The sequence below is a fragment of the Paenibacillus dendritiformis genome, from assembly GCF_021654795.1.
Lineage (GTDB): Bacteria > Bacillota > Bacilli > Paenibacillales > Paenibacillaceae > Paenibacillus_B.
In genome coordinates this window covers 1,192,501-1,307,120 of record NZ_AP025344.1, presented here as the reverse complement: position 1 = coordinate 1,307,120, position 114,620 = coordinate 1,192,501, and the positions used below count along the sequence as shown (strand labels likewise).

General features: G+C 56.7%; 107 protein-coding genes, 16 tRNA genes, 1 rRNA gene, 1 riboswitch and 1 other annotated feature (2 of these 126 only partly in view). Of the genes, 24 read left to right on the top strand and 100 right to left on the bottom strand.

From position 1 onward, the window contains the following. On the bottom strand, nt 1–21 hold the start of the coding sequence (locus tag L6439_RS29620; RefSeq protein ID WP_366925986.1) for a putative holin-like toxin. 81 nt of this gene lie to the left of the window's left edge; only the first 21 of its 102 coding nucleotides appear in the window; the start codon lies at nt 19–21; its stop codon lies beyond the left edge, outside the window. A 745-nt stretch (nt 22–766) separates the two neighbouring features. Here L6439_RS29620 and L6439_RS05750 point away from each other — a divergent pair. Beyond that, nucleotides 767–961 carry a hypothetical protein gene (locus L6439_RS05750; protein WP_213468824.1) on the top strand — a complete coding sequence of 65 codons (195 nt, stop codon included), beginning with the start codon at nt 767–769 and terminating at the stop codon, nt 959–961. Nucleotides 962–1,188: 227 nt separating this feature from the next. On the opposite strand, the gene L6439_RS05745 is transcribed toward L6439_RS05750, so the two are convergent. Next, the gene (locus L6439_RS05745) at nt 1,189–1,353 is read right to left on the bottom strand and encodes a hypothetical protein (protein WP_237096757.1); all 165 of its coding nucleotides are present in this window, start codon (nt 1,351–1,353) and stop codon (nt 1,189–1,191) included. Nucleotides 1,354–1,558: 205 nt separating this feature from the next. Then, a complete protein-coding gene (locus L6439_RS05740) occupies nt 1,559–1,918 on the bottom strand; it encodes a HesB/IscA family protein (protein ID WP_168179793.1) in 360 nt (119 codons plus the stop codon). A 397-nt stretch (nt 1,919–2,315) separates the two neighbouring features. Here L6439_RS05740 and mqnE point away from each other — a divergent pair, with 397 nt between their 5' ends. Further along, nucleotides 2,316–3,422, top strand: coding sequence for an aminofutalosine synthase MqnE (gene mqnE, locus L6439_RS05735; RefSeq protein ID WP_168179795.1), 1,107 nt, complete (start codon nt 2,316–2,318; stop codon nt 3,420–3,422). Nucleotides 3,423–3,600: 178 nt separating this feature from the next. Next, nucleotides 3,601–4,674, top strand: coding sequence for an NAD(P)/FAD-dependent oxidoreductase (locus tag L6439_RS05730; protein WP_168179796.1), 1,074 nt, complete (start codon nt 3,601–3,603; stop codon nt 4,672–4,674). 30 nt (nt 4,675–4,704) lie between these two features. Here the strand turns inward: L6439_RS05730 and L6439_RS05725 are convergent, their stop codons facing one another. Beyond that, nucleotides 4,705–4,959: a YuzB family protein gene (locus L6439_RS05725; protein ID WP_168179797.1), complete on the bottom strand. Its 255-nt coding sequence runs from the start codon at nt 4,957–4,959 to the stop codon at nt 4,705–4,707. A gap of 90 nt (nt 4,960–5,049) precedes the next feature. On the opposite strand from L6439_RS05725, the gene L6439_RS05720 reads away from it, so the two are divergent. Next, on the top strand, nt 5,050–5,295 hold the full coding sequence (locus tag L6439_RS05720; protein ID WP_006285354.1) for a NifU family protein: 246 nt from the start codon (nt 5,050–5,052) through the stop codon (nt 5,293–5,295). Nucleotides 5,296–5,382: 87 nt separating this feature from the next. Here the strand turns inward: L6439_RS05720 and L6439_RS05715 are convergent, their stop codons facing one another. From L6439_RS05715 to L6439_RS05610, 22 genes are all read right to left on the bottom strand, one after another. After that, a complete protein-coding gene (locus tag L6439_RS05715; RefSeq protein ID WP_168179798.1) occupies nt 5,383–6,240 on the bottom strand; it encodes a carbohydrate ABC transporter permease in 858 nt (285 codons plus the stop codon). Next, the gene (locus L6439_RS05710; RefSeq protein WP_168179799.1) at nt 6,230–7,198 is read right to left on the bottom strand and encodes a carbohydrate ABC transporter permease; all 969 of its coding nucleotides are present in this window, start codon (nt 7,196–7,198) and stop codon (nt 6,230–6,232) included. Before L6439_RS05710 ends, L6439_RS05715 begins: the two co-directional genes overlap by 11 nt. Continuing rightward, nucleotides 7,198–8,523 carry an ABC transporter substrate-binding protein gene (locus L6439_RS05705; RefSeq protein ID WP_213468823.1) on the bottom strand — a complete coding sequence of 442 codons (1,326 nt, stop codon included), beginning with the start codon at nt 8,521–8,523 and terminating at the stop codon, nt 7,198–7,200. Before L6439_RS05705 ends, L6439_RS05710 begins: the two co-directional genes overlap by 1 nt. 308 nt (nt 8,524–8,831) lie before the next feature. After that, nucleotides 8,832–9,770 carry a carbamate kinase gene (gene arcC, locus L6439_RS05700; protein WP_213468822.1) on the bottom strand — a complete coding sequence of 313 codons (939 nt, stop codon included), beginning with the start codon at nt 9,768–9,770 and terminating at the stop codon, nt 8,832–8,834. Further along, nucleotides 9,752–10,654, bottom strand: coding sequence for an oxamate carbamoyltransferase subunit AllH family protein (locus L6439_RS05695; RefSeq protein WP_237096756.1), 903 nt, complete (start codon nt 10,652–10,654; stop codon nt 9,752–9,754). The genes arcC and L6439_RS05695 overlap by 19 nt, the downstream gene beginning before the upstream one ends. Nucleotides 10,655–10,691: 37 nt before the next feature. Continuing rightward, a complete protein-coding gene (locus L6439_RS05690; protein WP_213468821.1) occupies nt 10,692–11,951 on the bottom strand; it encodes a YlbE family protein in 1,260 nt (419 codons plus the stop codon). A gap of 28 nt (nt 11,952–11,979) precedes the next feature. After that, nucleotides 11,980–13,740: an acyl-CoA synthetase FdrA gene (gene fdrA / locus L6439_RS05685; RefSeq protein ID WP_213468820.1), complete on the bottom strand. Its 1,761-nt coding sequence runs from the start codon at nt 13,738–13,740 to the stop codon at nt 11,980–11,982. Nucleotides 13,741–13,818: 78 nt separating this feature from the next. Then, nucleotides 13,819–14,868, bottom strand: coding sequence for an ureidoglycolate dehydrogenase (allD, locus tag L6439_RS05680; RefSeq protein WP_168179804.1), 1,050 nt, complete (start codon nt 14,866–14,868; stop codon nt 13,819–13,821). A gap of 128 nt (nt 14,869–14,996) precedes the next feature. After that, nucleotides 14,997–15,761 carry a (S)-ureidoglycine aminohydrolase gene (gene allE, locus L6439_RS05675; RefSeq protein ID WP_168179805.1) on the bottom strand — a complete coding sequence of 255 codons (765 nt, stop codon included), beginning with the start codon at nt 15,759–15,761 and terminating at the stop codon, nt 14,997–14,999. Between the two features lie 23 nt (nt 15,762–15,784). Further along, entirely contained in the window at nt 15,785–17,023 is a 1,239-nt protein-coding gene (locus L6439_RS05670) for an MFS transporter (protein WP_168179806.1), read from the bottom strand. A 64-nt stretch (nt 17,024–17,087) separates the two neighbouring features. Then, nucleotides 17,088–18,320, bottom strand: coding sequence for an allantoate deiminase (gene allC, locus L6439_RS05665; RefSeq protein ID WP_213468819.1), 1,233 nt, complete (start codon nt 18,318–18,320; stop codon nt 17,088–17,090). Nucleotides 18,321–19,404: 1,084 nt separating this feature from the next. Then, entirely contained in the window at nt 19,405–21,096 is a 1,692-nt protein-coding gene (locus tag L6439_RS05660) for a PucR family transcriptional regulator (protein WP_168179869.1), read from the bottom strand. Between the two features lie 208 nt (nt 21,097–21,304). Further along, on the bottom strand, nt 21,305–22,450 hold the full coding sequence (locus L6439_RS05655; RefSeq protein WP_213468818.1) for a glycerate kinase: 1,146 nt from the start codon (nt 22,448–22,450) through the stop codon (nt 21,305–21,307). 65 nt (nt 22,451–22,515) lie between these two features. Then, nucleotides 22,516–23,784 carry a GntP family permease gene (locus L6439_RS05650; protein ID WP_168179809.1) on the bottom strand — a complete coding sequence of 423 codons (1,269 nt, stop codon included), beginning with the start codon at nt 23,782–23,784 and terminating at the stop codon, nt 22,516–22,518. Nucleotides 23,785–23,927: 143 nt separating this feature from the next. After that, nucleotides 23,928–25,094: a sugar diacid recognition domain-containing protein gene (locus tag L6439_RS05645; RefSeq protein ID WP_168179810.1), complete on the bottom strand. Its 1,167-nt coding sequence runs from the start codon at nt 25,092–25,094 to the stop codon at nt 23,928–23,930. Between the two features lie 192 nt (nt 25,095–25,286). Then, nucleotides 25,287–26,072 (bottom strand): SDR family oxidoreductase, encoded by a 786-nt coding sequence (locus tag L6439_RS05640; RefSeq protein WP_168179870.1) that lies wholly within the window; start codon nt 26,070–26,072, stop codon nt 25,287–25,289. Between the two features lie 89 nt (nt 26,073–26,161). Further along, nucleotides 26,162–26,503 (bottom strand): VOC family protein, encoded by a 342-nt coding sequence (locus L6439_RS05635; protein WP_168179811.1) that lies wholly within the window; start codon nt 26,501–26,503, stop codon nt 26,162–26,164. Between the two features lie 190 nt (nt 26,504–26,693). Then, nucleotides 26,694–27,542 carry a MetQ/NlpA family ABC transporter substrate-binding protein gene (locus tag L6439_RS05630; protein ID WP_213468817.1) on the bottom strand — a complete coding sequence of 283 codons (849 nt, stop codon included), beginning with the start codon at nt 27,540–27,542 and terminating at the stop codon, nt 26,694–26,696. Between the two features lie 126 nt (nt 27,543–27,668). Next, entirely contained in the window at nt 27,669–28,337 is a 669-nt protein-coding gene (locus L6439_RS05625) for a methionine ABC transporter permease (RefSeq protein WP_168179813.1), read from the bottom strand. Then, entirely contained in the window at nt 28,337–29,362 is a 1,026-nt protein-coding gene (locus L6439_RS05620; RefSeq protein ID WP_213468816.1) for a methionine ABC transporter ATP-binding protein, read from the bottom strand. The genes L6439_RS05625 and L6439_RS05620 overlap by 1 nt, the downstream gene beginning before the upstream one ends. Before the next feature lie 127 nt (nt 29,363–29,489). Further along, a riboswitch (SAM riboswitch) is annotated at nt 29,490–29,640 on the bottom strand. A 71-nt stretch (nt 29,641–29,711) separates the two neighbouring features. After that, entirely contained in the window at nt 29,712–30,413 is a 702-nt protein-coding gene (locus L6439_RS05615; protein ID WP_168179815.1) for a Cthe_2314 family HEPN domain-containing protein, read from the bottom strand. A gap of 15 nt (nt 30,414–30,428) precedes the next feature. Next, nucleotides 30,429–32,213: a UbiD family decarboxylase gene (locus L6439_RS05610; RefSeq protein WP_168179816.1), complete on the bottom strand. Its 1,785-nt coding sequence runs from the start codon at nt 32,211–32,213 to the stop codon at nt 30,429–30,431. 259 nt (nt 32,214–32,472) lie between these two features. On the opposite strand from L6439_RS05610, the gene L6439_RS29275 reads away from it, so the two are divergent. Then, entirely contained in the window at nt 32,473–32,607 is a 135-nt protein-coding gene (locus L6439_RS29275) for a hypothetical protein (RefSeq protein ID WP_269155981.1), read from the top strand. A gap of 110 nt (nt 32,608–32,717) precedes the next feature. Here L6439_RS29275 and L6439_RS05605 read toward each other — a convergent pair whose 3' ends face one another. Continuing rightward, nucleotides 32,718–33,668, bottom strand: coding sequence for a COX15/CtaA family protein (locus L6439_RS05605; RefSeq protein ID WP_168179817.1), 951 nt, complete (start codon nt 33,666–33,668; stop codon nt 32,718–32,720). A gap of 221 nt (nt 33,669–33,889) precedes the next feature. After that, entirely contained in the window at nt 33,890–34,228 is a 339-nt protein-coding gene (locus L6439_RS05600; RefSeq protein WP_168179818.1) for a thioredoxin family protein, read from the bottom strand. A 154-nt stretch (nt 34,229–34,382) separates the two neighbouring features. Between L6439_RS05600 and L6439_RS05595 the strand changes: the two genes are divergently transcribed. Then, nucleotides 34,383–35,654, top strand: a complete 1,272-nt coding sequence (locus L6439_RS05595; RefSeq protein ID WP_168179819.1) for a DUF2515 family protein — start codon at nt 34,383–34,385, stop codon at nt 35,652–35,654. Nucleotides 35,655–35,762: 108 nt separating this feature from the next. Here the strand turns inward: L6439_RS05595 and fabG are convergent, their stop codons facing one another. From fabG to L6439_RS05490, 21 genes are all read right to left on the bottom strand, one after another. Further along, a complete protein-coding gene (gene fabG / locus L6439_RS05590) occupies nt 35,763–36,506 on the bottom strand; it encodes a 3-oxoacyl-ACP reductase FabG (RefSeq protein WP_213468815.1) in 744 nt (247 codons plus the stop codon). 124 nt (nt 36,507–36,630) lie between these two features. Further along, the gene (gene phaZ / locus L6439_RS05585; RefSeq protein ID WP_168179821.1) at nt 36,631–37,551 is read right to left on the bottom strand and encodes an intracellular short-chain-length polyhydroxyalkanoate depolymerase; all 921 of its coding nucleotides are present in this window, start codon (nt 37,549–37,551) and stop codon (nt 36,631–36,633) included. Beyond that, on the bottom strand, nt 37,548–38,594 hold the full coding sequence (locus L6439_RS05580; RefSeq protein ID WP_168179822.1) for a 3-oxoacyl-ACP synthase: 1,047 nt from the start codon (nt 38,592–38,594) through the stop codon (nt 37,548–37,550). The genes phaZ and L6439_RS05580 overlap by 4 nt, the downstream gene beginning before the upstream one ends. Further along, a complete protein-coding gene (locus tag L6439_RS05575) occupies nt 38,584–38,823 on the bottom strand; it encodes a hypothetical protein (RefSeq protein WP_237096755.1) in 240 nt (79 codons plus the stop codon). Before L6439_RS05575 ends, L6439_RS05580 begins: the two co-directional genes overlap by 11 nt. After that, entirely contained in the window at nt 38,820–39,836 is a 1,017-nt protein-coding gene (locus L6439_RS05570) for a branched-chain amino acid ABC transporter permease (RefSeq protein WP_213468814.1), read from the bottom strand. Before L6439_RS05570 ends, L6439_RS05575 begins: the two co-directional genes overlap by 4 nt. Beyond that, entirely contained in the window at nt 39,833–40,702 is an 870-nt protein-coding gene (locus L6439_RS05565; RefSeq protein ID WP_168179824.1) for a branched-chain amino acid ABC transporter permease, read from the bottom strand. Before L6439_RS05565 ends, L6439_RS05570 begins: the two co-directional genes overlap by 4 nt. A gap of 29 nt (nt 40,703–40,731) precedes the next feature. Then, nucleotides 40,732–41,436: an ABC transporter ATP-binding protein gene (locus L6439_RS05560; protein ID WP_168179825.1), complete on the bottom strand. Its 705-nt coding sequence runs from the start codon at nt 41,434–41,436 to the stop codon at nt 40,732–40,734. Beyond that, nucleotides 41,408–42,214, bottom strand: a complete 807-nt coding sequence (locus tag L6439_RS05555) for an ABC transporter ATP-binding protein (RefSeq protein WP_213468813.1) — start codon at nt 42,212–42,214, stop codon at nt 41,408–41,410. The genes L6439_RS05560 and L6439_RS05555 overlap by 29 nt, the downstream gene beginning before the upstream one ends. Before the next feature lie 15 nt (nt 42,215–42,229). Then, entirely contained in the window at nt 42,230–43,504 is a 1,275-nt protein-coding gene (locus L6439_RS05550; RefSeq protein WP_213468965.1) for a substrate-binding domain-containing protein, read from the bottom strand. A 125-nt stretch (nt 43,505–43,629) separates the two neighbouring features. After that, on the bottom strand, nt 43,630–47,019 hold the full coding sequence (locus L6439_RS05545; protein WP_213468812.1) for an AfsR/SARP family transcriptional regulator: 3,390 nt from the start codon (nt 47,017–47,019) through the stop codon (nt 43,630–43,632). A 92-nt stretch (nt 47,020–47,111) separates the two neighbouring features. Beyond that, the gene (locus tag L6439_RS05540) at nt 47,112–48,668 is read right to left on the bottom strand and encodes a class I adenylate-forming enzyme family protein (protein WP_213468811.1); all 1,557 of its coding nucleotides are present in this window, start codon (nt 48,666–48,668) and stop codon (nt 47,112–47,114) included. After that, entirely contained in the window at nt 48,637–49,818 is a 1,182-nt protein-coding gene (locus L6439_RS05535; RefSeq protein ID WP_172878960.1) for an acetyl-CoA C-acetyltransferase, read from the bottom strand. The genes L6439_RS05540 and L6439_RS05535 overlap by 32 nt, the downstream gene beginning before the upstream one ends. Nucleotides 49,819–49,984: 166 nt before the next feature. Continuing rightward, a complete protein-coding gene (locus L6439_RS05530) occupies nt 49,985–51,961 on the bottom strand; it encodes a methyl-accepting chemotaxis protein (protein WP_213468810.1) in 1,977 nt (658 codons plus the stop codon). A 474-nt stretch (nt 51,962–52,435) separates the two neighbouring features. Continuing rightward, complete coding sequence (locus L6439_RS05525) at nt 52,436–54,070, bottom strand: putative polysaccharide biosynthesis protein (protein ID WP_213468809.1); 1,635 nt, start codon at nt 54,068–54,070, stop codon at nt 52,436–52,438. 61 nt (nt 54,071–54,131) lie between these two features. Next, the gene (locus tag L6439_RS05520; protein ID WP_168179832.1) at nt 54,132–54,617 is read right to left on the bottom strand and encodes a DUF456 domain-containing protein; all 486 of its coding nucleotides are present in this window, start codon (nt 54,615–54,617) and stop codon (nt 54,132–54,134) included. A gap of 24 nt (nt 54,618–54,641) precedes the next feature. Beyond that, on the bottom strand, nt 54,642–55,379 hold the full coding sequence (locus tag L6439_RS05515) for a Cof-type HAD-IIB family hydrolase (RefSeq protein ID WP_213468808.1): 738 nt from the start codon (nt 55,377–55,379) through the stop codon (nt 54,642–54,644). Nucleotides 55,380–55,811: 432 nt separating this feature from the next. Beyond that, nucleotides 55,812–56,462: an SGNH/GDSL hydrolase family protein gene (locus tag L6439_RS05510; RefSeq protein ID WP_213468807.1), complete on the bottom strand. Its 651-nt coding sequence runs from the start codon at nt 56,460–56,462 to the stop codon at nt 55,812–55,814. A 102-nt stretch (nt 56,463–56,564) separates the two neighbouring features. Continuing rightward, on the bottom strand, nt 56,565–58,679 hold the full coding sequence (locus L6439_RS05505; RefSeq protein WP_210429419.1) for a peptidoglycan D,D-transpeptidase FtsI family protein: 2,115 nt from the start codon (nt 58,677–58,679) through the stop codon (nt 56,565–56,567). 192 nt (nt 58,680–58,871) lie between these two features. Further along, nucleotides 58,872–60,980, bottom strand: coding sequence for a peptidoglycan D,D-transpeptidase FtsI family protein (locus L6439_RS05500; RefSeq protein ID WP_213468806.1), 2,109 nt, complete (start codon nt 60,978–60,980; stop codon nt 58,872–58,874). 88 nt (nt 60,981–61,068) lie between these two features. After that, on the bottom strand, nt 61,069–62,235 hold the full coding sequence (locus L6439_RS05495) for a transglutaminase domain-containing protein (protein ID WP_213468805.1): 1,167 nt from the start codon (nt 62,233–62,235) through the stop codon (nt 61,069–61,071). Further along, nucleotides 62,232–62,672: a DUF4870 domain-containing protein gene (locus tag L6439_RS05490; RefSeq protein WP_168179837.1), complete on the bottom strand. Its 441-nt coding sequence runs from the start codon at nt 62,670–62,672 to the stop codon at nt 62,232–62,234. The genes L6439_RS05495 and L6439_RS05490 overlap by 4 nt, the downstream gene beginning before the upstream one ends. Nucleotides 62,673–62,825: 153 nt before the next feature. Here L6439_RS05490 and L6439_RS05485 point away from each other — a divergent pair, with 153 nt between their 5' ends. Beyond that, nucleotides 62,826–64,004 (top strand): MFS transporter, encoded by a 1,179-nt coding sequence (locus L6439_RS05485; RefSeq protein WP_168179838.1) that lies wholly within the window; start codon nt 62,826–62,828, stop codon nt 64,002–64,004. Nucleotides 64,005–64,440: 436 nt separating this feature from the next. After that, a complete protein-coding gene (locus L6439_RS05480) occupies nt 64,441–64,791 on the top strand; it encodes a toprim domain-containing protein (protein WP_168179839.1) in 351 nt (116 codons plus the stop codon). A 15-nt stretch (nt 64,792–64,806) separates the two neighbouring features. On the opposite strand, the gene L6439_RS05475 is transcribed toward L6439_RS05480, so the two are convergent. The 3 genes from L6439_RS05475 to L6439_RS05465 all read right to left on the bottom strand — a co-directional run bounded on the left by L6439_RS05475 (nt 64,807) and on the right by L6439_RS05465 (nt 66,853). Next, the gene (locus L6439_RS05475; protein ID WP_213468804.1) at nt 64,807–65,421 is read right to left on the bottom strand and encodes an SCO family protein; all 615 of its coding nucleotides are present in this window, start codon (nt 65,419–65,421) and stop codon (nt 64,807–64,809) included. A 51-nt stretch (nt 65,422–65,472) separates the two neighbouring features. Further along, on the bottom strand, nt 65,473–66,405 hold the full coding sequence (cyoE, locus tag L6439_RS05470) for a heme o synthase (RefSeq protein ID WP_213468803.1): 933 nt from the start codon (nt 66,403–66,405) through the stop codon (nt 65,473–65,475). A 139-nt stretch (nt 66,406–66,544) separates the two neighbouring features. Further along, complete coding sequence (locus L6439_RS05465; RefSeq protein WP_213468802.1) at nt 66,545–66,853, bottom strand: hypothetical protein; 309 nt, start codon at nt 66,851–66,853, stop codon at nt 66,545–66,547. Nucleotides 66,854–66,990: 137 nt separating this feature from the next. Here L6439_RS05465 and L6439_RS05460 point away from each other — a divergent pair, with 137 nt between their 5' ends. After that, nucleotides 66,991–67,980 (top strand): metal-dependent hydrolase, encoded by a 990-nt coding sequence (locus L6439_RS05460; protein ID WP_213468801.1) that lies wholly within the window; start codon nt 66,991–66,993, stop codon nt 67,978–67,980. A 12-nt stretch (nt 67,981–67,992) separates the two neighbouring features. Here L6439_RS05460 and L6439_RS05455 read toward each other — a convergent pair whose 3' ends face one another. Next, nucleotides 67,993–68,502, bottom strand: coding sequence for a YhfM domain-containing protein (locus L6439_RS05455; protein WP_213468800.1), 510 nt, complete (start codon nt 68,500–68,502; stop codon nt 67,993–67,995). Between the two features lie 146 nt (nt 68,503–68,648). After that, the gene (locus L6439_RS05450; protein ID WP_006675714.1) at nt 68,649–68,870 is read right to left on the bottom strand and encodes an alpha/beta-type small acid-soluble spore protein; all 222 of its coding nucleotides are present in this window, start codon (nt 68,868–68,870) and stop codon (nt 68,649–68,651) included. Between the two features lie 119 nt (nt 68,871–68,989). Between L6439_RS05450 and L6439_RS05445 the strand changes: the two genes are divergently transcribed. Continuing rightward, nucleotides 68,990–69,163, top strand: a complete 174-nt coding sequence (locus L6439_RS05445) for a DUF5325 family protein (protein WP_168179845.1) — start codon at nt 68,990–68,992, stop codon at nt 69,161–69,163. An 85-nt stretch (nt 69,164–69,248) separates the two neighbouring features. On the opposite strand, the gene trpS is transcribed toward L6439_RS05445, so the two are convergent. Continuing rightward, the gene (trpS, locus tag L6439_RS05440) at nt 69,249–70,229 is read right to left on the bottom strand and encodes a tryptophan--tRNA ligase (protein ID WP_213468799.1); all 981 of its coding nucleotides are present in this window, start codon (nt 70,227–70,229) and stop codon (nt 69,249–69,251) included. Nucleotides 70,230–70,314: 85 nt separating this feature from the next. Further along, nucleotides 70,315–70,584, bottom strand: a binding site (T-box leader). Between the two features lie 159 nt (nt 70,585–70,743). Between trpS and L6439_RS05435 the strand changes: the two genes are divergently transcribed. Together L6439_RS05435 and L6439_RS05430 are read left to right on the top strand one after the other, a co-directional pair. Beyond that, complete coding sequence (locus tag L6439_RS05435; protein WP_213468798.1) at nt 70,744–71,709, top strand: aldose 1-epimerase; 966 nt, start codon at nt 70,744–70,746, stop codon at nt 71,707–71,709. A 115-nt stretch (nt 71,710–71,824) separates the two neighbouring features. Beyond that, nucleotides 71,825–72,052 carry an alpha/beta-type small acid-soluble spore protein gene (locus L6439_RS05430; RefSeq protein WP_168179848.1) on the top strand — a complete coding sequence of 76 codons (228 nt, stop codon included), beginning with the start codon at nt 71,825–71,827 and terminating at the stop codon, nt 72,050–72,052. Nucleotides 72,053–72,184: 132 nt separating this feature from the next. Here L6439_RS05430 and L6439_RS05425 read toward each other — a convergent pair whose 3' ends face one another. Then, nucleotides 72,185–72,577, bottom strand: coding sequence for an O-methyltransferase (locus L6439_RS05425; RefSeq protein ID WP_213468797.1), 393 nt, complete (start codon nt 72,575–72,577; stop codon nt 72,185–72,187). Nucleotides 72,578–72,825: 248 nt separating this feature from the next. Here L6439_RS05425 and L6439_RS05420 point away from each other — a divergent pair, with 248 nt between their 5' ends. Beyond that, nucleotides 72,826–74,082, top strand: a complete 1,257-nt coding sequence (locus L6439_RS05420; protein ID WP_213468796.1) for a methyl-accepting chemotaxis protein — start codon at nt 72,826–72,828, stop codon at nt 74,080–74,082. Between the two features lie 228 nt (nt 74,083–74,310). Here L6439_RS05420 and L6439_RS05415 read toward each other — a convergent pair whose 3' ends face one another. After that, nucleotides 74,311–75,504, bottom strand: a complete 1,194-nt coding sequence (locus L6439_RS05415) for an MFS transporter (protein WP_168179851.1) — start codon at nt 75,502–75,504, stop codon at nt 74,311–74,313. A gap of 29 nt (nt 75,505–75,533) precedes the next feature. Beyond that, on the bottom strand, nt 75,534–77,324 hold the full coding sequence (locus L6439_RS05410; protein ID WP_168179852.1) for a M3 family oligoendopeptidase: 1,791 nt from the start codon (nt 77,322–77,324) through the stop codon (nt 75,534–75,536). 127 nt (nt 77,325–77,451) lie between these two features. Between L6439_RS05410 and L6439_RS05405 the strand changes: the two genes are divergently transcribed. Continuing rightward, nucleotides 77,452–77,640: a YycC family protein gene (locus L6439_RS05405; RefSeq protein ID WP_213468795.1), complete on the top strand. Its 189-nt coding sequence runs from the start codon at nt 77,452–77,454 to the stop codon at nt 77,638–77,640. Next, a complete protein-coding gene (locus tag L6439_RS05400; RefSeq protein ID WP_168179854.1) occupies nt 77,637–77,867 on the top strand; it encodes a hypothetical protein in 231 nt (76 codons plus the stop codon). The genes L6439_RS05405 and L6439_RS05400 overlap by 4 nt, the downstream gene beginning before the upstream one ends. 21 nt (nt 77,868–77,888) lie before the next feature. Here the strand turns inward: L6439_RS05400 and L6439_RS05395 are convergent, their stop codons facing one another. Next, entirely contained in the window at nt 77,889–78,602 is a 714-nt protein-coding gene (locus L6439_RS05395; RefSeq protein WP_237096754.1) for a DUF2225 domain-containing protein, read from the bottom strand. A 63-nt stretch (nt 78,603–78,665) separates the two neighbouring features. Continuing rightward, nucleotides 78,666–79,070 (bottom strand): globin domain-containing protein, encoded by a 405-nt coding sequence (locus L6439_RS05390; RefSeq protein ID WP_374043180.1) that lies wholly within the window; start codon nt 79,068–79,070, stop codon nt 78,666–78,668. A 515-nt stretch (nt 79,071–79,585) separates the two neighbouring features. On the opposite strand from L6439_RS05390, the gene ylbJ reads away from it, so the two are divergent. Both ylbJ and L6439_RS05380 read left to right on the top strand, forming a co-directional pair. Continuing rightward, nucleotides 79,586–80,824, top strand: coding sequence for a sporulation integral membrane protein YlbJ (gene ylbJ, locus L6439_RS05385; RefSeq protein WP_168179855.1), 1,239 nt, complete (start codon nt 79,586–79,588; stop codon nt 80,822–80,824). Nucleotides 80,825–80,930: 106 nt separating this feature from the next. Then, nucleotides 80,931–81,767, top strand: a complete 837-nt coding sequence (locus tag L6439_RS05380) for an NAD kinase (RefSeq protein ID WP_168179856.1) — start codon at nt 80,931–80,933, stop codon at nt 81,765–81,767. A gap of 75 nt (nt 81,768–81,842) precedes the next feature. Here the strand turns inward: L6439_RS05380 and L6439_RS05375 are convergent, their stop codons facing one another. Together L6439_RS05375 and lipA are read right to left on the bottom strand one after the other, a co-directional pair. Then, entirely contained in the window at nt 81,843–82,409 is a 567-nt protein-coding gene (locus L6439_RS05375) for a YutD family protein (protein ID WP_168179857.1), read from the bottom strand. Nucleotides 82,410–82,478: 69 nt separating this feature from the next. After that, on the bottom strand, nt 82,479–83,375 hold the full coding sequence (gene lipA, locus L6439_RS05370; protein ID WP_168179858.1) for a lipoyl synthase: 897 nt from the start codon (nt 83,373–83,375) through the stop codon (nt 82,479–82,481). Nucleotides 83,376–83,545: 170 nt separating this feature from the next. Between lipA and L6439_RS05365 the strand changes: the two genes are divergently transcribed. Beyond that, nucleotides 83,546–84,682 carry a M23 family metallopeptidase gene (locus L6439_RS05365; protein ID WP_213468794.1) on the top strand — a complete coding sequence of 379 codons (1,137 nt, stop codon included), beginning with the start codon at nt 83,546–83,548 and terminating at the stop codon, nt 84,680–84,682. 347 nt (nt 84,683–85,029) lie between these two features. On the opposite strand, the gene yunB is transcribed toward L6439_RS05365, so the two are convergent. From yunB to L6439_RS05345, 4 genes are all read right to left on the bottom strand, one after another. Beyond that, complete coding sequence (yunB, locus tag L6439_RS05360; protein WP_168179860.1) at nt 85,030–85,998, bottom strand: sporulation protein YunB; 969 nt, start codon at nt 85,996–85,998, stop codon at nt 85,030–85,032. A gap of 155 nt (nt 85,999–86,153) precedes the next feature. Next, nucleotides 86,154–87,152: a globin-coupled sensor protein gene (locus L6439_RS05355; RefSeq protein ID WP_213468793.1), complete on the bottom strand. Its 999-nt coding sequence runs from the start codon at nt 87,150–87,152 to the stop codon at nt 86,154–86,156. 388 nt (nt 87,153–87,540) lie between these two features. Next, on the bottom strand, nt 87,541–88,371 hold the full coding sequence (locus tag L6439_RS05350; RefSeq protein ID WP_213468792.1) for a TrmH family RNA methyltransferase: 831 nt from the start codon (nt 88,369–88,371) through the stop codon (nt 87,541–87,543). Next, nucleotides 88,368–89,036: a potassium channel family protein gene (locus L6439_RS05345; RefSeq protein ID WP_168179863.1), complete on the bottom strand. Its 669-nt coding sequence runs from the start codon at nt 89,034–89,036 to the stop codon at nt 88,368–88,370. Before L6439_RS05345 ends, L6439_RS05350 begins: the two co-directional genes overlap by 4 nt. Nucleotides 89,037–89,302: 266 nt before the next feature. Between L6439_RS05345 and sspI the strand changes: the two genes are divergently transcribed. Continuing rightward, complete coding sequence (gene sspI, locus L6439_RS05340; protein ID WP_168179864.1) at nt 89,303–89,533, top strand: small acid-soluble spore protein SspI; 231 nt, start codon at nt 89,303–89,305, stop codon at nt 89,531–89,533. A gap of 170 nt (nt 89,534–89,703) precedes the next feature. Further along, nucleotides 89,704–90,762 carry a MerR family transcriptional regulator gene (locus L6439_RS05335; RefSeq protein ID WP_213468791.1) on the top strand — a complete coding sequence of 353 codons (1,059 nt, stop codon included), beginning with the start codon at nt 89,704–89,706 and terminating at the stop codon, nt 90,760–90,762. 92 nt (nt 90,763–90,854) lie between these two features. Here L6439_RS05335 and L6439_RS05330 read toward each other — a convergent pair whose 3' ends face one another. After that, nucleotides 90,855–92,441: a peptide chain release factor 3 gene (locus tag L6439_RS05330; protein WP_168179866.1), complete on the bottom strand. Its 1,587-nt coding sequence runs from the start codon at nt 92,439–92,441 to the stop codon at nt 90,855–90,857. Between the two features lie 214 nt (nt 92,442–92,655). On the opposite strand from L6439_RS05330, the gene L6439_RS05325 reads away from it, so the two are divergent. Continuing rightward, nucleotides 92,656–93,753 (top strand): flavin-containing monooxygenase, encoded by a 1,098-nt coding sequence (locus tag L6439_RS05325; protein WP_213468790.1) that lies wholly within the window; start codon nt 92,656–92,658, stop codon nt 93,751–93,753. A 145-nt stretch (nt 93,754–93,898) separates the two neighbouring features. Here the strand turns inward: L6439_RS05325 and L6439_RS05320 are convergent, their stop codons facing one another. From L6439_RS05320 to L6439_RS05285, 8 genes are all read right to left on the bottom strand, one after another. Next, nucleotides 93,899–94,357, bottom strand: a complete 459-nt coding sequence (locus L6439_RS05320; RefSeq protein WP_168182237.1) for a hypothetical protein — start codon at nt 94,355–94,357, stop codon at nt 93,899–93,901. A 95-nt stretch (nt 94,358–94,452) separates the two neighbouring features. Further along, nucleotides 94,453–95,439, bottom strand: a complete 987-nt coding sequence (locus L6439_RS05315) for an ABC transporter ATP-binding protein (RefSeq protein WP_213468789.1) — start codon at nt 95,437–95,439, stop codon at nt 94,453–94,455. Next, entirely contained in the window at nt 95,426–96,451 is a 1,026-nt protein-coding gene (locus L6439_RS05310) for an ABC transporter ATP-binding protein (protein WP_213468788.1), read from the bottom strand. Before L6439_RS05310 ends, L6439_RS05315 begins: the two co-directional genes overlap by 14 nt. 57 nt (nt 96,452–96,508) lie before the next feature. Next, the gene (locus tag L6439_RS05305) at nt 96,509–97,354 is read right to left on the bottom strand and encodes an ABC transporter permease (protein ID WP_168182234.1); all 846 of its coding nucleotides are present in this window, start codon (nt 97,352–97,354) and stop codon (nt 96,509–96,511) included. Nucleotides 97,355–97,359: 5 nt separating this feature from the next. Beyond that, entirely contained in the window at nt 97,360–98,310 is a 951-nt protein-coding gene (locus tag L6439_RS05300) for an ABC transporter permease (protein WP_168182233.1), read from the bottom strand. Between the two features lie 99 nt (nt 98,311–98,409). Next, nucleotides 98,410–100,002: an ABC transporter substrate-binding protein gene (locus tag L6439_RS05295; protein ID WP_213468787.1), complete on the bottom strand. Its 1,593-nt coding sequence runs from the start codon at nt 100,000–100,002 to the stop codon at nt 98,410–98,412. A 205-nt stretch (nt 100,003–100,207) separates the two neighbouring features. Next, the gene (gene zwf, locus L6439_RS05290) at nt 100,208–101,752 is read right to left on the bottom strand and encodes a glucose-6-phosphate dehydrogenase (RefSeq protein ID WP_213468786.1); all 1,545 of its coding nucleotides are present in this window, start codon (nt 101,750–101,752) and stop codon (nt 100,208–100,210) included. A gap of 113 nt (nt 101,753–101,865) precedes the next feature. Then, nucleotides 101,866–102,642, bottom strand: a complete 777-nt coding sequence (locus L6439_RS05285; RefSeq protein WP_237096753.1) for a YwmB family TATA-box binding protein — start codon at nt 102,640–102,642, stop codon at nt 101,866–101,868. Nucleotides 102,643–102,805: 163 nt separating this feature from the next. Here L6439_RS05285 and L6439_RS05280 point away from each other — a divergent pair, with 163 nt between their 5' ends. Next, the gene (locus tag L6439_RS05280; RefSeq protein ID WP_168182229.1) at nt 102,806–103,216 is read left to right on the top strand and encodes a hypothetical protein; all 411 of its coding nucleotides are present in this window, start codon (nt 102,806–102,808) and stop codon (nt 103,214–103,216) included. A 216-nt stretch (nt 103,217–103,432) separates the two neighbouring features. Here L6439_RS05280 and L6439_RS05275 read toward each other — a convergent pair whose 3' ends face one another. The 7 genes from L6439_RS05275 to L6439_RS05245 all read right to left on the bottom strand — a co-directional run bounded on the left by L6439_RS05275 (nt 103,433) and on the right by L6439_RS05245 (nt 108,183). Further along, complete coding sequence (locus L6439_RS05275) at nt 103,433–104,077, bottom strand: response regulator transcription factor (RefSeq protein WP_168182228.1); 645 nt, start codon at nt 104,075–104,077, stop codon at nt 103,433–103,435. A 1-nt stretch (nt 104,078) separates the two neighbouring features. Continuing rightward, entirely contained in the window at nt 104,079–105,173 is a 1,095-nt protein-coding gene (locus L6439_RS05270) for a HAMP domain-containing sensor histidine kinase (protein WP_168182227.1), read from the bottom strand. Nucleotides 105,174–105,212: 39 nt separating this feature from the next. Then, nucleotides 105,213–105,866 (bottom strand): cell wall-active antibiotics response protein LiaF, encoded by a 654-nt coding sequence (gene liaF, locus L6439_RS05265; protein WP_168182226.1) that lies wholly within the window; start codon nt 105,864–105,866, stop codon nt 105,213–105,215. Nucleotides 105,867–106,000: 134 nt separating this feature from the next. Beyond that, nucleotides 106,001–106,681 (bottom strand): PspA/IM30 family protein, encoded by a 681-nt coding sequence (locus L6439_RS05260; protein ID WP_168182225.1) that lies wholly within the window; start codon nt 106,679–106,681, stop codon nt 106,001–106,003. Between the two features lies 1 nt (nt 106,682). Continuing rightward, nucleotides 106,683–107,150 (bottom strand): PspC domain-containing protein, encoded by a 468-nt coding sequence (locus tag L6439_RS05255; RefSeq protein WP_168182224.1) that lies wholly within the window; start codon nt 107,148–107,150, stop codon nt 106,683–106,685. An 8-nt stretch (nt 107,151–107,158) separates the two neighbouring features. Further along, entirely contained in the window at nt 107,159–107,833 is a 675-nt protein-coding gene (locus L6439_RS05250) for a PspA/IM30 family protein (RefSeq protein WP_213468784.1), read from the bottom strand. A gap of 44 nt (nt 107,834–107,877) precedes the next feature. Further along, complete coding sequence (locus L6439_RS05245) at nt 107,878–108,183, bottom strand: LiaF transmembrane domain-containing protein (RefSeq protein WP_006675756.1); 306 nt, start codon at nt 108,181–108,183, stop codon at nt 107,878–107,880. A 252-nt stretch (nt 108,184–108,435) separates the two neighbouring features. On the opposite strand from L6439_RS05245, the gene L6439_RS05240 reads away from it, so the two are divergent. Both L6439_RS05240 and L6439_RS05235 read left to right on the top strand, forming a co-directional pair. Next, a complete protein-coding gene (locus L6439_RS05240; protein ID WP_213468783.1) occupies nt 108,436–108,975 on the top strand; it encodes an NfeD family membrane protein in 540 nt (179 codons plus the stop codon). Nucleotides 108,976–109,040: 65 nt separating this feature from the next. After that, the gene (locus L6439_RS05235) at nt 109,041–110,576 is read left to right on the top strand and encodes a flotillin lipid rafts scaffold protein FloT (protein WP_213468782.1); all 1,536 of its coding nucleotides are present in this window, start codon (nt 109,041–109,043) and stop codon (nt 110,574–110,576) included. Between the two features lie 503 nt (nt 110,577–111,079). Here the strand turns inward: L6439_RS05235 and L6439_RS05230 are convergent. The 18 genes from L6439_RS05230 to L6439_RS05145 form a co-directional block, all read right to left on the bottom strand. After that, nucleotides 111,080–111,301, bottom strand: a complete 222-nt coding sequence (locus L6439_RS05230) for a hypothetical protein (protein ID WP_237096752.1) — start codon at nt 111,299–111,301, stop codon at nt 111,080–111,082. Nucleotides 111,302–111,498: 197 nt separating this feature from the next. Further along, a tRNA-Leu gene (locus L6439_RS05225) sits at nt 111,499–111,580 on the bottom strand. Nucleotides 111,581–111,594: 14 nt separating this feature from the next. Then, a tRNA-Arg gene (locus L6439_RS05220) sits at nt 111,595–111,671 on the bottom strand. Between the two features lie 22 nt (nt 111,672–111,693). Beyond that, a tRNA-Cys gene (locus L6439_RS05215) sits at nt 111,694–111,768 on the bottom strand. Nucleotides 111,769–111,771: 3 nt separating this feature from the next. Further along, nucleotides 111,772–111,846: transfer RNA gene (locus tag L6439_RS05210), tRNA-Gly, on the bottom strand. A gap of 5 nt (nt 111,847–111,851) precedes the next feature. Beyond that, a tRNA-Gln gene (locus tag L6439_RS05205) sits at nt 111,852–111,926 on the bottom strand. Nucleotides 111,927–111,932: 6 nt separating this feature from the next. Then, nucleotides 111,933–112,008 (bottom strand) — tRNA-His (locus L6439_RS05200). A 21-nt stretch (nt 112,009–112,029) separates the two neighbouring features. After that, nucleotides 112,030–112,103 (bottom strand) — tRNA-Trp (locus L6439_RS05195). A gap of 5 nt (nt 112,104–112,108) precedes the next feature. Continuing rightward, nucleotides 112,109–112,194, bottom strand: a tRNA-Tyr gene (locus tag L6439_RS05190). A 4-nt stretch (nt 112,195–112,198) separates the two neighbouring features. Continuing rightward, nucleotides 112,199–112,274: transfer RNA gene (locus L6439_RS05185), tRNA-Thr, on the bottom strand. 12 nt (nt 112,275–112,286) lie between these two features. Then, a tRNA-Phe gene (locus tag L6439_RS05180) sits at nt 112,287–112,362 on the bottom strand. A gap of 18 nt (nt 112,363–112,380) precedes the next feature. Further along, nucleotides 112,381–112,457, bottom strand: a tRNA-Asp gene (locus L6439_RS05175). Between the two features lie 4 nt (nt 112,458–112,461). Then, nucleotides 112,462–112,538, bottom strand: a tRNA-Met gene (locus L6439_RS05170). Nucleotides 112,539–112,543: 5 nt separating this feature from the next. Then, nucleotides 112,544–112,619 (bottom strand) — tRNA-Val (locus L6439_RS05165). Nucleotides 112,620–112,699: 80 nt separating this feature from the next. Then, nucleotides 112,700–112,774: transfer RNA gene (locus L6439_RS05160), tRNA-Glu, on the bottom strand. A 5-nt stretch (nt 112,775–112,779) separates the two neighbouring features. Beyond that, nucleotides 112,780–112,872, bottom strand: a tRNA-Ser gene (locus tag L6439_RS05155). 1 nt (nt 112,873) lies between these two features. Beyond that, a tRNA-Asn gene (locus L6439_RS05150) sits at nt 112,874–112,949 on the bottom strand. Between the two features lie 62 nt (nt 112,950–113,011). After that, nucleotides 113,012–114,620 (bottom strand): 23S ribosomal RNA (locus tag L6439_RS05145); it runs 1,322 nt beyond the window's last position.

Genomic DNA, 114,620 nt, shown 5'->3' with positions numbered 1-114,620 from the left:
AACGAATAGCGCTTCATACATGCTCACAAGCGTCTCCTCCCTCCCGGGAGACTAGCCACCGCCCATCAAGCCATTCTATCGCATGGAAATTATATCCCATTTTCCCCCGCCTACCTAGTCTTGCTCGGAAGAGAGAAGACGGCTAAAATGGCGGGGGCGGGGAAGGCAGGCCAGCGTTAGGGCAAGCTGGTCTGCGCTTGCAGCGAGCTGGTCCGCATGGGCTGGTCCCGCATGGCTGGTCCGCATGGCTGGTCCCGCATGGCTGGTCCCGCATGGCTGGTCCCGCATGGCTGGTCCCGCATGGCTGGTCCCGCATGAAAATGCTGCACAGGCGCAGCATTTTTAGTCTCAAGAGGCGAAATTCCGAGAAAATCCTGCAAAACTGCAGTATTTCGCCACTTTGAACGCACTCTACCCCTTGCCGCAAGAGGAATTGCTGTATTTTTGCAGCAATCCTATTTTTCGCAACCTCGTGTCCATAGAAATACTGCATTCTTGCAGGATTGGTAGAGCAAGATAATCAGAGGGGCGAGAATGTTGCAGCTTTTGTGGAGCAAGGAACTAGAGTGGAAGGTGGTACTGCAGCTTGTGGAGCCAAGGAACTAGAGTGGAAGGTGGTACTGCAGCCATTTCGTGAAATAAGGAACTAGAGTGGTGGGTGATCCTGCAGCTTAGGCGGAGTGAATGACCCGGAGTTGCAGACGTTCTGCCCGGGAACGACGAATGAATATATAGAGATATATTCGCGAACCGAGCCTGTCAGACCTTGAACGGCGTCTTGGAGCGGCTGCGCATCGGCGTGCCCTGGCGGATCAACGCCATTGGCTCGCTGCGGTTTTGGCTCTCTGCAGCACCGTCTTTGCCGGACTTCATTCCGCTTCATTTCTATCCGCATGACCTTATCGAGAAGGTGCTTCACGCCGAACTGGCCGCTCCGCTACGGCTCCCGTTACATCCGTAACACCGAATTTTGGCGGGGTTCATGCGGATCTCTCCGAATCCGGATGAGTTGCGGGACATGGAAACCGGCCGCCCATCTCCTAATTTGTGGATAAAAATGAAAAGTACGCCCGCGGTTGCCCTATTTCGCGGGAGTTTGTCTTCAATCTCAAGTCCGTGTTATTCAGCGGTGCCTTTTTCACCTGGAGAATTCGCGAGAAATTCACATTCGCCTCTTCCGCGGCGTCGTTAAGCCATTTCGGAATGATCCTTCGCGTAATCTCTCAACGTCCGGTCGCGAAGCCCTTCGGCTCGTTTTGCGCTGACGACCATATCCAACGCTTGTTCTAGCGTAAGCTCGGGATATGTCACCTCATCGATAACAATTCGCTTTTTCCGCTTTTTCAAAGACAAAATAAAAACCTCCCTAATGGTATTTTCAACATTACCCATTAAAGAGGCCGGAATTAACAATCCTAAGTGTTGTTATTGTTCATCATCGGGATTGATAACACGCAATTTTCGCATGTTACTAACCGTACCGAACATGCTTTCGCATGGCTCCCGTAAATGCTGACGAAAAGATATCAACGTCTCAAAAACCGCACAACTGCGTGCTTTAATCGTCGCACTTCTGCGCCTTGCCTTCCGCCAGAGCGGTACGGAAGCTCGCGCCGCAGCCGCAGGTGGCGATGGCATTCGGGTTGTCGATCGTGAAGCCGCCGGACATTCCCGACTCCTTGTAGTCAATAACGAGTCCGTTCAAGAAAGGGATGCTCTCTTTGTCGACGACGACCTTCACCTGGCCGAACGTCATATGGACGTCATCGGCACTCTCCTGATCGTCCAGCCCCATGCCGTAAGAGAAGCCGCTGCAGCCGCCGGCATGGACGCCGATGCGCAGGAACAAAGCCGGATTCTCCTCCTGGGCTATCATTTCCTCTATTTTCTCAACCGCCTGATCGCTGATTGTAATCATTCTAATCCCTCCTTGTAGTATTAAGTATACCCATCCCGCCGCACCGTTACAAGAGAACGATTCCCCGTTCCCCGCTATCCCGCATCATGTATTGCCCCTTCTGGAAGGCAAGAGTATAATGAAGGTGACTACGGAAGCTGTGATATGTTTCACTGAATCCTCCGACGGAATTTACATTTCGCCGAGGAGTTTTTATTTTGTTCGGAAATGGAACGCGCCGGCCCTCCGGCCGGCGCACGACTGCTCTGCCGGGCAAGGCGGCTCTAGCCGCGCGCTTGGCGGTAACCGGCCTATCGGATCCGCTGCGCGCTCCCGCATTTGCGCAAGCGCCGAATGCGAGGCCCCCACCGGATGCCAGTAACGGCCAAGAGCAGATGAATGAGAAGGAGGCCTGTGCATGACAACGGTCATCGCCCGTCATGCGGATACCCGCATGGCCGAAATAGTGGACAAGGTCGAGCGTGGGGAACGCTTGACGCTGGAAGACGGTGTATATTTGTATGAGACGGACGACTTGTTGACCTTGGGTCAATTAGCGAATCTCGCCAATTTGCGCAAGAACGGGAAGAAAGTCTACTTCATCGAGAACATGTCTCTCTACTTTACCAACGTCTGCGAAGCGCACTGCGCCTTCTGCAACTTCCGCAAGGATCAGGGAGAAGAAGGCGCGTATACGCTGTCGGGTCAGGAAATGATCGATTACGTCGACCAGCACATCCATCCGGGCGTAAGGGAGTTCCATATCGTCGGCGGCCATAACCCGCATGTGCCGTTCCAATACTATGTCGATTCCTTGCGCGTGCTGAAGGAGAAATATCCGCAAGTGACGCTTAAAGCGTATACGGCTGCCGAAATCGACTTCTTCACCCGCATCAGCGGCTTGAGCATCGAAGAAGTGCTGCGCCAGCTGATGGATGCCGGTCTGGAGTCGCTGACGGGGGGCGGCGCGGAGATTCTGTCGGATGAATACCGCAAGAAAATGCGCGTGGAAAAGGCCGGTGTCGAGCGGTATCTGGAGGTGCACCGCACTGCGCATCAGCTGGGCATGAAGACACACACCACGATGCTCTACGGGGCGATCGAATCGCATGAAGATCGGGTGCGCCACATGATGAAGATTCGCGAATTGCAGGACGAGACGAATGGATTCCAGGTATTCATCCCGCTCTCGATGCAGCCGAAGAGTCCGAAAGCGAGCATCAAGCGGCGCAACTCCGCGTACGAGGACTTGAAGACGATTGCGATTAGCCGTCTCATGCTCGATAATGTTCAGCATATCAAGGCATACTTCATCAATATCGGCACGCAGCTCACCCAGGTCGCGCTGACCTTCGGCGCCTCCGATGTGCACGGCACGCTCGTCAAGGAGCGGATCAGCCATGCCGCAGGCGCGCTGACGCCGGAAGGACTGACGCGCGACGAGCTGATCTGGCTCGTGAAGGGCGCTGGCCGCATTCCGGTGGAGCGAGATACCTTCTACAATGAAGTGAAGGTTTACGAATAGCCTGGAATCGCAGGCCAAGCTATGAATTTGGGAGATAGGAACAGAGACAAATAGATAAAATAGAACAGGCATCATTGCGCGAGCAACCCGTTTTTCAGGAGAGGAGCCATACGACGTAGGCGCTGTCGATGACGGCACTTTATCTATTATTCCGGCATCATAGGGGGAAGTCGAACGGATGAAACGATACGTCATATTAGGTGGCGGTTACGGAGGATTGGCCATTATTCAACGGTTGTTGGAGGGCGATCTGCCCTCCGATGTACAGCTTGTATTGATTGACCGCATGCCATACCAGGGATTGAAGACCGAGTACTACGCGCTGGCGGCCGGGACGGTTCCGGATATCGATATTCGCGTGTCCTTTCCGACCGATCCGCGCGTTCAGCTTCATTACGCCAATGTCCAGGCCATCGATTTGGACAACCGGCTGATTCATTTCGAGCATGATGACGCCATGGCATACGATTATTTGGTGATTGGCCTGGGCTGCACGGACAAATTCCATGGCATTCCCGGCGCGGAACAGTTCGGCTGCAGCATTCAATCGCTCTCCAGCACGAGGCAGACCTATCAGCGCTTGAACGACGTCAAGCCGTACGGGCAGGTCAGCATCGTCGGAGGCGGACTAAGCGGGGTCGAGACCGCGGCGGAATTGCGGGAGAGCCGTCCCGATCTGAACATCCGGATCCTGGATCGGGGCGGCCGGGTGCTGTCCGCCTTCCCGGAGAAGCTGTCCCGGTACGTATCCGATTGGTTCCGCGAGCATGATGTGGAGCTCCGCTCGCATGTGCACGTCAGCCGGCTGGACAAGGGCGTCATTTATAACCGCACGGAAGACAAGGAAGAGGAGATATTGTCTCACGCTACGGTCTGGACCGCCGGCATACAGCCGGTGGAGGTCGTCCAGGCGCTTCAGGTGCCCAAAGATCCGCAAGGGCGCGTGCTGCTGAATGCGCACCATCAGATTCCGGATTATCCGAACGTATTCGTGGTCGGCGACTGCGCCAGCTTGCCGTTCTCCCCGAGCGCGCAAGCGGCCGGAGCCCAGGGAGAGCAGATTGCCGATGTCATCAAGGCGATCTGGAAGAACGAGACGCCGCATCTGGGCAAGATCAAGCTCAAGGGCGTGCTCGGCTCCCTCGGCAAGAAAGCAGGCTTCGGCTTGCTCGGCAAGCGCACGATGGTCGGATACGTTCCGCGCGTCATCAAGAGCGGCGTGCTATGGATGTCCAAGCAGCATTTCGGATAACCGCAACACAAAAAAATGGGAGCAGCGGCGTCAATCGGCGTCCGGCTGCTCCCATGCTTCTATTTCCTTAACTTTCTCCATTATTACATGATATAACCGCTCCGCGGTCTCCGCAGCCACAATCTCTCCGTTCACATACGCATATGGGAACAGGAAGCATTCTCCGCAATTGCCGAGGCAGCCGTATTCGATCACATCGACATCCGGAAGATCGGCGAGCCGCTTCATTAACTGTTCCATTCCCTGATGCATGTTATTCACGCATATTTCTATGATCGGACGCATGGATGTTCCCCCGCTTTCATGTAGCGCCTTTGATTTCGAATAGCTTTATACTATAATAAAAGAAGCATGGATGAAAGGAGTTGGCGAAAGATGAGTGAACAAACACAGAACAGCATGTACGACGAAGTGCTGGAAGTGCTCGATAAACTGCGTCCGTTCCTGCAGCGTGACGGCGGGGATGTCGAATTGGTCGATGTCGAGGACGGTATCGTCAAATTGCGCCTGATGGGCGCATGCGGCAGCTGCCCAAGCTCCACAATTACCCTCAAAGCGGGGATTGAACGCGCATTGGTAGAAGAAGTGGAAGGCATTACGGAAGTCGTTCAAGTATTCTAATTGCCCTCCCTGCATGGACAAGGGATGCCACCGGCCTGAAGAGGCCGGCGGCATCCCTTTTTTTGTGCCGATGGCCGCAGCCATCCGCTATTTGAAGGTCGAGTTGGCCATCGCGGAGACGATATGCTTCTGCATGAACGTGAACAGAATGATAATCGGCACAATCGCCATGACGCTGGCGGCCATAATGATATGGAAGTACATCGCTTCATCGCCGGCAATCGAATCGCGCAGCATGCTGATGCCGACGGTAAGCACGCGCATATCGTTCGAATTGGTCATGATAAGCGGCCAGAAATAAGAATTCCAGGCGCTAATGAATTGCAGCACCGCCAGGGTCACGACGGTAGGCATCGTCATCGGCAGCAGGATCCGGTACAGCAGCGTCAGCCGCCCCCCTCCATCGACCCGCGCCGCTTCCAACACATCGTTGTTGACCGATTTGAATGCTTGCCGGAGCAGGAAAATGCCGTAAGCGGACGCCCCGTGCGGAACAATCAACGCCCAGAACGTATCCAGCCAGTTCAGCTTCGACATCATGACATAGACGGGCACGAACGTCACCTGATCCGGCACGATCATGGCCGCCAGCACCAGGAAGAATAACGCTTCCTTGCCGCGGAAGCTGCCCTTGGCGAACGCATACGCGGCCAGCAGAGCCACATTCAGCTGGAGCACGACGATGCCTGCGGACATGAGAAGCGTATTGCCGAAGAAGCGTGCATAAGGAATGATCCGGAACGCCTCGGCATAGTTGCTCCAGGAGAAGGTGTGCGGCCAGAAGGTCGGCACCGCCAGCCTCATCTCCTGCTGCGTCTTCAGCGAGCTGACGATAAGCCAATAGACCGGGAAGAACAGCAGAGCGGTGACGATGACCGCCAACGCGAGGCGGCTAGCGTGCACCATCTTCCTGTTCCGTTGGCCCGCCATGCGGTTATCCCTCATAGTGCACCTTCTTCCGGCTCGCCCACCATTGCAGCAGGGCGAGCGCCAAAATAATGACGAACATCACCATGACGAGCGCCATCGCCCGTCCCGTCTTGAAGTCGACGAACGCCATCGTATAAATCCAATAGACGAGCGCATTGGTCGCCTTCAACGGCCCTCCGTTCGTCATAATATCGATGGATTGGAAGACCTGCATCGACGAAATGAACGTTGTAATGAGCAGGAACAGCGTCATCGGAGACAGCAGCGGCAGCGTAATATGCCAGAACTGCCGCACCCGGTCCGCGCCATCAATGGCGGCCGCCTCATAGTACTCCATCGGGATGCCGCGTATCCCCGCGATGAACAGAATCATGGCGAAGCCGACTCCTTTCCAGACGGAGACGGCGACCAGCGCCGGCAGCGCCGTGGACGGATCGACCAGCCACCCGACCGAATCGAAGCCGAACGCATTCAAGAGGCTGTTCAGCATGCCATACTGCCCGTTGTAAATCCATGTGAAGACCATCGCCGCGACAACCATTGAAATATAATGCGGCATAAACACAATCCCCCGCATGAAGCCGAACAGGCGCGAAGACGCGACGTTGAAGAGCAGGGCGAGCAATAGCCCGATGCCAAGCGTGCCGGCGACGTCCATCACCGTATAAAGCAACGTGACCTTGAGCGAATGATAGAAGTCTTCATTGTTCAACAGCCATGCATAATTGTTGGCGCCCACGAATTTCTTGGCCGGACGCGTCATGTTCCAGTTCGTCATGCTGATATAGATGGAATTCAGCAGAGGGTAATACAAGAAGACCGCCAGAAATCCGAGCGCCGGCATCGCAAAGGACAGGTCCTTCCAGCTCTCCCGCCGTTGTCTTCGGCTCCGCCGCAAGCGAGACGGGGCGGCCTGCGCCGCCTCCTGCCCCGCGGCAAGCGAACGGGCTAACCTATCATCCCGCATGCCCATCACTCATGCTCCCCCAAGATATCATTGATTTTGGCCGCGGCTTCCTTCATCAACGGCGCCGGATCCGCTCCGTTCAAAATCATTTCGCCAATCACTTCTTTGTACACCTCGCTGAATTCCGGATAAGCCGGATGCTGCAGGCGCGGAGTCACGTTATCGAAATGATCGAACACCGCCTTGTACTGCGGCCATCGGGAAAAGTAAGCTTGTCCTTCCTCCGAGGCGATAGCTGATTTCCGCGTCGGCAAATATCCGACCGATTCCGCCCAAGCAATATTCTGTTCGGCCGAGGTCATGAACTCAATGAATTTCCAGGCGGCTTCCCGCTTCTTGTCATCCTTGATCCCGTCCATCATGACGATGCCGGCGCCTCCGATATTCGAGGTGCGCACCTGATCTCCCGGCAGGAAGGACACGCCGACCTCGAAGCTGGCATTCTCGCGGTACATCTTCAGCATGGCCGACGTATGCTGCACCATGGCGATCTCGCCTCCGAGGAACATCTGGCGCATATTGTCGGACGCGCCTTTGCCGTAGCCCATGTGGACGACGCCTTCCTTCAGCCAGCGGTGGAAATTCTCCGCATACCGGAGCGATTCCGGCGTCTGCACCGCGGCTTCGCTTCCGTCTTCGGACAGGATATGGCCGCCGCCATTGATGAGCCACGGATCATAATACCAGGTATCCCAGCCCGGGACCGAGAAGGCATAGCGGGTTGTCTTGCCGTTGTCCCGCTTGGCGGCCTTCGCATTGAAGGCGTCGATCTCGCCCCATGTCTGCGGCGGCTCTACGCCCAGTTCATCGAGCAGCGTCTTGTTATAGATGAATACGCTCGTGCTGACAATCAGCGGGAAGCCGTACTGCTTCCCTTGGTAAGCATACGCCTTCAGCATCCCGGAGGCGAAATCGTCCAGATCGACCTTGTCCCGCTCGATCCAAGGCGTCAGATCGGCGAACACGCCGCCTTCGGCGAAGTTCGGCAGCGAAGCGACCTCCACGTTGGTCACGTCGGGAACGTCATTGGCCGCGACCGCCGCCTGCAGTTTTTTATGTAGATCCCCATATCCTCCCTGATATACGGGTTCGACCGTAATATGCGGATATTTCTTCTGGAACGCCGCGATCTGCGCGTTCAAGCCTTCGAGCTGGGCTTCCGCATGAGCGTGCCAGTATTGAATGGTTACCAGTGTCGTATCTTCTTTTAAGCCGGCAGGCGGCGCCTTCACCTCCGCCGCGGTTCCTGCTCCTTCTCCGCTGGAGCACGCTGTCAGGCTGATAGCTAGCACGCCGGCCATAAGCGGCCGCAGCCATGATTTCATATCCATTTCGTCATCAAGCTCCTTTTCATGCAGTCCCCCGGACTGTTCTTGCGTTCTTTTCCGGCCGGCTGGCCGGATTTTGCATGCATGCGCGGGATGTCTCCCCCCTTTTTTGCCGCACTTATTCAATGTACGGCCGGATTGTTAACGGACGATAATCGAATTGTAAAAAACTCGTAAGGACAAACTTTGTGCTGCCACTTTCACTATATTCAGAAGGACGAACGGTGATGCAAGGCTTGTATTGAAGACAAAAGGCTGCGCAAGCGGTCGTCTTCCGCTTACGCAGCCTGTCGGTTGCACCCAATCTATTTTTAAGAGGAAATATGCGTTCCCGTCGTTCCTTGAAGAGCCAGAGCGGCATCGTCAAGGGAGCAGATGATGGCGTGCTTGCCTAGTTCCGCAAACGCCACGGCGGCTTCCATCTTCGGCCCCATGCTGCCGCTGGAGAAGTGCCCTTCCCGCACATATTGCTTCGCTTCCTCGGTACGGATATGCCCCAGCGTCTTTTGCTCGGGCTTGCCGTAATGAATATAGACATTTTTCACATCGGTGACCATCATAAAAATATCGGCGTTCGCTTCCTGAGCCAATTTGAGACCGCTGCGGTCCTTGTCAATGACCGCTTCGACCCCGCTAAGCGTGCCGTCCGGGGCTTGCACGACCGGAATTCCTCCGCCGCCGGCGCCAATGACAATGGCCCCGCTGGCGACGAGCTTCATAATCGTGTCCGCCTCGACAATCGACTGCGGCTGCGGCGAAGGCACGACGCGTCTCCACCCCCGGCCCGCGTCTTCCTGCATGTTCCAGCCTTTGTCCCGCATCAATCGCTGTGCTTCTTCCTCGGTATAGAAGACGCCGATCGGCTTCGTCGGATGAAGGAACGCTTCATCCTCCGGCGACACTCTCGTCTGGGTGAGCACGCTGACAACCTGCTGCGGCAAGCCCCGCTTGCGCAGCTCGTTTTTCAAACATTGATCGAGCATATATCCAATGAAGCCCTGAGATTCCGCGCTGCACACGTCCAACGGAAATGGAGGGACCGCCTCTTTCGCTTCTTCATTTTGCTGCAAAATCAATCCCACCTGCGGGCCGTTGCCGTGCGTAATAATGACTTCGTAGCCCGCTTCCACGATATCGGCAATCCTCTTGCTGCTGTTCCGTACATTGGCAAGCTGGTTCTCATACGTTGCCGCTTGATGAGGCTGCAAGATAGCGTTGCCCCCAAATGCGATCACAACTCGTTTTGACATGTTCTTTCATACCTCCTAAGGGCCATGATGGCACTGGCGATCCCGAATGCCGTATCGATTCCGGAGCTGTGTCCGGTCTGAAGCATCTGCTCAACGTCGTCAGTGAGCGATGCCGCGTCTCCCCTACTCTCCAGCACCATCCCGTTGATCACCCGGGCAACCTTATCGCTGAAGCGGCCTTGCAGCGCATGGAGCAAATACGCCCGGCTGACGTCGGTCGTAATGGCTTCTCTCTCCGCCATATGACGCAACGCAGCCACGCACGCGTCATGAAATGCGCCCGTTAGCTTGTGGACGGCCAGCACCCCGACGAGAAAGTCATCTCCCGACGGAGTCAATCCCGGGCCGCGCCCGAGAAAATAGCGCATGAGCGCCCCGGCCGCCTCAACCTCGCCGGTCTGCAGGGCGTCAAGCAGCTGCTCCGCCTGCCGAACTACAGCGTACGGCGGCTCATCGGGCCGATAATCATTCGCGAGAAAGCGGTCCCATTCCACGCCGAGTCCGGTCGGCACGCCCCAGGCGAGACAGGTTTGCAAAAACTCATTTACGTGAAACAAATCACGAACAGAATGATACCGATCCGATCGGATTTCATACTTGAATGAGACGGCCTGCGCCAGATCAAGCGTGAGCGGACCGGCCGGATGGAGAAAGCGAATCGTGTCCGCCCCCTCAGCCACGACGGTGTCATCGAGCCGGACATGGCGGCGCAGCCTGCTGACGCTCTCCGGCCCCATATGGATGCCGAAGGGGAGCCTGCCGTTCTTCGTGGTGCCGACAAATATCAACGCGTCACCCATCGAGAGGTTGATTCCGTTCCCGAAGATGCTGTGGACGCGGCCCGTCTGCCTCCGGGCGAGGAGCGCCCCAAGGCGGGCGTCCATCTCCTCTCCCATGAGACAATACGTACGCTGTGATCCGTTACAGAAGTCCGAGCTTGGCCGCATACGCTTCCAGCGCTTTCTCGAAGCATTCGACTGGCGGACGGACCGTTCCCGCTCCGATCTGTCCGACACCCGGCTCCTTATGAGCGATCCCGGTGTTAATGACAGGCGTAATTCCGGTTTCTACGACCTTTCTCGCATCGATGCCGAGGCAAATGCCCCGGAAGTTCCAGGTTGGAACGGTAAAGTTCGGATTTTGGTCGATGGAGATCTCGACCATCTCGTTGCTTGTCGCCAACGCGTCGTGGAATCCGCCTGCCCCGACGAAGCGGGTTACGCCCGGAGCGGCAATCATGGCCATTCCCCCGACGCCGAATGTCTCCGTAATCGCGCTGTCGCCGATGTCCGGGTTGGCATCCTCTTGCGAGTAACCGGTGAAGAACAGTCCCTGCGGCGTGTTGACCGGCGCGGTGAACCATTCATCGCCCATGCCGCTGATGCGGATGCCGAAGTCGCGTCCGTTCCGGCACATCGCGGTAACCACCGTGCCGGCTTCGATTGTGCGCGCCCCGTCCATGACCGCTTTGGACGCGGCCATCATAATATTAAGGAAGAATTGATCCGTATCCGCCAAAAATTTGATGACGCTCTGCATCTCTTGCTTATCCATATCCAGACTAACGATATAAGGGCTGATTTCCTTCAAAAAGACAAGCGAAGCGGCGATGTTGCGCTGATGGAATTCGTCGCCCATCGTAATCGCCTTCGCGATCATCACGTTCAGATTCAACCCTTCCTCCGTCGCCTTCAGCGCCCGGGACAGCGTCGGGCCGAGCACGTCCCTCATCCATCTCAAGCGCGTGATGACCTCTTCCGAATAAGCGCCGAAGCGAAGCACCTTGCCGATGCCTTCATTCATAATGCAGTACGCTTCATTGCCTTCGGAGCGGTTAGTGACGACGAAGACCGGCATATTGCCGGACGTGATGCCTCCCATCGGTCCGACGGCCTTCACATGGTGGCATGGAATGAAGCGGATGTCGCCCCGTTCCAGCATGGCGCGGGCCTCGGCTTCGTCCTTCGCCCAGCCTTCGAATAATGCGGCGCCTACGCATGAGCCTTGCATCGGTCCCGTCATGTCTTGGTAAGCGATCGGCGGACCCGCATGCAGCAGCGTCTTGCCTTCCAGTTCCGGAATGACGGTGCGGGCCGGCACGGCATCGACGAGGAACGGCGTGCCGCCGGCAATCTTGTCAATGACCGCCTGATTGGCTTCATCAATCGTGTTGAATTTCATCTGTAATTCCCTCCCACGTCACAAGATATTATTTCGTAAAACGGTACTCGTTCAAGAGCTTCAATACGCGCTGCATCTTCGCGCTTCCGCCCGCAACCGGCCGCCAATCATATTGAATCGCCGTGGCGCCGCTCGCGATGATAGCCTGCGTGAACTTCTGCAGCCCTACATTGATGACGGATGGCTTCCCGCCAAGCAGCGCTGCGACAGGCGCGGACACAGGAGCCGCTTCCGGCGTGACCGCTGCCGCCAGACGGCGGGTCTTCGGCGCGTCCTCCAGGCTGAGCTTCATCATCGCCAGGACCGTGCGAACCGCTTGATTATTGCTCTCCTTCACCAGCACGCCCGCCTCTTCGAACTTGCGCTTCTGCTCCGCATAAGACTGCGGATCCTGCTGCGTTCCGCACAGGGCGCCTACAAAATAGAGATTGCGCCCTTCCGCCTTCGCCTTAGCCGTTGCCTTCGCAATCGCCGGCGCCAGCACGCTCGCCATATCATCATGGCCGCCGTATCCAAGCACGACGTCGAACAGAATGACCGCCGTCGCCGGATCCTGCGCCGCTTTCTCGATATGCTGAAGCCGGGTAGCCGGATCGATCATCGGATGCGGCTTGCCCTGGGTATACATGTCATCGCCCAAATCGACTATGGCATGACCGTTCGATTTGAAAACGTAACCGTCTTCATGAATGAGGCCGTCCTTCAATTTGAGCGCATCCGCGATGAGCATGGCTGCTTCTGCGGCTAACGTGCCGCCGGCATACAGGCCCTGAATCGAGGTTTGCCCCGGCTGCAAATCCATCTCCGGCACCTCGATCGGCACGCTGTACAGCGGCTGCACAGCGGCGCCTTTGGCGAGGTCAACCGCAATTCTGGCCGCTTCCTCCAACGTATAGGCCTGATAGACGTTGCCTTCATGCGCAGACGGCTTCTCTCCCAGGAAAAGGGCCACCGCAGGCTTCGACAGCCCTTGCAGTTGGCGCACGACCTGATCGCGCACCGCCTTTGCCGGCGGCTTGGATACGATGACGATCACCTCGGTCTGGTCGTTGTGCTCCAGTCCGCGGATGCCGTCCAGCATCGTAATCGCCCCGACCGTCTCCGAGAGGTCGCGGCCTCCGGTTCCGATCGCGTGGCTGATCCCGCCGCCCATCCGGTCGATCAGCGTGGTCACCTCTTGGATGCCCGTCCCCGAGGCGCCGACGACGCCGATATTGCCTGCCTTGACGCGGTTCGCGAAGGCCAACGGAACCCCCGACAATATCCCCGTGCCGCAATCCGGACCCATCACGAGCAGCCCTTTGTCATGCGCCTTCTGCTTCAGCTTAAGTTCATCTTCCACAGAGACATTGTCGCTGAAAATAAACGCGTGCAGCCCGTAATCCAGCGCCTTGTCCGCTTCCGCCGCCGCGTACTGGCCCGGTACCGAAATAATGGCCAGATTGGCGCCCGGGTTCTCCTTCAATGCACGTTCCCACGAGCGTACGCTCTCGAGCGAGGACGAAGCGGAGCTAACCGATTGGTCGCTTAAAAAGCCGTCGACGGCAGCGAGGATTTCATCCAGGTTGCTCTGCTCCTCGGCATCGATGACGATGCACATGTCGTTGGCTCCGGCCTGCTCCAGTTCATCCGTATATAAGCCGGAATTGCTCATAATGTCCTTGTTGGCCGGCGTCCCCATCATGATCGATGCTTGCTTGACGCCTTCCAGCGCCGAAATATGATTTGTCAGAAGCATTAAATTGACGGAATCTTGATACGAATTCTTTTTAATAATCGTATGCAGCATTCTAATTCACCTCTGGTTGTCCGTCCGAAGCGGATCCTTTCTCTCTGGCAAGGTTGGCTTTCCTATTCAGCGAAAAAGTCACTTCGCAAACGGATCTTTATGGTCGTACGCATTGTTATGAATGACATCGGATACGAGATAGTCATAGATTTCGTCCACGATCTCGATGCCGTTCGCTTCATTCTCCTGTTCAATCAAGTCATAATTCTGACCCGGATACAGCACCTTCTCGAAGCCCGGCGCCGGCTTGATGCCGTTCAGATCGCTCATCGTCTTCGATATATTGCGCCGGAACGTCTCCAAATCGGTAAAGAAGGACGGATCGATTACGATATGAAGCTGGCCCAAATTCCGGCCTTCCGTCAGATCATGATACATGGAACTGACCTGGCTCCCGAACGGCAGTCCGAGCAAAATCCCGGACAGCACATCGACCATCATCATCAAGCCGTACCCTTTCGGTCCGGCAATCGGAAGCAGCGCGTTCACCTGGAACGGATCGGTCGTCGGCACGCCCCGTTCATCGACGGCCCACGTCTCCGGAATCGCCTCATGCTTGGAACGGGCGTGCAAAATTTTCCCCCAAGCCTGAACGGTCGTTGCCATATCGAAGGTCATGAGCGCATTCCCTTCCCCGGGCGCGGCGAAAGCAATCGGGTTCGTGCCATAGTAAGGTTCGGCCCCGCCGAATGGCACGACCATCGGATCGGACTGGCAGACCGAAATGCCGATCAGCCCTTCCCGCGCCGCTTGCTGCACATAATAGGAGAGGGAGCCGCTATGTCCGATTCGCCGTACCCCGACGACAGCGACGCCATGCTCCTTCGCGATATTGACGGCCTCCGCCATCGCCAGCTTGGCCGCGACATGGCCCGCTCCGTTATCGCCGTCGAACACGGCGGAGCATGGCCCTGTCTTCTTGAAATCGAAGCTTGGATTTACGTTCGTCCCGCCTTTGGCAATCCGCTCCGCATAATATTCGACCCGCATGGCGCCATGCGAGTGAACCCCGCGGACATCGGCATGAACGAGCACTTCCGCCACCACATCCGCATGCGCGGTCGTTAGCCCGGCCCGGGACAATTTTGTCCGTATCAGCTCATGCAGTTTCTGTTTGCTTACTCTCATGTCCATTCCCTCTCTGGCTTGTATTCCGCCTTCGGCCTGCTGCCGGGCGGAGCAAGCTCCAGCCCGCAGCGGGGAAGGCGGTGTCTTGCGGCCTGCTTCTCCCATACGGAGGTTGCGCTAGCCTTCTCCTACAGGGTAGCGTCCCGGTTGCAATCCTTGGAATACAAGTAGGCGAACGGCTCTCTGCCTACTGCGTAGGTCGCTTGCGGCACGTAAGGCCCCATATAGAGATAATCCCCTTTTTTGATCGGAATCCATTCATTGTCCAGATTGTAGACGCCTTCGCCAGAGAGCATAATCGCGCCATGCTCCTGATAGTGCGTCTCTACGAACGGATGGCAGCCGCCTGGCTCGAACGACAAAATATGAAAGTTCATATCGAAGGCAAGATCGGTTGGCAGCAAATCCTTCAGCTTGACGTTCGCCATGTCATCATAATCCACCGCTTCCAGCTCATGCACATTCCCCGATACGACCCAGGGAAGAGCGCTTCCCTCGAGCGGCGCATATTTCTGCTTGTACAGGAACAGTCGCGTATCCTCGGCCTGCTCGTTCTCCAAGTACAGCTTCACGCCCGGCGGGCAATACAGGTAGCCGCCTTCCTGGAGCGAGAACGATTGATCGTCCGCGGAAGCCTTCACTCGTCCTTCCATGCAGTACACGAACGTTTCCACGCCCGCTTCGCCGAAGCCCCGGACATTCTTCCCGCCCTCGTGCATCGTCACGACATAATCGACGAATTTGGCGCCAAGCCGCGGCGATGCCAGAATCGTGATATCGCATTGCTCAAAGCCAGGAACGATATTTTTGACCAATCCCTCCGGCGGAATTAAGGCAAAATTGCCGCGCTTGATGATGGAACGGCTCGACAACAGATCTTTTGGATAACCCATATTGCACACTCTCCTTCTCCGAATTAAGATGTCTGTGGCGTCTTCTTCATATTAGCCATCAGCATCACGGCCGACCCGACCACGATAATGATCGTCGCCAGATAGAACCCTAATACTTTACTGCCCGTCGCGTCGGAAATCAGACCGGTAACGAACGGAGCTACGACCGAGGACATCATGCCGAAAAAGTTGAAAATTCCGAACGTGGATCCAACCCCTTGCTTCGGCGCGATATCCGCCACATACGAGATTAAGATTGGTTCTACGGCCAGCTTGCCGAGGAAGCCGTACAAGATAAGGCAGACGATAAGCAAAGTGGTCGTCTGGACCGAGACGGTCAAGTACAGCATCACCGCAGCCAGCAGCTCCAAAATGATGATAAACGTAACCTTCTTATGCATGAACTTGTCCGACATCCGGCTGAAGAGCAAGGCGCCGGGCACCGCGCTGAACGCAACCAGAGCGGCCGCAAAGCCGATCGCGGTCCCTTGGAAGCCCCGCTCATCCTGCAAGTAGGAAGGGAGCCAGGTCACGATCATGTAATATCCGTAGCAAGTCGCAAAATAGAGCACATAGGAGGCGACCATCTTCGGATTGGCTAACAGCCGTTTAAAGGTCGCCTTGTCTTGGTTCTCGGCGCCCGAAGCCTCTGCAGCCGCTTTCGACTGCGGCGTGTTCTTCTTGATGTTTTTGGCGAACACCAGCATTAGGCTGAAGGCCAAACCTGCCGTAATAAAGAGCAGCACCCGCCAATTCCAACCGGCATCCTTCACCAGGAAGCTCGAGCCAATAAGACCGATGGCCATCCCGATGGCGGAACCGCTGTTAATGATCGCCGTAGAGATGCCCCGCTTCTCCTTCGGTATCGTCTCCGATGAGATGGAATAGGCGGGACCGTAATAAGTGCCTTGCCCCAGCCCGGTAATGAAGCTCGCGATCAGGATGAACATAAGTGAGGTCGAGAACCCGACAAGAACGGCCCCCAAGGTGAACAAAATAAATCCCGGAATGATGATCGTCTTCCGTCCGAACCTGTCCGCCAGCAATCCCGACGGAATCTGCATCATCGTATAGGCGAAGAAAAATACACTGAAGATGAGGCCCATGCTCGCATCTGACGTTACATTTAAATCTTGTTGAATTTCGGGAAGAATCGGATTCAAGATGGTGCGGTAGATCCAAATGACCGTCCATCCGAGACAAAGCATGACGATGACTTTTTTCCAATATTCCCACTTGCCCTGTTGGCTGACGTCCCTCATTACTCTCACTCTCCTCAGCGCAGATCGAATTGTGCCTGCCTGCTTGTCCTGTCTTCAATGCGTATCATGCTTGATACGCCAACTCATGCAGCGCGTAGGTCAAAGCGCGAACCCCGTCTGCCAGATGCTCCGGACTCGTATACTCTGCCGGATTGTGGCTGATTCCGTTGCGGCTTGGAACGAACAGCATGGCCGTAGGCACAAATTTCGCCATAATCTGAGAATCGTGACCCGCTCCGCTATGCATCAGCTTGAACGGAATGTTATGCGACCGGCACTGCCGCTCCAGTACATCGAGAATCCGCTGATCCATCGGAACCGGATCCTCGTCCATCCACATATCTATCTTCAATTCCACGCCGATAGCTGTGGCGGTGCGCTTTATTAGCTCCGTCACTTCATCGGTGAACCGGATCAGCTCGGCTTTGTCCGTATGGCGGATATCGAGCGTGAACAGCGCCTTGCCTGGCACGACATTCACCACATTGGGCTTGACCTCGATCTTGCCGACCGTCGTCACGAGCGGATCGCCATGCTCTTGGGCCAGATCCAGAATCTGCTGAATCATCCGGCCGGCCGCGTGAACCGCATCTTTGCGGTAACCCATCGGCGTCGTACCGGCATGGTTCGCCTCTCCCGCAATCTCGACGGTGAAGCGCCGCTGGCCGACGATGCTGTGAACGACGCCGACGGACAGGCCTTCGCGTTCCAGGACGCTGCCCTGTTCAATATGCAGCTCGACAAACGCTTGAATATCGGTCCGCGGCTTGACCGGTTCCTGGCGGAAACCGAAGCCCGCTTCCTCCATCGCTTCCGTGAAGCGCACGCCTTTGAAGTCGGCAATGTCCTGCACATCTTCCTTTTTGGCGATACCCACGACATTTTTGCTTCCCCAGAACGTATATGGGAAGCGGCTGCCCTCTTCTTCCGCGAACGAGACCACTTCCAACGTGCGCAGCGGCTGTCCGTACTTTTCCTTCAACGTCTTCATCGCCAACAACGCGGCGAGAATGCCATATTGCCCGTCATACTTGCCGCCGTTCAGCACCGTATCCACATGAGATCCGCTCATAATCGTTTCATCCGGGTACTGGCTTCCTTCCAACCTCCCGAACAAATTGCCGACCTCGTCGTAGTACGTGGTGAAGCCTTCTGCTTGCATATACTGCTCCAATGCTTTTTGCGCAGCCGTCCACGCTTCGGAATAAAGCAGGCGCGAGACGCCACCCGCCGGATCTTCACCGAACTGGCTCAGCCATTCGACAAGACGAACCGTTTCCGTTTGGATATTATCCATGACCATATCTGTCCTTTCTGTAAGATGTGCGCATTATCCAAGCGGGATAAACGGCGTGCCGCTTATCCGTGGCGCAACCTTAGCTGTTCAAACCGCCCACTGATCAACTTGAAATCCCTGCAGGTGTGACCTTTTGAACTCGCATAAATAAGGTCGAATTTTGCTTGCACCTTGATTGTAAACGCTTCAAAAACGAATAACATCGAAGCATGTCGATAAAAAACACCCCTCACTTTTATCCACTTCGGATAAAGGCAACAAAAAAGCAGCTTTCCTGCAGGTGGAAAGCCGCCAATCGGATATAAAATTCACAAGTAAATCACCGTTCCCCCGTATTTTGTAATATAACTATGAGATTCCCATTTGATCAGATTTGCCTTCGTTTTCGACTCTTTGCATCACTCTCCCATCAAGTCAGGTCCGCTCTCCGCTTCCGCTCTTTGCACCAATCTCCCTTTGAGTCAGGGTCGACCTCTGTTTCGGCTTTTTGCATCACTCTCCCATTGAGTCAGGTTCGACCATGATGTTTTGGGTGCCGCTGAGCAATCAATAGCCTGACTATCTATGCTCCAAGCAAGGATAAATGAACCATTTTACCCAAGTCATACGCGGATGACCTGGCTCTAAGTGCTGGGGATCCTGCATATAAAGGCAGCACGCAGCTTCATCCTGAAGCCTTAGGAGACTGCCAATAAGGAACGGCATAACATCTTCGCCTTTCTGACCCGATGGGAGATTGGTCGTAAGAGCCATACACATATACTTTTTTCTGACCGACGGGGAGTGTGCCAAGAAGAAACTGCGCACATTTTCGCCTTCCTGACTCGATGGGAGATTGATCGGAAAAGCCATACACATATACTCTTTCCTGACCGACGGGGAGTCTGCCATTAAGGAACTGCGCACATCTTCGCCTTCCTGAATCGATGGGAGATTGGTCGTAAAAGCCTTGACGCAGCGGGAGGTTGTTCATAAGCGGTCTACCCTCAATGTATTTTGAGAGACGCCAAAAACTCCGCTTGCCGGGAGCTCCTTGCTCTCCGAAAGCGGAGTATGAGATGGAAGGCGGGGAAATGCCCAGTGCTTATACACCCACAAGCTCTGGATGCGATGCGACCGGATGGTCGTTGAGCAGGACGAGAATTTTCAACCCGACTTGAACCGACAGCATCTCATCCGGGTCATCCATATCCATGCCGGTAATCTCCTTGATCCGTTCTATCCGGTATGTCACGGTCTTATAATGGACGTACAGCTCCTCGGCTGTTTTGGCGGCATTTTGATGATGTTCCAAAAACGTCTGCAGCGTTTTGATTAAATCATCCCGGTTCGGCTGTTTGTAGACGAGCAATTTTTTTAATGAAAGCGGAATGAACTTCGCCAGCTCTTCCGCATCTTCGATTTGGCAGAGCAGGCGGTATATACCCAAATCCGCAAAAGCGGAAATCGCGGAAATGCCATTTATCAATGTCCCCAGCTGTAATGCATCTTGGGCTTCCTTATAACTGCGCGGCAGTTCGGAAATCGAGTGCGCGGCGTTCCCGATCCCAACCTGCAAATCGATGCTCTGAATCCGTTTGCAAAATGTGTGCTGGATGTTCCTCGCTGCCGCCTTGATCATGCGCAAGGAGGCCGTTTTATCCGCAGGAGGAGTATCGATTCCCCACAGTACAACGAGCTGATCGTTACGGATCCGGATGGTGCCTTCCGGCAGCTGCCGCTGAATCATATCATACAGCAAGCGCTGATACGGATGATGAAGGCTGTACAGATCCAGTTCCTTCTCATCATACCCATCCCTAGCCTGAAGACGGAACAACACGACAACATAGGTCTTGTTCAAATCCCAGCCAATCAAGTTGGCCCGCTGGTACACACTCTGCAGCGATTCGATCTTGGCGTTCAGCAAATCATCGATTAAGTCGTCTTTGAACTTCATCTCCACTTCGGCTACGGCATATTGCTTGACGAGATCGAGCGACAAAGAGGTTGCTGCGTTTTCAATTGCAATGAAATCAAGCGCTTCCACGGATTTGCGCGTCTCATGGATAACGAGATGTATCTTGATATGATTTACGGTCTCTACCGGAACAACAAGATGCTCGCACGTCCGGTTCCCCCATTCGGGGTAGAGCACGCGCTGCCGGTAACACGCAAATTCCGTATCGATGCGGGCGCCATCCACTTCCTCGTGATCCAGGACCTCAAACTGCACGAGATCCGGGTCGGTCGCCGATATAGGGTAAAAGTTCCTGTCATATAAGGTAACCGGGTTGCCAATCAGTTTTTTCAAGGACATGATAATATTTTCCGCGCCTTTATTGGCCAGGGTAAGCGCGATAAATCGGTCATGGACTTCTTTAAAATACTTGAGCTTAACGACTTGATTGTTAAAAAGCAGCTCCATCACCGGATACATAATTTCACGATAAGGAACTTGCTTCGGAATCTGAATGATAGGCAGATGAAGCGCCTCTGATGCTTCGATGATACCGGATGGAATATCATGAACGAATCGTCCCGTTTTGATAACGAGAGCGCTTACTTTTTTATCGGACAGCTGCGCCATGAAGATCTGCTGCTCGCTATAATTGAATGATTGCAGCGGGTACAGACTGGTTAACAGCAATTCTCCTCCGTTAATCCACTCGGCGATATCCGGCGCTTCAATGATTGTCACTCCGCGAACAAGGTTGTTCAGACCTTGCTTGCCGCTGACGACGAACGCTTGCTTCAATGTGTCGATCTGTAACAAATCCTTGACCCTGAATTCTATGGTGTCCGCCTCCTCTCGGTATAGAGGTAGATTCGTCGTGCAAAGAAAGGCCAATATCGTATTTCCTTGCTTCTACATTAACAGTATATCATGTAAGCATGAGATTCTTCATTTATCGACATGAGCAAGATGAATATTTTGTGACCGTGACGACATGTAAAGAGGCGGTCCCTTCCTGCAAGGAAGTGTCCGCCCCTTATCATTCGCCTTATTTTGTGAGATTGCCCCCGCATTGCAGCGCCTTCGCAATGTTGCGCGCCGTGCGCTCCATATTGGCTGCGGCTTCTCGCATCGCCTCGTCCAAGCTGCATACGCCGGGCACAATCGTGAATACCATATCGATGCCGTGCTCATGCACCACTTCATACCCGTCCGCCAGCGACCCCGCGATGCCGATAACCGGCACGCCATAGCGCTTGGCCGTGTTGGCCACGCCCATTGGCGTCTTGCCGTAAATCGTCTGGCTGTCGATGCGGCCTTCTCCCGTAATGACGAGATCCGCATCCTTCATATGGGAAGCGAGCCCGGTCGCTTCAATGACGATATCGACGCCCCGCTTCAGCTCGGCGTCCAAAAAGGCAAGCACCCCCGCGCCGAGCCCGCCGGCAGCGCCGGCGCCGGGAATTCCGGCCACGTCGCGGCCCAAGCAGTCCTTAATCTTCGCCGCATAGTGGGCGAGATTGCTGTCGAGCTCCCGCACCATGTCCGGCCCGGCGCCTTTCTGCGGGCCGAACACGGCCGATGCCCCCCGCTCGCCGGTCAGCGGGTTATCCACATCGCACGCGGCCACGAAGGCCACTCCCTTCAGCCGCGGATCGGCTCCGCTCACGTCGATGCGGGCAATGCGATGCAGTTGTCCGCCGCCATGGCCGATGTCCGTGCCGTCAGCGTCAAGCAGCCGCACGCCGAGCGCCTGCGCCATTCCCGCGCCGCCGTCGTTCGTGGCGCTGCCGCCCAGGCCGAGAATAATCGTGGTGACGCCTTCGTCCAGGGCCGACTGAATCAGCTCGCCGGTGCCGCGCGTCGTCGTCGCGAGCGGATTGCGCTGCGCCGGCGGCACAAGCGCAAGTCCCGAGGCGGCCGCCATCTCGATGACCGCCGTCTTCCCGTCGCCGAGCAAGCCGTAGAACGCGGTCACGGGCGCGCCGAGCGGCCCTGTCACCTCGCGTTCGATTACACGCCCTCCCGTCGCATCGACCAAGGACTGGACCGTGCCTTCTCCGCCATCGGCCATCGGCACATGTACGATTTCCGCCTCAGGGTGGACATGGCGCCATCCTTTCTCTATCGCATGACATGCCTCCAGAGCGGACAAGCTCTCTTTAAATGAATCCGGAGCAATGACAACCTTCATTTCTCTCCACTCCCTCTCCTTCAAGCCTTAACCAACGGCCGCTGCCCTCCCGGTTCAATCCCGGGTTACAGGAACCAGCCGAATACGCCGAACACCAATGTCGAGACGATGGCCAGGATAAGGCCGATCACCGTCTCATACGGAATGAGACGCAACCGCTCCTTCATCGCCATGTTAACGCTTCCGCCCGTCGCGTGGAAGAAGCTGCCGTGAGGCATATGGTCGAGGACGGTCGCACCGGCATGAATCATGGCCGCAGCGCCCAGGGAAGCGACGCCAAGCTCCATAATCGTCGAGCCGAACACCGAGCTCGCGACCGCCGTGCCTGCGGTCGTCGAGGCGGTGGCCAAGGACATGAACGCGCCGCTTATCGGGGCCAGCAGGTAAGCCGGCAGGCCGGAAGAGGCCAGGCTGTTGATGATGACATCTTTCAATTGCGAGTTCGATATAATGCCCGCCAACGTTCCCGTGCCGAGCAGCATAACGGCTACGCCCGTCATTTTGCCGAGGCCCGATATCGCATACTGATTGATATGCTTGATGCGTCCCATGCACAGGGCGCCAACGAGGCCGCCGGCCGGCAGTGCGATTATCGGGTCGATGACGATGCCGGCCAGCGGGCGCAGCGCCAGCAGCACAATCGCCGTCAGCGGCGCCATCATCGCCGCCAGGAAGCTTGGCAGCTGCTGCTCGCCGTTGTCAACGCTCTCTTCGGCGGCAATCATCGTCCCCTTCTTGGTCAGCCGCTTCGCGATGATATAGGTGACAACAAGCCCGAACAAAGCCGGTATGATGCCCGCCATCATCATCGATGTCAGCGGAATGTTGAATGCCTCCGCCGCCGAGATGGCGTTCGGGTTCGGCGACATAATGTTGCCGGCCTTGCCGCCGCCGATCATGGCAAGCAGGATCGCCATGCGGGACAAGCCGGCGCGCTGCGCAATCGCGAGCGCAATCGGCGCTACCGTGATGACCGCGACGTCGATGAAGACGCCGACCGCGGTCAGCACCATCGTCGCGAACGCCAGCGCGAACAATGCGCGCGTCTCGCCGACCTTGCGAACCAGCGTCTCCGCGATCGTCTTGGCTCCGCCAGACTCAATCAGGACGCCGGCCAGCACACCGGCCGCCAGGATGCGCAGCACGGCCGGTATCATGCCCTTGGCGCCATCCATCATCAGATTCACGGAATCGGCCAGCCCGATCCCGCCCACAATCCCGCCGGCGAGCGCGCCAATCATCATGCCGTACGCCGGAGGAACTTTACGCAATATTAACACAATGGCTACGACCAATGCCGTCAAAGCGCCGAGCACAGTTACAGATACGTCCATAGTGTACTCCCCCTAAGGTGTTATATCAAATCCTTGTACGATTAGTGTACCTGTAATGTGAAAGCGCTTCATCATGCATCGAAATGAAATACAGCGCTTTCCTCAGCATGTTTTTTGTTCAAATGCACAATAGGCCGGCCCGCTCACACGCCGCTCTCGTTCTCCTTGTCCCCCAGAGCGCTTAACCAACGGGCCGTCATCAGCGTATATAAATCGCGAAAATGCTTCGGGTCCTTGCCGGTCGCTTCATGGATACGCTGCAGGCGGTAACGGAGCGTATTGCGGTGAATCGCCAATCGCTCCGCGATGCGCTGCTGCTCGCCGTTCTCCTCATAATACGCCTGCAGCGTCTGCTGCAGCTCACCGCTCTTATCCTCCTGCGCGAACCGCCGCCATAGCCGCCGCAGCTCCTCCCCTATCCATGATGGCTTGACATTGGCCGCGGCTGTCTCATTCGGCATGTCTTCGCTGTAATATACCGTCTGCTCCGGGAAAATCGCCTGGCCCGCCCGCATCGTATCCTGCGCGGAGCGGTAGGACGCGATTAAGCCGCCGATGCCGGAATACGCCTTGCCGACGGCGATGCGGAGCGGCGCAATCTGCTTCTCCTCCAGCAGCCTGCGGATGCGGCCGATGCCTTCGCATATATCGGCCCCGGGCTCCCGCGGATGCAGATGCGGCTTGAACAGCACGATCTGGCGCGTATTCCGGATGGCGATCAGATCGATGGCGGGCCGCCCCTCCAACAGCTCCACCACCCGCTTGAGCGTAGGCAGCGCATCCGCGCTCTCTGCTCCGGTCAGCTCCATAATGCATGCGACCCGCGCCCGGTCCGGATTGAAGCCGATCCGTTCCGCCTGGAGCCGCAGCATGTCGTTATCCTTGCCGTCCGCGTGAATGACGGACAGCAGGAAATCCTCCTTCATCCGCTTGTCCCATTGGGCTTTTTCCAGCAGATCGGCTTGCTCCAGATACATTTCCGCCGTCATTTTCACCAGCTCGCCGTACTTGGTCACCTCGTTCGGATCGCCGGTAATGCCGATGACGCCCACGACTTCGCCCTGGAATTGAATCGCCAGATTCGTTCCGGGCAGCACCCCTTGCAGCTTGCGCGCGCTCTCCTCGTCTATCTCGAAGCGCCCCTTCCGCTCAATCGCGATAAGCGCCCCTTCATGCTTCTGGTATAAGCGCGAACGGTCTCCGGACCCGATAATCCGCCCTCGTTCGTCCATGACGTTCACGTTATAGTGAATGACTTGCATCGTCCGCGTCACGATTTCCTGCGCCAATTCTTTGGTCAGTCTGCTCATCTTGTCTACCACCTGTTCTTCTCACGCGATATGAAAAAACGCCCTCCATCCGGCTGAAAAGCGCGGCGCACCGCGCTCTTGTCAGGACAGGGGCATTAAGCTCCAGCATAACGCAATATTCATCCTTACTAGAGGTTGTTCAAAAAAGAAACTTTTAAAACCCGCCTTCCCGAGGGAATCCGCTCCTCCGGCTTACGAAAGGTTGCCGATATTGGCCCGTATCGGGTCGAGCCCGCCGGACACATTCATGATGTTGCCAGTGAAGAAATCCGAGCGGTCCTCGCATAAAAAGCGAATGACCCGAGTCACATCCTCGCCAGTGCCCGGACGGCCGCGAGGCGTCTCTTCATCCGGCACGCCCTGCACCTCGTCGATGCGCCGCTCCTTGTTGTCCCCGCGAATATCTCCGGGGCAGATCATGTTGACCGTTATGCCATAGGGAGCCTCCTCCACCGCCAGCGTCTTCGTAAAAGAGACGAGTCCGACCTTGGCTGCGGCGTATACGGCGCGGTGCGGCCACGAACGCGCTTCTCCCGCATGGCCGAATCCGTAATGGATGATTCGTCCCCACCCGCGCCGGCGCATGGAGGGAAGCAGCATATGATCGAGCAGCATGACCCCGGTCAGGTTGCCGTTCAGCAGGAACAGAATTTCCTCTTCGGTATAGTCAGCGAACAGGCGGCGTTCCCGGACGAAGGGTCCGGCATTGTTGACGACGATGTCCGCCATGCCTATTCGTTCATTCATCGTATGGACGAGCCGCTTGATATCTTCCGGCTTCGAGATATCGGCTTGCACGAGCAAGCAGCGGACTCCTATGGAAGCAATCTGGCGTTGGAGCTCGGTTGCCTCGCGTTCGCTATGCATATAATTGAGGACAATATCATGTCCGGCTTCGGCCAAGGCGAGCGCGGACATCTTCCCCAGCCCCTTGGCACTGCCCGTAATCAGCGCAATCCTGCGCTCCTGTTCCAACATCATCTCCTCCTCCCGGCTTCCGCATCGTTCCTCTTCAGTATATGCGATTTGCCAGGGCAGAACAACTTGAGGAGGGACAGCACACTTCCTTAGAAGGAGCATACCTCCAGGGCGTTGCCGCAATGATCTTGAAATAAAAACCACTTCACGCCTTCTCCTTCCTCCACCGCCGATACCTCGACTCCTGCAGCCCGCAAGTGCCGATGAGCGGCTTCCGCATCCTTCACATAGAAATTGAATGCGGCATCCGACGCCGGAATGAACGATGAAGCTTCCGTCTTCATCAACGTGAGGGGCGTCTCGCCCAACGCCAGGACGGCGATATGATCATTATCCCATTTCAGCGCAAGCCCGAGCACCTCCATGTACCATGTCTTGGCCGCCTCCAGATCAGGCACCCGGACAAATACCGTATCGATTCGTTCGAACATGACCTCTTCCCCCTACCAATCGTATTGAGTTCCTAACACGGTTTCGGCAGCCAACGCCAATTTCCTTTCGGTTTTTTTAAAATGTTTCCTAAAATTCACCACCCAACTTACGAACGCATGAAAAAGCCCCCTTGCAGGGCAAATATGCTGCCGTGCAAGGGGGCCATTCGAAGACCGAAGATAACGCTTCTTAGAATGCCGGAACGATGGAGCCTTCGTATTTCTCGCCGATGAACTGCTTTACGTCATCCGATTGCAGCGCAGCCAGCAGCTTCTGGATCGCATCGCTGTCTTTGTTGTCGCTTCGCGCCGTCAAGATGTTCGCATACGGGGACTCCTTATCCTCGATGAAGAGGGCATCCTTCGTCGGATTGAGTCCGGCTTCCAGCGCATAGTTCGTGTTGACGAGCGCCAGGTTGACTTCATCCAGCGTACGCGGAAGCATTGCCGCCTCAAGCTCTTTGAACTTCAGATTTTTCGGATTTTCGGCAATATCCTTCACGCCGGCGTTCAGGCCAGCGCCTTCTTTCAGCTTGATCAGGCCTTGCTTCTCCAACAGAAGGAGCGAGCGGCCGCCGTTGGTCGGATCGTTCGGGATCGCCACCGTGTCGCCGTCCTTCAATTCATCAATCGATTTGATCGATTTGGAATACCCGCCGAACGGCTCGACATGGACATTCCCCACGCTTACGAGATCATAGCCCTTTTCCGTAACTTCGTTGTCCATGTATGGCTTGTGCTGGAAGAAGTTCGCATCGAGCTGCTTCTCATGGACCTGCACGTTCGGCTGCACATAGTCCGTGAACTCTTTCACCTCGAGCTCAATGCCTTGCTCCTTCAGCTTCGGTGCGATATGCTTCAAAATCTCGGCATGCGGCACCGGCGATGCGCCGACTACCAGCTTCACCGTCTCCTTGCCGCCCCCTGCGCCCGCCTCGTTCGCCGAGCCTGTATCCGTTCCTGTCGACGATTTGCTGCCGCATGCCGCGAGCAAGCCGATCAGCGCAATCAACGTCAATACATACGTCCATTTTTTCATGTCTCTCTTCTCCTCCCGAATTCCCCATTTTGAAAATGCGCTTTTTACATGTATATATGGAAGCCCGATACCGGGCGAATTCCAGTCGTGATCCGCAGCCGGAACCTTGTCCGCCGTCGGCGGCCGCTACTTCCGGGTGAATCTGCGGACGAACGCGTCGCCAATCCATTGCAGGATTTGGACGAGCAGCACCATAATAAAAATCGAAATGATCATGACTTCAAATTCATAGCGGTGATACCCGTATCGAATCGCCAAGTCCCCGAGACCGCCGCCGCCGACCATGCCTGACATGGCCGTATAGGTGACGAGCGTCACCGCCGTAATCGTCGTGCCGGCGATCAAGCCCGGCATCGCCTCCGGCAGCAGCACCTTGCGCACGATCTGCCAAGTGGAGGCGCCCATCGCCTGCGCGGCTTCGATGACGCCGCGGTCCACCTCGCGCAGCGAGGTCTCCACCAGGCGGGCGAAGAAAGGCGCAGCCGCGATAACGAGCGGCGGAATCGTGCCTTCGACCCCGATCGAGGTGCCGACGATCATCCGAGTAACTGGAATGAGTGCAATCATCAAGATAACGAATGGCGCGGAACGCAAAATATTAACGATAAAAGAGACCCCGAAATATACGGTTCTTCCGGCCGTTCCTTTTGATTTTCCCGTCAAATAAAGCAGCACGCCGAGCGGAAGCCCGATTACGATCGTGAACAGCACGGAGAACAGCATCATCGCCAGCGTGTCGCTTGTCGCCGTACCGAGCTCATCCCAGTTGATTTTGGAGAAATCGAGATCCTTCATTACGCGATCACCTCCACTTCAAGTCCTCTATCCTTCAGCGCGGAGAGCGAACGCTCGACATCCGGCAGGCCGCCGTCCAGACGAACGACCAATTGTCCGTATGGTATATCCTTCATGCGCGATATCGTGCCCTGCAGTATCGTGAAGCGGACACCCGCTTCGGTGAGGACGGTTTGCAGCACGGGCTCATAAGTGACATCGCCCAAGTAATTGATCTTGACGACGCGCGAATGGTCGCCTGCCTGCCCCTGGAAGGCCATCCACGGCTGCAGGTCGGCGTCATGGCGCTCCTCCATAATGAACTCCCTCGTCACCGGATGCTGCGGCTTCAGGAAGACGTCGACCACCTTGCCCTGCTCCGCAATCTGGCCGGCATGAATGACGGCGACCCGATCGCATATCGCTTGAATGACATGCATCTCATGGGTGATGAGCACGATCGTGATGCCGAAGCGGCGGTTAATATCGAGCAGCAGCTCCAGAATCGATTGCGTCGTCTGCGGATCGAGCGCGGAGGTCGCTTCGTCGCAGAGCAGCACCTTCGGATCGTTGGCCAGCGCGCGCGCAATGCCGACTCTCTGCTTCTGTCCCCCGGACAGCTGCGCCGGATATTTATTGCGGTGCTCCTCCAGTCCGACGAGACGGATTAATTCATCCGCCTTCGCCTTCACTTGGGCGGCAGGCGTGTTCTGCAGCCGCAGCGGGAAAGCGATATTGTCGAACACGGTCGCCGAGGACAGCAGATTAAAATGCTGAAAAATCATGCCGATCTTGCTGCGCTGCTCCTGCAGCTCCCGCTTCGACAGCTTCATCATGTCCACCTGATCCACGAACACCTTCCCGGAGGTCGGGCGCTCCAGCAGGTTGATGCTGCGCAGCAGCGTGCTCTTGCCGGCCCCGGAGTGGCCGATAATGCCGAAAATTTCCCCTTGCTCTATCGTCAAACTGACATCATTCAATGCGAGAGGTCCGGACAGCTTCCCTTTGGCTTCATATTGTTTGCTGATATGCTCCAGACGAATCAATGATAGTTTTCCCCTTCCTAATTAGCGGTGACCCGTATCTCTGTATATTCACGCCAAAAGCCCCCTCTTGGCAGATGCCAAAAGGGGGCTGTCTCATACTTCTTCATTCCAGATGGGTTAGCGCCCTTTCTTATCTGCCAGAACTTATCCGTTCTGAAGGAATTAGCACCATTGACATCCTGCAATCTTGCGGCAGCGGTAAGCTGCGAGCAAATACGGGTTGCAGGATCGGTTGCCGGGCTTCACAGGGCCTGTCCCTCCGCCACTCTTGATAAGAAATCGTTATGAAATTATTCAAAGTATATGATATTACTCGGGTATTGTCAATTGACTTTTTTTACCTTACGTTTCATTTTTCCAGGGTAACGATCGCGCGGAACGAAGCGGTAAGCGCGCCGCACACCATCTGCATGCCTTCTTCCACATCGTTCATGTTCGCCTGGATATCCTCCAGCCGCAGCTTGCTGTTCAAGCTCCGGTGCCGCTGCCACAGATCGTCCTGCATCTCCGCATTCATATAATGAATCTCGGTATTGCGGCGCTTGCGCAAGCGCTGCATCGCTTCTCCATGAAGCTGCTTCAGACCGGACAGCTTGTCGGTAAGACGCGGATGCCTGCCTGTCAAGTGCAGGCGGCGGAGCACCGTGAAGTAAGAGAAAAACGGCTTCATTTCCTCCGTCTCCAGCCGCAGCACCTCATTCAAAAGCGTCCCCAGCTTGTCCAGGATCGAGAAGATGCGGATGAATGCATTTTTATAAAAGTAAACGTGACGGTAATAATCATCCAGCTCATTATCATTCATATCATCCTGGTACTTCTTCGTCACCCGCTCCGCATACTTGCCGGAGGCATAGATGCTCTCCTCCAGCTCATCGAGCGACGTGCGAAGCCCGACCGTCCAGATTTCGATTTTGCGCCAGTAGTGACCCGGATCCCCGCCGTTGTCCATCTGCTTCCTTACATGCGACAGATAGCGGTCTATCGCCTCCATCGCTTCCTTCAACGCGCCTTCGTCCCTGCGGGGCTCTTCCCCGAACAGGCTTCGCAGCATCGCGACCACCCCCGATTAGTATCCGTTCGGGAAATAGTCTTTCCAACGATCGTCAACCCGTTGCACGATATCTTCCCGCGGGAACAATTCGTCCGGGTAGCCCGGCTTCATGCGCGCATCGATAACAATCGGCAGTTGATACGCAATGTGGTGATTTCGGACTTCCATCCGCGCGTATATATCAGAAGCAGGGTTGAAGCGGGTGAACACCGTCCACAGGAAAGAGAGCTGCGTGCGGGCCACTTGCGCATCGTCCACCAGGAAGACGAGCGGCCAAGGCGTCTCCTGATCGGCCAACCGCTCCATCAGCCGTTGCGCCAGCTGCGGCTCGGCCTCATAGGACGCTCCGGACATCGTCAGGCAGCCGCGGCAGAACACGGCCACATCCGTTATTTCGTCGATCGGTCCCCCCTCGTACGTATGCGGGAGCTCGCGGACCGGCTCGCCGACACCCAGCAATATGCCCTTGCTGCCATGGTTCAGCTTGTGCCCGGTATAATCGAGCGTATCATGGGACGTATTGTTCAGCACATACAGATCCGACTCCGGTTGGAAGCGCTCCAATACGTTCTCCATCAGCTGCGCGAAATTGTCCAGATCGACATCCTGATCAGTGAGCATCAGGAATTTGGTGAGGCTGAGCTGGCCTTCTCCGAGAATCCGGAAGCCGCTCAGCATCGCCTCGCGCGAATAGCTCTCGCGGACGACGGCGGCGGCCAGCGAATGGACTCCCGTCTCCGGATAAGGATGCACCTTGCGCACGCTCGGCATGACCATCGGGAAGGCCGGTGACAGCAATTTGACCAGATACTCGCCCAAATAGTAGTCCTCCTGGCGAGGCTTGCCGACGACCGTCGCCGGGTAGATCGCGTCTTTGCGGTGATACATGTGCTTCACATTGACAAGCGGGAAGTCATGCGCCCAGGAATAATAACCGTAATGATCGCCGAACGGCCCTTCCAGCCGCCGCTCATGCGGCGGCACATAGCCCTGGATGACGAACTCGGCTTCCGCCGGAATGCGGTGCCCTTCGAAGCCGCTGTCCACGACAGGCAGGCGCTCGCCCATGACGAAGGAGGCCATGAGCAGCTCCGGCAGCTTCTCCGGAAGCGGCGCGATGGCGGCCGCAATCAATGCGGGCGGCCCGCCTACGTAGATCGATACCGGCAGCGCCTCGTTCCGCAGCTCGGCTTCGTGGTAATGGAAGCCGCCGCCCTTTTGGATCTGCCAGTGGATCCCGGTCGTCTTGTCATCATATATTTGAACCCGGTACATTCCCAGGTTATGATCGCTGCCCTTGCGCGCGGGATGCTCGGTGTACACGAGCGGAAGGGTAATGAACGGCCCTCCATCCAACTGCCAGCTCGTTAATGCCGGGAGGCCATTCAGCGGCATGTCGGTCCGCTTCACGTCCATAATCGGCGCCTGAGCGGACGATACATCCTTCATGCCTACCTTGAGCAGGCTCAGCAGCTCCTTGACGAGGCCTCGTTCTTCCCACAGCTTCTTCGGGGAGGGAGGCATGAGGCGATTCACGGCCTCAATGCATTTGTTGGCGAACTGCTCCGGTCTCGGCCCGAAGGCCATGTCCACCCGCCGGGTCGTCCCGAACAGGTTCGTGGCTACGGAGAACGGGCTTCCCTTCACATTCGTGAACAGCAGGGCGGGGCCGCCTTCCTCGATTACCCGCCGGTGAATTTCGGCGATCTCGAGATAGGGGTCGACTTCCGCTTCGATGACCGCCAACTCGTTCTCCCGCTTGAGCGTATGAATGAAACTGCGAATATTGGAAAATGACAACGCTAGCCCTCCTTAGATCGTTAGCTGGGTGAATCATTGCTGAAAAATCGTCTCGTTATAAGGATAATTTTGTAATAGACGCCACAGATACGTACTATTATGTAGTATATCTGTTTTTCATGAGAACCTAAAGCGCTGCAACCGGACAGCTTACGACAATGTAAGATAAACGTAAGCGGGTTGCATGGCACCGCCCCATCCGTATCGGTACAATAAAAGCATGGTAAGCAAGACCACACTTTACGGGAGGTAGATGTTCATGAGAAGCATGAATCGGGAGACAGAGCGCAGACGTTGGAATGTCCGTTGGCTGGCTGCGGCGAAAGCGGCCGCGTCCGTACTGCTGTTCGGCGCTCACGCCGAAGATGCCCGCCAATTGAGAGAAGGAGCGTAAACCGGCTTATGTTCACTGTAACCCCTCGCAATACAAGAAGAAGCAGTTCGCTTGTAGCACGTTGGCCCGCCATGGCGCCGCGCACCGTCAAGTGACTGCTTCTTTTCGCATTATACCCGTTCCCGAAGCTGCCATACGCGAATGCTCATATGGCACAGCACGCTGAACAGTCCGCAAATCAACACCGCATGCAGCATTCCCGCGAATAAATACCAATTCTCATCCGTGATCGCCAAGACGACGAGCGCCCCGCTTACAATCTGCCCCGCGCACAGCGCAATCGACCATATCCCGCACAGCTGGATCTCCCGATTGTTCTTATGATGATGGTAGGCGAAATGCGCCATCACCGCAACGACAACGAGCAGCAGCGCCGCGGCCACCCGGTGCATGAAAGCGATTGCGGTTCCTCCCGTCATCTCGGGAATCCACTCGCCATTGCAGAGCGGCCATCCCAGGCAGCCGCCGGATGACTCCGTATGCCGTACGAAGGCGCCCACGTATATCACGATATATGTATATAACCATGTGAACCAGACGCCGTAACGGAACGTATCGCTGATCCTCCCCGCATGCTGCACAATGCCCCGCTCATGCCTTCGCACCGCCAGACACAGCAGGAAGGATGAGGCGAACGCCAGCAGGGAGATTCCGAAATGCAGCGCCATGACGGGAGGGGACTGCGTAAATACGACGGCAAGCGCTCCCATAATCGCCTGAATCACTGTAAAAATGAGAGTCAAGAACGAATACATGACGGCGTCACGCTTATCTCGCATCTGCCGGAAAACAAATACAAATGATGCCAGGACAAGTATTCCCACAATTCCGGTCACGATGCGGTGCGAGTACTCAATCATCGATTCAATGGTATAGGCAGGCACGAATTTGCCGTTGCACAGCGGCCAATCGGTGCCGCAGCCCTGGCCCGAGCCGGTCTTCGTGACAAGGGCTCCGTTCAGCACGACGATGAACATGCCGATGCAGGTGGCGTAAGCCAGTAACTTCAATTTACGGTAGATGTTCGCATTCACTAGATTCACCTGACCCGTTAGTCTCATTTGAAATCAATCACGCTTTACCCTTTTGAACACGTATTATTAAAATAATTCTTACCTACAAAGCATGCCAATCGTCCCCATTATACAAGATTTCCTAATCGAATGGACGGCAAAATTGTGACAAATATTACACATCCCCATAAAACCGGGTCGATGCGCCTCCGGGCGCACGCATAAAAAATCCGCCCCATCCAAGGGCGGATTATGCGTTCTCGCGTGACTTACAACGCTTCAGCTACCGCAATGGCCCGATCTGCGAACTGTTCAATCTCCGGCCGCGTCTTGCGCAGCTTGTTGACGAAGCGAATCGTCTCCTTGCCGTTCTTGAAGGCGACGAAGCTAGGAATGCCCATGATATGATATTGCTGGGCCACATCGACCAACGCTTCCGCATCGACCTCGAAAAACACGGCCTTGCCCTCATATTGCGCCTCCACTTCCGGCATGAACGGATCAATAAAGTGGCAATCCGGGCACCAGGACGTTTTGAATACGGCGATCGTCGTCAACGGCTGGGCAATCAACTCATTAAAACGCTCCACTGTTTGTACTTTTTCCATCACGCTTCACTCCCAACTAGGTTGTTTTCAAGATAAACCAATTTGAAATGAAAAGTCAAACCGCAAATAGGTTCACAGGGGCGTCAATTTGGACATACTAGTAAAAAAATGAACGGAAAACAAAGGATTTCCGAGAAAGGAGAGCGCAACGAAGATGGAGTCCTCGTCCCCAACCCGCTGGCGGTACGCCTGGCGCTTGCTTCGGCATGCCGTCGACAGCGCCTGCGCCGCCATGCGCAACCTATGGACTAGCTTGCGCAGGCAGGCGAGAAGCATACGCTATCTGCGCGCGATGGAATGGAACCGGGCCGCGGCCAGACGTACCGAAGAGCGTCTATATCGGATCATCGCGGAGCAGAGCCGCCCGCATGCCGAAGAGGCCCGAGCTCATGAGCGCCAGAGCCTGACGTCCGAAGAATTGAAGCTTCTCGCTCATATTCGCCAGGCGGCAGCAGCCGGGAACCGGAACAATGTCGCCCGGGCCGCGGCCTATCTCCGGATCTACAATCAGCATCCGGAGCTCCACTGGGCGCTGCTGGCCCATACCGTCTCCCGCAACGGAGGCTGGAATATGACGGATCTGCAGGGGGAATGGCTGCCGCGTATCATGAGTCCGGCGCAGCGCCAGTGGTCGTTCCGCATGCTGGAGCGGAGCAATGCCCTGATTTTTCACGACGCCTTCCCGCAGCTGCTGTTATATGACGCCAGCCGGCGCGAAGGGCGCAGCCTGTTCCATCTGCTCCCGCACCTGGGCATATCGGCATTCATGGTTCCATTCTGGGACAGCTTCTGGGTCCAGCCGGACAGCCCGCTGCTGACGACGGCACTGATCATCAATGAACAGAACGTCATCGAAGGAAGCGTCGTCCAGAATGAACAGTTCCGCGAGCAGGTTATCGCGAAGTGGGATTTCCGCCTGCATGGCTGGATGCAGATGAATCAAGTCGTTATCCCGCTCGGAGTCCCGTCCGCGCAGGATCCGGCCGTCCCGCTCGTCGGACTGGCGCTGGAGAATTTCTCCGATCTGGACGAGCGGATTGCATTCGGACGCAAGCTGTACGCCCTGTTATTCCATGCGCCTGACATTCACGGCAGGGCGTTAACCTTCATGCGCGGCGTCCCGCACACCGGATCGCGCGCAGACTACTGGCCGCATGCCTTCACCACCCAGGCAGCGGCGCCGGATCATGCGAACCTGCCGGCGGCGCATCGGGCCTACAGTCCGCGCCTGGCCGATGCCTGGCCGGACGAGCCGCTGCCCCCGGTTGGGGCCGGCGATTGGTTCGCAGACGACCGGATGCTGAAGCATCTGCAGCCGATGCGCCCTCCTCTCCATGCGGATATGACGCTCTCGCATGATCGAATGTGGAAGGAGACGGCTTCGCTCGCCGGCTTTATTCATCCCGGCCGGCACCAGCATCCCTGAATTCCGCCGCCGTCCGCTTCAACTTAAAAAGGATCTTGCGCCGCCGCTTCGCGAGGCGGCCAAGATCCTTTACGAGTTCGAGCCGCGAGCCGCGGCTTCATTCGCCTGTCAAATCGAGAGCCCTCCGTTCACTTCAATGACGGCTCCGTTAATATAGTCCGCTGCGGCGGACGCTAGGAACAGATAGACCTGCGCGACATCTTCCGGCTGTCCGAGCCGGCGCAGGGGCACCTTGTTCCGCATGGCGTCGACTATGTTCTCCGGCATCTTCGCCACCATCTCCGTCGCGATAAAGCCGGGAGCGACCGCGTTTACGCAGATGCCTTTGTAGCCAAGCTCACGCGCCCATGTCTTCGTCATGCCGATGACGCCCGCTTTGGCGGCGGCATAGTTGGTCTGGCCGATATTCCCCTGCACGCCGACGATGGAGGCCGTGTTAATAATCTTGCCCCGTCCTTGAGCGGCCATATAAGGCGCGGCATGCCGGGTGCAGTGGAACACGCCGGTCAGATTTACATCGATGACATCGCGCCATTGCTCCGGCGACATTTTGAGCAGCATCGCGTCGCGGGTGATGCCGGCGTTGTTAATCAGCACCTCGATGGCGCCGAAGCGCTCCAGCGTCTTCGCCACAAGCTGCTCGACGCTGGCCGGATCCGCGACATTGCATGCCGCGAAGAGCGCGCGCTCCGCTGCGGACGGCCCCAGATCCTGGAGGAGACGCCTCCCCGCTTCTTCATTGAAATCGGCGATAACGACATTCGCCCCCGCATCCAGGAACAGCCGCACGGCCGCTTCGCCAATCCCGTTGGCTCCCCCGGTAATGATTGCCGTCTTGCCCTCAAGCTTCATGTTCCCCCTCCTGTCTGATTCCTTTCTTTTGCCTCCGGCGGCCCCTCAGGCGCTACCGTAAGGCGGTCCGCAGGTCGCCCTGGCCGCAGGTCCCGCCTCTCCTGCCTGCCCGGGAACCCCCGGCTCATGCTTCCGGCTGCACGGCGCTGTCTGCCGCCAGGAACGCCTCCACCGCTTGCAGGAGCTGCTCCGGATCATCGACCAGCGGAGAATGGCCGCAGTCCTTCAGCGGGACGAACCGGGCGATCGCTCCCAAGTCGGCCAGCGTCTCGGCGGCCATCGCTTCGCTGATGACCATGTCCCGATCTCCGCGCAGCACAAGCGCGGGAGCCGCAATCCGCCGTACCGCGCCGCTGCCGGCGGCCGCCTCATGGTCGAACACGCTGATGTTGAACGTATTGAGCGCATGATAGACGTCCATCAGGTTGCGCTGCGTCAGCATATCATCGAGATACGCTTCATAACGCCCTTCCTCCGGCCGGTTCTTGTCATAGATGACTGCTTCATACAGCCGCTTCAAAAATATGCGGTCGCCCCGTGCGATCGCCTCCGCGATCAAGCGATTGCGCTCCAGCCCCTCGATGCCCGCATAGTTCGCGATTCGTCTGCTCCGAACCGGCAGGCCGCTGCCGCCATCTTCATAGAATGGATATCCGCGGGTCGATACCGAAGCCAACAAGATCAGCTTCGTCACCGCCTCGGGACAATCCGCGGCCAGTTCCATCGCCACGCCTCCGCCCGTCGACCAGCCCATGACCGCGAACCGGTCCAGGCCAAGCTCCCGGGCGAACAGCTTCACGTCATCGGCAAAGTCGCGCAAAGCGCGGATCGGTTCATGATACGTCGAGATGCCGAAGCCCCGCAAATCGATGGCGTACAGCTTATAGCGGGGATCCAGCCGCTCCAACGCCACATCCCAATGGCAAGAAGAATTCATATTGCCGTGAATCAGCAGCAGGACCTCCTCTCCGCCCTCCCGTTCGCGGTAACCGAGTGTCTCCCCATTGGGAAGCCGAACCGATTTCAATACGGCCCTCGCCTTCATACGGATTCCCCCCATTTCAATGTGAGCGCCCCCCAGGCATAACCGATGCCCGCCGCGGCCAGCACCACGACGCTCCCCGGGCGAATCAGGCCTTGCTTCACGCCCAGCTCGATGCATATCATCGGATCGAATTGACCGATATGCCCGAATTCATCCAGATATACCGATCGCCGGGCCGGAATGCCAAGCGCCCGGAGCACCGCCTCATGGGCGGAGCGCTTCATGTGGAGCAGACCGAGACAATCGATTTCGTCTGGACGCCAGCCGCTGCCGCGGACGGAGCGTTCCACCACCTCGGCGAACCGTGCCATCGACACCGCGTCGAGCCGGCTTTTCATCCGGCCGGGATCAGGGACCCGGAACCGCGGCTCTCCTTGCGCGATCAGCTCGGCGGTCAACGGCTGCTTGGTCCCGCCCGCCTGAACAATGACATCCTCGGCGAACGATCCGTCCGTTATCACGGCCGTCTCCATCACTTCCGGGTACGCGGCCCCGGCGCCCCGGCGCAAAATCATCGCCCCGCCTCCGGCCCCGAGATTGGCCATGAAGCGGGTATCGGGATCGGACAGATCGATGAGATCCCCGTTGCGGTATCCCCCCGCCAGCAGCACGGTCGAAATGCGCGCATCTCCCTGCATCATCGCCTTCGCCGTCTTCACGGCCATCAACGCGGTGCAGCAGCGGGACGACAGATCAAAGCCCCAGGCGTTAACGGCGCCCAACTCGTCCTGCAGCTTCAGAGCGGCCGTCCATACCGGATATTCTTTATGCTCCTCGCCAATATAGATGACAAGATCGATCTCGACCGGATCGATCCCCGCCCGCGCCAGCGCTTGCCGTGCCGCCCGCACCCCCATCTCGCATGCGTGATCCTCCGGTCCGGGAACCGGTTTTTGCTTGATGCCAAGCTTCGTCTCGACGATCTCCTGCGGTATCCCGGACGCTCGCGCGATCTCCGCGCTCGTCATCCGCCCTTCCGGGATATAGATCCCCGTGGCCAGCAAGCGGATCGCGTTCTCCGCATCATATCCGTTACCGATCATATGGCATGTTCCCCCGTTTCATTCGCTGCTGCATGAACAGCACCGCCTCCTCCCAGGAAGCGACCGTCCGTTCTTCCTGGCCCTGCACATACGTGACCCGTATGCGCCAAGCGCCGCAGGAAGCTTCATCATACCGCGTCTGGCAGCGGAGGACGAAGGAGCCGACGGCCGTTCCGCCATCCGCCCGCTCCGGCTGGCGATCGCTATCCCTGCCGCCGTGCTCCATCATCCGGCTTCCTCCTTCCGCACAGACCGGGAAGCCGCCTTCCCCTCATCCCGTGTTCGGCCGCCTTCGCCCCTTCTTGACCAGTTGCGCAGCGTGCCAACGATTCCCGCCGGGAACAGCAGCACGACGATAATATACAGCAAGCCGAAAAAAATAATCCAGCGCTCGAATACCGGATGGAATTTGGCCAATTCCGATAATCCGTGATGCGCCCATTCAATGAGGGAAGCGCCGATGATGGCTCCGTACAAGGTCCCTACCCCGCCGATAATCGTCATGAGCAGCGCGCTCAGCGTCATATCCATCCCGAAGACGGTCGTATTGACGAAGCGCAATGTCAGCACATACAGCGACCCGCTCAGACTGGCCGCCATCCCGGCGACCACGGTGGCCATCACTTTGTAATGAATGATCGCGTAGCCCAGCGACTCGGCCCGCTGCTCATTTTCGCGAATGGCCAGCAGCACCCGGCCGGCCGGAGACTGCGTAAAGCGGCGCAGCAGCAGGAAGATGGCGGCCATCGCCGCGAGCGCGGTGAAGTACAGAACCGTCCGATCCTTCATCGCGGCCGGAATCGGAAAGGTGAAGCCGTCATTGCCGTTCGTCAGCGAGCGCCATTTCTCTGCCAGCACCAGCAGCAGCCCCGAGAAGGCGAGTGTCAGCATCGCGTAGAAGTGGCTTTTCAGCCGCAGCGAGAGCATCCCTACGATATAACTGAGCAGCGCGGACAGCAGCATGCCGGCCAGTACGGACAAAATAAGCGTTCCGGCGGAGGGGCCGAGCCGATCCAGCATAATCCCGCTCGCATAGGCCCCGATGCCGAAAAACATACAGTGGCCGAACGAGACGATTCCCGTATAGCCGAGCAAAATATCATAACTCATGGCAAAAATCGCGAAAATGCAGATCTGCGTCATGACGATGAGGAAGCTGCGCGAATCATTGACCGCGGGCAGCAAGGCCAGAGCGGCGACCATCGCCAGGAATCCGGCTGTTCCGATTCGGTTCGTTCTCATCCCGCTCCCCCCTTCGCCCCGAACAAGCCGGAAGGCTTGATGAGCAGCACGATGACCATCAGCAGCATATTGGCCGCCAGCGACAGCTCCGGCACGTAATAAGCCATGAAGGCGCCCGACAGGCCGACGAGCACCGCCGCCAGCGCGGAGCCCGGAATGCTTCCCATGCCGCCGATGACGACGACGATGAAGGCCAGGATGGCGAATTGCATGCCCATCTCGGCGAAGATGACGCCCGAATACGGCGCGAGGAGCGCTCCCCCAAGCGCCGCAAGACCGGCTCCCGCCATGAATACGAGCGTAAACACGCGCCGGATCGGAATGCCCAGCGCCTGCACCATCTCGGGATTCATCACCCCGGCTCGCACGATAAGGCCGATTTTCGTCCGCTTCAGCACGAACAGCAGCCCGGCAAAGACAAGCGCCCCGATGCCAATAATGAATAAGCGGTATTTAATGAAAATAATGCCGCCCATCTCCCAGCTCCCGTTCAGCAGCGGCGGAACGGCGGCCTTGAGCGGATTCGGGCCGAACCCGACCTTCAGGAGCTCGCTCAAGACGAGCATCGCGCCCAGCGTAATGAGTATCTGGCGGATCGGATGGCCGTACACGGGCCGGATGACGAGCCGCTCCATGGCCAGGCCGAGCAGCATGCCCATCAAGACGGCTCCGATGAGGGCGGCGGCGAACGAACCTGTCGCGGCGTACAGCCATACTCCGCCATACGCTCCCCAGGCGAACAATCCGCCATGCGCGAAGTTCAGCACGCCCATCAGCCCGAAGATCAGCGTAAGTCCGGATGCCAACAAGAAAATCAGCATTCCCGTCGCCAGCCCGTTCACAAGCAAATTGATAATGCCATTCAATATTCCTGTCCCCCCCGTTCGCGGGCCGGCTAGGCGATGCCCAAATATTTGCGCCTTGTCGCTTCGTCCCGCCGCAATTCCTCCATCGTGCCTGCGGCCGCGATGCGGCCTTCATCCATTAGGAAGTACCGGTCCCCGATGCGGCTCGCCATCATGAAGTTCTGTTCCACCAAGAGCACGGTCGTCTTCGCCTTCATCTGCTCGATGGCCTGCATCAGCTTCTCCACCATAATCGGAGCGAGTCCCTTGCTCGGTTCATCGATAAGCAAGAGCCGATTCTCATTCACATAGGCGCGGGAGATCGCCAGCATCTGCTTCTGCCCCCCGCTGAGCAGCCCGGATTTGCGGTCCCAGAAGGCGCGCAAATCCGGAAACAGCTCCAGCGCCCATTCGAGCCGCGCCTTCGTCTCGTCGTCATGGCGCCTCATCGCGATGCGCATCGTCTCCCCTACCGTCAGTTCGGGAAAAATCCCCTGATCCTCCGGAACATATCCGATGCCCTGACGCGCGATCCGATGCGTGGGCAGCGCTTCGATTCGCTCGCCCTGGAAGCGGATCTCGCCCCTGGATACCGGAGTCAGGCCCATGATCGATCGGAGGGCGGTCGTCTTGCCTGCGCCGTTCCTCCCCAGCAGCACCGTAATCTCGCCTGCCTTCGCCTCGAAGGTCACGCCCTGTAATATATGGAATTGCCCGATATGCGTCTCAATTCCTTGCACTTGCAGCAGCGTCATCATACAGCCCTCCCAAATAAGCCGCCTGCACCGTCTCGTTGCCCATAATCTCCTCCGGGCGTCCGTCTGCCAGGAGCCTGCCGCCGAACAGCACCGCGATCGTGTCGGACAGAGCGAGCACCATCTCCATCTTGTGCTCAATCAGCACGATCGTGCGCTTGCCTTCGTCCTTCATCCTGTGGATCACCTCCAGGATGGCGGGTACCTCTTCGATCGAGATTCCGGCCGTCGGCTCATCTAGCAGGAGCAATTCCGGCTGCAGCGCGAGCAGCATCGCCAGCTCCAGCTTGCGCTTCTCCCCATGCGCGAGATAGGAGGCCTGCGCCCCGGAACGGCTGCCGAGCAGCGCCATATCCAGCCAATGCTGCGCCTCCTCCTCGAAGCGCCGGAACGCTCTCTTCGATGCATGCCAATTCAGGCGGACGCCCTGCCGCGATTGAACGCTGAGCCGCACATTTTCGAGCACGGTCAGATTCGGAAATACATTCGTCATCTGGAAGGAGCGCCCCATTCCCAGGCGCGTGCGCCGGAACGGAGGCAGTCCCGTGATGTCCTGGCCGTTGAAGCGGATCGTCCCGGCCGTCGGGCGCAGCTGTCCGCTGAGCAGATTGAAGAGCGTCGTCTTGCCCGCGCCGTTCGGCCCGATAATGGACTTGAAGCGATAGCGCTCTATGTTCAGACTCACATCGCGGACCGCCGCATGGCCTCCGAAAGCGATCGTCAGCCCGTCCGTTGCCAATACAATATCGCCGGCGCGAGCGGATCCCGTCCCGTTCATGCTTCCACCTCCCGTTTACCGTTTGTTGCGTACCGGCGGAGCCGTCTCCTCCGGCGACAGCTCGCGAATCAGCACCGGCTCCGGATAATCGAGCCCGTCCCGCTTTTTCAATGTAACCGCATACAAGGTCTGCAAGGCCTGGTGATCTTCGGCCCGGAACGTCATCTTGCCCTTGGGGGACTCGAAGCTCATCCCTTCCATCGCCGCAATCAATTTCTCCGTGTCCGCCTCGCCCCCGGTTTTCTTCAGCGCTTCGACAATCGCGATCGCGGCCGACATTCCTCCCGGCGTGAACAGATCCGGCAGATCGCCATGGAACCGCTTCTGATGCTCTTCCACCAGCCATTGATTGACCTCATTGTCCGGCAGCGTGTAATAGTACACCGAGAATCCTTCCATTCCCTCCAGCTCGTGCATCGTCTTGAGCGCGGCGATATCCGGCGCGCCGGTCGATATTTTAATGCCCTGCTCCCGTACCTTCATATCCTGGAGCTGCTTCCAGGGCGTGTTCGCCCCGGCCCAGACAATGAACAAATAATCCGGCTTGGCGCTCACGATCTTCTGAATGTTCGCCGTGAAATCGGTCGCCGCGGCATCCGCATACTGCTCCTCCACAATCACCGCCCCCAGCTTCTCCGCCGCTTCGACGAATGCGGCGATGCCGTCCCGGCCGAACGCGCCATCGGGAGCGAACGTGGCGATCTTGACGCCCGGCTTCGCTATCGCCGCCGCGCCGGCCGCCACATCCTGCGAAGAATTGCGCGCCGTGCGGAACACATGCCGGTTCCAGAGCTCCCCGGTAATGCTGTCGGCAACCGCCGGCTCGACGACCATCACCTTCTCATACTCTTCCGCCAACGGAACCACGGCAAGCGTATCGCCCGAGCTGGAGGAGCCGACGAGAAAATCGACTTTATCGGTCTCGAGCAGCTTGGTCGCTTTCTTGACGGCCACATCGGGCTTCGTCTCCGTATCTTCGATGATGAACTCGATGCTGCGGCCGGCCACGGTTCTCGTTCCCCCGGTCGCGTAGTCAATGCCGAGCTCGAATCCGCGCGCGCTCTGCTTGCCGTATGATTCGAGAGCGCCCGTCATCGAGGCGAGCACGCCGATTCGAATCGGCGGCTGCCCGGATCCTTCCGCGCCTTCGGCCTGCCCTTGCTTCCCCTTGTCTTCCCCGGAAGCGCCGCCGTTCGCCGTCTGGCCGGAGGCGCCGCCATTGCCGGTTCCCGTGCCTCCGCTGCCGCAAGCGGAGGCGGCGAGCAGGATGAATGCAAGCAGACCGAGCATGAATATGCGCGGCCTGCGCCGAAATTGAGCATGATGATTGAACACGACAAAACCCCCTTACGATTCAAATTCCCGTTCATCATAAGAGGGTCAGGTTGCAAATCAGTTGCACTTCAATCCGGCCATCATTCCGTTACGGCCGCCATCAACTCCCGAATGCTCGCCATCGGCTCGATGCCAAGCTCATCCTGGAGCGCCGCCGCGCACTTCCGGTACCATTTGAGCGCCTGGTTCCGGTTGTTCATCCGGAGATGGCAGGCGATCAAGATGCGATAGGCTTCCTCCCAGCACCGATCCTTAGCCGTCATCGCCTCCGCCCACCGTACCGCCTTCTCGTAAGCCCCTGACGCGATATAAAGGCGGGACAGCCGTTCCGCTCCGCGCATGAACAGCACCTGCAGCCGCTCTCTTTCCTCGATGCACCAATCCTCATAACGCCGATCCGGCATATAGTCTCCATCGTATAAGCGCAGCCCCTCCTCCAGCCGGGATACGGCCTCTGCCGCATCCTCGGCTTCAAGCCCGCCCGCGATCTCCCGCTCGAAGCGATCGGCATCCAGCGCCCAGCCCGCAGCCGGATTGAGCTGGTAGGCCTGCCCCCGCCGCAAAATAAAATAAGGCGCGGATCGGGCGCGGCGATGAGGCTCCAGAGCCGTATTCAGGGCGTTGAGGGCCACCTTGAAGTCGCGGTTCGCCGCTTTCTCCTCCGCCTCAGGGAACAGCTCGCTAAGCAGTTCTTCCTTCGATGCCGGACGATGGCGTCGGGTCACAAGCAGTTGGAACAGCTCCTTCGCTTTCCCGCGCTGCCAATCTTTCTCCTCCAGCTCTACGTCGCCCAGGCGAACGCGGAACTCGCCCAGCGTATCAATATAGAGCGTATAGCCGGGATGATACGTCAGGCGGTCCATGCCGAGCTCCGAGAGCAGCGAAGCGGCATAGGCCCGGCACAGATCGAGCCGGACCGCTTCGATGAGCGGCGGAATAAGCTGCTGCGTGTCGCTTGGTCCGAACAACGTGCGCCGCGTGAACAGAAAAGAGTATCCTTCCTGTTCGGCCAGCGTCAAACAGCGTTCCATCGAGACCGCGAACCCGCTGTCCCGATCCAGCCGGTAGGCGATGAGCGCAAGCCACATTTCCGCCGTGGCGCAGCCGAACCGATCCCCGCAGGCGACGAACCGTTCCCCGCATTCGCGAAACACCTGCCCGGCTTCCTCGCAGCGGTCGGCATAGAACAGAGCCATGCCCATGCTCAAGCGGATCAGCGCAGTCAGCCAGCCATCGTTGGCGCTCTGCGTTCCGTCCCAGGCGGTCTGCCCGTACCGCAGCGCCGTCTCCGCCGAGCGCGCGCGGCCGTACAGCAGGCACAGCCCCATATACGGCTCCGCGCTGCCCCGCTTGACCTCCAGCCGCTCCATGATGGCCAATGCCTCCTGGTAGCAATCCGCGGCCACGCCGGCATCATAGGTGTCCATCAGCTGTGCGGCATGCCCCATCCGCATCCAGCCGCAGGCTTCCACGAAGGGGGCCTTCAAGCGGATGCCATGCATCATGCCTTCCTGCGCCGCCCGCTTGGCTGGAGCCGGCTCGCCGCGCATGCTGTCGATCATCGACAGCAGCAGGTCGATCTCCCGATGCGAGCGCGACAATGTCTTCGGATGATAGCTGAGGCCGTGATACGGCATTCCTTCCCCGCGCTCCAATTGCTCAGCCCGCAGCAGCTTCGCCCTCGCTTCGCGCAGACGCCCCGTCCGCAGGCACAGCCTCGCCTCCAGAATCCAATCCCGGCTGTCCCGATCGGCATGTATCGCGCGATTATACCAGATCTGCGCCTCCATCCCTCTGCCCGCGTTCAGCATATTTTCGGCCATCATCGCGTACAGCCGCGCCAACGGCTGCCTCCCTCCCGCAGGCCCGTGCCATTCCGGGCGATAAGCGGAGAAGGAAGCTTGAGCTTGCGGGCCGGGCCGATTCCCATCCGGATCGGATGGCCCCTGCCCTGCCGCCAGGCCGGCTTCCGCCTCGTCCGTTAACAGCGGGTAAAATCCGTACAGCGCTTCGGCCAGCGCAATGGCCCGTTCAAGCAAGGGCTCTGCCAGGCCTGGGCGAATCGTGTCCAGGTACAAGAGCGCCTGCCCTTCGAGAGCCAGCATCTGCACCATCCGGTTGCCTGCGCTGCCGGCTCCGTACTCGGCCAGACGATACTGCTCGGCGGAAGCCTCATATTGACATTGGTAACGGAAAATATCGCCCTGCAGCACAAGCAGGTAAGGATGCCGGTGCTTGATGCGCTCCGGCAGTCCGGCCAGCGCGGCGCAGACGAGCTCCAGACGTCCGTCCCGGATGAGCTCGCCGCCCCCGTCCTGCAGCAAGAGCGCCATCTCCTCCGGATCCCGCAGGGCGGCCGCCTGCGCAATCGCCAGGTCATAGCGCTTGCGGGCGGCAAATACATGCACCGCCTGCCTCAACAAAGACTCGCGCCGTTCCGGCTGCCTTCCAAGCTGTTCCGCCAGGAATTCGCGGAACAGCGTATGATAGCGGAATTGCCGTTCATCGACGGCCGACAGCATGCCGCTGCCGCACAGTTGCAGGAGCAACGCATGAGATCCGTGCCTTCCGGATACCGCATCGCACCACTCCCCGGTCAGCTCATCGAAAATGCTCGTCTCCAGCATGAAGGTGCGCATAGACGGCGGCTGCTTCTGGAACAGCTCCAAGGCCAAGTATTGGAACAAGTCCTCCATCGTTTCCCGGGGAGCCTCCAGCGCTTCCGCAACCGATCCGTTCGACGCAAGTAAGCGCTGCCAAATCAGCTGAACCGCGATGATCCACCCTTCCGTCTGCTCGAAGATCCGCCTGACTTCACTTGACGACAACGGATAATCATAGTAATCGCTGAACAGAACGTCAATTTCTTCTTCATTAAAAGCGAGGTCTTCTCTGGCGAGCTCAAGCAAATGGCCATGGAGACGCATCGAAGCCAGTCTGTCCCATTGCGGCCGCGAACGGGAGGAGATGACGATTCGCAGCTTCTCGGAATCGGGCAGATAGGCCAGCACATACTGCATCCACTGCTCGATGCTGTCCGTCGCTTCCACCAGGTGATAGTCGTCGATGATGAGCAGCGTCTGCCGTGGAAGCGATGTCACTTCATTTAAAAACAAATCCGCCAACGCATAAATATCCTCGCTGCCGCTCCGGCTTCCGCCCTTCATGTCCCCAAGCATGGTCTCCCCGAATCCGGGCACCGCTTGCCTGAGCGTATAGACGATATGAGATACAAATGGAATGAAGTCATTGTCTTGGGGAGATACACCGTACCATGCATAGACCGAAGCAGAGGATCGAAGAAATGCGGAGAGCGCTGTCGTCTTGCCGAACCCCGGGCCCGACGTCACCACCGTAAGGGGAAAGTCCGGGATACGGGACAACTGCTTCGCAATACGGGGACGGTGAAGCAGCTGCTTTTTCAAGGGAGGCGGCATCAGCTTCATTTTAAGCACGCGTCCTTCCTTCATAACGAACCTCTCTTTCCCATTTTCTCCTGTATATTGTAGCATATTTGCTTCGATTGCTAATCTGATTTCCGCAAAAAAGCGGCCGACTTGCGTCAACCGCCGAACCATTCCCTCATCCGCTTCTTATCTAATTTGCCTACCGCCGTTGTCGGCAGCTCACGAACGAACAGATACCGCTTCGGCACCTTGTATTTGCCGATGCGGGCCGAACAAAAAGCGGCAAGGCCGGCCTCCGTGACCGCAGCGCCATCTTCAACGGCGACAACCGCCGCCACGACCTCTCCCCATTTCTCGTCCGCAAGCCCGACGACCGCCGCCTCCTTGACGCCCGGGCAGCTCTCCAGCGTCTGCTCCACCTCGAGCGGGTATACGTTCTCTCCGCCGGTAATGATCATATCTTTTTTGCGCCCGACGATATAGTAATAACCGTCCTTGTCCCGCGAAGCCAGATCCCCCGTCATATACCATCCTTCCCGCCAAGCGGCGGAAGTGGCCTCCGCGTTATTCCAATAATGCGAGAACAGATGCCCGCCCCGGAGCGCGAGTTCTCCGAGCTGATCCGGTTCCGGCTGTGCGGCATCCCCCTGCAGCGGAATAAGCTTCGCCTCGCTGAACATCATCGGCAGGCCGACGGAGCCCGGCTTCTGCGCCGCAAGCGCCGGATCGATCACGAAGTTGTTCGGCCCGGACTCGGTCGCTCCGTAGCCTTCCTTGAACGGAAGCCCTTTCGCCTGAAAGGCTTGATAGACCGATAGCGGGCATGGCGCTCCGCCCGACAGGAACGACCGCATCGTCGGAAATTCGGCCTCCGCGAACGCGCTGGAGTGGACCAGCATATGGTACATCGTCGGCACCATGAGCGCAATGGTGCAGCGCTCTTCGTTCAAGAGCCGGACCATCTCCTCGCACTGAAACGATCGCACCAGGACCACCGTGCCCCCGGCCATCAGCACCGGCATCGTGAGCGCATTCAGCCCGCCCGTATGGAACATCGGAAGTACCGTCGGCGTCACGTCTCCGGCCGTCAATTGCCAGCTGACGACCGTGTTGACCGCATTCCAATACACGGAACCATGCGTCAGCACCACCCCCTTCGGCTTCCCGGTCGTGCCGCCGGTATAGATCATCATCCACGCATCGCCATGCGCCGGATGATGGCGCCGCACCGCCGGGCAGCCTGCGCTTGAGTCCAATGCGGCAACAGGCAGCAGGGCGCTGTCCGCCCGCGGAAGCCCCGTCGCCAGCCGTGCCATCTCCGGCTCAACGGCGTCATACATCATCAGCTTCGGTTCGCAGTCCAGCATCATCCCGTGAAGCTCGGCCACGGACAACCGCCAATTCAACGGCACCGCAATTGCCCCGATCATGCCGCAGCCGAGCACGGCTTCCAGCATCTCCGTCTGATTGTGCAGCAGGACGGCCACCCGGTCGCCAAGCCCGATCCCCGATGATTGCAGGGCCGCAGCCAGCCGCTCCGCGCGGCGATGCAGCGTCCGGTACGTAAGACGGATCTGTCTGTGCCAATCTACCGCGGCAATCCGATCCGGAGTATGCCGGCACCGATTATCGAACCATTGCAGCGCGCTGTCATGCATCGCCCGATCCCTCCGTTCCGGTTCAGCTCCGTTCGACAACAACAGCGACACCATGGCCCCCTCCTACGCATAGAGACGCTGCGCCATAGCGAATGTGCCTGCGCCGCATCTCATGAATCAAGGTGACCAGCACCCGCGCGCCGCTCGCGCCGATCGGATGGCCGAGCGCAATGGCCCCGCCGTTCACATTCACCCGTTCGGGATCAAGCCCCAACTCGTTCATTACGGCCAGCGTTTGCGCCGCGAACGCCTCATTGACTTCGAACAGGCCGATGTCCTGCAGCCGCAAGCCCGCCCTGCGGATAGCCTCCTTCAGAGCCGGAACCGGGCCAAGCCCCATCCACTCCGGCTCAAGCCCGACTGCGGCATACCCGCGGATTGCTGCGACCGGGGCGATGCCGTGCGTGTCGGCCGCCTTCCGGCCGCACAGGACGACAGCCGCCGCGCCATCATTGATGCCTGACGAATTGCCCGCCGTCACCGTGCCTTGCGCGCTGAAAGCCGGCCTCAGCCTGGCCAGCGCCTCCATCGTCAGCCCCGGACGGGGATGTTCATCCGCCGCGATCAGGCGCGCACCGCCCAGGCGGTCCGCAACGGATACCGCCACGATCTCCTCATGGAACCGTCCGTCCTCCATCGCCGCCTGCGCCCGCTGCTGGCTCCGCAGCGCGAAGGCATCCTGCTCCTCGCGCGTAAGTCCGTAGCGCTCGGCAAGGCGTTCCGCCGTCCACCCCATCGGCTGACGGATAATCGCGCACGTCAGCCCGTCATGCAGCGCCGAATCAACCAGTTCCCCGTGCCCGTACCGGTAGCCCTGTCGCGCCTTCTTCAGCATGTAAGGAGACTGAGACATATTTTCCATTCCGCCCGCCACGATCACGTCCGCATCTCCCGAACGGATGCACTGGGCTCCACCCATCACGGCCTGCAGGCCCGAGCCGCATACGAGATTCACGCTCGTCGCCGGAACCCGCACCGGAATGCCCGCCCGCAGCGATGCCTGCCTCGCCCCGTTCATCCCAATTCCGCCCTGCAGCACTTGCCCCATATATACGTGGTCTATTCGCTCGCCGGCCGCTCCCGCGCGCTGGCAAGCTTCCTTCATCACAACGGCTCCAAGCTCCGTGGCCGCCGTATCCTGGAAGCTGCCCTGCATCGTTCCAATCGGAGTGCGCACAGCACTCGCAATGAATACCTCGTTCACGTCGTCCACCTCTTGTTCAGTCTAGAGTCGCCTCCAGTTAACAGGAACAAGGTTGCAAACCGGTTGCAGCGGCACCCGGATGTAACGAATTTCGAACATCGCGGCAGCAAAAAGAGCGCCGGCCGTTATCGGCCCGGACGCTCTTTTGCGGACGACTGTCTTTAGTTTAGGACTTGAAGCGCGCGGACAACTGCTGCAGATCGTCAGCAATGGTTGCCAGATGATTCGCATACGATGCCATCTCCTGCATCGCGGCATTCTGCTGCTCGCTCGCCGCCGCTACGGTCTCCATTTCCACCAGGGTCACATTGGTCATCTCGCTTGCGGCATCGAACGACTCGATCATCTCGCTGTTGGAAGATGCAAGCTGGGCACCCAAATCAGCAACATGGCTCAATTGAATGTTCATCTCATCGATAGCCTGGAACATATCGGAGAATCTGTCCGTCACCGCTTGCGTCATCGCTTGCCCTTCGGCCACGGTCTCGACTCCATCCTGCATAGCGGCCCATACCGATTCGGAGCGCTCTCTCATTTGCTGCACGACGCCCGTAATCTTTCCGGCCGCTTCCTTCGTCTCCTCGGCCAGCTTGCGGACCTCGCTCGCGACGACGGCGAAGCCGCGGCCGTGTTCTCCGGCCCGGGCCGCCTCAATCGACGCGTTAAGCGCAAGCAGCTCCGTCTGTGCCGCCACCTCTTGAATAAAGATGACGATGCGGTGAATATCATGCGATTGCTCATTCAACCGTTCGGTCTCCGCCTTGGCTTGTTCCGTGTTCTTTGTAATGGCCTCCATCTGCTTCCGCACGTTTTCGAGCGCCTTCTCCCCATTCACGGCCCATTCGCTCATCTCATGCGCCGCATGGGAGGAATTTCCGACCAATTCGACGACGCGCTTGAGATGCGCCGAAGACTGATGCGCTTGGGATGTCGCGACATTCAAGCGCTCGTTCAACTGTGCCGACTGCGCCGACACTTGCTGGTAGGACGCAGATACTTCTTGCAGAGAACTGAGATTCTCCTCCGAATTCGCCGACAGCTCCTCGGCGGAAGCCGCGACCGATTCGGATACTTCGCGAATTTGCGTCATAATTTCGGCTAATGCCTGCGACATGGCATTGAAATTTTTCTCCAGACAACCGATTTCATCCGTCCGGCCGCTTGTCGGAATGCGGACCGTGAAATCCCCGGCCGCGATCCGCTCTGTCGATTGCTGTATCCGAACGACGGGGCGGATAATATTGCGGACAAATCTCCACAGAAATAATCCAATTAGCCCGATAAGCACAACGAGGAACACCGAAGCGATAATGACGATCTGATTCGCTTGCTGATTGATTTCGCCAAGGCTAAGAACCGAGACGATGTTGATGCCGAATTTGTTCCGCTTATCGAAGCTGATGAACTCATTCCGCCCGTCCGCGCTGGACAGGAACACTCCATATTCGTCTGCCAACAGCTCTTTATATTGCTCCTTGTCCACTTGCGTCCCTTGCTCATATTCCGGGTGGAATAAGATTCGATTATCATTGTCGATGAGACTGATATAACCGCTGTCTCCGACTTTGAATTGACTGACCGATTGCTTAATGTTATCGATCGAGACATCGATTCCCGCGACACCGGCTCCGTTCGGCAGCGAGTGCGAGAACGTCATAATCAGTTTTCCCGTAATGATATCCTTATAAGGCTTCGAGACAATGACCTCGCTCGGGCGCTGCAAGGCCAACTGATACCATTCGCGTTGGGTGGCATCATCAACGCTGAGCTTGCTGCCGTTGCTGTCGAGATACTTGTCTCCCAGCACCACATAGGCATTTAAAATCGTGTTGACGTCTCCTGCAAGCTCCGTCACCCGATGCTTGATTCGCTCGATGTCCTGCGGGTACTCGTTAATCGAATTGGCCAGGCTGCCAATCATATGAGCATTCGTCTCGTACGATTGATTCAGCAGCCGCGAGATCGACTTCGTCGCTTCATTGACCTCGTCATACATCATATTCTTGGTGTTGTTCGATGCCGTAATTGTCAAGACGACAATAAGAATAATCGTTGGAACGATGATAAAGCAGGTGAGCAGCAGAATCATCTTTTTTTGCATGGAATGCCGGATCGACTGCGCCCAGTTTTTACCGTATTTCACTGTAAAATCTCCTCTTTGTCCGTTTTAAATTCAACTCTGTACGTATATCGGACATTTTCGCTATACTTTTTTATACTTTTCAGAAAAAAAGTCAAAAGGTAATTAAAGGTAATCAAATGAACCGCTCCTCCCCTTGAACCCTTTATGGAGTCTCCCATCTGGTCAGGGTAACCCTTCCCCATCGGCCTTATCGGCAATATCCCTTCTGGTCAGGTTCACCTTCCCCAACGCCCATATCGGCACTATCTCAGCTCGTCAGCCGCCAATTTTTATAAAGCATGATTCCTTGCAAGCGGTTCCTTCCGTTTTAAGTCAAGTGGCAGCTTCACGACAAGTCCTGACCTTGGGGGAAATGGCAAACGCGATAAGGCCGTCTTAGACTGACAAAAAAAATGGCCTGGCCCCTCTCATGCGAGAGGGACCGGGCCATGACCCGTTCTAAGCCAGTGTGATCATACGAGAACGAAAACGTGGCTATCTTCGCGCGCGTCCGCGTGCCGCTCCGCCCTGCAGGCGCATTAATGGGCGCAGCGCCTTCTGAACGAACCGCGGATAGCTTCCGAGCTCATCCTGGCGCACGACGCGGAACGCGACGAGGCCTACGACGAACAACGCTACAACGACCAATGCCACGATTCCGGCGGTGAGCATATAGACAAGCTTGGCCGGCAAAATGACGACCAGCTGCTCTCCCAATTTCTCGACGCCGAAGCCGATGCCGCCGGCCAGCACGCTCGTCAACAGGAATCCCGTCCAACGGTTGCCAAGCACGTCGAACGGTACCACCTTCTTCATCACCCGCAGGTTAAGCCATGTAATGATGAGGAAGCTGATCATCGTCCCTGCGATAATGCCATAGATACCGAAGTAATTTGCGAGCAGGAAGCTCGACAAGAGCTTGATCAGAATGCCGAGCGTGACGCTGATCATGGCAATATATGGCTTGCCCAATCCAATAAGAATCGAGCTCGATGTCATCATCGTAATCTGAAATATCGTTCCGATCGTCAGCATCGCAATAATTTCCGATCCGTCCAGCGAGCTGAACAGAAAGCCATTGACTGAGAATGCGCCTACGGAGAGAGCAAGCACGATCGGCATGCCGCTCAGTACGGAAATTCGCATCGCGAGCGAGGTCTGCCGCTTCAGATGGTTCATGTCCTTCTTGGCATAGGCCGCGGAGATAACCGGGATAAGCGAGGTGCTGAGGGCAATCGCCAAAATCGGAGGAATCCCGGCGATCGACTGGGCCCGCTGTCCGAGTATCGCGTACAGATGAGCCGCCTGGGCTTGTCCCACATCCGGAGACAACAACGGAATCGTAATCGACGTATCAATGAAGTTCACGGCCGGAACAGCCAGCGACGACAGGACAATTGGCACTGACATGGCGAATATCGACTTGAAAATATCGCCCAGCGGCACCTTCTTGGCTCCGGATCGCCGGGCGCGGATGCCGGCTTCCCGATCCGCCTGCCGCAGCTTGCGCAAATAATGGATCATGACGGCGAACGCCCCGATGCTTCCCAACACGCCGCCGAACGAAGCAGCGGCAGCCGTCCACTCCTGGGACGCACCCGATTGCAAGAGGATAAAAGCCAATCCAATCGCCGTGACGACGCGCAAAATCTGCTCCACGATCTGGGACATGCCGCTGGCCTGCATCATATTGCGGCCCTGCGTATATCCCCGCATCATGGCGATGACCGGGAACAGGAGCAAGGCAGGCGCGAGCGCCCGGATCGCCAGCGCGGCTTCCGGAAGCTGAATCATATTGGCATACAGCGGCGCGAACAGTAACAGCAATATCGTGACGATCAGGCCGGAGCCGAGACCGAACAAAAGTGCCGCATAATAGACGCGCTCCGCTTCCCGAACCCGGTTCAGCGCGTAGCGCTCCGATACCATTTTGCTCAATGTGCTGGGGATGCCTGCCGTCGCGACGGCCAGAATCAGCAAATAGACCGTCTGCGAGGCGGCGAAGGAGGCATTGCCCACCGATCCAAGCATATGCTCGAGCGGCACGCGCTGGACCAGGCCGAGGACGCGCGCCACCAGCGTGGCGGCGGCAATGATGATCGTTCCTTTGATAAATGATTCCTTTGCCAAACGTTTCCCTTCTTTCTGTATGCCGTCTTCACCGGATGAGGCTGCTATCCGCCGCTTTCAATTAGAACATGAACACCCATATGAAGAACAGGACGATCATCACGATCTGAAGAACAATTTTTACGGCAATGCTGGAGAACAGCCCGACGACGGCCCCCCAGGACGATTTCAGGGCCTTTTCCGCATCGGCTCCCGTAAAAATCTCGCCAAGAAAAGCGCCGAGGAACGGTCCAAGGACAAGACCGAACGCCGGAATGACAAAAGGGCCGATAATAATGCCGATCGTGCTGCCGACTACCGAAGCTTTCGAACCGCCATAGCGCTTGACCCCCCAGGCGTTAACGACATAGTCCGCGACGAACAGGATGGCCACAATCAATGTCTGTATCGACCAGAACCAGAACCCAAAAGACCCGAACCCAAAAAACAGCCCGTACACGAAGAATGCGGCATAAATGGCGAGCGCCCCCGGCAAAATGGGGTAAATCGCGCCAGCCATCCCCACCGCGAATAATACGAGCACACATAACCAGCCTAAGAAGGTCATAGACAAGGGCCTCCTCGTTCAGACTTACTTCAACACATACTCCCATATGGCTTGGGCAATGCCGTCCTCATTATTGGTTCGCACGACGGCATCCGCCGCCCGCTTCACATCATCCTGGGCATTCCCCATCGCAATCCCAAGGCCCGACGCCTGTATGGCGGCCAGATCATTCAGACTGTCGCCGATGGAGACGGTCTGCGACATCGTGCAGCCGATCAGATCGCATACCGTCCGCAGACCGGATGCTTTATGAATACCGGATGGATTGATTTCGATATTATCAGGCGAGGAATTCGACAGCTCGAGACCGCCTATGAGGCGCAGCTCCTTCCAGAGCGAGCCAAGCACATCCTTGTCCTCATTGAAATAACCGAACTTCAGCCAATCCTCGCTGTCGATATCGGCATTCCAATTTTCCCGATTATATTGCCGCTTCGTGGAATAAGCCCAGAACCAGGTGTCGTGCGACTCCGACAAGGCCACCAGACGCTTCACCGCCTCGCGATCCATCAAATGGCGGATATAAATCTGATACGGCTTCTTCCAGACTTCGCTGCCGTTCACAGTGACCATTGGGGAATCAAGACCCAATTCCTCTGCGTATGGCACCGCATTTTCGAACGCGCGTCCGGTAGACAGGATGACCGTGATGCCCGCTTCGCGCGCGTCCCGTATCGCCTCTGCGGTCTTTTTGCTGATGCGGTGATCGTCAGTCAGCAGCGTGCCGTCCATATCAAGAGCTAACAATCGATAGTTATTCATGTTCGTATCCACTCCTCAAAAAAACACGCCAAAACACATAACGCCATTGTACCATAACACAGCATCAGCAACAAAGACTTCCTGCCTAGATCTTCAGCGTTCTCGCTCAGGCGGACAATCCGATGACGGCGCCCAGGAACAGGAGGGTCATAATGAACCGCTTAAACGCCGAGTTGCATTTCGACTGCTTTGGCTTCATCGCTCCCAACACTCCTTTATTCGCACATATCCAAGCTGACGTTCTTTCCTGATCGCCCAATTATTTAATAGAGCCAACTCTATTGGATAGGGGAAACTTTTAGGTTGCAAAAAAGCAAGGGCGTTGAGATATCGTATGCGGACCACCCCTGCCAGGTGACTCGCATCACGGATTATCCCGCACGCCCTCGGTCTTGCTGTTATGGCTATGCAGCATCTCCATGCTGATTTCCTCTATGCCTCGGTGATGGCAGCGAGCTGTTCCCCGATGCAATCGGCATAGATTCGATGTCCCCATGCCGTTGGATGGGTACCGTCGTCCTCCCCGCTATTGTCCTTCGTGCGCAGCAAATCAGCCAGCCTCGTGCCGGAATGCAGCTCGCGGTCCCAGCGCTCCGCGATATCCGCAAGCCGCGTATCCGTTGTCATCGCCGCCTGCCGCACCGCCTCGCTATATCCGTCGAGCCAGGCCTGCGCCCCGGAGGGCGATTCGTACCAAGCCTGGGGATGCCTCCGATAATAATAGGAGGCATCCGATCCCTCGATGATGGAATGAACCGTGCACAGAACCGGAACGCAGCGGTTCGACTTCAGCGCCCGCACGATGCGTGCCAGATTGCTTCGGAATTCTTCCACGGGAACCGTCGGGCGGTTCGGCCCAATGGCGACGTGATCATTCATTCCAAATAATACGGTGCATACATCGGGATGCCGGTCCAGCACATCCTCCTGTATGCGCCGCAGCCCTTGGGCGCTCGTATTGCCGGGCACGCCCGCGTTCACGATGTCCATGCGGTAGCGCTGGCTCAAGAGGTACAGGAACGTATCCTCCGGCCGCAAAAAGACACCTGCCGTAATACTGTCTCCCAATCCGATAAGCCTCATGATGCCCCCCTCCTTCTCAGAGCGGAGCGCTCGCTCAGGCACGACTTCGCATGCCTTCCTCCTTCATCGAACGCAACCGCGTCTTCGCTTTCCTTTCCGCCGTTATTCCTCGTCGTCCCGTCTCACGGAGCTGTCAGCCAGCTCCTTTGCCTTCTTCTTCGGCTTGCCTGTCAAGCCATATACCTCGTCATAGGCATCGAAGATAGCCCGCCCGATCGGAGCGGCTCCGTAAGCGCCGAAGCCTCCCTCCGGAACGACGACCGCTACGGCGAGCTTCGGCTTATCTTGCGGCGCATAAGCGATGAACACCGCATTGTCGAGCATTTCGCCGTTCACCCCTTGCTGCTGCGAGGTTCCGGTCTTCCGGTAATAAGGATACGGGAAGCCGTCGAAGCCATGCGCCGTCACTTTGGACATGCCTTCTTCGACGATGCGCCAGTATTCATCTTCAATGTTCGTCCGGTTCAGGACTTCACGGCCGAAGGTCCGAATCACCTGTCCGTTCCCATCGGTAATCTTGCTGACGAGCTGCGGCTTAATCCGTTCGCCGCGGTTCGCCAGCGTCGCGGCGTATTGGGCCAACTGAAGCGTCGTATATTTGCCCATCTGCCCGAAGGACGCTCCGGCAAGCGCGGACTGGGCGCTGTTCTGTTCCGCGTCAATGAGATAATCCTTCCTTCCCGGCTGCTCAAGCGGCAGGCCGCTCCCCGTCAGCACGCCGAGACCGAACGCCTCCATATACTCATCCCAGATCGTCAGGCCGTTCCTGCCATTGACCGACGGGAGACTATAGAGCCGCTTGCCGACCATATCGATCATGAAGGAGTTCGACGACACCTGCAAAGCTCTCGCTGCTCTGATGGGGCCGAAGGACGCATTGCCCGAGTTCCAGATCCGCCGGACGGACCCGGCGCGTCCGATCTCCGCATATCCGTAGTCGGGATAGGTCTCGCCCGGGGAGAACAGCTTCTCCTGCAGGCCGATCAAGACGGTCAACGGCTTCATCGTCGAGCCGAGATAGACGACCGAGCCGGGATGCTTCATGCGCTCGTTATTGTCCTCGTAAGGAGCCGGCACGTCCCGAATCGCTCCGTTCAACAAATAATATTGATGCTTTTTATAATTCTCGGGACTGATCGAGCCGTTCTTCCATACATTCGGGTTATAATCCGGCATGCTTGCGATGGCTACGACATGGCCCGTCTCGACTTCCATCGCGACCGCGAACCCGGTGCGGGCGTTCGGCGCACGCTCCGAGCGGTTGGTCGAATTGCGGATTTTCTCCAATGTCCGCATAATCGCTTCCTCGGCCGCTTTTTGAATATCCCGGTGGATCGTCAGGTGAATGTCGTTGCCGCGCTGCGGCTTCGTCACTTCCATCGGCCCGATGACGCGGTTGGCCACATTGACAGGGAACTTCTTGACCCCGTTCAGCCCCCGCAGCTCTTCCTGATACATCCGTTCGATGCCGTCGAAGCCGACATCCTCATAATCGAGATACAGCTTCTCCTGCGGCAGCTTGTTCCGGTTGTCGAACATGTCCTGATAGAAGCCCGGTTCCGCGCGCACGCCCTTGAATTTCTTCAGATAGCCCACCGTCTGCACCGCCATCGGATTGTAATTGCGCACGCTGTCCTCCACAATATCGATGCCCGGGAACTCCGGCTTATGCTCCAGAAAATAAGCGACCTCCTGCCGGGTCAAGCCGGTCTTGATAATGCGGGGCGTATACGAATAATTCACCCGGGAAGACAAGTCCATCAGCACATGGTAGATGCGGTTGGCCGTCAACGGCTTCTCCTCCGGTTCGCCGTACTGGCGGAACGCCTCGGCCAGACGCTTCGCCAGCGCATAAGCCTCTGCCCGGTTCTCCTGCTGGGCCTCCGTCAGCTTGCCGCTGGACGGATCGCCATAATTTTTCTCGATATTGAAGTATAACGACTGCGTCGATGTGGAATAAGCGATCGGCTGGCCGGAAGCGTCAAATATCGTTCCCCGCAGCGGCGCAATCGGCGCCGCCTTATAGCTGAGCTCGTATTCCTGCTTCTTGAGGCCCGGGCCTTCCACGAACTGCAGAATCGCCAGCCGCACAATAAGCACGCTGAAAACGGCGAACGTCATAAAAAAGAAAATATTCAAGCGGAATGAAAATTTGCGGCGGTTCGCCAGTTCACGCTTATCCGGATCATCATGGGGATGAATCACTGGTCGCGTCATCCTTTCTGCCCATGAATTTGACTTTGATACATTATTTTACCACATCCTTATCGCTTGATGCCAAAGCTCCCGAACCGAAGAAAAAACAAAAAAAGACGCTGACCGTTCGCAGCGGCGCCCCCAAGGTTTCCCAAGAAGGCCTGCCGCTTACGCGAACGCATCAGCGTCCTCGCATCCTGCGTAATTATGCGATTATTCCGTACCTTGCCCGGCGGACGCATCCGCCTGCTCATCCTTCAGCTCATCCGGCTTCTTCTTCGGCGTGCCGTCCAAGCCGTACGCCTCGTCATACGCGTCGAACATGGCCCGCGCAATCGGCGCCGCACCGTACGACCCGAAGCCGCCCTCCGGCACGACGACGGCAACGGCCAGCTTCGGCTTCTCTGCCGGCGCATATGCAATGAACACCGCGTTGTCGACCCGCCCTCCGGAGACATCCATCTGGGACGTACCCGTCTTGCGGTAGAACGAGTAAGGGAAGCCGTCGAAGCCGTGAACTCTAACCTTCAGCATGCCGTCCTCGACGACATTCCAGTAGGCATCGTCGATCTTCGTCTTGTTCAGCTCCTCCCGGCCGAATGTCTTCACGACTTGGCCGTTGCCGTCGGTAATCTTGCTCACGAGCTGCGGCTTGATGCGGGTGCCGCGGTTCGCCAGCGTGGCGGCGTATTGGGCAAGCTGCAAGGTCGTATATTTCCCCTGCTGTCCGAAGGAAGCGTAGACCAGCGCGGATTGCGCGTTATTGCGCTCGGCCTCGAGCAAGTAATCCTTGGCTCCCGCCTGCTCGCGCGGCAGGCCGCTTCCCGTCAGCACGCCGAGCCCGAAGGCGTCCATATACTCATCCCATACCTTCAGCCCGTTGCGCCCGTTGACCGCCGGCATGGAATAGAGCCGCTTCCCGATCATATCGACCATGAAGGCGTTGGAGGACACTTCCAATGCGCGTGAAGCTCCGATGCGTCCGTAGCCGACATTGCCCGAGTTCCACACCTTGGTCTCGAAGCCGGCCCGTCCGAACTGGGCGTATCCGCCGTCGTAATAGGTCTCGCCTAGAGCGAACAGCTTCTCCTGGAGGCCGATCAGCACCGACAACGGCTTCATCGTCGATCCGAGGTAGACGACGGATCCCGGATGCTTCATCCGCTCTTTGTCGTCCTCATAGGGCGCCGGGACATCGCGGATCGCTCCGTTCATCAGATAGTATTGGTATTGGTCATAATCCTCCGGAGTGATCGACCCGTTCCGCCATACGTTCGGATTGTAATCCGGCATGCTCGCCATCGCGACGATATTCCCGGTATCGACCTCCATCGCGACCGCATAGCCGGTTCGCGCGTACGGCGCCCGCTCCGAGCGGTTCGAAGAGTTCCTGATCCGCTCCAGCGTCTGCATAATCGCATCCTCGGTCGCCTTCTGCACATGGCGATGAATCGTCAGATGGATATCGTTGCCGCGCTGCGGCTTCGTCAGCTCCATCGGCCCGATGATGCGGTTGGCCACATTGACGGGGAACTTCTTCACCCCGTTCAATCCCCGCAGCTCTTCCTGGTACATCAGCTCAATGCCGTCGAAGCCGACGTCCTCGTAATCAAGGTATTGCTTCTCGGACGGCGTCGAAGCCCGATTATTATAAATATCGTTGTAATACCCCGGATTGTCGCGCACGCCCTTGAACTTTTTCAAATATCCGACCGTCTGCACCGCCATCGGTTCGTAGTGTCGCACACTGTCCTCCACGATATCGATGCCGGGGAACTCCGGCTTGTGCTCCAGGAAGTAGGCCACTTCCTTCCGGGTCAGGCCGGTCTTGATAATGCGCGGCGTATACGTAAAATTGACGCGTGCCGACAGATCCATCAGATCATTGTAAATGACGTCGGCCGTCAGCGGCTTGTCTTCGGGATCGCCATACTTCTCGAAGACATCGGCCAACCGCTTAGCCAGACGCATCGCCTCTTCCCGGTTCTTCTTCTGGACGTCGGTCAATTCAGCCTTCTTCGGATCCCCGTAATTTTTCTCAATATTGAAATATAAGGACTGGGTCGAGGTCGAATAGGCGACCTGCGTTCCGGACGCATCGTAGATCGAGCCCCGGAGCGGCGGAATCGGCGTCTCCTTGTAACCGAGCTGGGCTTCCTTCTCCTTCAGGCTCGGGCCTTCCACGAACTGCAATATCGCTAACCGCACGATAAGTACGGAGAATACCGCAAATGTAACAAAAAAGAATATATTCAACCGATGCGAAAAATTACGCCGGTTGAGAACTTCACGCTTTTCCGGATCATGATGAGGATGAGTCACTGCTCTAACAACCTTTCTCCCGCTGTAACTTGCTTCCCAACCATTTTAGCATAGATAGGAATTCTCCTTCAAAGGCCTAAATAGTGGATTAGCCAGCAGCGATCTTGTCCGGGACATGCGTCTTGGCGAAATCCGGCGGGTTGAACCAATCCCCCGAGCTCGCCCAGGTGGCATCCAGCGGAACCCAGCGTTCCTCTTCCGAGAGCCAGACCTCGTTCCAGGCATGGGGGCCATACCCGCCTTGGCCGTTATAGCCGAGACCGGTGACGACCTTCACCTTCAGAGCGGACGCCCGGGCCATGACCGCATACAGGCGGGCGTAGTCGATGCAGACGCCCTGCTTGGTCGCGAACGTGTCCTGCGGCGTCTGTTCCTTCCAGATTCGCTTCGTCTCATACTGCTTCGCCTTGTCCCAATCATACTGAACGCGGCTTCCGACCCAGTCGTACAGCTTGCGTGCCTTCTCTTCATCCGAGCGAGCGCCGGCCGTAATGTCCGCGGCAGCCTGTTCAATGTCGTCCGGGATATGGGAATCGACGACTTCATATTTGCGCTGCATGAGCTTCGACAGCTCTTCGGCGACCTGGGAAGTGAATACCGGCCACTGCGACGAGATGAAATCCCCGGCGACCGGTTCAATCAGTTCCTCGGCCGCTAGCCGGTACGCTTCCGAATCGCGGATAATCGCGCTCGCTTTCGTATCCGGCTGCCATGTGACATAAGCGAACAGCACGAGGATGACGAGCAGCGCCCGCGCCATGCCGATGATGCCGCCCAGCACCGCGCCGGCGATCCAATTCCCGACCGTCTTCAACGGTCCGGCCTCCGCCGCTCCTCGCGAAGGATCGCCAAGCTCCCTGCCGGCCGCCGGCACCAGGGCGCCCAACGCCCACCCGGCTATCCATCGGATCACCATATATATCAACGCGAACAGCACGGCAAAGCGAAGCAGCGGGAAGTCGCGGATTCCGGTCAGCAGCGTATAGCCGATTTGCTCCCACCACGCCAGTTCCCGCGCCGGAATCGCGATGCTCCATTCAGCCATCCGGCGCTGCACAAGCGGGGAGAGCGCCATCGCTGTCCAATAAGAAGCCAGCGCGGAGACGACGACGGCCGCGGTATCCAGCACAAATGACAAAAGGTGACGAGCGGAGCCGGAAGCCCCTCTCCTCACCCCTAGCAGCACCGGGAAGAGCACGATGACGCCGAGCAAGATCGTCACCACATTCCCGTCTGTCAGCACCTGCGCGCTCATTGCTTCTGCTTCGCCTTGTCGATGAATTGGCGCAGCGTGTCGTTCATATCCCATTCGCCGAGCGGCACGCCGCTGAACGACACATTGACCTTGCCGCCGTCCGCCTTCCCTGTCAGCACGAGACTCGGCGTCTTGACGGTGTACGTGCCGTCCTTCTCGGCCGTATACGTCGCTTTTTTCGCTTCATCGAGCATCGCTTGGGTCGCCTGCTCCTTCAGCTTCTGGACCGTTTCATCCTTCACGTTCGTGACCACCTGATTGATATTCTCCCATGTGATGCCGCTGTACACGGCGACCGCGGCGATAATGACCAACACAAGCGCCCATTTCACCATCGTCTTGACGAAGCTCACAATAACGAATAAGACGATAAGCGCGATAAGGAAAATGAGCCAGTTCTGCTTAATAAATTCAAACCACATATCCATCTGATTCACCTGATAACCACCCTTTCCACCACGTATTATAGCATCATTCCCATTATTTGTGGCAAACAGCCCGCCTTGAGCGGCCTTATCCGCATCTTGGGGTACTAAGTTCGTCCCTTCCAACGTACAAGTATAGCATAGCGATTTGGAGGTGACTGAACTTTGCGCTCAGTGCTGTGGCTCTATTTGTTCTTGTTCGTTGCTTTCTTTGATTTGCACGCGCAATACCCGATTCTAACCCCGTTTGCCATCTCAATAGGTGCGGCGCCCTCCTTCATCGGTCTGATGATGGGGATGTACTCGTTCACCCATCTGCCGGGCAACCTGCTGGCCGGTTACGGAATCGACCGATTCGGTAGCCGGATTTTTATTGTGTTCAGTCTGATCGGCGCCGGGGTAATCATGATTTTGCAGGCCCATGTCGTCAACCCATGGGAGCTGCTCGTGCTTCGCTCGATCAGCGGGTTCGTGCTCGCCTTCCTGTCACCGGCCTGCTTGTCCCTCCTCGCACGCATGGCCCGGGATCATGTGCATCAAGGGAAGCTGATGGCAGGCAACGGCCTCATTCATACGCTCGCCTCGGTCGTCTCCCCGGCCGCCGGCGCTTATCTCGTCGCCAAGATCGGCTTCGGCATGGCCTTCCAGGCGCTCGGCATTATGCTGCTCATCGTCGGCGCGCTGGCCTGGTTCTTCATTCGGGATATCAGCCATGACGCCGTTTCTTTGACGCCGCAGGCGGAGAGCCTTCCTTCAGAGCCGCTCAAGCAGCCGGAAGACGTGCCGGTCCCATGGCGCTTTTATTTTATGCCGCTTGCCATCTCGCTGTCCCAGGGCATCCTGTTCTTCGAGCTTCCTCTGATGGCGGACGCGCTCGAATCGATTATGCGTGCCGGCATCCTGTTCTCGGCCGTCAGCTTGGGCGCATTATTCACGTTGAGCCTGCTGTTCCTGAACCATTATCAACCGTATACGAGGACGTGGACGGGCGCATTCGCCTTGGCGCTGCTCTTTTTCGGACTGGCTATCCATTGGCCGGTGCCGCTGCTGGCGACGCTGTTCCTTATCGGAATGACCAAAGGAATCATTTTGCCGGCGATGTCCTCCCATTTGATTTTATTAAGCGGAGGGACCCGTTTTGGGCGGATATTTTCCATCCTGGCAATCTCTTCTTCTATCGGTTCCTTCCTTGGCCCAATGATCGCGGGCCAGATTCGAGATACGATATCGCCCTATTTTATCGCCTTCGTCGTGTTGATGATTGCCGTTACGCTGCTGCCGGCGAAGCAAGCTTTTCTGCCGCCTTCTCTCCTTCCCGCAACGCGAACGACGACCCGCGTATAAGGATGCGTCTTGCGCCATCCGCCCATTCAGGCGGATCTGGGTATTTGCACATGCCCCGCGGCAGGCGCGGACATAAGATACATTGTAACAAATGACCCATCGGGAAAGCGAGGTGAAACGAGATGAGCCACGGTTACAACCCTTGCGGACCTGGTCCTGCGGCTGTGGCCCCGGCAGCGAAGCCCGCTCCTGTATATCCCGGATGCCGGACATCGACCGGCACCATCCTCGTCCTTTACATCTTGCTCGTCATTATTTTACGGGCGCCATTTTGCTAGCAGTCATTTCTGTTACGCTCTCTCCTCATGCGGCTTGCCAATCCCGGCAAGCCTCTTTGTTGTCGGAGCGAAGATCCCCTTGCAGGCGGTTCGCTTAAGTATGGTACACTATCCGTAGAGAAACATGGCGATAATGGCTACAGCAGGGGGTGGCACTTTTGGAGGTTATCATCATTGTGGAAGGGAAGAACGACCGGAGCCGGCTGCGGCGGCTGCTGAGCGACGAAGTGGGCATCTTGTGCACGTTCGGCACCTTGAATACGCTCCGCACCGAGCAGCTGCGCAAGGAGGCGCAGGACAAGGACGTCTACTTGTTCATGGACAACGACGCATCAGGCAAGCGGATACGCGGCATATTGCGGGACGCGTTCCCGGACGCCGAACATATTTATACCCGCCGCGGGTACGCCGGGGTCGAAGGCACGCCGGATGAGTACTTGATTCAGCAGCTCGAAAAGGCGGGGCTGGACGAATATATTATATATCCGGATCCAGCCCCGCCTCTGTGAGCTTCCTATATATCATTAATCTTTGACGAGACGCTCTACATCCTTGGCGATATTTTCAGGGGAAGCCGTCTCGAGATCATTCGCATTATAATACTTGCGAATATTGCCGTCCCGATCGACCAAGGTGATGACGTTCAGATGCGTGAAATTGCCATCCTCGTCCTTGAAGACGCTTGATCCGAACTCCGGCATCATCTTCGCCACATCCTCTTCCTTGCCCCTCAGAAAATACCAGCCGCTATAGTCGGCATTGTACTTCTCCGACCATTTCTTAATCTCCTCCAATGTATCGCGTTCCGGATCGAAGGAAATCGATACGATGCTCGCCTCGGTGCCGAACATCCCCTTGTCCTGAAGCAGCTTCTGCACTTCGGACAAACGGTATGTCGTCGGCGGGCAGACATCCGGGCAGTTCGTGAAGTAGAAATAGAACAAACGGACCTTGCCGTTCGTATCCGCCAGCGTCACTGTGCTGCCGTCCACATTTTGCATGCTGAAGTCCGGCGCCTTTTTGTCGGTCATCGGAATCTCCGGTTCCCGCGGCCAATACAGAATGGCCACCACAATCGCGAAAACCGCCACCAGTGCGCCAAGGAAAATTTGAAAAGAATACTTCTTCGCCCAAGACATGCTCCGTTCCTCCCCCTAGCTTCCCATGCTATAACCTGCAGAAATGCGTTCTTACGCTTTCCCCATCGTGTCCAGAACCATGACCAGCATATTCAGCATCAGGACGTTAATGGACCAAATGAAGTTCTTCTTCGCCCAGGCGTCGGTGTCCTTCGCGCGGAAGCCCGCGATGCAGATGAACAGCCAGATCGCATTGATGACGGTGCCGAGGATGCCATAAATCATGCCGGTATAGCCGTACGAATAGAACAACCACGATACCGGCAGAAGCAATACGACATACGGAATCATCTGCCATTTCGTGCGGGTAATGCCCTTAACGACAGGCAGAAGCGGATAGCCTGCTGCGCGGTATTCTTCCACTCGGCGAATGCCGAGCGCCCAGAAATGCGGCGGCTGCCAGAGGAACAGCAGCGCGAACAGCAAGGCCGCCCCCATATCAAGCTGGCCCGTGACGGCAACATAGCCGATGACGGGAGGCATCGCGCCGGAGATGCCGCCTACGGATGTGCTCCAGGTGGACGTGCGCTTGAGCCATAACGTGTATATGACAACATAGAAGAACATGCCTGCGATGCCTACGATTCCGGATAATATGTTGACGAGGCCGAACAGTACCGCCAGCCCGGCTGCGCCAAGGATGATGGCATAGCTCAGCACGGTGTTCGGCTTCAATCGTCCTTCCGGCAGCGCGCGCTTCTTCGTCCGCTCCATCTTCATATCGAAATCCCGATCGAAATAATTATTGAATACGCATGAGGATGCGAGGACCAGCGTCGTCCCGGCCACCATCCACAGCAGCGTAAGCCAAGGAATATCCCATTTGGCCGCTACCCAAAAGCCGGCAAACGCCGCCATCAGGTTCGAGCGGATAATGCCCGGCTTCGTTAATTGAATAAACTCTTTCCATAATCCGACCCGTATCGGTCCCGGCGTCAATGTAACGGAATCGGAAGGCCCCCGATAAGTCATTTGTTTATCCACGCGACCCGTTCCTCCTTGTTGTGTTCAGAGAAAAGCAGAATCTTTTTCTTTCTGCTGTAATTTTTATCATAGCAAATCTATCCGAACAATGACAACGTTTCGAGGAATCGTTCATCAATTTGACACCGACTGCAGCCGCTTATTCCCCCGGTACGATCGGAGAGCGCCGGAACTCCCAAATATGGAGTTTGTCTGCGCCCCCGGCAATGCATGCGGTGACCGCATCCCAGCCGTCCGCCCCCTCTTTTCTGATCTTTTTCAGGGAGGCATAGTCATCCGCGGCCGTTCCGAGCCACTGCTCGACAAATACATTCGGCTGGTCGGTTCCTTCATACAGCACAACGTCCGGCCGATCCTTCAGCAAGCGCCGAATCGCGGCCAAGTATCTATCTCGCGCCTCGGGCAGGACGCGGTATTCCACAAATATAATTCGATCCATCTTCGTCATCTTCTTCCTCATCCTTTCCTATTGGGAAAACGGCTCTGCGAGCTTAGGCATTCACCTGATGATTTCAAGCGGGAAGTTTTTGCCTCCCCGTCATATTTTGGTACAAATCTGCTCACAATACAAGCGAGGTGATCGAAGTGGACACAAGCACTCATGTCGTCATGGGAATAGGTCTGGCGGGATTGTCGCAGTGCGACCCGGTCGTCGCTTCCGAGCCGGCTACCGCGGCAGCCGTGTTTTTGGGGGTGATGCTTGGATCGCAAGCACCGGACGCGGATACCCTTTTCAAGTGGAAAAGCAATATTTTATACATTCAGCAGCATCGGGGCATCTCCCATTCCCCGCCCATGGCGGTCGTCTGGTCCGTGCTCATTGCTGCGCTGGCGACCGGCATCATGCCAGGAGCCTCCTTCCGGCACGTGCTGGCCTGGACGGCGCTGTCCGTCGTCATCCATATCGTCGCCGATCTGTTCAACCCTTATGGAACGTTGGCGGGATGGCCGTTCGTGAACCGATGGATCTGCTGGAATACCATCGCTCTGTTCGACCCGATTATCTTCTCGACGCATCTGGCCGCGATTGCCTTGTGGGTCACCGGACTGGTCTCTCCCCGCATCGTCTTCCCGATTCTGTACGGCATGCTCGTTCTGTACTACTGGTGGCGCTTCCGGGCTCATCGCCAAGTCGCGCGCAAGCTGCCGGATCGGGACCCTGAACGCGAGGAAGGGGAATCGTATACGGTCATGCCTACCGTAGCTCTCTCCCGCTGGAATGTCGTGAAGCGAAGAAGGGATGGCGCCTTCCGGGTCGGACACTGGAAGCGGGGAACGGTGACCTGGACCGATACGGCCCGCTGCAGCGACCATCCGCTCGTCGAAGCTTCCCGGTCTCATCCTGCCGTGCAGGCGCTGCTGGACACCTCCCGCTTCGTATGCGCCACCCTTGAGCCGACCCGCTACGGCTACGCCGTCCGCTGGGCTGACGTCCGATACCGCCACCGGAATCAGTTTCCGCTCGTGGCGCTCGTTATGATGAATCGAGAAGGCGATGTTCTCGATTATTTCGTCGGCTGGCTGAATAAGCCGGGCAGCTTCAAGAGGTATGGTCTGGAATGGGAGCGAGGCTGAAGGGGACGAATCCTAGGATCCGCCCCCTGTCTTCGATCCTTTCGGCTCGTTCCACAGTTGCAGGTCGTTGAAAAGCTCCTGCAATTCGTTGATGGATCGGTCGCTGAGACTGTAGAGTGTATGGGACTGGTCCGCATTCATAAATGCGCCATATTGTTCATCTTTCGACAACCATACATAGTAGTTGGTATTATTGTAATGAATGCGGAAATGGGGCTGAGCCACCTTCGCTACGCCCTCGATCGGGCGGGCCGACGATATGGCCTCATCGATCGTCCGAAGATGACTGGGCTCCGTCAAGACGACAAGGAGGCGGTCCTCCTCGCCCGCTTTCAACGGCATGGATTGGACATTGTAAATTTCGACTTCTTCCGGCCCGGGGCTGGCAAGGCTCGCCAGCGTGGACCACGACCGGCCGGATGTTTCATATATGTACCAAAATACGGAGCAGCCTATAATAAGTGCGCCCAAGACCCATATGCTCAGCCGTTTCACTGCACTCATCGTTAGTCTTAACCGCATGCACTATCCCCTTTTTGAGTAAATGTTCATGATTATGAATCTAATTGTTAGACGACAAAATAGCGGAAAAGTTGTGTTTCCGCTCCATTTTGTCGATATATAAAAGGCTACTCCGCGCGCAGGAGTAGCCATGATCAGTGCATCAATTAACGGTTGCCGCCGGACAGGGATTGCTCGGCGATTTGAACCAGGCGCTTCGTCATGAAGCCCCCGATGGAACCGGTGTCACGGGTCGTGTAATTTCCGTAGTACCCGTCTTGCGGAATTGGAATTCCCAATTCCTGTGCAATTTCATATTTCATTTGTTGCAGGGCTGCAGTGGCTTGAGGAACGACCAAGTTATTCGTGCGGGATTGATTATTAGCCATGAGTAACGCTCCTTTCACGGTGGTTCTTGTTGTCGCAAGCTTGCAACCCTATTTTGTCCGATCTACGAAATGTTATACTTCATTCTGAAGCCATTTTTCTTTGAAAAGGAGCGGTAAGCGTGAGTAAAGGATTGGCATTATGGTTTGCGGTTTCTTCCATCGCGCTGTTGACGGCGACAGCCATTACGATCAGCCATAACATATGGGTCAGTATTCTCTTCGCCGTACTGGCGGTGTTCAATATCGGCTTCGGCTTTATCGTCAAGGCCCGGCAGCGCCGCAAGTCGGCCTGAACGCGCAGCAGGGCAGGAGCCCGGCAGGCACGCGATGATGCGCTGCACGGGGGCTCCTGCCCTGCTGTCATGCCACGGATAAGGCTTAGACGACAAATCCCATCCGGCGCTTCACTTCGTCCAACTGCTTCTGGGCGGCTTCCTTGGCTTTCTCGGCGCCGCGGCGAAGCGCCTCCAGATGCTCGCCGTTCCGGCGCACCTCTTCATACCGGTTCTGAAGCGGCTCCAGCAGCGCGACGACGCGCTCGCCCAATTCCTTCTTGAAGGCGCCGTACATTTGACCTTCGTACTGGGCCTCAATCTCGGCGACAGACTGGCCGGAAGCGTATGAATAGATGCTGAGCAGATTGCTGATCTCGGGCTTGTTCACCGGCTCATACTTGACGAGCGCTTCGGAGTCCGTTTTGGCCCGGCTGATTTTTTTGCGGATGACATTCGGCGGATCCAGCAGGGAAATATAACTTCCCGGATTCGGATTGCTTTTGCTCATCTTTTTGGACGCATCATCCAGCGACATGATTCTCGCCCCGACCTCCGGGATATACGGCTCCGGCATCGTGAAAAATTCGCCGAAGCGATGATTGAAGCGGTTCGCGATGTCGCGCGTCAGTTCCAAGTGCTGCTTCTGATCATCTCCGACCGGAACCAGGTCGGCATTGTAGAGCAAAATGTCGGCGGCCATCAGTGCCGGATATACGAACAAGCCGGTGCCAACCGATTCTTTGCCTGCGGACTTATCCTTGAACTGGGTCATCCGCTCCAGCTCTCCCATGTAGGTGAGCGTCGTCAGCAGCCATCCCAGCTCGGCATGCTGGGGCACCTGCGATTGGAGGAAGATGGCCGATTTGTCCGGATCAATCCCTGCCGCCAAATAAATGGCCGCCACCGCCTCGGTCTGCTCCCGCAGCGCCTCCGGATCTTGCGGTACCGTAATGGCGTGCAGATCGACGACCATGAAGAAGCACTCATGCTCGTGCTGCAATTTTACGAAATTTTGAATTGCCCCGATGTAGTTGCCCATCGTCAGCTGTCCGCTGGGCTGAATGCCGGATAATACCCGTGCCATTGGTCACTCACACTCCTTGTCATTTCCCTTCATTGTGTGGAATAAAGCAATCCTTGCGGTAACGCAAAAAAGGCCTTCCATCCCGGAAAGGGACGAAAGACCGTGGTGCCACCCTTATTCGTTCGCGCACGTCCTCACCGATGATGCCGGGAGCCTGCCGTGGCCTAGCCCGTCATGCAAGGGGCCGTCAGCGAACCTTTCTTCCTTTAACGCAGGACATACGGCAAAGCCTACTTCCCGATTCGGCTCCGCACTCCAAGGTCCATTCAGTCATCGCGGGAAGCACCGGTTCTCACCAGCCACCGGTTCTCTGAAGCCCGCCGCGAAGCTTACTTGTCCTTATCATCGCTTTGTTCCGGCCGGATGACAGCCATCCGGGTCGAATTAGCCATTAGGATATCGGATATCTGCCCGCTTGTCAATGGGTGCCGTTCATGATATGACTTTGCCCGGTTGATTTGTTATCATTAGAACCATAACAATGGGAAGCTGTATGGGAAAAGGAGCAATGAACATGGTTCAAGTGAACAAAGGGCAATGGAACGGTTATGAGACCGTAATACTCGAAAATGACATCTTGGCGGCTACGCTGCTTCCTGGGCTTGGCTGCAACGTCATCCGGCTGTGGGACAAGAAGTCGCAGCGGGAGATATTGCGCACGCCTGCCGAGAGCGACCTGGATTATTATATGACGAAGCCTTACCATTTCGGCATTCCGATGCTGATGCCTCCGGGACGCATCCGCCGCGGTTCGTTCACATATGACGGCGTACGCTACCAATTCGATCAGAATACGGCGAACGACAATCATATCCACGGGCTGCACCGGCTTCAGTCATGGACGGTGACCCGATCCGCTGCCGCGGGCGAAGCGGCCGAAGTGACCGCCCGATTCCGGACAGCCGACGATGAGAATTGGATGCGGCAATACCCGACTCCGCTGGAACTGGAGGTCTCCTTCCGCCTTGAGGGAGGCACATTGACCCAGGAGCTCACGGTCACCAATCAGGGAGAACAGTCGGCCCCGTTCGGGTTCGGCACCCATACCTGGTTCCTGATCGACGGCGAACCGAACCGCTGGACGCTCCAGGTTCCGGTAGCGGGAATATATGAACTGGACGAGGAATTGATTACGACAGGCAAGACGCTGCCGCTGGGCGAACATAAGGCCTTGCTCGAAGGCATGAATTTGCAAGGCGCCGACTTCGATACCGTTTTTAGCGCGGGCGAAGGCAAGCCGGAGGCGTGGTTGACCCGGGATGACGGTTACCGCATCCGCTATGCCGGCAGCCAGCCCCACTTCAAGCATTGGGTGCTCTATACCCGCGGCGCCGCCGACGAGATCGTTTGCGTCGAGCCGTATACATGGCTGACCGATGCGCCGAACCTGCCATTCGGCAGCGAGACGACGGGACTCATCGATCTGAAGCCGCAAGCCCCGGTCACCTTGACCCTGGATCTCGAGATTATCCATCCATAACCGCATGCCAGGCCGGTTCTTCGGTCTGGCATTATTTACATCCTCCTCTTCCCTCCCCGTCTGCATATTTCTACTCTCGTTCTCCATACTAACAATCACAGGGAGGTGAAACAGCATGCCGAATCAAGGTGGAAGCCGCTCCAACAATCTCGTAGTGCCTCAAGCGACTGCGGCTCTGCAGCAAATGAAGTTCGAGATCGCCCAAGAGCTGGGTATTCCGATTCCTCAAGACGGATACTATGGTAACTATACGACTCGCGATACAGGTTCTATCGGGGGCTTCATCACGAAGCGTCTCGTTCAAATGGCCGAGCAGCAACTGGCAGGCCGTACGACTCGATAAGCTCAACGGATTTCGAGCATCGTGTATACCATACTTACGTCAATTGCCTGATAAGACCACAGAAGCTCTCGCCGAGAGGCAGAGAGCTTCTTTTCCATAAGTATATTTAAGGCTTCCCCGATGTCGCGGATATCAGGAGACGCGTCTATATGTGCGCGCTTCATGCTTCTCTAACATATGTATCAAATTATAGTTCGATTCGAACCATGCGCTGATGTGCAAGGCATCCTGCTTCATGACGAAATCAAACACAATCTCTCCGTGCGTCCACTGCTTCTTGTGCTTCAGAACCTCCATCGCCGTCTGGCGGAATTCAGCGACGTGCCGTTTCATCATACCTTGCCGCAGCGGCTTGACGACCCCGTTCTGACTTTCAAGCGCATCATGCTTGACGCCGAATTTGCCAATGACATCGTTGCGAATGCATACAATGACCGTGCCTCCTGTCAGCCCGACAAGCTCCGATTCCAGCTTATCAAACACCATGCTCAATTGTCTGGCCAATGATATTTCATAAGAGCCCATGAAGAATCACACCTCCTTAAGAATATAGAACCATTTTCGCCCCGCCAAAAAATAGTTCTTTAGACATATTATATAGGAGATATTACCTTTATTCAACAGATAATCACAGCATTTTCCTTCTATCGGAACCCAGGCATACATCTGTAAAACTATGGCGGATTGCTAACAATTACATAGACCGTCCCTAGAGGCGATGCTATAATGTTGTTATATTATGGACGTATTGGGATGAAAGAAGGGGCGGTCATATGAATTGGTTCAATTCCTTGAATTTTAAGCAAAAGCTACTCTTTGGCTGTTATGGCATCGTCGGCTTGTTCGCTCTTACTACGATAGTCCTATTGACGACTCACGCCACGCTGATTCCCGGCCTGATCACCCTTGTCATCCTCGTTGGAATCAGTTATCCCATCATCAATATGCTGGAACGTTCGCTTAATGAACCGATCAAGGACATGTCGACTTCCGCTCTGCAGATTGCCAGAGGCGATTTCTCGCAGACCGTGCAAGTGACGAGCGATGACGCGCTTGGCGAACTGGGACATTCCTTCAACTCCATGCTGCTCAAGCTCCGCGAAATATTGCAGCAGACGACCGATATTACCCGCCATGTATCCGATTCCGGACGGGATATGTACCATAAGAACCAGAGCATGAAGATCGCCATGGAGCAGGTCGCCGCTTCCGCCAATGAATTGGCCGTCGGTTCCGCCGAGATCTCCGAGGACATCTCGCAAATGTCCGAATCTATCAAAGAAATCGAGCAGAAGGTAGAAGCCTATGCCCAGTCCACCCGCGAGATGAACAACCGCTCGGCCTCGACACTGGAGCTGGTGGCCAAGGGCCGACAGGCGGTGGAGAGCCAGTCTGCCGGCATGGAGCGCAATATCGAGGCGACAGACCAGGTCGCTGCCACGATCGAGCAGTTGGCCCGGCAAGCCGAAGGCATCTCCAAGATTACCCGGACCATTTCCGAGATTGCCGAGCAGACGAATCTGCTGTCGCTGAACGCTTCCATTGAGGCGGCCCGGGCCGGAGAGCACGGCCGCGGGTTCGCCGTCGTCGCGCAAGAAGTGCGTAATCTGGCGGAAGAGTCCTCCGCATCCACGAAGGAAGTCTTTTCCCTCGTCAAGGGCATCGAAGCGGGGATTAAGCAAGCCATTGCGAATATCCAGGCCAATGAAGCGGTCGTACAGAGCCAGACCGAGTTGATTCGGGAGACGGAACGGGTCTTCCACGAGATCGTCGAGTCCATTCAGTTCATTACGGAAGAGATCGCCGCCTTCGCGCAGGAGAGCGATCTTATGCTGGAGAGCGCGAAGACGATTACCGGTTCGATCGTGAACATTTCCGCGATTACGCAGCAGGCGGCAGCGGGCACCGAGCAGATGTCGGCGTCGATGAGCGAACAGATCGCTTCCGTTCAGGCTACCGTCGAGTCGACCGAGCAGCTGCAGCAGAAGGTGACTCAATTGCAGCGAACGATTCAAGTGTTCAAAATGTAAGTCTTGCGGGACTTCCCATAGATAGACACGCCTGAAGGCGGCCGAAGATTCGGCCGCCTGCTTCATTTTATTAGGATAATGTGAGTTCAAAAAGACCGGTTTTCAGCAGCGAGAAAGTTGCAAGAACTCGAAGCCTATGCTTCCGAAGCTAGTTTTGCTCCGCAAAACTTGTAAGGAGCAGCGCAGTGTAGGCGAGACTGCATGAGCAGCGGACTTTTTGAACGACCTCTAATAGGTTGCCGCCTCCGGAGATGCGGCTTGCTTCCGCTCAGCGCGCTCGCGGCGGAAGGCCCAGATGCCGAAGCCGATCATGCTTGCCGCCGCGCAGGCGAAGCCATACAGATACATCCCGGTCCCGCCGTATGCTTCCTGAAGCGCCCCGCCGCTCATTCCCCCTGCGAGGCCGGCCAGGCCGAGGAACACCATGCCGAGCAGAGCCTGGGCGGTCGCGGCCAGCTGCCGGGGAAGTAGCGAGGCCACGAATTCGATCGACAGCACCCACAATGCGGCATAGGTCACGGCCTGCCCTCCTTGCAGGGCGATGACGACCCAGGGATCCTTCACAACCGCGTACAGCAGCCATCGGATCGCATACAGCCCGCATACGATCGCGAATAACCGCAGCATTCGCTTCCGTGACACCCATCTCGCCATCACCGCGAAGCCAATGACCTCGGCCACCCCCGCGACCGACCAAGCCCAGGACATCTGGGCGGAGGTTGCCCCCAAGTCGCTCAGATGAAGGGACAGCAGCGCATCGTTCATCCGATGCGGCATCGCCACAATGAAGACGAGCAGCAGGAACACCAGCAAGGCAGGCACCGACAGCGCCTTGCGCAAGACCGTAAGATTGACCGCGGTCCCAGCCTCTTTCGCATCGGCCGGCGCCTCCCGCAGGAGCCCGATGCCGATAAGCAGACTGACCCATATCGGGGCATACATCCACATGAGCGAATCGACGCCGCCCCAGGCATCGAATACTTTTCCGAGGACGAGGCCGGTCACGGTAAACCCTACCGACCCCCACAGGCGGATGCTGCTGTAGGACTGGCCGGCGGCGGCGGCCGTCTTCACCGTCAAAGAATCGAGCAGGGACACGGCTGGCAGGAAGAAAATATAGAGCGCCAGCAGGCTGGCCGCCCCCGCCATTCTCCCCGAAGACAGGAAGAGGCAGGCGGCGGCCGTGCCTTGCGCGATCCAGCATGCGAACAGCAGCGGCCGGACCGCCTTCAGCCGATCGCTGAGCACGCCGGCCAATGGCTGCACGAACATCGCCAGAAATGGCCCCAGCATGAGAAGCGTCCCCGCTTCCCATGCGTGAAATCCCCGCTTGGTCAGCAAGAGGGGCAGATAGGGAATCAGCAGCGCATTCGTCGAATAGAACACGGCATGGAATCCCTTCAAAACTCGATTGGATGTCACGAATTATGTCGTTCCTTTCCCGGATACGCTTATTCTGTCATCTGCAAGAACAGCTCCACATCCTTGAGCGTTACATTGATGGCCGATTGCCAGAAATCCGGCTTCGTCAAATCGACGCCAAGATGCTTGCTGGCCAAGTCCTCCACGGTCATGACCGCCGTATCGCGCAGCAGAGCGTCATATTTTGCGGCGAACGATTCGCCTTCTTCCAGCGCGCGCGCATATAAGCCGGTGCTGAACAAGTACCCGAACGTATACGGGAAGTTGTAGAACGGTACATGCGTGAAATAGAAGTGCATTTTGGAAGCCCAGAAATGCGGATGCAGCGAACCGAGCGCACCGCAGTAGGCTTCTTGCTGCGCTTCCTCCATCAATGCGCAGATTTGCTCGCTCGACAGCAGTCCGGCCTTGCGCTTCTCGTAGAAGCGAGTCTCGAACAGGAAGCGCGCATGGATGTTCATATAGAAAGCAATCGACCGCTGAATCTTGTCTTCCAGCAGCCCCAGCTTCTCCTGATCATCCTTCGCCCCCTTCACGGCCGAATCCGCTACGATCATTTCGGCGAAGGTAGACGCCGTCTCCGCCACATTCATCGCATAGCGCTGAGCGAAGGCCGGCAATCCATCCATCACATGCTGATGGTAACCGTGCCCCAATTCATGCGCCAGCGTCGATACGTTGGACGGCGTGCCAGCGTAGGTCATGAAGATGCGCGTCTGCTTGCTGACCGGCAAGGAGGTGCAGAAGCCGCCCGGCCGCTTCCCGGGGCGGTCCTCCGCCTCAATCCAGCGGTTCTCGAACGCGCGCACCGCGAAGTCCGCCATCCGCGGGCTGAACTTGCGGAACTGCTCGACGATCGCCTCTGCGCCATCATCATAGCCGATGGTGGTCTGGCTTCCGCCGATCGGAGCGTCCACATCGCACCAGCTCAGTTTTTCTACGCCGAGAAGCTTCGCCTTCCGCTCCAAATATTCAACGAACTTCGGCTTATTGCGAACAATGGTATCCCACATCGCATCCAGGGTCGCTTGCGACATCCGGTTTTTGGCGAGCGGCTCCTTCAGGACATTGTCCCAGCCGCGGCGTTCATAGAGCTTCAAGCGGAAGCCGGCAATGTGATTCAGCGCGTCGGCGCAGAAATCGGCCTTGTCGCTCCATTCCTGCTCCCATAGCTTGAACATCTCCTCGCGCACCCGGCGATCCGGATGCGAGAGCTTGTTATGGGCCTGTCCTGCCGATAATTGCTGGGTGACGCCGTTCTCCTCATAATTGATGCGCACATGGGAGACGATGGTATTGTACATCTCCGCCCAGCCATGATACCCGTCCACCGCCAGATCTCCGGCGAGCGCTTCCAGTTCCGGCCCGAGCTTCTCCTTGGCGATAGCGCGGCGTTCGCTCAGATTGAAGGCGATCCCTTTCATCTCCGGCAGGGCCAAGAACCGGGACCACAGCTCATCCGGCATACCGCGGAGCAGCTCGTCGTACAATGCGTCGATGGCAACCAGCTGCGCCGACAGCGCCGACTTCCGTCCCGTCCATTGCACGGCCTTCTTGTCATGAAGGTTCTGGGCGGTCAAACAACTGATAAAGGCGCCCGCCTCCTGCATCCGGCGGTTCAGATCCTGCAGCCGGGCCGTCATATTCGCCAGCGCCGGGATGCTGTCCTCGCTAAGCGGAGACGATATCTCCTTCAGTTCCCGCTTCAGCAGAGCCAAATCCTGCTCGATCGCGGAAAATGATTGTTGAAGCGCTTCCGAATCGGACCCTCCCGGAAAGATCGATTCCAGATCCCATGTCGGATTTAACGGATGTTGCATAATCGCGGACACACCTTTCTCTTCTTGGAATAAAAAAATTGCGGCAATTTGAGTTTTGCATGTTGAGCGTGTATAACTAAACTATATCAAAAAATTGAGCAACCCGCATAGAAAGGATGGCGACTCGATGAGACCTTTGCCAATATCTGCGGATACCGCCGTCAAGCTGTCCCAGGCGCTGGGCGTTCCCATTGAACAGCTCATGCATATGCCGCAGCATATTCTGATGAAGAAGCTGGCCGAACTGGCGGCCGCCGAAGCGGAGAAGGAACCGGCCGAACCGGCGGCCGATTCCGATGAGGATCGTTCACGATGATTCCGTTCGAGAATACCGTGCCTTATGACATCATTATGGGAGATATGTACATTCCGGAATGCCCTTTTTGCCATGCGGATAATGTGCTTGTGTCGCTCAAGCCGAAGGAGCTGCCCGACATTCGCGACGGCAAAAAACGGCTGCTCATCATGCCCTGCTGCCATAACCGGATCGTCGTCCTTGATGCCGATCGCGACTACTTGCTGGCGGATCGGAAGATTCGCTAGCTTCCGGTTCTCCCTCCTCCGTCAGATTGGCGTCCTCTCCGGGTGTTCCTTCCCTTCCGCGGCTTCCTGCATCTCCTCGCGCATCTGCTGCCACTGTTCGCGCGCGGCCCGAATCATCGCGGCATCCATAATCCGCTTGTCCTGGATAATGCGAGTGAAGTATTTGCCCGCCTCATTATACTCGCCAAGCCGCCGGTGCAGTTCGCCAATCATATACATGAGCCGCGCATCGTTCTGATCCTGCCATTCATACTCATACACCGATATATAAGCCTCCAACGCGAAGCGCAAATAGCGCTGTTCCTCCGCCTCCATCCCGCGATAGCGGAACAGCCAGGCGATATGGTGCAGCAGGCCGGCCACGACGCGCTTGTGCTCGCCGATGATCTGCGCCGTCAGCAAGGCCAACTGGTACGTCTCCATGGCCTGATCCCACGTCCGTTCGCCTCCGTACTCTTTGCGCGTCCATTGGGAAGCGACACGCTCCCGGAACGCCTGGCGCTGGGCCGGACTCCAGTTCTTGATCGAGTTCTCGGTCGACGCGCAGCCGCAGTTCGGACATACCCGGACGACATAATAATCCGGATTCAGCCGGTCCTCTGCATAATGGGGACAAAAATCACTGTCGATCTGGGAAGGCTTTTTGAAGCGTGAACGTACACGCGAGATCTCGAATGATTCCGCGCAAAACGGGCATTCCATTCTGCTTATAAACAGCGGTTCTATCTCTGCCAAAATTCTCCTCTCCTTATGCGTTCTCTGTCTGGGATGCCGGCTCCGGGCCGGCAGGGCAACACGCTACGCTTGCCCTTCATCATCCGGCGTATTGACGAAGTGATGAGCCGGGCCGGACAGCCGGGTCATCACCATCTCCCGAAGCTCCGGCTCCAACCCGATCTCCGTCAGCGCTTCGCGCATGCAGCCGAGCCACGCCTCGGCACGGGCAGGCGTTACCGGGAACGGCAAATGCCGCGCCCGCATCATCGGGTGGCCGTAAGCATCGGAATATAACGAGGGCCCGCCGAAGAACTGCGACAAAAACATGAACTGCTTTTCCATCACCGGGTAAATATCTTCGGGAAACAAAGGCCCCAACAGCGGGTGAGCCTGGACTCTAGGATAAAAAGATTCCACGATGCGGCGAATCGCATCCGCCCCGCCAATCGCGTCATAAATCGTATTGTAGCGTTGCATTCGTTCCATTGCACAGCTCCTGTCTTACGGGGCCGGACGCAGCATGTCTCATGCGGCGCTGCAATTTCGGCCTCCGGTTAATTTGAGCGGTTGCTTGCTCCCCCCCACTTTATTACAAAAAGGGGGCCTTTTCAATGTGATGCTTCACGTTCCCGGGAAAAAACAAAAAAACGCTGAAACCTTCAGCGCTTGCGTAAAATGATTAACTTTCCCAGTCTTCTTCCGGTGGTCCCATCAACGACTCTCGAATGACATAGACGAAAGCGCAAACCAGGATGCCAGCGATAATGCTCATCCGTATCACCCCTAACGAACGCGTTCCATCTCTCTATACTTGTATTTTATCATAATTATTTTCAAAATAATACGAAAACATGCAAGCGTTTTCTTTACATTTTGATTACAGGAATATTGCGGAACGAAGGTACGGTGCGGCTTCACGCCTGTCATGATTGTCCCTTTCTTCTCATAAACTTGAAAGTATGGAGTGCTGATCGGCGTGACAGGAAAGGAGAGTGCTTTGTATGAACCGCAGGACAAGCCGCATCCTTCTCATGCTCCTCATCGCGGGAGGATTGAGCGCTTTTGCGGCCCTGATGGCCATTTATCCGTCTGCCGCCCTCCGTTCGGCGGTTCGCGGGCTATCGATATGGTGGGATGTCCTGTTTCCTTCCCTGCTCCCTTTTTTCATCATCTCTGAAGCGCTGCTCGGCTTCGGCATCGTGCATTTTATCGGTACGCTGCTCGATCCGGTCATGCGGCCGCTGTTCCGCGTGCCGGGCATCGGCGGCTTCGTCGTCGCCATGGGCTATGCGTCCGGCTATCCTGTCGGAGCGAAGCTGACAACGAGATTGCGGGCCGATCGGCTCATCACCCGCGAGGAGGGAGAGCGGCTCGTCGCCTTCACCTCCACCTCCGACCCGATATTTCTGATCGGCGCCGTATCCGTCGGCTTTTTCGGCAATGCCGGCCTCGCCCTCATCCTCGCGGTCGCCCATTATGGCGCCGGGTTCCTCATCGGCATCCTGATGCGCTATCATGCATCGGCATCGCCGATGACCCCTTCGCCAAGCGCCATTCGCGGGCTCCAGGGCCCCTTGTTCCGGCGCGCGTTCCGGTCGATGCATCAGGCGAGGCTGCAGGACGGACGCTCCCTCGGAACGCTGCTGCGGGATGCGGTCGGCTCCTCGCTTCGTCTCATGACCGTGGTCGGCGGGCTCGTCGTCTTTTTCTCCGTGTTAATGGAAATGCTCGACTGCATCGGCGCCATGAATATCATTGACCGCCTGCTGCAGTCCACTCTGGCTTGGTTTCATTTGGCGCCTTCGCTTGCGCCGGCTTTCTCCGGAGGCTTGTTCGAGGTCACCCTCGGCGCCAGAGGAGCCGGGGCAGCCGATACGGCCGGACTTCGCTCGCAAGTGGTTGCGGCAGCCTGGATCCTGTCCTGGGCAGGACTATCCGTTCACGCCCAGATCGCGAGCATCATGAACGAATGCGATATGCGGTACCTGCCTTTTCTGGCAGCTCGGGCGCTCCACAGTCTGTTGGCTGCGGCGGCGGCCTACTTCCTCTTCCCGCTGCTGTCGCCTTACGCCGCGGAAGCGGCCATCTGGATCCCCGCGCAGGTGTGGACCGAAGCCTGCACCCCTTGGGAGACCGCTTGGCATTCTTTGCGCGCCGGCTTATGGACGCTGCTGACGGTAAGCGGCCTGTTGTTCGCCGCCTCCCTCTTATGCATGGCCTGGAAGCGGATTCGGAGATAGCCGCTAGAGGGATTCTTGTCGAAAACACGATTGTAATCCGGCCGCGGAACGTATAAGATGGAGTTGATATGTTCCAACAAAACCGTTCGACAAAGGAGTCAACGCCTTGAAATATGCAGTATTGAACCGGGGAGACGAATTGTCCGTCTCTTTGACGGAGACGTTTCATCGTTTGGCTGAGGCGCGTGGACTGGCACGGGATGACGAAGAACCGGAGATCGTTCTGTCCATCGGCGGGGACGGCACGATGCTGCAAGCCTTTCACCGCTATATCAACCGGATCGACCATACCGCCTTCGTCGGGATTCATACAGGGCATCTTGGCTTTTATGCCGACTGGAAGCCGGATGAGATCGAACTGCTCGTCCACATGATGGCGGAGAACCGTTCCAAGGACCAGATCAACCCCCGGATCGTCCGCTACCCGCTCATTGAGCTTGAGCTTGACAGAGAGGATGCGGGGAAGAAGACCTATATTGCCTTGAATGAATTTACGCTCAAATGCACGGACACTACATTAGTAGCCCAGATTGACATCAATGATGAATTATTCGAAATGTTCCGCGGAGACGGAATCTGCGTATCGACGCCATCGGGGAGCACCGCCTACAACAAGAGTCTCGGCGGGGCTATGGTTCATCCTTCCATCCCGTCCATCCAACTGGCGGAGATCGCATCGATTAACAACCGGGTATACCGGACACTCGGCTCATCCTTGATTCTGCCGAAGCATCACCATTTCGATATCCGGCCCCGGCAAGGGCAGAACCTGCTGCTGACTATCGATCATATTAATATCCGCCTGTCTCATCTGCGCTCGATTCGCTGCCGGGTGGCGGATCAGCGGGTCACCTTCGTCCGCTATCGGCCGTTCCCCTTCTGGAAGCGCGTCCGTGAAGCCTTCCTCGGATACGATGAGAACGGCTGCTACCCAGTGAATTAGATTATCGGTATATACAACAACACCTCCCTTATCGCATGATAGCGATAAGGGAGGTGTTCGTGTTCATAGCCGCGATCAGGAACGGTTATCCTTCGGAGGCCGCGCCTCCTTCGCAGATACCTTTGCCATATCCGATCGCTTGGAATCATTGGAATGATGGCCCCGGTTCTTGTGGCGATGGCGCGGACGCGGCTTGCGCTCCTGCATCGCCGGCTTCGCCTGAGGCTCGGCATCGGATTCCGGGGTCGGGACTCTCGGCTGAAGCGAGATGCCTTGCTTCGCCGCGGCATCCTCCCTATTGTCCGGTGCGGCCCCCTGCGTCTCCTCCTCATCCCCGTTATCCTGGGATTGGCGGTGGCGCGGATCTTTGCTGCTCAACTTCTCCACGATGAAATAAGCGCATCCGAAATTGCAGTATTCGTTAATATAATCAACAATGCCGGAGGAAGTCGTGTCCTTCGTCGACTTCGGATGGTTATCCCGGAAGAAGCCTTTCAGCCGCAGCTGATTGTATCCCCAGTCGCCTACGATATAATCATACCGTTCCAGCACTTCGCTGTACCGGTCGCGGAATGCCTCCGGATTCCACGCGTTCTTATGCTCCTGAATCACTTCATATGTCTGGCCGCTAATATGGAACATGCCTGTTATTCCTCCTTCCCGCCACCCCGGATTGCATCAGAGCCACAGCCCGCTTCGGCAATGATCTTGTCAGCTGCCGGTCGCTTGCGACGTGGACATGGCCTGATGAGCCGACTTCACTTGTTCATGCGCATGGTACGAGCTGCGAACGAGCGGTCCCGATTCGACATGGCTGAAGCCGCGCTTCATCCCTTCCTGCTTCAGCTCGGCGAATTGATCCGGATGATAGTATTTGGCGACATCCAAATGCTTCGGCGACGGCTGCAAATATTGTCCCAACGTCAAAATATCGCAATCTGCCGCCCGCAAGTCATCCATGGCCTGCAAAATTTCGTCCCATTCCTCGCCAACGCCAAGCATAATGCTCGACTTTGTCGGAATCCCCGGCTGCATTTCCTTCGCCCGCCGCAGCAGCTCCAGGGAACGGGAATATTTCGCCTTGGCCCGAACCCGGTCGGACATCCGCTCCACCGTCTCGATATTATGATTCAAAATGTCCGGCTTCGCGTCCATCACGACACGCAGCGCGTCCCAATTGCCCATAAAATCAGGAATAAGCACTTCTACGCTGCAAAATGGCATGCGCCGTCGAATCGCCCGAATCGTCTCCGCGAAGATGGAGGCGCCTCCGTCGTTCAGATCATCCCTCGCCACGGAAGTAACGACGCAATGGCGCAAGCCCATGCGCTCGGCCGCTTCCGCGACACGTTCCGGCTCCTGCAGATCCAGCTCGGTCGGCATGCCGGTATTTACCGCACAGAAGCGGCAAGCACGTGTACAGATATCACCCAAAATCATAAACGTCGCCGTACGGTTGGCCCAGCACTCGTAAATGTTAGGACAGCGCGCTTCCTCGCATACGGTATGAAGCGTTTTTGAGCGCATCATATCTTTGATTTCGGAATAATTTTCTCCTGTGGTCAGTTTGATGCGTATCCAGTCTGGTTTCTGCTCTTTTGTTTTCATCGAGTCATTACCTTCTTTCTCCGTTCGCTTTACTTGACCTCAATTTAGTATTATACCATGAACCCTCCAAATTCCATACCTGCATGTCCCAGGTTCGGATAAAAAGCCCGTTCGTGCACATTCTAACATTACATCTGCATTTCGGACAGGCATAAGGAGGGAAAGTGCGAATGAAGCAAGCTGCCATATTATGGGCCGGCTTGGCGCTATGGGCCGCCATCTGCCCGCCGTTGGACGCTTGGCCGGACGCCAACAAGGATGAACGCCATTCGATCGCATCTTCAGCGGCCGAACCGGCCCCGGCGCTGAACCAAGACAAGGTGAATATATGGAGAGAACGGCGGGATTTATACGAGAAGATGGGCACCTTGACCGGCATTCCCTGGTACCGGCTGGCGGCAATCGATCAATATGAACGTACATTGACGACAGCCAAGCCGAAGCAGCGCAAGCATCCCGATCGGCTGACCGGGATATTTATCGATCCGCCGAAGTGGGCCGGCATGCTGAATCCGGATTGGGAAGATGAGAACCCGGTCTCCATCTCGATGTTCAAAGGGATGGGCCGCGACGGCTCCGGAGACGGACGGGCCGATATGAACAATGACACCGACTTGCTGTACAGCGTGGCGGCTCTGGTCGGCTCCTACGGCCTGAGCGATGACGATTTCGGCACCGGCTTGTGGAACTATTACGCCAACCCGCGCGCCGTGCAGCGCGTGAAGCAGTTCGCCCGCCTCTATGAACATTTCGATCGGCTTCAATTGTTCGACTCGGCCTTCCCGCTTCCCGTGACCGCCGATTATTCCTACCGCAGCACCTGGGGGATGGGGCGGCATTACGGAGGGTTCCGCATTCACGAAGGAACCGATATTTTTGCCGGTTACGGCGTCCCCGTGCGGAGCACCTGCTACGGCATCATCGAGGTCAAGGGATGGAACCGCTATGGCGGCTGGCGAATCGGCATCCGCGACATCAACAACAATTACCATTACTACGCTCACTTGTCCGGATACCACAAAAACATAAAGCTCGGCGACATCGTGACCCCGGGACAGACGATCGGCTGGGTCGGCAGTTCCGGCTACGGCCCGCCCGGCACCTCCGGCAAATTTCCGGCGCATCTTCATTACGGGATATACCGGGATCGCGGGCTGGTGGAGTATGCCTACGATCCGTATCCGCTGCTGCGCCAATGGGAGCTGGCCGACCTGCGCAGGCTGAAGGAGCGGCGCCGTACCTCTTCGCTTCCCCCGGAGAATTCCGCCGCAGACCCGGTTCACAGCGTGCCAAGGCAGCGGCGCTAAATTGGCCTAGAAGCTCGCAAATTAGGTGACGAACCATCCGCTCCCCTCAGAAAAGCGATTCCGCTGCAGGATCGCTTTTTTCTTTTTATGCCTCCCACCTATTATTCAGTCCTCTAACCGCTCTCCCATTTATTCAGAAAGTATATGCAAGCCAGAGAATGTTCCAGAACTGTATATTGTACGCCCGCTTGTTACGTTGAAGCCCTTTTCCTGACCGACGGAGAGACTGGCCATAGCGTCCCTCCCGCCTGCTCGCTCAGAGCAAGCCGATGCAATCGGCGGCTTCCTCTCGCACTCTCGTTGCACAGCAAGAACCGAGGCAGGCTGCCTCGGTTCTGCATGCTTCTTTACGGCTGCGCCGCAGATGGCGGCGGCTCCGTTCCGCCGGGTGGTTCGCCTGGCGGCGGAACCGTCTCAGTTTGCGCCGGCACGCTAGGGTTGTCGTGGTCCGTGGAGTTGACGGCTCCGGCTTGCGGCAGCACCGGCAAGGAGAGAGCGGGCGCTTTGTCCCGGTTGTTGCCGACGGGCTGCCCCTTGCCGTCGTAATAATACATGGGCACATCGCCGACGACGAGCAGATAGGAGACCGGAATTTCCGTCTCCACCACTTCTGGCTCCAGATCGAACGGGATGACAATGGCCACTTCCTCGATGACTTTGATATACACCTCCACCAGCACCATATTGATGCCGACATCCATCGGCCGTGTGCTTAACTCGACCTTCGCTGCGCCCTGCGGTTCCATCCGGAAAGGGACTCTTGGACCGAAGGAGGCGATGAGCGGGCTTCCCAATGCTTGCCCGAGCGGAATATGCTCCTTCAATTCCTTGACCTGCTGCAGCGTCCGCTGCACGATATCGACCGTCTCGGACGTTATCCGCATATGTTCGTTATAATTCAAGACGAAGCTCGTTACTTTGCCGCGTGAATCCGTCTTCCATTCGATCAGCTTATCCAGCTCCCGGCCCCGCATCACCTGATCGGTAATCGCTCTGTTAATCGCTTGCGTCGCGATTTGCTTCACCCGGATTTTGGCGAGATGCATGAGCGGCCCGCGCACATGCTTATCTACATACACGAAGAGCTGTGCCGTCAGCAGCGTCATAATCAAGAGCGCAATGAACACATATTTGCGCTTGCGGCGCGGCTTGGACGGCTTCCCCCCTTGCCAGGCCGGGCCTTGAGGGGCCTTGCTGCGCAGGCTTCCGCCCCAGACTCTGCGGGGACGCCATCCCGAAGGCTTGCGCGGTTGAATCGAGATGCGCGGCAGACGCCATCGTGCCGCTCGGAATCCGCGGGAACGCCATCTGGCCATACCTCTCCGCTCCCCCTTTCCGGCCTCGGATATCATGGTTGGCCTGTACGATCCCAGTCTATGCGGCCAGCATCCAAAAAAGAAGGACACCCTCATGACGACCTCGAAGAAGGAAGCGGTGCTGACTATGCCGATAAGAAATCAGCAGTACCGATTTATTGTAAGCTTTTCAACTGCGCTGTCACCTTTTCAATCATTTTCACCAAAGACGCCAGTTCCCGGGAAGAGGCCGCCTGCGTTCTCGCATGGGCGGACGATTGCTCCGAATTATCCCGGACAGCCGACAAGCTGGCTTGAATGCGGTCGAGCTTGTCCTCGATCGTATTCAGCGAGTCCTTCGTGCGGCTGGCCAGCTTCCGCACTTCTTCCGCGATCACTTGGAAGCCCCTTCCATGGTCTCCCGCCCTGGCCGCTTCGATGGCGGCGTTCAGTCCGAGCAAATGCGTCTGATCGGCCACCTCCCTCATCACCGCTCCAATATGATGAATCGCCGTGACTTCCTGAGCCAAATACTCGACGTTATGATGCGTCTGCTCTTGGAAAGCGGCCGTCTGTTCGGCTGCGGCCGAGACCGCTTGGCTGCTGCCGCTCAACTGAACCAGCATAGCAGCCAAGTCTTGAATCGCTGCGCTGACAACCGTCAGCACGTCCTTCTGTTTCTCGACCATCTCCTGAATTTTCCCTTTCTCGCCGCCTTCATACGCCTCAAGAACCAACTGAGAGTCGAGATTGAACATTTTGCTCAGCGAATGAATGAGCGGCTTCCATTCCTCCGGCATGATCCTCTGGAAATGCGCGGCCGCCAGATCGAGATACAGGATATAAGTTCCCAAATACCAATTCGTCGTCAATCCGATGCGGGAATGGATTTTTCCGATATGCAGCCGTTTTTCAATGAATGGCTCATTAATTACACCCGACGCCATGGACAAAAAGTACCATCGCTGGGTCTCCTTCAGCCGTTCAACCGTGCTGTGTTGGAGAATGATGCGATGAAGCTCGGGCTGAGCCGTAATTTGTTCGTAGAGCTCCTCCACCAATACATCGACGACAGCGCGAAATTCGCTCTCCTTGCTATGCAATAAATCGACGTCGAAGTCGGTGATCCCGATGTAATTTATCTGTTCTGTTCGCTTCGCTCCAAGTTGAATCATGCAGACCGACCGCCTTTTTCCTTACTCTGAATCAAATTCTTCCTATTATTGGATCCCAGACTATATATATCGACCAACACGGAGCAAATCATAACAGCAATCGCTTCTTTTTCCCCTCTGCCGCCCGCCGGCATAGTACAAACGGTTCTTGGCCAAGCCGCTGCGAGTTTTACTGCCGAGGCAGCACCCGTACAGAAAGCAAAAAAAAGCCGGTGTCCATACACTCGACCTTTTATAAAACGTTATTGTTTTTACGGCGGCCATATCCATTGCGACCTTCAGCTTCTTTCAAAAAGTCAACGGATGTCATTCGGCGTGCCAGCCAAGCATAAAAAAGATGGCAGAAAAACGCTTGTAAATTCAAGGTCTTCTGCCGTCTATTGACCGCTTATATCACATAATGCCGCTGCCGCATCGCCTCGTAGAGCAGCACGGTCGCCGCCATGGCGACATTCAGCGATTCGGCTTGGCCGCGCATCGGGATAATCAAGGTATCGTCGACGAGAGCTTGAACCGCCGGGGATACGCCTTGTCCCTCATTGCCGACGACGAGCCAGAGCGGCTGCCGGTAATCGTAGCCGTAACAGGAATGGGAAGCCTGCAGACTCGTGCTCGCCAGCCTCATCCCGTTCGCCTTCGCTTCAGGGAGCAGGGACAGCAGGTCGGCCTCGACGACCGGGAGATGGAAAAGCGAGCCCATCGTCGAGCGCACCGTCTTGGCGTTGTACACGTCCACCGTGCCTCGGCCCAGGACGACCCCCGTCGCCCCGACCGCGTCGGCCGAGCGGATGATCGTGCCCAGATTCCCGGGATCCTGCACTCCGTCTACCGCCACCACGAGCGGCATGTCCGCGCCGAAGAGAGCGCCCGGCTCAAGAGCCGGCTTGCGCACGACCGCGATGACCGGCTGCGGGGTCTCCGTCTCGCTCAGCTTGCGGATAATGGCATCCGTGACGCCAATCCATTCCGGCTGCCCGCCGCCTGCCGCCGAGGTGTGCGGCGCATCCGCATAGGGCAGGAGCTCCGCGGGAACATCGCGCGCTTCATCGCATAGGACCGCCTCCACCGGGGCGCCGGAGGCCAGCGCTTCCTGCACGAGATGGGTGCCCTCCACGAGGAAGCATCCTTCCTGCTTGCGGCCTTTGCGTTCCCGCAGCGACGCCCATCGCTTGACGCGGGGATTTTGAACGGACGTAATCGTTTCAGTCGGTTTCATCATGATTCGGCATATGCCAGTTCAAAGTTTTTCAGATGATTATTCTGCCCCACGATAACCAAAATATCCCCATCCTTAATCCGATCTTCCGCATACGGCGATATATTCGTCTTGCCGTTGTTCTTGATCGCCATGACGTTGCAGCCGAAGCGTGCGCGGATATCCAATTCCTTCAGGTTCTTGCCTATCATCAGCGAGGAAGCCCGCATCTCCACAATCGAATGGTCCTCCGACAGCTCGATATAGTCCAGAATATTCGGCGAGATCAAATGATGCGCGACCCTTGCTCCCATATCCCGCTCCGGGAACACCACTTTATCGGCGCCGATTTTGCTCAATACTTTGCCGTGCAGCTCGTTCTGCGCCTTGACGACAATCATCGGCACGCCCAGATCCTTCAAAATCAGCGTCGTCAGAATGCTGGACTGAATATCTTGTCCAATCGCCACGACGACGACATCGAAGTTGCGGATGCCGAGGGCGCGGAGCGCATCCTCATCCGTCGAGTCCGCCGATACGGCATGCGTGACGATATTCGCGACTTCCTGTATCTTCTGCTCACTGGAATCGATGGCCAGCACCTCGAAATTCATGTTGCTCAAATTTTGCGCGACGCTGGATCCGAATCGTCCCATGCCGATAATCGCAAATTGCTTTTTTGCCGTCATACTATCACCTTCCCCATTCATCCGACACTGCTTATTCTTACTCAATTATACCACGCGCATCCGGTGAGATAAAAGAATGCTCCGTCCCCGCCTGTATGTTCGTCACCCAATTGGGGAACGTTATACGCGAAGTGCCGGTTCGCCGTCTGTCAGTCGATAGTGTATCCCGATGGATGTCTGGCTTTTGTGCCAAATCATCCCTCAGGGCGTCGCTGCGATGGGGATAGATACGTAACCGGCACTGTTAAGGAAGGAGGAAGCTGCCGATGGGTGTCACGCTGAACTTGCGTCAGGCGATAATGCAGAAAGTGTCCAATAAGCCCGATAAAGATGTCATTGACATGATCGAAGGCTCTATCGATTATGATGAGCGGGCGCTTCCCGGTCTTGGCGTTTTGTTCGAAGTAATCTGGAAGGAAAGCGACAGCGAGCTGCGTCAACAGATGGTGGACACGCTGCAGCATAAGCTGCATCAAGACGCTCAGCCGCGCGCCTGATGGAATGCAAAAACGCGAATCTGCCGGATTCCCCGAGACGGATTCGTGTTTTTGCGCTGCTGTCTGATCGTGGCGGGCCCGCCTCCACTTTTTATAGTGAAAAATCAAAAATAGAGACTTTACTTTAACGCCGCGTCAAGCGTTACAATACATCTGAAAGGAGCTGGCCTATGAAAATTCAGGAAGCTGCCGATCGGCTCGGCTTGACGACGCGCGCTATCCGGTTTTATGAGCAAAAGGGCTTGCTGTCCCCGGCCAAGCAGGAGGACAACGGCTACCGCGTCTTCCGGGAAGAGGATATCGAGCGTCTGCGCATGATTGTCGCGCTGCGCGAGCTGAATCTGCCGCTCGATCAGATTCGGGAATGTCTTGACGAGGCGATGGAAGGGCGTCTGGCAGCGCTGCGCCCTTATCTCAATCAGCAAATGCAGCAGTTGGCCTTGCAGTATACGGAGCTGCAGCGTCTGCTGGGCATGCTGCGCCGCCTATTGGACAGGGATGACAGCGAACAGGAAGGGGAGAAGATCGTGAGTCAACTGCATCATATCGGGGAACAGTCGCAGCGCTATGAGAAGCTGCGGGCGGAGTGGCGCGATCGGTGGAATTTCGACGCGCAGGCAAGCCGCTACGATGAAGCCGTAGCGAACAATACGGATTCTCTGCGGGTTCATGAAGATTACGACAGCATATTGGATCGGGTGACGCGGGAGGCTGCGCCCCGGCCGGGAGAGAGCGGCCTGGAGCTCGGCGTCGGCACGGGCAATCTGTCCGGACGCTTCCTCCGCGAGGGAGCGGCCATGACCGGCATCGACCAATCCGACGCCATGCTGGAGCAATGCCGCGGGAAATATCCGGCCATTCGTCTGCTGAAGGGCAATCTGATGGCCATTCCGCTGGCGGACGTCGCCTTTGATTTCATCGTATCGACCTATGCGCTGCATCATCTCACCGATGATCAGAAGGAGATTGCCTTCGAGGAGATGGGACGGCTGCTCCGCCCCGGCGGCAGAATCGTCATCGCCGATCTGATGTTCACGGATAACGAGCACCGTGCCGCATTCCTGGACGAGTTGAACGCCCGCGGCGACAAGGCCTCCGTCGAGGCGGTGCTCGATGAATACTTCGCCGACCGCTCCCGGCTCATCCGGTGGCTCGAGCAGCACCGCTATGAGGTGAGAGCCGAGCAATTGAACCATCTTATGCACCTGCTCGTTATCCGCAAGCCGTGACATGAGAATTCAGCAATCATCCGCATATCAACAGAACCCCCTCATAGATGATGAGGGGGTTCGCTTATGATTACCGGTTGACTGCCAATCGGTTACGGCGCCGTCTCCAGGAAATTCAATTCCGGCATTTTGTCCATGGCGGTGCGCATCGCATATTCGTTTTCGAACAAGGCGACGAAATTGCCGGACTTGTCTTTGACGAGCTGTGAATTGATCCGGAACTTGGAAGGATCGATATTCGGCCCCGTCACCCATCTCGCGAATTGATACGGGAGCCTCATCAACTGTACGTCGACCCCGTATTCCGCCTTCATCCGGTACTCGAACACCTCGAACTGAAGCTGGCCGACGACGCCCAGTATCGTCTCCTCGAAGACGCTCGCGGAATGGAACACCTGAATCGTTCCCTCCTCAGTGAGCTGATCGACGCCCTTCTGGTATTGCTTATGCTTGAGCGCGTTTTTGACCGTGACGCGAGCGAAGATTTCCGGGGAGAAGATCGGAAGCTCGTCGAACGTGACCGCCCCTCCCTGGCTCAAGCTGTCCCCGATGCGGAAAATGCCCGGGTCGAACAGCCCGATAATATCGCCCGGGTAGGCTTCGGTTACGATATCCCGGTCCTGGGCCAGGAATTGCTGCGGCTGCGACAGCTTGATTTCTTTGCCGACGCGCACATGCTTCACGCTCATCCCCCGCTCGAACTTCCCGGAGCAGATGCGCAGGAAGGCAATCCGGTCGCGGTGGGCCGGATTCATGTTCGCCTGAATTTTGAACACGTAGCCCGTGAACTTCTCATTCGTCGGCTCGATCGGGCCTTCCGTCGATTGGCGTGAAGCCGGCTTCGGCGCCAATTGCAGGAAGTTCTCAAGGAAGGTCTGGACACCGAAGTTATTGATCGCGCTGCCGAAAAAGACCGGCGTCAACTCGCCTCGCTTCACTTTCTCATAATCGAATTCGTCCCCGGCTACGTCCAGCAGCTCCAGCTCCTCGCACAGCTGGTCATGGAGATGCTCTCCCGCGATATCCCGGATGACCGGATCGCGGTAATCGTCCACCTTCTGCACCTTGATGACGGAATGATCGTCGCCCTGGAACAGCTCCACCTGCTTCTTCATGCGGTCATACACGCCGCAGAGCTGGCGTCCCATGCCAATCGGCCAGTTCATCGGAACCGAGCGAATGCCCAGCACCTGCTCAATCTCTTCCATCAGCTCGAACGGATTCCGTCCTTCGCGGTCCAGCTTGTTGATGAACGTGAAGATCGGGATGCCCCGCTTCGCGCAGACCTGGAACAGCTTGATCGTCTGGTTCTCGACGCCCTTCGCCACGTCGATCAGCATGACCGCGCTGTCGGCGGCCGTCAAGGTCCGGTACGTATCCTCACTGAAATCCTGGTGGCCCGGGGTATCGAGGATATTTACCCGATGGCCGTTATAGTCGAACTGCATGACGGACGACGTAACCGAGATGCCGCGCTGCTTCTCGATTTCCATCCAGTCGCTCGTCGCATGCTTGCTCGCTTTGCGGGCTTTGACCGTTCCCGCGAGGCGGATAGCCCCCCCGAACAGGAGCAGCTTCTCCGTCAATGTCGTCTTCCCGGCGTCCGGGTGGGAGATGATAGCGAAAGTGCGCCGCTTCTCCACTTCTTGCTTCAATTCTTCGGATAATGATTTGCTCATTAGACATAGCCCTCTCATCTAAAATCACGTATTCGTTATTGTATCACAAAACAGGGATGCCCATAAATGGACAATGCACACATCTTTTGCGATCTCGGCAAAATATTTTTATGAGAGCGCCAAATAGAACATATTCCCGCTCCCTATATTCAAATATTATTTTGAATGTTATAATGATGGCATCCTAACTATTGATAACCCAAGGGGGATCTTCATGGAAAATAAACAGGCGCAGGAATATATAGATGTGCTCATCATCGGGGCAGGGCAAGCCGGATTGGCGCTCGGGGCCGAATTGATCCGGCGCGAGCCCCGCCTCTCCATGCTGTTGCTGGAGCGGCATTCCCGCATTGGCGACAATTGGCGCGAACGCTATGATTCTCTCATTCTGTTCACGCCGCGGAAATATAGCGAATTGCCGGGACTTCCGCTGCCGGGCGATCCGGAAGGGTTTCCCGGGCGGGATGAGATTGCGGATTATTTGGAGCGCTATGCGCAGCATTGGCAGCTCCCCGTGCGGCTGGACAGCGATGTTGAACAGGTCGCGGCCGTTGAAGACGGCATCTCCGGCCCGCCGTCCTTCCTTGTCACGCTCCGGGGGCAGGAGCGCCCGTTGCGCTGCCGGAAGCTGGTTCTCGCCAGCGGGCCGTTCCGCACCCCATTCATTCCGGAATGGGCCGCATCGATCGGCGGCGGCATCGCGCAGCTCCATTCCAGCCAATATCAGCGGCCCTCGCAATTGCCGGACGGACCGGCGCTTATCGTCGGCGGCGGCAATTCCGGAGCCCAGATCGCGGTGGAACTGTCGCAGAGCCGCCCAACGATATTGTCCGCGCGCGGACCGGCCCGTCACTTGCCGCTGCGGCTGCTGAACCGGAGCACGTTCGAATGGATGGACCGGCTCACACTGCTGCATGCGCCGGCGGATGGGAAGCGGGCAAGATGGCTGCGGAGAAAGGGAGATCCGATCTTCGGTTGCGAGCTGCGGAACGCGGTCCGTTCGGGACGGATCCGGTTGTTCCCGGAAGCGGTCGGCAGCGGGGAAGACGGCGCCGTCGTGTTGTTCCGCGATCATGCTTCCTTCCGGCCGGCGGCCATCGTCTGGGCGACCGGCTTCCGGCCCGATTACCGGTGGCTTCAGCTTCCCGGAGCGCTGGACGGGCGCGGGCAGCTCATCTATCGGGGGCATCGCACGCCGGCCGCCGGGCTCTATGTCATCGGCATGCCATGGCAGCAGTCGCGCAGTTCGGCCCTCCTCTGCGGAGCCGGGCGAGATGCCCGGCAGCTCGCAGACGAGCTTCTCCGCGACTGACCTTCCCGCTGCGCTCGCCCGGCCCGCCTGACAGAGCACAAGCCGCCTGCATCTCCCTCTGCGGAGACACGGGCGGCTTGTTCCATTCTCTCATGCTTCTCTTCTATAACATGGCGATAGCAATACTATCCCTTCCACTTGTTCCTTACTGCTGATCGCTCAAGGCGCGCACGGCCAGCGTAACCGTCCGCTTCGGCCCGGACGCCCCTTCCTCTTCGAGGATAACCCAGTTCGCGGCCAGCGCGGAGCGGAGCGCCTCCAGGTCCGCTTCAGACAGCGTCAACCCGGTATATTTCCCTTCGCCCCGGGTGAAATCCGCGCCTTCCTCGATACCGAAGCGCGTTTCCAGCCATATTTTCAATCCGTTCATCGTATTGAACGTGATACGGTAACCTTCCGCGACGGCTTGTTCCAACGGTTCGCCATGATCGGCGGCATACGTCAGAAAATCATCGTACGTAAACCATTCCTCGTTCGCCTTCGTCAGCTCGCTCACATCGCCGGAGCGAATGATGCCCAGCAGCTGCTCGTCCGAAAATCCATAGCGCCGGGCCCGCTCCAGCAGAATCGCCGTATTTTGCGACAATCGCGCTTTATTCCCCATTTTCCCTGCCTCCTCGCCGGAGCAACCGTAGAAATCGGTTCTCCCCGCATATTTCCTTTATATCACACTTCCACGTCCCTGCGTAGCGGAACCGGTTATTTCTCTTCATATAAATGGCAAGCCGCAAAATGTCCCGGCGAGATCTCCTTCCACTCCGGCTCCCGCTGGCGGCATCGATCCGTGGCGAACGGACAGCGCGAAGCGAAGCGGCAGCCGGCCGCTCCCGCCAGCGGGCTGGGCAGATCGCCCTCCAGCATCTCTGCGGCGCCGGCGGCCGCATTCGGATCCGGCAACGGGATGGCCGCAAGCAGCGCTTGCGTATACGGATGGGCCGGATGATTGTACAATTCATCGCTCGGGGCCAGCTCGACCAGCTTGCCCAAGTACATGACCCCGATGCGGTCGGAAATATGGCGCACCATCGACAAATCGTGCGCGATGAACAAGTAAGTCAATCCGAACTCCGCCTGCAGGTCCTCCAGCATGTTGACCACCTGCGCCTGCACGGACACGTCCAAGGCCGAGATCGGCTCGTCGCACAGGATGAACTCCGGCTTGACGGACAAGGCCCGCGCGATGCTGATCCGCTGCCGCTGGCCGCCGCTGAATTCATGCGGATACCGCTCCGCATACTCGGGCTTCAGCCCGACCTTGTGCAGCAGCTCCAGCACCGTCTCCCGCCGCTCCGCCTTCGTGCCGAAGCCGTGAATCTCCATCGGCTCGCTAATGAGCTGCGTCACGTTCATGCCCGGATTCAACGAGGAATACGGATCCTGGAAAATCGTCTGCATCCGCTTGCGGAACGGCTTCAGCTCCCGCTCGCTCAGATGGGCCAGATCGGTGCCGTCGAACCGGATCTCGCCCGCGGTCACATCATACAAGCGAACGATGGAGCGGCCGGTCGTCGACTTGCCGCAGCCGGATTCGCCCACGAGCCCGAACGTCTCTCCGCGCCGAATCTGGAAGCTGACATCATCGACCGCCTTCAGCGTCTGCTTGTTTTTTCCGAACAACCCTTTCGAGGTAGAAAAATACTTTTTCAAACCGCGCACATCCAGCAGCGTCTCTTCAGGCTTGCTCATGCTGCTTCACCTCCTCCGGATTGGCCGCCTCCAGCGTAATGCCCGGCGCATCATGCTGCAGCCAGCAGAGCGAGCGATGGCCCGTCTCTGTCACGGCATCAGGCGGCAGCTGCCGGCATTGCTCCATCGCATGCGGGCACCGGTCCTGGAATGGACAACCCGCTGGCGGATGCAGCAGATTCGGCGGCGTGCCTTCAATGCTGAAGAGCCGTTCCCGCTCGCCAGCCGCCACCTTCGGGATCGAGCGCAGCAGCCCTTGCGTATACGGATGCATCGGCCGCTCGAAAATATCATGGACGCTCCCCTCCTCCATGATGAGGCCGCCATACATGACGACGACACGGGTGCATACTTGAGCCACGACGCCCAGGTCATGGGTGATAAGCAGGATCGCGGTGTTGGTCGTATCCCGCAGCTGCTTCATCAGGCCGAGAATCTGAGCCTGGATGGTCACGTCCAGCGCCGTCGTCGGCTCGTCGGCGATAAGAATTTCCGGCTGGCAGGAGAGCGCCATCGCGATCATCGCCCGCTGGCGCATCCCGCCGCTGAACTCATGCGGATATTGATCGATCCGCTCTTCCGGCGAAGGGATGCCGACTTTGCGGAGCAGCGCGATCGCCTCGGCGCGGGCCGCCTGCTTGCTCAGCTTCTTATGGCGCTGCAGCACCTCGATGATCTGAGCCCCGACCTTGACGACCGGGTTCAAGGATGTCATCGGGTCCTGGAAAATCATCGCAATGCGGTTGCCCCGAATCTGCCGCAGCCGCTTCTCGGGGAGGGCGAGCAGGTTCTCGCCCCGGTACAGGACTTCCCCCTCACGGATGACGCCCGGAGGCGGAATCAGGCCGATAAGCGACTTGGCTGTCACGCTTTTGCCGCTTCCCGATTCGCCGACGATGCCGATGACCTCACCCTCGCGGACATCGAAGCTGACGCCGCGGACGGACTGCACTTCGCCGTCCCGGGTCAGGAACGATGTTCTCAATTGTCGGACGGACAGCAATTCAGTCATTGGTCCCACTCCCGTTCTCTGTGAATTCCATAGCCCTTCCCCATCTGTCTCCCATCATTATCTCTTGTTCGCCTTCGGCTCGAACGCGACGCGGAACACGTCGCCCAGCACGTTGAAGGAGAGTACCGTCAGCAGGATGAACAAGCCCGGGAACAGGGCCAGATAAGGCGCTTCTCCGATAAATCCTTGCGCATTGTTCAGCATGCTGCCCCAGGACGAATTCGGCTGCTGGATCCCCAGGCCGAGGAAGCTGAGCGAAGATTCCATCAAGATCGCCGAGGCGATATTAATCGTCGCGGCCACGATAATCGTAGACATAATATTGGGCACAATATGTTTCATAATAATAGCGAGCGTATTTTGTCCGGATACCCGGGCATAGAGCACATATTCCCGCTCCTTGACCGACAGCGTCTCCGCCCGCACAATCCGGGCGATATTCATCCAGCTGAGCATGCCGATAATGAGAATAATCGTCGTAATGCCCGGCTTCAGGTACGCATTGAGAATCAGCATCAAGAAAAAAGACGGAATCGACATTAAAATGTCAACGATCCGCATCAGAACGTTATCGATCCAGCCGCCGAAATAGCCGCTCGCCGTACCGACGGCGGTGCCGACGATCACGGCGATCGCCATCGCCAGGAAGCCGACGCTGAGGGAGACCCGTCCTCCGTACAGCGCCCGCGCCAAATAGTCGCGGCCGTAATCATCCGTGCCGAACCAATGCGCCGCGCTTGGCGGCAGCAGCCGCTCCGTCACGACGATCTTGTTCGGATCGTAAGGCACCAGGAAGGCGAGGATCGAGGCGAGCGCAAAGACGGCAAGGAGAATGATCGCGGCGATGGCGGCCTTTTGCTCTTTCACTTGGGTCAGTACATTACGCCATTTCATTCGGTTCATCACAATCACCTCATCGTCTTAATGCGCGGATCGACTACGCCATACAGAACGTCCGCGGCCAGATTCCCGATCACGAGCATGACCGACGAGAACATCGTTATCCCCATAATGACAGGATAATCCAAGGCGAACACGGCGGTAATCCCGAGCGAGCCCATGCCGGGCCAGGAGAATACCGATTCGGTAATGAACGCCCCGGCGATCAATTCCGGGAAGGACATCCCGAGAATCGTTATAATCGGGAGCAGCACGTTTTTGAGCACATGGCGCCGCAGCACCGTGCCTTGGGCCGACCCGTAGGCATATTGAATCTGGACATAATCCTCTTCAAGCTGCGAGATCGTATTCGATCGGATATAGCGCATATAGACGGAGACGTTCATGAAGCACAGCACCGTACACGGCAGGATCCCGTGCTTCAGCACATCCCACGCCGAGTCGACGCCGATCGTCCGCATGCCCATGCTCGGCAGCCAGTTGAGCTTGACGGCGAACAGATAGATCAGCATAATCCCGAACCAGAAGCTCGGGATCGAGATTCCGATATACGAGACAAGCCCGAGCGCGCGATCGACCGGGCGGTTTTTCCGGGAAGCCGCGTACATGCTGAGCGGCACCGAGATGAGCAAAGACAGCAAGAGAGCCGCCCCCATCAAGCCGATCGTGGCCGGAAGACGCTCCACGATCAGCGTCAGCACAGGCCGATGATTGGACAGGGAGTAGCCCAGATTGCCCATGAACACATTTTTCAGCCAAATCCAATACTGCATGTAGAGCGGAAGGTTCAAGCCGAGGCTTTCCCGTATCCGTTCCACGTCCTCCTTGTTCATATCGGGCGTCACGAACGAATTGACCGGATCTCCCGGAGCCAGCTTAATCAGCGCGAACGACACGATAGAAATGAAGAATAATAGCGGTATGGCTTGAAGAACGCGTCGCACGATATATTTCTGCACAAAGGTTCCCTCCGAAAGAGCGCTTGAAACGATAACGTTTCAAGCGCCCGCGAATTCTCGATTCAATTCCCGCTACCTAATGATGATGGTTCCGAGAGGTTACTTCATATAAATTTTGGACAAATCCTCGAACATGACAACCGGCTTCGGAACGGCTTCTTCCAATCCGCCGTAACGCTTGTCTACTGCCACGATCGCTTTCCCGTATGCGATAGGGTACACGGTCATCTCGTCTGCGACGGTCTGCTGAATCTGCTTGTACAGCTTGCCGCGCTTCGTTTTGTCCATTTCGACAGCCGCCTGGTTCCAGAGGGCATCGAAGTCCGGATTTTTGTAATGAGCATAGTTGTAAGCCGCGTCGCTCATATAAAGCGATTTGTACGCGTCCGGCTCGTAGCCCATAATATAGCCGCCGAACGAAATGTCATAGCTCGTATTGTTCATGTCGAGCGACATATTGCCGAAGGCCGCGACATCAAGCGCCATCAGTTCCACGTCGATGCCGACTTCCTTCAATTGCTGTTGAATATACAGCGCCTTGCTTGTCTGCGGCTTGTTCGAGTTCACATACGCGAGACGCAGCTTCAGATTGCTGACGCCGGCTTGCTGGAGCAGCTCCTTCGCTTTCTCGATATTGTACTCGTACTTGGCGACATCCGTCGTCTGGTACAGCGTATCCGGGGTGAAGATTGAAGCGGCCGGTTCCGCGAAGTCCGTCGAGCCGAAGGCGGCCGTAATCATTTCTTCCTTATTCAAGGCGTACGCAATGGCTTGGCGCACTTCCTTCTTCTTCATGACATCGACGTTCTGGTTGAACACCATATAGATAAGGCGGCCTTCCGGATACGTCACCAGATTGAATTTGCCGGTGTTGTCCAACTTCGCATAGTCAACGGAGTCGATCATCCGCATTTGCAGCTCGCCGTTCTGGAGGGCCAGGTTAGCGGCGTTCGCATCCTTCGCCACGCGGTAGGTTACCGAATCCAGGTACGCTTTCCCGGCAAAATAGTCGTCGAACCGTTCCAGCGTCACATATTCGCCTGCGCGGTATTCCTTGAATTTGAACGGGCCGGATCCGATAGGATGATCGTTCTTGCCGCTCTTCTCTAGATCCGCTTCGCCCTCGAATACATGCTTCGGAATCGGCTTGAAATTGGCCAACACGCCTTCGAACGAAGCCGATGGCTGCGGAAGCACAAACTCTGCCGTCAGATCATCCACTTTTTTCGCCGTCAGCGGCTTGCCGTTGTAGACGTAGTTAGCCCGATCCGAGCTGTGCTGCTTCTCATCCAAAATGCTGTTCATCGTAAACACGACATCGTCCGCCGTCAACGGCTGCCCGTCATGCCATTTCAAGCCTTGGCGCAGCTTCAGCGTATACGTCAGCGAGTCCTCGGAAGGTGTCAGGCTTTCGGCCAGAACAAACTTCTTCTCCCCGTTGTCGATATGATATAAAGGAGCGAACAACGATTGGTTAATGGTCAAGGTTACCCGGTCCCCGGCATAGACCGGATTCATGACCCGCGGATCTTCCTGAACCGCGATAATGATGCTGCCGCCGCTCTTCGGCTCCCCTCCCGTCTCGCTGCCGGAAGCCGTATCCGGAGCCGGCGTCTGGCTGCCGCCGCACGCGCTGACCACCGCAACGACTAGAGTTAATAAGAGTGCGAGCCATAACTTGTTGCGTTTCATGTCGATTCCCCCCGAAAATTGTAACACACTTTATATTTTATAGTATAACTATCTTTTGAGAGAACACAATCTTTTTTTCCGAGTGATTTTATAGGAATATGATATTTTAATCTTGTAATCGGGAAAAGCTATAAACGGACTCATCCCGCGTTGGCCTAAAAAAACTGTGCTCCCGCCGGGAGCACAGCCTTCACCTCATGTTAAATTACTTGTTCCATACGACCTGGCTCTCCTCTTGTCCGTTCACCGGCCACCACTGGAAGCCGTCTTCGGCCAACAGCTTGTCCGCTTGCTCCGGTCCCCAAGACCCTGCCGGATACAGATGCAGGTCTTCGCTGGACGCCTTCCAGGCCCCGGCGATCTTGTCCACGAACGCCCAGGCCGACGCCACCTCATCCCAGCGTGTGAAGTAAGTGGAATCGCCGCGCGCCGCGTCGAAGATAAGCCGTTCATAGGCTTCCGGCGTATTGATGCCGACCATGCAGCTCTGGCAGAAATCCATGGCGAGCGGCTGTACGCCTGCGTCGGCACCCGGCTTCTTGCCGTTGATTCTGACGTAGATGCCCTCCATCGGGTTCACCCGAATGACGAGCAGATTCGGTTCCAGCTTATGTTTTTGCGATAAATATACATTCGTCGGCATATTTTTGAACTCCACGACGACCTCGGTCGTTTTGACCGGAAGCCGCTTGCCGGTGCGAATATAGAAAGGAACGCCTGCCCAGCGGAAATTGTCCACAAAGAGACGGGCGGCGAAGTATGTTTCCGTGACGGACGCCGGGTTCACTTTCTCTTCTTCCCGGTAAGCCGGAAGCGGCTTGCCGTTCAACGCGCCTGCCGCATATTGGCCGCGCACGACATTGCGCTTCACTTCGTCGGCATTCGCGAATTGGCGGAGGGAGCGAAGCACCTTCACCTTCTCGTCGCGAATATCTTCCGGATGCAGCCGGCTAGGCGCTTCCATCGCGATCATCGTGAGCATCTGCAGCATATGATTCTGGGCCATATCGCGCAGCGCTCCGGCATGATCGTAATAGCCGCCGCGCTCTTCGACGCCGACCGTCTCGGCCAGGGTAATCTGAATATTGGCGATGTGCTTATTGTTCCACAATGGCTCAAAGAAGGCATTCGCGAATCGGATCACCTCAATGTTCTGGACCATCTCTTTGCCCAAGTAGTGATCGATGCGGTAAATCTCTTCTTCCTTGAACACATGGCTCAATTCTTCGTTCAATTTCTGGGCCGACGGCAGATCATAGCCGAACGGCTTCTCGATGACCAGTCGATGCCAGCCTTCGCTGTCGAGCATTCCGCCGTCACGCAGATTCATCGAGACGCTGCCGAACAATTCAGGCGCCAGCGCCAAGTAGAACAGACGGTTGCCCGGGATATTGAATTCCCGTTCAATATGCTCGGTCTGTACCCGTAATTCCTTGAAGCCGTCCACATTGTTGATGTCAAGCGGTTTATATTCGAAATGCTTCGCAAAGCGGTTCCAAACTTCATCGTTCGGAATCGGATAACGACAAAATTCTTCAATGGACGCGCGCACATCGTCGCGAAATTCATCATTCGTACGTCCACGGCGGGCCAAGCCGATGACAGCAAACCGCTCACCTAATTTGCCTTCGTGATATAAGCTGTAAATGGCAGGAAACAATTTGCGGCGTGCCAAATCACCGGTCGCGCCGAATATAAAAAAGACGGCGCCTTCAGCCAGTTGGGATTCTTGGTTATGCATCACAGTCATCTCTCTCCATCATCCTTACACTCTGTTATAGGCTTGACATCACACATTTCGAATGTGATGACATTTTAGCATACTTGTCAGATTGACGCCACGGGTTAGCGAAAAAGGTCGAATCAATATTCCCCCGCAATCAGCGGCGTGCCAAAGGACAGACGCGTCTCTCCCCGCTCCCGATCTTCATGCGCCGCAACCTGCAGATTGGCCTTCCGCCCCTTCATCGCCACCCCGGTTCCCATATAGTCCGTCTCATACGTTACGCTGATCGTGCGATCATCCTCGTACCGATCGAGCGGCACGGCTGTCCCCCATTCGGCCAACGCCTGCTCCGCCGCGGCGAAGCCATCGGTTAAGGAAGCTCCGGTTACCGTACGGACGGTCGCGTTCCAATCGGCCCCAATCCCCGCCTGTCCAAGCTTGAGCAGCAGCCGCTCCGCTTCTTCCGCCGAGCGGGCCATGCCTCCTTTGGCCTCCGCAGACAATTTGACCGTGTAATACATCCGCCCGTCGTTCTCCTGGAACAACAAGACATCTCCTTGATAGGGTGCCGTATTATACGTTCCGCGATACACTTCCCTTCCCCGCTCCTGCCTCGGCTCGAGGGGGGCCGCGATGCCCGCTTCTTGCCGCCAGCGCTCTGCCTCTGCCGGAAGCCCATCCGGGGCGGCATAGCTGCCCTGGACCGTTATTGTGGAGCTGAACTTCCGATCCCCGCTCAACTCCGCCAGCACCCACAGCATTTGCATCCGCTTCGCCGCCTCTAACGTCTCCGATGCAAGCGGGGTTCGTGCCGCCTTCCACGCCTCGCCGCTCCAGGCGGCAGCGACAGCGCCGCACAGCGCCAACAAAAGCAATCCAATGGCCGGAGTCTTCGTTCTGCGAACCAAACTCACGGTATCCGCCTCCTTATTCGTATGGATAATGAATTCACCGCTGGGAGCACACTCCATGCTGCAAAATTAGGCGCTTCTCTCCTAGGTCAATGTCCATGCGCCAATGTCGTCCAATGAATAGACTGATGACAGAACATTCCCGCTATAGAAGGAGGTATGTAACGTGATTCCTATTCCATTGGATGAAGAAATCATCCGATCGCATCGCGGGCGGATCGTATGCGCCGTGACTCATGACGGCCGCCGGTTCATCGGGCGTCTCAGCGTTTGCCGGGACGGCAAAATCATTCTGAACGAAGAAGAAGTTCACGAAGAGGTCCTGCCAATTATTGAGGAAGAATGCGAGCCCAAGAAAAAGCCGCACAAGCGCCGGGTCAAACGCGTCAAACGGCCATGCAAGCCTGTGAAGCGTCCCTGCAAGCCATGCAGCGGGAAGACGGGCAGGTTAACGTCGCTTCGGTCATATGGTGCCTTTCCGGCTTCGTATCCGTCCCCGCATCCGGGCCTGTCTAGCCGCGGGCGGATTGAACTTGACCTGTCGCTGATCGCCCTCTTGTTTCTTGTTCTCATTTAACACTGATTCGGCTTTCCCTCCCCGAATTCCTGCCGGTCCGCATCGAGTTTGCGGGACGAATCGCTACCACGGCGGATCCCGGGTAACGCCCCTCATGCAGACAGAACCGGGTGCCGACACCCGGTTCTTTTTTCGCTCTTCATTGGCTTTCTTTTCGGTTGCTCTCCGGTGATCGCGAGGGCACAAAAAAACCCGGCCTGTCGGTCGGGTCATCCGTTATTCAGCCAGGCCGTTCTTGTAAGCGTAAATGGCGGCTTGCGTGCGATCCTCCACGCCCAGCTTGGCCAGGATATTGGTGACGTGGAATTTTACGGTCTTGATTCCAATGAACAGGTCATCGGCGATATCTTGGTTGGACTTGCCTTGGGCAAGCAATCGCAGGACGTCCATTTCCCGGTCGGTCAACTGTTCATGCGCGGCTTGCGTCGGCTTCGGCTGGCGGAAGCGGTTCATCATTTTCGAGGCGACCTGCGATTCGAGCACGGATTGTCCCCGAGCCGCCGCCCGGATGGCTTCGGCTATTTCCGATGCGCGCGAAGTTTTGAGCAGGTAGCTGAACGCTCCGGCTTCAATGACAGGGTACATTTTCTCGTCATCCAGGTAGCTGGTTAGTACAATGACCTTGCAATCGGGATACAGGCTCAGCAGCTTGCGCGTCGTCTCGATCCCGTCCATCCCCTCCATCACCAGATCCATCAGCACGACATCCGGCTTGTACTCTTGCGCCAAGCGGATTCCTTCCTCGCCGTTGCTCGCCTCGCCAACGACTTCGATGCCATCCTCGGTGCTCAATACGGCTGCCAATCCGATCCGCACCATCTCATGGTCATCTACGAGCAATACTTTGATATCTGTGTCCATATCAGGCATCTTCACCTCCTGGGCCATCGCTGCCCTCTTCGTCCTTCGGCCCGTTCTCTTCATTGACAACGGGGACGCGTATTTCAATGCGGGTGCCTTTGTTCGGCGCCGTAATGAATTGCACCGAGCCCCCGATCTCATTGATTCGCTCCTGCATCGTGCGCAAGCCGTAGCTCGCTTGCTTTTTGTCATCCCATTCGAAGCCGACGCCATTATCGCGAATGAACAAACGCACATAATCGCCCCGATCCTGAAGCTTGATTTCCATGCGGGTCGCCTTGGAATGGCGGAGCGTATTCGATAACGCTTCCTGCACGATGCGGAATAAATGATTCTCGACGCCCTTCAGCAACGTAATATGCTCGTCCATCTCATATTGAATCTGAATGGGCACCTTCGCTTCAAGCTCCCGAATCAGTTCGGCGACACCTTGGGTAAGGCCCTTGCCTTCCAGATGAACCGGCCGAAGATGAAGCAGCAGCGCTCTCATTTCCGATTGAGCGACCGAGGCCATTTCCTCAATCAGCTCCACCTGCCTCACCGCCCGCTCAAAATCTTTGTCCACCGTCCGCCGCACGGCCGTCGCCGTCATCGAGATGGCGAATAATTGTTGGCTCACGGCGTCATGCAGCTCCCGCGCCAAGCGTTGACGCTCTTCCATAATGGCCGATATCCGGGCCTGTTCGGCCAACTGGGCGTTATTGGTGGACAACCGCTGCAGGGAGGTCACCTGTTCCTCCCAGCGCTTGCTTACCCTGCCCATTTGATCGGCCAGCTGGCCAATCTCGTCGTCTCCGAGGTCCGGCATCGGCCGGGACAGATTGCCCTTCTCCAAGAGCAGCATCGATTCGCGCAGCAGCTCAATCCGCCGTTTCATGCGAAAGCCTTGGAAAAAACCGAAAATCGCCGCAATAATAGCTACGACGATTAAGACAGACAGCGTCGATTTTACGCCGGCCATCCAGGTCTCGAACGGTTTGACATATCCATAGGATTGCATTAAATAAACGATGACGAAAAACAGGACAAAGGAAAGGAGAAGCGTCTCGCCCATCAAGCGCACAACCATATTTTTCGTCTGTTTCTTCGGTTCCATTGCCGGCTTGCATCTCCTTTCTGCAGCATCTTCTCCGCATTACGCGTGCAATCGGATATCAATATCTCCTACGATGTAAGAGATGCGGAGTTTCACCCGCTGCTCCGATCGTTCATAATTCGGCGAAGTATAAGTCCATTTGTTGAGCAAGCCGGTCTCCCGGTGCTGGCCCGCATTGATCTGTCCGAACAGGACGGAAGCTTCCACAGAGACCCCGATATCATCCGGAACCGAAATATCCATGTCGCCGAGTACGCCTTGGAACAAGAGCGTCGTCTCGGGCTCATCCATCATCGCGAGCGACAGGTCGATATCGCTTTCTCCGATGAGATGCCATAAGCTCTGGCTGCGCAAATGGAACGGCTCCCGATCCCATTTCAGATTCGCGGTCAGATCGGGACGCTTCTGCATCCACTCATACTTTTGTTCATGACGGGTCCGTGAATAGAAAATACCGAGCGATATGAGAATAATGCCGACAAACAGCATCAGATGCTCCAACAAGAGGATAGCTCCCCCGATGCCAAGCAAAGTATAGCCGACACGAAGCTCCTCGGATCTGACTTTGTGAATGCCGAGGTACAGCATGAACAGGGCGACAAAGGTTCCGAAGCTAATCCATTTGCCAATGAGAATGAACAGACCCGCGACAATGAGCAAATATGCAAGTAAACGATTGTTCCCCTTTATCATGACGCACCTCCTGTCGCTCAGAATCCATAGACGTTGCACAGAATAATCTCACAAACGAAACTTAACGGCGATGCGGGGGCATCGCCGTAAGCTCCTTAGTTAGCATATCATAACCGCGGGCAAGTCCCAAGAGGTTATTCGCTGCGATTTAATTTTTGCTTCAAAGCTTCCAATTGCTCATCGACCTTCATTTGCTTCTCTACATCAACCGGCGGTTGGTAGGTCGTAGCGGCATATCCGCCGTATGGCACGCGAATGACTTCCGCTTCCGCTTCAAGCTGCATAATCTTCTCTTCCATGCGTTGGAAGCCGCGGGAAGCTTCGCCCGATTCGATGCTGTGCACGCTCGTGATGGAAGCCATTTGCTTGCGGGCTTTGGCCATTTGGGCACGAGCAGCCAGTTCATTGCGCTTGTTGCGCAGCTTGTAGAACTCGTCCTTCATCGAATGCAGCTGCTGCATCAGCTCATCGGCTTGCGCTTTCGCTTGGGCATGCAGTTCGGCATACTCAGTAACTTTTTGATCGAAGTACAGTTTTTCTTCCAAATATTTGCGGGCCGCATCTTCATGGCCGGATACAAGAGCGCGCTCCGCTTGAGCTTCGCGGTCGGCCACCATCCGAATCGCTTCATCATAGCGATGCTTGATGCGGCGCTCGCTGGCCATTTGCTTCGCTACCGTTACTTCGGCTTCCCGAATCTCCTGCTCCATGTCGCGGAGGTATTGGTTAAGCATAACGACCGGATCTTCCACCTTGTCCAACATTTCATGAATCGACGCTTTCGTCATATCTTTAATCCGTTTGAATACTCCCATTTTACTTATCCCCTTTCTCGTATTTCGCGATTTTCTCGCGAAGTTCTTGAAGTTCCTTGCGCATTGCTTTTCTTTCAATATCATCCATCATCGAATCGATGGAGGAATCATATTGACTTGTGCTTCCGTTCGGCTTGGTGCCATAGGATCCATAGCTGCTGTAATCGTTCCGGCCGTTGTTGTATCCGTTGTACCCTCCGCCGGAGCAACCGCCGTCATTACCATAATATCCGTTCGAATTCTGATACGGCCCGCCGTAATTATACGGTCCGTAGGTCGTGAAGGGCTCTTTCGGAACCACAAGCGCTACGATGAAATAGACGGGTATCAGGGAGAATGCTGTGAAGAACACGCCTAGGACGAACAGTACGCGAAGCAGCGTTGCATCCATATTCAACCATTCAGCGATTCCGCCGAGTACACCGCAGAACTTCCGGTCACGAACCGAACGGTACAATTTTCTGTTCATGGTTCATGTCACTCCTTCGCAGTGTCCAATTTCTTGCGCAGACGTTCCATCTCACGCTGCAGGGCAATGTCTCTTTCGGGATTGCCGCCGTAAGGCGATGTTCCGCCGGCGCGACGCACCTCTTGAAGGCTTGTATTTTCCCACTCCATGTCGGATACGCGCTCCTCCAGGCGGCGGAACATGCCGTCCACCTGCCCGCAGCCGTATTGGCCGAAGCGCTGGTTCATTTGCTGCTGAAGCCGTATGTTCTGCATGCGGGCGAAATAATACTGCCGCTTGTCGTAGACGGTCTGATACTCGCTCTTTAATATGTTCAGTTGTTCCTCCAGCTCCAGAATGGCCTGCTTGCTTCTATTGTAGAGATCCTCGTATTGACGCGCCTTCTCGTCGTGCATCAATTTTTCCTGGAGCGCGATTTTGGCGGCGAACTCCTCACCCGCCTTCAAGGCCAGCATCGCTTGCTGCTCGCGGCGCTCTCTCATTTCATTGGCTTGGTTCATCTGATGTCTCATCTGATTCGCATGCACCACATACTGTTGATATAAGCGGTCCGCTTCCGCGATATCCTGCCGGGTGCGCATCAGGAATTGGTCGATTAACCGGACAGGGTCTTCCGCTTTGTCCAGCCGCTCATTGAGCGTCGCCAGTGTAATGTCGCGAACCCTTTTCAAAATATTGCTCATGCCTCTCTGTCCCTCCTTCATCCAAATACATTGCTGCGGGCTGTTCAGTAATGATGACCGCTTCGTTTGTTATTCAGCATTGAGATACCGAACACAATCATTCCGATGGCGATGAAAATGCCGATGAGCCAGGATAGCTTGCCGATTAATGTGATGGAGCCCAATATGATGAAGATCCATCCGAAGAACGAATTCCCTGCCTTGACTCCATAATAACCGAGCACAATCAGCAGAATCGGGAACAAGTAGCCGAACCAGCTTCCCAAGTGAACTCCAAACTTGCTGAGCAGGATGAATGCTCCCAATGCTATCAAGATAATAGCGAACGAGTTGCCTTTTTTCATTTGCATTCGGGTTGTCACCACCTTTCATTGTCCCTTGCTTATGTCTTTATTTTAGGAGATTCCCCTTTTCTTCAAAACAGGCTGGGGGCGGTTTTTCGTACTGGACTCAGGTCGGGGGGACAGACCGTCCCAAGGTCAACCGGGACTGGACCGGAGGGAAGGGAATTTGAAACTCCATGCGTGCTTTAGCGTATATATATTCATAAGAAGCTTTCCGAAATATCAGGCCTGGTTTTGGCAGGCGAGAGGAGCAATGCCATGGAAACGTTATTTTGGGGTCTGTTCATCTTCGGTATTTTATATTCCATCGTTACCTTGATATTCGGGGAAATCTTAAGCCATGCTTTCGATGCCGTTTTTGGAGACGGGGTGCCTTTTCTTCAGCCGACGGTGCTCGTGAGCGGCCTGACGGCTTTCGGCGCTCTCGGCATTCTGCTGAACCGCTATACAGCCTGGCAATCCACGCTTATCCTGGTGGTCGCTATCGCCGGCGCGCTCGTCGTCTGTCTTCTGATGTATTTCCTCTATATTCGACCCATGCACAATACGGAGAGCTCTACCGGCTTCTCCATTCAGGATCTGGTTGGCAAAGTCGGAGAAGTCAGCATTTCGATTCCTTCCGTTGGTTACGGGGAAGTGACCTTGCGGATCGGAGCCGGCTTGACGAATCAGATCGCCGCTTCCTTCGACAAAGACAACATTCCTGCCGGAACGACCGTTGTCGTTATCCATGTGGTCGAAGACACGCTGTATGTATCCCCTCTCACCAAAGAAATGCTCAGCCTTCAAGAAAACTGATTCAAGACGTTGCTCAAAACTCACGGTTTCACTACAAATTTACATAGAAAAGGGAGCTGTATGCCATGGAATTCAATGAAGCGATCATGGTGCCGGCGATTGTAATCGGCGTCATCCTCGTGCTGGGTCTCGCATTCTGGGCCCGCTACAAGACGGTCAGCCCGGATGAGGCGATGATCGTGACCGGGACGTATCTCGGTTCCAAAAATGTCAGCGCCGACGAAACGGGACGCAAGATGAAAATTGTCCGCGGTGGCGGCGCATTTATTTTACCGGTGTTTCAACAGTCTCAATTCTTGTCCTTATTATCTCATAAGCTCGATGTGATGACTCCGGAAGTATATACCGAACAAGGTGTTCCCGTTATGACCGACGCCGTCGCGATTATCAAAGTCGGCAGTTCGGTTGAAGACATCGCAACCGCTGCCGAGCAATTCCTCGGCAAACCGACGGATGCGCTCAAGAGCGAAGCCCAGGAAGTATTGGAAGGTCATTTGCGGGCCATTCTCGGCTCGATGACCGTGGAGGAAGTATACCGCAACCGCGATCGTTTCGCGCAGGAAGTTCAGTCCGTAGCCGCCAAAGACTTAAAGAAGATGGGACTGCAGATCGTCTCCTTCACGATCAAGGACGTGCGCGACAAACACGGATACTTGGATGCGCTCGGGAAGCCGCGGATTGCGGCCGTGAAGCGGGACGCGGAGATTGCGGAAGCCGAGGCGATGAGAGACTCACGTATCCAGAAGGCGAATGCCGAGGAGCAGGGGATGAAGGCCGAGCTGCTGCGCGATACGAATATCGCCGAAGCGGCGAAAGAGAAGGAATTGAAGATCGCTTCCTTTAAAAAGGAACAGGATATGGCCCGGGCGGAAGCCGACCAAGCATATTACGTGCAGGAAGCCCGTTCCAAGCAAAGCGTGGTCGAGGAGCAAATGCGGGTCGAGCTCGTTCGGAAAGAGCGGGAAATCGACCTCGAAGCCAAAGAAATTTTGCGCCGCGAGAAGCAGTATGACGCCGAAGTGAAGAAGAAAGCGGACGCGGAGCGCTACGCTGTCGTTCAGTCCGCGGAAGCTGATAAATCGAAGCGCGTGCTCGAAGCCGATGCGATGCAATACCGAATCGAAGCGGAAGCGAAAGCCATGGCAGAGCAGAAGCGTCTCGCCGGCTTGGCGGAAGCGGATGCCGAACGGGCACGAGGAACGGCGGAAGCCGAAGTTATCCGGCTGCGCGGTCTGGCGGAAGCCGAAGCGAAGCAGAAGCTCGCGGAAGCATTCGAGAAGTTCGGCGAAGCCGCGGTGCTCGATATCGTCATGAAGATGCTGCCTGAATTGGCCGGCAAGATTGCCGAGCCGCTGCAGCAGATCGATAAGCTGACGGTCGTCGATACAGGCAACGGCGAAGGCGCGGCCCGCGTCAGCAATTATGTCACGCAACTGATGGCGACGGCCCCGCAGATGCTGAAGGACGTATCCGGACTGGACGTCGAGAAAATGATTCAGCGCCTGACGAATGGATCGGGTTCGGCACAGCCGAAGCGTTCTCCAGTTTCACCGGAAGCTCCAGCAGTAATCGGGGGCGACGAGACTCCGAAGGCAGAATAAACCGGTTATTGTACTAAGAGAACATCTAACCTATACAGCATAATAAAGAAGCCTTGCCGAAATTGTTAGGGCAAGGCTTCTTGTTCTATATAGATTGTCCTCCGTCGGCCTCCACAGCCCAGCGGCTGGTCATCGTTTCTGCGCCGTCAGCGCTGGGCCAACCGTCCTTCCTCGCTTGCAGGCAGACGGAGAGAGACTGTCAGAGCATGTATCTCCTCACAGGCGGAAGCGGGCTGGTGAGAACCGTGTGACCTTGACGCCTGCACTACAGTCTGCCATGTTTTTAGGCATAAATAACAAAGGCCAACGGATTTTTCGTACAACGGCCTGCAAACTGCAGAACGTCCCTGGAAACGTCTATCCGGTAAGCGAATATCCTGCACGATTGTTCCAGACGGGCCGATTCGGTAGGCAAATCCGCAAAACTCCACGATTTAACGAGGAATTGACATCGCCCGGGGAAGAGCCTCCAGAAGTTATTTTCACAGCCGCCAGCTTCCCTTTCAGCTCCGCATGCCGCGCTTCCAGCCGAGCGATATCAAAATCCTGCGCAAATACAGCAATTCGAGAGGGACAACTTTACCCGAAAGAGAATCCTGCACAACGGCAGCAATTTCACCCGTTTCCCCTCGACTTTGACAAAAAGGGCCTAGAATGATGTAGATGTGCAGCATTTCCCCGTAATGCAGACCCATTGCGCCGAAATTGCTGTAAAATAGCAGCATTTCCCTCCACTCGGTCAAGCCCCAAGAGGAAACGATGCCCCCAGGTTCCAACGATCTTAAAAGATTCGTTTCAAGAAGTACGTCTCTATAGCTAATCTTACCCCTAAAAAACAGATGGAAGACCTGCTTCCATCCCAATAAATTTATTAATTCTATAATAGCAAAAAAACACCCTTCAGGTGTCTTGGTGTTAAAACTGGTGCCGGTGAGAGGACTCGAACCTCCACGGTTTCCCTCACGATTTTGAGTCGCGCGCGTCTGCCATTCCGCCACACCGGCATATGAAGTTGATCTGGCGTGCCCTAAGAGATTCGAACTCCTGACCTTTTGATTCGTAGTCAAACGCTCTATCCGGCTGAGCTAAGGGCACATAATGTCCAGAAAGAATAAGTTGGAGGCGCCACCCAGATTCGAACTGGGGAATAAAGCTTTTGCAGAGCTTTGCCTTACCACTTGGCTATGGCGCCATCTGGAGCGGACAACGGGATTCGAACCCGCGACCCTCGCCTTGGCAAGGCGATACTCTACCACTGAGCTATGTCCGCGTAAATGGCTGGGGATATAGGATTCGAACCTATGCATGACGGAGTCAAAGTCCGTTGCCTTACCGCTTGGCTAATCCCCAAAGGTATGGGGCGATCGAGGGGAATCGAACCCCCGAGTGTCGGAGCCACAATCCGATGCGTTAACCACTTCGCCACGACCGCCACATTATGCAATTGTTAGATTGGCAGGGGCAGCAGGAATTGAACCCACACTAACGGTTTTGGAGACCGCTGTTCTACCTTTAAACTATGCCCCTATGTATGGTGGAGGATGATGGATTCGAACCACCGAACCCGTAAGGGAACAGATTTACAGTCTGCTGCGTTTGGCCACTTCGCTAATCCTCCACGATGGTGCCGGCGATAGGAGTCGAACCCACGACCTACTGATTACAAGTCAGCCGCTCTACCAACTGAGCTACACCGGCGCAAGCCTCTTATGGTGGCTCGGGACGGAATCGAACCGCCGACACGAGGATTTTCAGTCCTCTGCTCTACCGACTGAGCTACCGAGCCTAATAAGGTTAAGTATAATGGCGGAGCTGACGGGATTCGAACCCGCGTTCTCCTGCGTGACAGGCAGGCATGTTAGGCCTCTACACCACAGCTCCAGATTGGTTGCGGGGACAGGATTTGAACCTGCGACCTTCGGGTTATGAGCCCGACGAGCTACCGAACTGCTCCACCCCGCGATATATGGTGGACGCTGACGGGATCGAACCGCCGACCCTCTGCTTGTAAGGCAGATGCTCTCCCAGCTGAGCTAAGCGTCCATATTGTAGCGACTAATATATCTTAACAGAATGTTAGGGTTAATTTCAACCCTCAATTTTTACCAGTCACAAGACATAGTTGGTGACCCGTACGGGATTCGAACCCGTGTTACCGCCGTGAAAGGGCGGTGTCTTAACCGCTTGACCAACGGGCCATAACTGGCGGAGAGAGAGGGATTCGAACCCTCGAGACGCTTGTGACGCCTACACGATTTCCAATCGTGCTCCTTCGGCCAAACTCGGACATCTCTCCATGGCTCCCCGAACAGGACTCGAACCTGTGACAACTCGGTTAACAGCCGAGTGCTCTACCGACTGAGCTATCAGGGAATATATAAGGTATTGTACCTTAAAAACTGAATGCGAAAGTAAAGAATCATAATCATCTTCGTTAGGATAAGCCCTCGACCGATTAGTATTGGTCAGCTCCATGCATTGCTGCACTTCCACCTCCAACCTATCTACCTCGTCGTCTTCAAGGGGTCTTACCAATGTGGGAAATCTCATCTTGAGGGGGGCTTCACGCTTAGATGCTTTCAGCGCTTATCCCTTCCGTACTTGGCTACCCAGCTATGCCTCTGGCGAGACAACTGGTACACCAGCGGTACGTCCATCCCGGTCCTCTCGTACTAAGGACAGCTCCTCTCAAATTTCCTGCGCCCGCGACAGATAGGGACCGAACTGTCTCACGACGTTCTGAACCCAGCTCGCGTACCGCTTTAATGGGCGAACAGCCCAACCCTTGGGACCTACTTCAGCCCCAGGATGCGATGAGCCGACATCGAGGTGCCAAACCTCCCCGTCGATGTGGACTCTTGGGGGAGATAAGCCTGTTATCCCCAGGGTAGCTTTTATCCGTTGAGCGATGGCCCTTCCATGCGGTACCACCGGATCACTAAGCCCGACTTTCGTCCCTGCTCGACTTGTAGGTCTCGCAGTCAAGCTCCCTTCTGCCTTTGCACTCTTCGAATGATTTCCAACCATTCTGAGGGAACCTTGGGGCGCCTCCGTTACTCTTTAGGAGGCGACCGCCCCAGTCAAACTGCCCGCCTGACACTGTCCCCGAACCGGTTCCACGGTCCCAGGTTAGAACTCCGATACGATCAGGGTGGTATCCCAACGGCGCCTCCACCGAAGCTGGCGCTCCGGCTTCCCAGGCTCCCACCTATCCTGTACAGACCGTACCAAAGTCCAATATCAAGCTGCAGTAAAGCTCCATGGGGTCTTTCCGTCTTGTCGCGGGTAACCTGCATCTTCACAGGTATTAAAATTTCACCGGATCTCTCGTTGAGACAGCGCCCAAGTCGTTACGCCATTCGTGCGGGTCAGAATTTACCTGACAAGGAATTTCGCTACCTTAGGACCGTTATAGTTACGGCCGCCGTTTACTGGGGCTTCGGTTCATAGCTTCGCCTTGCGGCTAACCACTCCCCTTAACCTTCCAGCACCGGGCAGGCGTCAGCCCGTATACTTCGCCTTACGGCTTCGCACAGACCTGTGTTTTTGCTAAACAGTCGCTCGGGCCTATTCACTGCGGCCCCCTCGGGCTATTCACCCTACCGGGGCACCCCTTCTCCCAAAGTTACGGGGTCATTTTGCCGAGTTCCTTAACGAGAGTTCTTCCGCGCGCCTTAGAATTCTCTTCTCGCCTACCTGTGTCGGTTTGCGGTACGGGCACCTTCACCTGGCTAGAGGCTTTTCTTGGCAGCATGAAATCAAGACCTTCGGTACTGTAATTTTCCCTCCCCGTCACAGCCCAGCCTTACGGTCAGCGGATTTGCCTACTGACCAGCCTCACTGCTTGGACGAGCATCCATCAGCTCGCGTCCCTATCCTTCTGCGTCCCCCCATTGCTCATAACGGCTACGGTGGTACAGGAATTTCAACCTGTTGTCCTTCGACTACGCCTTTCGGCCTCGCCTTAGGTCCCGACTTACCCTGGGCGGACGAGCCTTCCCCAGGAACCCTTAGGCTTTCGGCGGACATGATTCTCACATGTCT

Excerpts from the sequence above, each read along its gene's own strand:
- L6439_RS05350 (WP_213468792.1), bottom strand. The coding sequence starts at position 88,371 with ATGATGAAACCGACTGAAACGATTACGTCCGTTCAAAATCCCCGCGTC.
- L6439_RS05575 (WP_237096755.1), bottom strand. The coding sequence starts at position 38,823 with ATGATGGAGCACGGCGGCAGGGATAGCGATCGCCAGCCGGAGCGGGCG.
- sspI (WP_168179864.1), top strand. The coding sequence starts at position 89,303 with ATGGGTGTCACGCTGAACTTGCGTCAGGCGATAATGCAGAAAGTGTCC.
- L6439_RS05255 (WP_168182224.1), bottom strand. The coding sequence starts at position 107,150 with ATGAACAGAAAATTGTACCGTTCGGTTCGTGACCGGAAGTTCTGCGGT.
- allE (WP_168179805.1), bottom strand. The coding sequence starts at position 15,761 with ATGGGTTATCCAAAAGATCTGTTGTCGAGCCGTTCCATCATCAAGCGC.
- L6439_RS05570 (WP_213468814.1), bottom strand. The coding sequence starts at position 39,836 with ATGAGAACGAACCGAATCGGAACAGCCGGATTCCTGGCGATGGTCGCC.
- L6439_RS05630 (WP_213468817.1), bottom strand. The coding sequence starts at position 27,542 with ATGAAAAAATGGACGTATGTATTGACGTTGATTGCGCTGATCGGCTTG.
- zwf (WP_213468786.1), bottom strand. The coding sequence starts at position 101,752 with ATGACTGTGATGCATAACCAAGAATCCCAACTGGCTGAAGGCGCCGTC.
- L6439_RS05315 (WP_213468789.1), bottom strand. The coding sequence starts at position 95,439 with ATGAGCAAGCCTGAAGAGACGCTGCTGGATGTGCGCGGTTTGAAAAAG.
- L6439_RS05310 (WP_213468788.1), bottom strand. The coding sequence starts at position 96,451 with ATGACTGAATTGCTGTCCGTCCGACAATTGAGAACATCGTTCCTGACC.
- L6439_RS05705 (WP_213468823.1), bottom strand. The coding sequence starts at position 8,523 with ATGGATATGAAATCATGGCTGCGGCCGCTTATGGCCGGCGTGCTAGCT.
- L6439_RS05465 (WP_213468802.1), bottom strand. The coding sequence starts at position 66,853 with ATGACGAAGATGGATCGAATTATATTTGTGGAATACCGCGTCCTGCCC.
- L6439_RS05645 (WP_168179810.1), bottom strand. The coding sequence starts at position 25,094 with ATGAGCAGACTGACCAAAGAATTGGCGCAGGAAATCGTGACGCGGACG.
- L6439_RS05250 (WP_213468784.1), bottom strand. The coding sequence starts at position 107,833 with ATGAGCAATATTTTGAAAAGGGTTCGCGACATTACACTGGCGACGCTC.
- L6439_RS05515 (WP_213468808.1), bottom strand. The coding sequence starts at position 55,379 with ATGAATAACTATCGATTGTTAGCTCTTGATATGGACGGCACGCTGCTG.
- L6439_RS05580 (WP_168179822.1), bottom strand. The coding sequence starts at position 38,594 with ATGATCGGTAACGGATATGATGCGGAGAACGCGATCCGCTTGCTGGCC.
- L6439_RS05375 (WP_168179857.1), bottom strand. The coding sequence starts at position 82,409 with ATGTTCCATATTAGCGGCCAGACATATGAAGTGATTCAGGAGCATAAG.
- L6439_RS05670 (WP_168179806.1), bottom strand. The coding sequence starts at position 17,023 with ATGAGGGACGTCAGCCAACAGGGCAAGTGGGAATATTGGAAAAAAGTC.
- L6439_RS05650 (WP_168179809.1), bottom strand. The coding sequence starts at position 23,784 with ATGGACGTATCTGTAACTGTGCTCGGCGCTTTGACGGCATTGGTCGTA.
- L6439_RS05615 (WP_168179815.1), bottom strand. The coding sequence starts at position 30,413 with ATGCTGCGAAGCCTGTTCGGGGAAGAGCCCCGCAGGGACGAAGGCGCG.
- L6439_RS05355 (WP_213468793.1), bottom strand. The coding sequence starts at position 87,152 with ATGATTCAACTTGGAGCGAAGCGAACAGAACAGATAAATTACATCGGG.
- arcC (WP_213468822.1), bottom strand. The coding sequence starts at position 9,770 with ATGTCAAAACGAGTTGTGATCGCATTTGGGGGCAACGCTATCTTGCAG.
- trpS (WP_213468799.1), bottom strand. The coding sequence starts at position 70,229 with ATGGCACGGGTATTATCCGGCATTCAGCCCAGCGGACAGCTGACGATG.
- L6439_RS05330 (WP_168179866.1), bottom strand. The coding sequence starts at position 92,441 with ATGAGCAAATCATTATCCGAAGAATTGAAGCAAGAAGTGGAGAAGCGG.
- L6439_RS05345 (WP_168179863.1), bottom strand. The coding sequence starts at position 89,036 with ATGACGGCAAAAAAGCAATTTGCGATTATCGGCATGGGACGATTCGGA.
- L6439_RS05715 (WP_168179798.1), bottom strand. The coding sequence starts at position 6,240 with ATGAGGGATAACCGCATGGCGGGCCAACGGAACAGGAAGATGGTGCAC.
- liaF (WP_168182226.1), bottom strand. The coding sequence starts at position 105,866 with ATGATAAAGGGGAACAATCGTTTACTTGCATATTTGCTCATTGTCGCG.
- L6439_RS05425 (WP_213468797.1), bottom strand. The coding sequence starts at position 72,577 with ATGGGCTCTTATGAAATATCATTGGCCAGACAATTGAGCATGGTGTTT.
- L6439_RS05510 (WP_213468807.1), bottom strand. The coding sequence starts at position 56,462 with ATGAGGCTTATCGGATTGGGAGACAGTATTACGGCAGGTGTCTTTTTG.
- L6439_RS05695 (WP_237096756.1), bottom strand. The coding sequence starts at position 10,654 with ATGGACGCCCGCCTTGGGGCGCTCCTCGCCCGGAGGCAGACGGGCCGC.
- L6439_RS05710 (WP_168179799.1), bottom strand. The coding sequence starts at position 7,198 with ATGGGCATGCGGGATGATAGGTTAGCCCGTTCGCTTGCCGCGGGGCAG.
- L6439_RS05545 (WP_213468812.1), bottom strand. The coding sequence starts at position 47,019 with ATGAAGGAAGGACGCGTGCTTAAAATGAAGCTGATGCCGCCTCCCTTG.
- L6439_RS05240 (WP_213468783.1), top strand. The coding sequence starts at position 108,436 with ATGGAAACGTTATTTTGGGGTCTGTTCATCTTCGGTATTTTATATTCC.
- L6439_RS05495 (WP_213468805.1), bottom strand. The coding sequence starts at position 62,235 with ATGAGCGCGCAGGTGCTGACAGACGGGAATGTGGTGACGATCTTGCTC.
- L6439_RS05420 (WP_213468796.1), top strand. The coding sequence starts at position 72,826 with ATGAATTGGTTCAATTCCTTGAATTTTAAGCAAAAGCTACTCTTTGGC.
- L6439_RS05605 (WP_168179817.1), bottom strand. The coding sequence starts at position 33,668 with ATGAGACTAACGGGTCAGGTGAATCTAGTGAATGCGAACATCTACCGT.
- L6439_RS05405 (WP_213468795.1), top strand. The coding sequence starts at position 77,452 with ATGAGACCTTTGCCAATATCTGCGGATACCGCCGTCAAGCTGTCCCAG.
- L6439_RS05655 (WP_213468818.1), bottom strand. The coding sequence starts at position 22,450 with ATGAAGGTTGTCATTGCTCCGGATTCATTTAAAGAGAGCTTGTCCGCT.
- mqnE (WP_168179795.1), top strand. The coding sequence starts at position 2,316 with ATGACAACGGTCATCGCCCGTCATGCGGATACCCGCATGGCCGAAATA.
- L6439_RS05295 (WP_213468787.1), bottom strand. The coding sequence starts at position 100,002 with ATGAAACGCAACAAGTTATGGCTCGCACTCTTATTAACTCTAGTCGTT.
- L6439_RS05720 (WP_006285354.1), top strand. The coding sequence starts at position 5,050 with ATGAGTGAACAAACACAGAACAGCATGTACGACGAAGTGCTGGAAGTG.
- phaZ (WP_168179821.1), bottom strand. The coding sequence starts at position 37,551 with ATGAAGGCGAGGGCCGTATTGAAATCGGTTCGGCTTCCCAATGGGGAG.
- lipA (WP_168179858.1), bottom strand. The coding sequence starts at position 83,375 with ATGAAAACAAAAGAGCAGAAACCAGACTGGATACGCATCAAACTGACC.
- L6439_RS05410 (WP_168179852.1), bottom strand. The coding sequence starts at position 77,324 with ATGCAACATCCGTTAAATCCGACATGGGATCTGGAATCGATCTTTCCG.
- L6439_RS05595 (WP_168179819.1), top strand. The coding sequence starts at position 34,383 with ATGGAGTCCTCGTCCCCAACCCGCTGGCGGTACGCCTGGCGCTTGCTT.
- L6439_RS05740 (WP_168179793.1), bottom strand. The coding sequence starts at position 1,918 with ATGATTACAATCAGCGATCAGGCGGTTGAGAAAATAGAGGAAATGATA.
- yunB (WP_168179860.1), bottom strand. The coding sequence starts at position 85,998 with ATGGCCAGATGGCGTTCCCGCGGATTCCGAGCGGCACGATGGCGTCTG.
- L6439_RS05475 (WP_213468804.1), bottom strand. The coding sequence starts at position 65,421 with ATGTCTTGGGCGAAGAAGTATTCTTTTCAAATTTTCCTTGGCGCACTG.
- L6439_RS05275 (WP_168182228.1), bottom strand. The coding sequence starts at position 104,077 with ATGGACACAGATATCAAAGTATTGCTCGTAGATGACCATGAGATGGTG.
- L6439_RS05520 (WP_168179832.1), bottom strand. The coding sequence starts at position 54,617 with ATGACCTTCTTAGGCTGGTTATGTGTGCTCGTATTATTCGCGGTGGGG.
- L6439_RS05400 (WP_168179854.1), top strand. The coding sequence starts at position 77,637 with ATGATTCCGTTCGAGAATACCGTGCCTTATGACATCATTATGGGAGAT.
- L6439_RS05320 (WP_168182237.1), bottom strand. The coding sequence starts at position 94,357 with ATGGGGAATAAAGCGCGATTGTCGCAAAATACGGCGATTCTGCTGGAG.
- L6439_RS05235 (WP_213468782.1), top strand. The coding sequence starts at position 109,041 with ATGGAATTCAATGAAGCGATCATGGTGCCGGCGATTGTAATCGGCGTC.
- L6439_RS05555 (WP_213468813.1), bottom strand. The coding sequence starts at position 42,214 with ATGAACGGGACGGGATCCGCTCGCGCCGGCGATATTGTATTGGCAACG.
- L6439_RS05450 (WP_006675714.1), bottom strand. The coding sequence starts at position 68,870 with ATGGCTAATAATCAATCCCGCACGAATAACTTGGTCGTTCCTCAAGCC.
- L6439_RS05600 (WP_168179818.1), bottom strand. The coding sequence starts at position 34,228 with ATGGAAAAAGTACAAACAGTGGAGCGTTTTAATGAGTTGATTGCCCAG.
- L6439_RS05430 (WP_168179848.1), top strand. The coding sequence starts at position 71,825 with ATGCCGAATCAAGGTGGAAGCCGCTCCAACAATCTCGTAGTGCCTCAA.
- L6439_RS05455 (WP_213468800.1), bottom strand. The coding sequence starts at position 68,502 with ATGCGGTTAAGACTAACGATGAGTGCAGTGAAACGGCTGAGCATATGG.
- allD (WP_168179804.1), bottom strand. The coding sequence starts at position 14,868 with ATGAGAGTAAGCAAACAGAAACTGCATGAGCTGATACGGACAAAATTG.
- L6439_RS05690 (WP_213468821.1), bottom strand. The coding sequence starts at position 11,951 with ATGAAATTCAACACGATTGATGAAGCCAATCAGGCGGTCATTGACAAG.
- L6439_RS29275 (WP_269155981.1), top strand. The coding sequence starts at position 32,473 with ATGAGAAGCATGAATCGGGAGACAGAGCGCAGACGTTGGAATGTCCGT.
- L6439_RS05725 (WP_168179797.1), bottom strand. The coding sequence starts at position 4,959 with ATGCGTCCGATCATAGAAATATGCGTGAATAACATGCATCAGGGAATG.
- L6439_RS05560 (WP_168179825.1), bottom strand. The coding sequence starts at position 41,436 with ATGACGCTGCTGCAAGTGCAAGGAATTGAGACGCATATCGGGCAATTC.
- L6439_RS05260 (WP_168182225.1), bottom strand. The coding sequence starts at position 106,681 with ATGGGAGTATTCAAACGGATTAAAGATATGACGAAAGCGTCGATTCAT.
- L6439_RS05625 (WP_168179813.1), bottom strand. The coding sequence starts at position 28,337 with ATGAAGGATCTCGATTTCTCCAAAATCAACTGGGATGAGCTCGGTACG.
- L6439_RS05270 (WP_168182227.1), bottom strand. The coding sequence starts at position 105,173 with ATGGAACCGAAGAAACAGACGAAAAATATGGTTGTGCGCTTGATGGGC.
- L6439_RS05305 (WP_168182234.1), bottom strand. The coding sequence starts at position 97,354 with ATGAACCGAATGAAATGGCGTAATGTACTGACCCAAGTGAAAGAGCAA.
- L6439_RS05335 (WP_213468791.1), top strand. The coding sequence starts at position 89,704 with ATGAAAATTCAGGAAGCTGCCGATCGGCTCGGCTTGACGACGCGCGCT.
- L6439_RS05325 (WP_213468790.1), top strand. The coding sequence starts at position 92,656 with ATGGAAAATAAACAGGCGCAGGAATATATAGATGTGCTCATCATCGGG.
- L6439_RS05365 (WP_213468794.1), top strand. The coding sequence starts at position 83,546 with ATGAAGCAAGCTGCCATATTATGGGCCGGCTTGGCGCTATGGGCCGCC.
- L6439_RS05505 (WP_210429419.1), bottom strand. The coding sequence starts at position 58,679 with ATGACGCGACCAGTGATTCATCCCCATGATGATCCGGATAAGCGTGAA.
- L6439_RS05540 (WP_213468811.1), bottom strand. The coding sequence starts at position 48,668 with ATGGTGTCGCTGTTGTTGTCGAACGGAGCTGAACCGGAACGGAGGGAT.
- L6439_RS05640 (WP_168179870.1), bottom strand. The coding sequence starts at position 26,072 with ATGTTGGAACAGGAGCGCAGGATTGCGCTGATTACGGGCAGTGCCAAG.
- ylbJ (WP_168179855.1), top strand. The coding sequence starts at position 79,586 with ATGAACCGCAGGACAAGCCGCATCCTTCTCATGCTCCTCATCGCGGGA.
- L6439_RS05245 (WP_006675756.1), bottom strand. The coding sequence starts at position 108,183 with ATGCAAATGAAAAAAGGCAACTCGTTCGCTATTATCTTGATAGCATTG.
- L6439_RS05550 (WP_213468965.1), bottom strand. The coding sequence starts at position 43,504 with ATGCTCGGTCTGCTTGCATTCATCCTGCTCGCCGCCTCCGCTTGCGGC.
- L6439_RS05435 (WP_213468798.1), top strand. The coding sequence starts at position 70,744 with ATGGTTCAAGTGAACAAAGGGCAATGGAACGGTTATGAGACCGTAATA.
- allC (WP_213468819.1), bottom strand. The coding sequence starts at position 18,320 with ATGGATAATATCCAAACGGAAACGGTTCGTCTTGTCGAATGGCTGAGC.
- L6439_RS05390 (WP_374043180.1), bottom strand. The coding sequence starts at position 79,070 with ATGGAACGAATGCAACGCTACAATACGATTTATGACGCGATTGGCGGG.
- fabG (WP_213468815.1), bottom strand. The coding sequence starts at position 36,506 with ATGAAGCTTGAGGGCAAGACGGCAATCATTACCGGGGGAGCCAACGGG.
- fdrA (WP_213468820.1), bottom strand. The coding sequence starts at position 13,740 with ATGCTGCATACGATTATTAAAAAGAATTCGTATCAAGATTCCGTCAAT.
- L6439_RS05635 (WP_168179811.1), bottom strand. The coding sequence starts at position 26,503 with ATGTTCGAACGAATCGATACGGTATTTGTCCGGGTGCCTGATCTGGAG.
- L6439_RS05730 (WP_168179796.1), top strand. The coding sequence starts at position 3,601 with ATGAAACGATACGTCATATTAGGTGGCGGTTACGGAGGATTGGCCATT.
- L6439_RS05230 (WP_237096752.1), bottom strand. The coding sequence starts at position 111,301 with ATGCTGCTATTTTACAGCAATTTCGGCGCAATGGGTCTGCATTACGGG.